At 53.2% G+C, this 109,003-nt stretch carries 123 protein-coding genes and 2 tRNA genes (2 of these 125 only partly in view); 40 read left to right on the top strand and 85 right to left on the bottom strand.

Annotation, left to right across the window (positions count from 1 at the left end; genetic code table 11):
- The 3 genes from uppS to ACZ5ER_RS06660 all read left to right on the top strand — a co-directional run.
- Positions 1–457, top strand: the 3' portion of a protein-coding gene (uppS, locus tag ACZ5ER_RS06670) for a polyprenyl diphosphate synthase (protein ID WP_050003145.1). The gene continues 338 nt to the left of window position 1, outside the view; the window shows 457 of its 795 coding nt (coding positions 339–795); the start codon falls outside the window, past its left edge; it ends in the stop codon at positions 455–457.
- A 68-nt stretch (positions 458–525) separates the two neighbouring features.
- A complete protein-coding gene (locus ACZ5ER_RS06665) occupies positions 526–1,203 on the top strand; it encodes a TBP-interacting protein (protein WP_050003144.1) in 678 nt (225 codons plus the stop codon).
- A gap of 192 nt (positions 1,204–1,395) precedes the next feature.
- The gene (locus ACZ5ER_RS06660; RefSeq protein WP_227738678.1) at positions 1,396–1,956 is read left to right on the top strand and encodes a hypothetical protein; all 561 of its coding nucleotides are present in this window, start codon (positions 1,396–1,398) and stop codon (positions 1,954–1,956) included.
- Here ACZ5ER_RS06660 and ACZ5ER_RS06655 read toward each other — a convergent pair.
- The gene (locus tag ACZ5ER_RS06655; protein WP_464935133.1) at positions 1,924–3,804 is read right to left on the bottom strand and encodes a threonine--tRNA ligase; all 1,881 of its coding nucleotides are present in this window, start codon (positions 3,802–3,804) and stop codon (positions 1,924–1,926) included. The two genes, ACZ5ER_RS06660 and ACZ5ER_RS06655, sit on opposite strands and share 33 nt — an antisense overlap.
- 111 nt (positions 3,805–3,915) lie before the next feature.
- Between ACZ5ER_RS06655 and ACZ5ER_RS06650 the strand changes: the two genes are divergently transcribed.
- The 4 genes from ACZ5ER_RS06650 to ACZ5ER_RS06635 are packed head-to-tail and all read left to right on the top strand — an operon-like array spanning position 3,916 to position 5,828.
- Positions 3,916–4,509, top strand: a complete 594-nt coding sequence (locus ACZ5ER_RS06650; RefSeq protein ID WP_050003141.1) for an exosome complex RNA-binding protein Csl4 — start codon at positions 3,916–3,918, stop codon at positions 4,507–4,509.
- Entirely contained in the window at positions 4,506–5,135 is a 630-nt protein-coding gene (locus ACZ5ER_RS06645; protein ID WP_050003140.1) for a DUF2067 family protein, read from the top strand. The genes ACZ5ER_RS06650 and ACZ5ER_RS06645 overlap by 4 nt, the downstream gene beginning before the upstream one ends.
- Positions 5,125–5,412 (top strand): DNA-directed RNA polymerase subunit L, encoded by a 288-nt coding sequence (locus ACZ5ER_RS06640; RefSeq protein WP_050003139.1) that lies wholly within the window; start codon positions 5,125–5,127, stop codon positions 5,410–5,412. Before ACZ5ER_RS06645 ends, ACZ5ER_RS06640 begins: the two co-directional genes overlap by 11 nt.
- Before the next feature lie 26 nt (positions 5,413–5,438).
- On the top strand, positions 5,439–5,828 hold the full coding sequence (locus ACZ5ER_RS06635) for a ribonuclease III family protein (RefSeq protein WP_464935132.1): 390 nt from the start codon (positions 5,439–5,441) through the stop codon (positions 5,826–5,828).
- A 624-nt stretch (positions 5,829–6,452) separates the two neighbouring features.
- On the opposite strand, the gene ACZ5ER_RS06630 is transcribed toward ACZ5ER_RS06635, so the two are convergent.
- From ACZ5ER_RS06630 to ACZ5ER_RS06575, 12 genes are all read right to left on the bottom strand, one after another.
- On the bottom strand, positions 6,453–6,779 hold the full coding sequence (locus ACZ5ER_RS06630; protein ID WP_464934073.1) for a hypothetical protein: 327 nt from the start codon (positions 6,777–6,779) through the stop codon (positions 6,453–6,455).
- Positions 6,780–6,815: 36 nt separating this feature from the next.
- A complete protein-coding gene (locus ACZ5ER_RS06625; RefSeq protein WP_464934072.1) occupies positions 6,816–7,370 on the bottom strand; it encodes a hypothetical protein in 555 nt (184 codons plus the stop codon).
- A 28-nt stretch (positions 7,371–7,398) separates the two neighbouring features.
- Complete coding sequence (locus ACZ5ER_RS06620; RefSeq protein ID WP_464934071.1) at positions 7,399–7,893, bottom strand: hypothetical protein; 495 nt, start codon at positions 7,891–7,893, stop codon at positions 7,399–7,401.
- Positions 7,890–8,246: a hypothetical protein gene (locus ACZ5ER_RS06615; protein ID WP_464934070.1), complete on the bottom strand. Its 357-nt coding sequence runs from the start codon at positions 8,244–8,246 to the stop codon at positions 7,890–7,892. Before ACZ5ER_RS06615 ends, ACZ5ER_RS06620 begins: the two co-directional genes overlap by 4 nt.
- Before the next feature lie 70 nt (positions 8,247–8,316).
- Complete coding sequence (locus tag ACZ5ER_RS06610; protein ID WP_464934069.1) at positions 8,317–8,733, bottom strand: hypothetical protein; 417 nt, start codon at positions 8,731–8,733, stop codon at positions 8,317–8,319.
- A gap of 4 nt (positions 8,734–8,737) precedes the next feature.
- Positions 8,738–9,382, bottom strand: coding sequence for a hypothetical protein (locus ACZ5ER_RS06605; protein WP_464934068.1), 645 nt, complete (start codon positions 9,380–9,382; stop codon positions 8,738–8,740).
- 82 nt (positions 9,383–9,464) lie between these two features.
- Entirely contained in the window at positions 9,465–10,013 is a 549-nt protein-coding gene (locus ACZ5ER_RS06600) for a hypothetical protein (protein WP_464934067.1), read from the bottom strand.
- Between the two features lie 3 nt (positions 10,014–10,016).
- Positions 10,017–10,406 (bottom strand): hypothetical protein, encoded by a 390-nt coding sequence (locus ACZ5ER_RS06595; RefSeq protein ID WP_464934066.1) that lies wholly within the window; start codon positions 10,404–10,406, stop codon positions 10,017–10,019.
- Positions 10,407–10,428: 22 nt separating this feature from the next.
- Positions 10,429–11,043, bottom strand: a complete 615-nt coding sequence (locus tag ACZ5ER_RS06590) for a hypothetical protein (protein WP_464934065.1) — start codon at positions 11,041–11,043, stop codon at positions 10,429–10,431.
- Between the two features lie 70 nt (positions 11,044–11,113).
- Complete coding sequence (locus tag ACZ5ER_RS06585; protein WP_464934064.1) at positions 11,114–11,701, bottom strand: hypothetical protein; 588 nt, start codon at positions 11,699–11,701, stop codon at positions 11,114–11,116.
- On the bottom strand, positions 11,676–14,921 hold the full coding sequence (locus ACZ5ER_RS06580; RefSeq protein ID WP_464934063.1) for a COG1470 family protein: 3,246 nt from the start codon (positions 14,919–14,921) through the stop codon (positions 11,676–11,678). Before ACZ5ER_RS06580 ends, ACZ5ER_RS06585 begins: the two co-directional genes overlap by 26 nt.
- A gap of 132 nt (positions 14,922–15,053) precedes the next feature.
- Positions 15,054–15,860, bottom strand: coding sequence for a sugar phosphate isomerase/epimerase family protein (locus ACZ5ER_RS06575; protein WP_050003137.1), 807 nt, complete (start codon positions 15,858–15,860; stop codon positions 15,054–15,056).
- A gap of 92 nt (positions 15,861–15,952) precedes the next feature.
- Between ACZ5ER_RS06575 and sppA the strand changes: the two genes are divergently transcribed.
- Genes sppA through ACZ5ER_RS06560 form a run of 3 tightly spaced genes read left to right on the top strand, consistent with a single transcriptional unit; the run spans position 15,953 to position 18,414 of the window.
- Positions 15,953–16,939, top strand: coding sequence for a signal peptide peptidase SppA (gene sppA / locus ACZ5ER_RS06570; RefSeq protein ID WP_464934062.1), 987 nt, complete (start codon positions 15,953–15,955; stop codon positions 16,937–16,939).
- Positions 16,940–16,943: 4 nt separating this feature from the next.
- Positions 16,944–17,423 carry a PH1570 family protein gene (locus ACZ5ER_RS06565; RefSeq protein ID WP_464934061.1) on the top strand — a complete coding sequence of 160 codons (480 nt, stop codon included), beginning with the start codon at positions 16,944–16,946 and terminating at the stop codon, positions 17,421–17,423.
- Positions 17,413–18,414: an AI-2E family transporter gene (locus ACZ5ER_RS06560; protein WP_050003134.1), complete on the top strand. Its 1,002-nt coding sequence runs from the start codon at positions 17,413–17,415 to the stop codon at positions 18,412–18,414. Before ACZ5ER_RS06565 ends, ACZ5ER_RS06560 begins: the two co-directional genes overlap by 11 nt.
- On the opposite strand, the gene folP is transcribed toward ACZ5ER_RS06560, so the two are convergent.
- Positions 18,395–19,213 carry a dihydropteroate synthase gene (gene folP / locus ACZ5ER_RS06555; RefSeq protein ID WP_464934060.1) on the bottom strand — a complete coding sequence of 273 codons (819 nt, stop codon included), beginning with the start codon at positions 19,211–19,213 and terminating at the stop codon, positions 18,395–18,397. The genes ACZ5ER_RS06560 and folP overlap by 20 nt on opposite strands.
- Positions 19,194–19,517, bottom strand: coding sequence for a hypothetical protein (locus tag ACZ5ER_RS06550; protein ID WP_464934059.1), 324 nt, complete (start codon positions 19,515–19,517; stop codon positions 19,194–19,196). The genes folP and ACZ5ER_RS06550 overlap by 20 nt, the downstream gene beginning before the upstream one ends.
- A gap of 44 nt (positions 19,518–19,561) precedes the next feature.
- On the opposite strand from ACZ5ER_RS06550, the gene ACZ5ER_RS06545 reads away from it, so the two are divergent.
- From ACZ5ER_RS06545 to ACZ5ER_RS06525, 5 genes are all read left to right on the top strand, one after another.
- Positions 19,562–20,530, top strand: a complete 969-nt coding sequence (locus ACZ5ER_RS06545) for a beta-ribofuranosylaminobenzene 5'-phosphate synthase family protein (RefSeq protein ID WP_050003131.1) — start codon at positions 19,562–19,564, stop codon at positions 20,528–20,530.
- Positions 20,527–21,318 carry an N-glycosylase/DNA lyase gene (locus ACZ5ER_RS06540; protein ID WP_050003130.1) on the top strand — a complete coding sequence of 264 codons (792 nt, stop codon included), beginning with the start codon at positions 20,527–20,529 and terminating at the stop codon, positions 21,316–21,318. Before ACZ5ER_RS06545 ends, ACZ5ER_RS06540 begins: the two co-directional genes overlap by 4 nt.
- Positions 21,319–21,396: 78 nt before the next feature.
- Entirely contained in the window at positions 21,397–22,110 is a 714-nt protein-coding gene (locus ACZ5ER_RS06535; protein ID WP_464934058.1) for an ABC transporter permease, read from the top strand.
- Positions 22,097–22,282, top strand: a complete 186-nt coding sequence (locus tag ACZ5ER_RS06530; protein WP_464934057.1) for a hypothetical protein — start codon at positions 22,097–22,099, stop codon at positions 22,280–22,282. Before ACZ5ER_RS06535 ends, ACZ5ER_RS06530 begins: the two co-directional genes overlap by 14 nt.
- 5 nt (positions 22,283–22,287) lie before the next feature.
- Entirely contained in the window at positions 22,288–23,205 is a 918-nt protein-coding gene (locus ACZ5ER_RS06525) for an ABC transporter ATP-binding protein (protein WP_464934056.1), read from the top strand.
- Positions 23,206–23,216: 11 nt separating this feature from the next.
- On the opposite strand, the gene ACZ5ER_RS06520 is transcribed toward ACZ5ER_RS06525, so the two are convergent.
- Positions 23,217–24,482: a UbiD family decarboxylase gene (locus ACZ5ER_RS06520; protein WP_050003127.1), complete on the bottom strand. Its 1,266-nt coding sequence runs from the start codon at positions 24,480–24,482 to the stop codon at positions 23,217–23,219.
- Between the two features lie 72 nt (positions 24,483–24,554).
- Here ACZ5ER_RS06520 and ACZ5ER_RS06515 point away from each other — a divergent pair, with 72 nt between their 5' ends.
- Positions 24,555–25,943, top strand: coding sequence for a DEAD/DEAH box helicase (locus tag ACZ5ER_RS06515; protein WP_050003126.1), 1,389 nt, complete (start codon positions 24,555–24,557; stop codon positions 25,941–25,943).
- Here ACZ5ER_RS06515 and truA read toward each other — a convergent pair.
- From truA to tdh, 4 genes are all read right to left on the bottom strand, one after another.
- Positions 25,890–26,693: a tRNA pseudouridine(38-40) synthase TruA gene (gene truA / locus ACZ5ER_RS06510; protein WP_050003125.1), complete on the bottom strand. Its 804-nt coding sequence runs from the start codon at positions 26,691–26,693 to the stop codon at positions 25,890–25,892. The two genes, ACZ5ER_RS06515 and truA, sit on opposite strands and share 54 nt — an antisense overlap.
- Positions 26,694–26,940: 247 nt before the next feature.
- Complete coding sequence (gene pheT, locus ACZ5ER_RS06505; RefSeq protein ID WP_464934055.1) at positions 26,941–28,647, bottom strand: phenylalanine--tRNA ligase subunit beta; 1,707 nt, start codon at positions 28,645–28,647, stop codon at positions 26,941–26,943.
- A gap of 6 nt (positions 28,648–28,653) precedes the next feature.
- A complete protein-coding gene (gene pheS / locus ACZ5ER_RS06500; RefSeq protein ID WP_464934054.1) occupies positions 28,654–30,153 on the bottom strand; it encodes a phenylalanine--tRNA ligase subunit alpha in 1,500 nt (499 codons plus the stop codon).
- A gap of 70 nt (positions 30,154–30,223) precedes the next feature.
- On the bottom strand, positions 30,224–31,273 hold the full coding sequence (gene tdh / locus ACZ5ER_RS06495; RefSeq protein WP_050003122.1) for an L-threonine 3-dehydrogenase: 1,050 nt from the start codon (positions 31,271–31,273) through the stop codon (positions 30,224–30,226).
- Between the two features lie 193 nt (positions 31,274–31,466).
- Here tdh and ACZ5ER_RS06490 point away from each other — a divergent pair, with 193 nt between their 5' ends.
- Both ACZ5ER_RS06490 and hmgA read left to right on the top strand, forming a co-directional pair.
- Positions 31,467–32,210: a MinD/ParA family ATP-binding protein gene (locus ACZ5ER_RS06490; RefSeq protein ID WP_050003121.1), complete on the top strand. Its 744-nt coding sequence runs from the start codon at positions 31,467–31,469 to the stop codon at positions 32,208–32,210.
- 16 nt (positions 32,211–32,226) lie between these two features.
- A complete protein-coding gene (hmgA, locus tag ACZ5ER_RS06485; RefSeq protein WP_050003120.1) occupies positions 32,227–33,447 on the top strand; it encodes a hydroxymethylglutaryl-CoA reductase (NADPH) in 1,221 nt (406 codons plus the stop codon).
- On the opposite strand, the gene ACZ5ER_RS06480 is transcribed toward hmgA, so the two are convergent.
- From ACZ5ER_RS06480 to ACZ5ER_RS06460, 5 genes are all read right to left on the bottom strand, one after another.
- A complete protein-coding gene (locus ACZ5ER_RS06480; RefSeq protein ID WP_464934053.1) occupies positions 33,444–34,034 on the bottom strand; it encodes a hypothetical protein in 591 nt (196 codons plus the stop codon). The two genes, hmgA and ACZ5ER_RS06480, sit on opposite strands and share 4 nt — an antisense overlap.
- Before the next feature lie 103 nt (positions 34,035–34,137).
- Entirely contained in the window at positions 34,138–34,641 is a 504-nt protein-coding gene (locus ACZ5ER_RS06475) for a hypothetical protein (protein WP_050003118.1), read from the bottom strand.
- 31 nt (positions 34,642–34,672) lie between these two features.
- Positions 34,673–36,565 carry a Glu-tRNA(Gln) amidotransferase subunit GatE gene (gene gatE, locus ACZ5ER_RS06470; RefSeq protein WP_464935131.1) on the bottom strand — a complete coding sequence of 631 codons (1,893 nt, stop codon included), beginning with the start codon at positions 36,563–36,565 and terminating at the stop codon, positions 34,673–34,675.
- Between the two features lie 5 nt (positions 36,566–36,570).
- Positions 36,571–37,890 (bottom strand): Glu-tRNA(Gln) amidotransferase subunit GatD, encoded by a 1,320-nt coding sequence (gatD, locus tag ACZ5ER_RS06465; protein WP_464934052.1) that lies wholly within the window; start codon positions 37,888–37,890, stop codon positions 36,571–36,573.
- Between the two features lie 62 nt (positions 37,891–37,952).
- Positions 37,953–38,246, bottom strand: coding sequence for a transcriptional regulator (locus ACZ5ER_RS06460; protein ID WP_050003115.1), 294 nt, complete (start codon positions 38,244–38,246; stop codon positions 37,953–37,955).
- A 44-nt stretch (positions 38,247–38,290) separates the two neighbouring features.
- On the opposite strand from ACZ5ER_RS06460, the gene ACZ5ER_RS06455 reads away from it, so the two are divergent.
- From ACZ5ER_RS06455 to rsmA, 6 genes are all read left to right on the top strand, one after another.
- Positions 38,291–39,451, top strand: coding sequence for a tRNA pseudouridine(54/55) synthase Pus10 (locus ACZ5ER_RS06455; RefSeq protein WP_050003114.1), 1,161 nt, complete (start codon positions 38,291–38,293; stop codon positions 39,449–39,451).
- A 58-nt stretch (positions 39,452–39,509) separates the two neighbouring features.
- The gene (locus tag ACZ5ER_RS06450) at positions 39,510–41,006 is read left to right on the top strand and encodes a hypothetical protein (RefSeq protein WP_464934051.1); all 1,497 of its coding nucleotides are present in this window, start codon (positions 39,510–39,512) and stop codon (positions 41,004–41,006) included.
- A gap of 185 nt (positions 41,007–41,191) precedes the next feature.
- Positions 41,192–41,488 carry a 50S ribosomal protein L21e gene (locus tag ACZ5ER_RS06445; protein ID WP_050003112.1) on the top strand — a complete coding sequence of 99 codons (297 nt, stop codon included), beginning with the start codon at positions 41,192–41,194 and terminating at the stop codon, positions 41,486–41,488.
- Between the two features lie 3 nt (positions 41,489–41,491).
- Positions 41,492–41,860, top strand: coding sequence for an RNA polymerase Rpb4 family protein (locus ACZ5ER_RS06440; RefSeq protein ID WP_050003111.1), 369 nt, complete (start codon positions 41,492–41,494; stop codon positions 41,858–41,860).
- Positions 41,861–41,932: 72 nt separating this feature from the next.
- Positions 41,933–42,556, top strand: coding sequence for a DUF655 domain-containing protein (locus tag ACZ5ER_RS06435; RefSeq protein ID WP_464935130.1), 624 nt, complete (start codon positions 41,933–41,935; stop codon positions 42,554–42,556).
- Entirely contained in the window at positions 42,553–43,374 is an 822-nt protein-coding gene (gene rsmA / locus ACZ5ER_RS06430) for a 16S rRNA (adenine(1518)-N(6)/adenine(1519)-N(6))-dimethyltransferase RsmA (protein WP_050003109.1), read from the top strand. The genes ACZ5ER_RS06435 and rsmA overlap by 4 nt, the downstream gene beginning before the upstream one ends.
- Positions 43,375–43,445: 71 nt before the next feature.
- Here the strand turns inward: rsmA and ACZ5ER_RS06425 are convergent, their stop codons facing one another.
- Positions 43,446–43,994 (bottom strand): ferritin-like domain-containing protein, encoded by a 549-nt coding sequence (locus ACZ5ER_RS06425; RefSeq protein WP_227738677.1) that lies wholly within the window; start codon positions 43,992–43,994, stop codon positions 43,446–43,448.
- Between the two features lie 91 nt (positions 43,995–44,085).
- On the opposite strand from ACZ5ER_RS06425, the gene ACZ5ER_RS06420 reads away from it, so the two are divergent.
- Entirely contained in the window at positions 44,086–45,834 is a 1,749-nt protein-coding gene (locus ACZ5ER_RS06420; RefSeq protein ID WP_050003107.1) for a radical SAM protein, read from the top strand.
- Here ACZ5ER_RS06420 and ACZ5ER_RS06415 read toward each other — a convergent pair.
- The 10 genes from ACZ5ER_RS06415 to ACZ5ER_RS06370 all read right to left on the bottom strand — a co-directional run bounded on the left by ACZ5ER_RS06415 (position 45,821) and on the right by ACZ5ER_RS06370 (position 58,625).
- Positions 45,821–46,606, bottom strand: a complete 786-nt coding sequence (locus ACZ5ER_RS06415) for a hypothetical protein (RefSeq protein WP_464934050.1) — start codon at positions 46,604–46,606, stop codon at positions 45,821–45,823. The genes ACZ5ER_RS06420 and ACZ5ER_RS06415 overlap by 14 nt on opposite strands.
- A 64-nt stretch (positions 46,607–46,670) precedes the next feature.
- The gene (locus tag ACZ5ER_RS06410; protein WP_464934049.1) at positions 46,671–49,805 is read right to left on the bottom strand and encodes an S-layer protein; all 3,135 of its coding nucleotides are present in this window, start codon (positions 49,803–49,805) and stop codon (positions 46,671–46,673) included.
- Positions 49,806–49,994: 189 nt separating this feature from the next.
- Positions 49,995–50,828 carry a hypothetical protein gene (locus tag ACZ5ER_RS06405; protein ID WP_050003104.1) on the bottom strand — a complete coding sequence of 278 codons (834 nt, stop codon included), beginning with the start codon at positions 50,826–50,828 and terminating at the stop codon, positions 49,995–49,997.
- Between the two features lie 2 nt (positions 50,829–50,830).
- Positions 50,831–51,880 (bottom strand): AmmeMemoRadiSam system radical SAM enzyme, encoded by a 1,050-nt coding sequence (gene amrS, locus ACZ5ER_RS06400; RefSeq protein ID WP_050003103.1) that lies wholly within the window; start codon positions 51,878–51,880, stop codon positions 50,831–50,833.
- A gap of 26 nt (positions 51,881–51,906) precedes the next feature.
- Positions 51,907–52,629 (bottom strand): polysaccharide deacetylase family protein, encoded by a 723-nt coding sequence (locus ACZ5ER_RS06395; RefSeq protein ID WP_464934048.1) that lies wholly within the window; start codon positions 52,627–52,629, stop codon positions 51,907–51,909.
- A complete protein-coding gene (locus ACZ5ER_RS06390; protein WP_464934047.1) occupies positions 52,622–53,767 on the bottom strand; it encodes a glycosyltransferase family 4 protein in 1,146 nt (381 codons plus the stop codon). Before ACZ5ER_RS06390 ends, ACZ5ER_RS06395 begins: the two co-directional genes overlap by 8 nt.
- Positions 53,743–54,621 carry a lysylphosphatidylglycerol synthase transmembrane domain-containing protein gene (locus ACZ5ER_RS06385; protein WP_464934046.1) on the bottom strand — a complete coding sequence of 293 codons (879 nt, stop codon included), beginning with the start codon at positions 54,619–54,621 and terminating at the stop codon, positions 53,743–53,745. The genes ACZ5ER_RS06390 and ACZ5ER_RS06385 overlap by 25 nt, the downstream gene beginning before the upstream one ends.
- A gap of 17 nt (positions 54,622–54,638) precedes the next feature.
- Positions 54,639–55,592 carry a thiamine-phosphate kinase gene (locus ACZ5ER_RS06380; RefSeq protein ID WP_464934045.1) on the bottom strand — a complete coding sequence of 318 codons (954 nt, stop codon included), beginning with the start codon at positions 55,590–55,592 and terminating at the stop codon, positions 54,639–54,641.
- A 31-nt stretch (positions 55,593–55,623) separates the two neighbouring features.
- A complete protein-coding gene (locus tag ACZ5ER_RS06375; RefSeq protein WP_464934044.1) occupies positions 55,624–56,886 on the bottom strand; it encodes a TIGR00375 family protein in 1,263 nt (420 codons plus the stop codon).
- Between the two features lie 17 nt (positions 56,887–56,903).
- Positions 56,904–58,625 (bottom strand): chloride channel protein, encoded by a 1,722-nt coding sequence (locus tag ACZ5ER_RS06370; RefSeq protein WP_464934043.1) that lies wholly within the window; start codon positions 58,623–58,625, stop codon positions 56,904–56,906.
- A 74-nt stretch (positions 58,626–58,699) separates the two neighbouring features.
- On the opposite strand from ACZ5ER_RS06370, the gene ACZ5ER_RS06365 reads away from it, so the two are divergent.
- Positions 58,700–59,170 (top strand): hypothetical protein, encoded by a 471-nt coding sequence (locus ACZ5ER_RS06365; protein WP_050003096.1) that lies wholly within the window; start codon positions 58,700–58,702, stop codon positions 59,168–59,170.
- Positions 59,171–59,186: 16 nt separating this feature from the next.
- Here the strand turns inward: ACZ5ER_RS06365 and ACZ5ER_RS06360 are convergent, their stop codons facing one another.
- The 10 genes from ACZ5ER_RS06360 to ACZ5ER_RS06315 all read right to left on the bottom strand — a co-directional run bounded on the left by ACZ5ER_RS06360 (position 59,187) and on the right by ACZ5ER_RS06315 (position 68,173).
- Positions 59,187–60,506: a cation:proton antiporter gene (locus ACZ5ER_RS06360; RefSeq protein ID WP_464934042.1), complete on the bottom strand. Its 1,320-nt coding sequence runs from the start codon at positions 60,504–60,506 to the stop codon at positions 59,187–59,189.
- The gene (locus ACZ5ER_RS06355; protein WP_050003094.1) at positions 60,494–60,988 is read right to left on the bottom strand and encodes a CBS domain-containing protein; all 495 of its coding nucleotides are present in this window, start codon (positions 60,986–60,988) and stop codon (positions 60,494–60,496) included. The genes ACZ5ER_RS06360 and ACZ5ER_RS06355 overlap by 13 nt, the downstream gene beginning before the upstream one ends.
- A 175-nt stretch (positions 60,989–61,163) precedes the next feature.
- On the bottom strand, positions 61,164–62,021 hold the full coding sequence (gene speB / locus ACZ5ER_RS06350; protein WP_050003093.1) for an agmatinase: 858 nt from the start codon (positions 62,019–62,021) through the stop codon (positions 61,164–61,166).
- A 39-nt stretch (positions 62,022–62,060) separates the two neighbouring features.
- Positions 62,061–62,510, bottom strand: coding sequence for a universal stress protein (locus ACZ5ER_RS06345; RefSeq protein WP_050003092.1), 450 nt, complete (start codon positions 62,508–62,510; stop codon positions 62,061–62,063).
- A 10-nt stretch (positions 62,511–62,520) separates the two neighbouring features.
- Complete coding sequence (locus tag ACZ5ER_RS06340; RefSeq protein ID WP_050003091.1) at positions 62,521–63,801, bottom strand: ArsB/NhaD family transporter; 1,281 nt, start codon at positions 63,799–63,801, stop codon at positions 62,521–62,523.
- 11 nt (positions 63,802–63,812) lie between these two features.
- The gene (locus tag ACZ5ER_RS06335) at positions 63,813–64,358 is read right to left on the bottom strand and encodes a hypothetical protein (protein ID WP_050003090.1); all 546 of its coding nucleotides are present in this window, start codon (positions 64,356–64,358) and stop codon (positions 63,813–63,815) included.
- A 90-nt stretch (positions 64,359–64,448) separates the two neighbouring features.
- On the bottom strand, positions 64,449–64,859 hold the full coding sequence (locus tag ACZ5ER_RS06330) for a translation initiation factor IF-5A (protein WP_050003089.1): 411 nt from the start codon (positions 64,857–64,859) through the stop codon (positions 64,449–64,451).
- A gap of 122 nt (positions 64,860–64,981) precedes the next feature.
- Positions 64,982–66,361 (bottom strand): sodium-dependent transporter, encoded by a 1,380-nt coding sequence (locus ACZ5ER_RS06325; protein WP_464934041.1) that lies wholly within the window; start codon positions 66,359–66,361, stop codon positions 64,982–64,984.
- A 101-nt stretch (positions 66,362–66,462) separates the two neighbouring features.
- Positions 66,463–67,122, bottom strand: a complete 660-nt coding sequence (locus ACZ5ER_RS06320) for a 16S rRNA methyltransferase (RefSeq protein ID WP_464934040.1) — start codon at positions 67,120–67,122, stop codon at positions 66,463–66,465.
- Complete coding sequence (locus ACZ5ER_RS06315; protein WP_464934039.1) at positions 67,100–68,173, bottom strand: saccharopine dehydrogenase family protein; 1,074 nt, start codon at positions 68,171–68,173, stop codon at positions 67,100–67,102. The genes ACZ5ER_RS06320 and ACZ5ER_RS06315 overlap by 23 nt, the downstream gene beginning before the upstream one ends.
- Before the next feature lie 60 nt (positions 68,174–68,233).
- On the opposite strand from ACZ5ER_RS06315, the gene ACZ5ER_RS06310 reads away from it, so the two are divergent.
- Both ACZ5ER_RS06310 and ACZ5ER_RS06305 read left to right on the top strand, forming a co-directional pair.
- Complete coding sequence (locus ACZ5ER_RS06310; RefSeq protein ID WP_050003085.1) at positions 68,234–68,812, top strand: metallophosphoesterase family protein; 579 nt, start codon at positions 68,234–68,236, stop codon at positions 68,810–68,812.
- Positions 68,812–69,786, top strand: a complete 975-nt coding sequence (locus ACZ5ER_RS06305; protein WP_464934038.1) for a hypothetical protein — start codon at positions 68,812–68,814, stop codon at positions 69,784–69,786. The genes ACZ5ER_RS06310 and ACZ5ER_RS06305 overlap by 1 nt, the downstream gene beginning before the upstream one ends.
- A gap of 4 nt (positions 69,787–69,790) precedes the next feature.
- Here ACZ5ER_RS06305 and ACZ5ER_RS06300 read toward each other — a convergent pair whose 3' ends face one another.
- The gene (locus ACZ5ER_RS06300) at positions 69,791–70,723 is read right to left on the bottom strand and encodes an NOL1/NOP2/sun family putative RNA methylase (protein ID WP_050003083.1); all 933 of its coding nucleotides are present in this window, start codon (positions 70,721–70,723) and stop codon (positions 69,791–69,793) included.
- Between the two features lie 170 nt (positions 70,724–70,893).
- Positions 70,894–71,841 carry an ornithine carbamoyltransferase gene (argF, locus tag ACZ5ER_RS06295; protein ID WP_464935129.1) on the bottom strand — a complete coding sequence of 316 codons (948 nt, stop codon included), beginning with the start codon at positions 71,839–71,841 and terminating at the stop codon, positions 70,894–70,896.
- Positions 71,842–72,055: 214 nt separating this feature from the next.
- Between argF and thyX the strand changes: the two genes are divergently transcribed.
- From thyX to ACZ5ER_RS06280, 3 genes are all read left to right on the top strand, one after another.
- On the top strand, positions 72,056–72,790 hold the full coding sequence (gene thyX / locus ACZ5ER_RS06290) for an FAD-dependent thymidylate synthase (RefSeq protein WP_464935128.1): 735 nt from the start codon (positions 72,056–72,058) through the stop codon (positions 72,788–72,790).
- Between the two features lie 234 nt (positions 72,791–73,024).
- On the top strand, positions 73,025–74,653 hold the full coding sequence (locus tag ACZ5ER_RS06285; protein ID WP_050003080.1) for a Na+/H+ antiporter NhaC family protein: 1,629 nt from the start codon (positions 73,025–73,027) through the stop codon (positions 74,651–74,653).
- Positions 74,654–74,807: 154 nt separating this feature from the next.
- Complete coding sequence (locus ACZ5ER_RS06280; protein WP_464934037.1) at positions 74,808–75,494, top strand: hypothetical protein; 687 nt, start codon at positions 74,808–74,810, stop codon at positions 75,492–75,494.
- Between the two features lie 6 nt (positions 75,495–75,500).
- On the opposite strand, the gene ACZ5ER_RS06275 is transcribed toward ACZ5ER_RS06280, so the two are convergent.
- The 3 genes from ACZ5ER_RS06275 to ACZ5ER_RS06265 all read right to left on the bottom strand — a co-directional run bounded on the left by ACZ5ER_RS06275 (position 75,501) and on the right by ACZ5ER_RS06265 (position 77,266).
- Complete coding sequence (locus ACZ5ER_RS06275; protein WP_050003078.1) at positions 75,501–75,710, bottom strand: TRAM domain-containing protein; 210 nt, start codon at positions 75,708–75,710, stop codon at positions 75,501–75,503.
- An 87-nt stretch (positions 75,711–75,797) separates the two neighbouring features.
- Positions 75,798–76,292, bottom strand: coding sequence for an HIT family protein (locus ACZ5ER_RS06270; RefSeq protein WP_464934036.1), 495 nt, complete (start codon positions 76,290–76,292; stop codon positions 75,798–75,800).
- A gap of 41 nt (positions 76,293–76,333) precedes the next feature.
- Complete coding sequence (locus tag ACZ5ER_RS06265; protein WP_050003952.1) at positions 76,334–77,266, bottom strand: calcium/sodium antiporter; 933 nt, start codon at positions 77,264–77,266, stop codon at positions 76,334–76,336.
- Between the two features lie 92 nt (positions 77,267–77,358).
- Between ACZ5ER_RS06265 and ACZ5ER_RS06260 the strand changes: the two genes are divergently transcribed.
- The 7 genes from ACZ5ER_RS06260 (at position 77,359) to ACZ5ER_RS06230 (ending at position 86,029) form a co-directional block, all read left to right on the top strand.
- On the top strand, positions 77,359–78,594 hold the full coding sequence (locus ACZ5ER_RS06260) for a 2,3-bisphosphoglycerate-independent phosphoglycerate mutase (RefSeq protein ID WP_464935127.1): 1,236 nt from the start codon (positions 77,359–77,361) through the stop codon (positions 78,592–78,594).
- Positions 78,595–78,672: 78 nt separating this feature from the next.
- Positions 78,673–79,503, top strand: coding sequence for an aldo/keto reductase (locus ACZ5ER_RS06255; RefSeq protein WP_464934035.1), 831 nt, complete (start codon positions 78,673–78,675; stop codon positions 79,501–79,503).
- An 86-nt stretch (positions 79,504–79,589) separates the two neighbouring features.
- Positions 79,590–80,435, top strand: a complete 846-nt coding sequence (locus tag ACZ5ER_RS06250; protein WP_144244830.1) for an Ntn hydrolase family protein — start codon at positions 79,590–79,592, stop codon at positions 80,433–80,435.
- Positions 80,398–81,303: a hypothetical protein gene (locus ACZ5ER_RS06245; protein ID WP_464934034.1), complete on the top strand. Its 906-nt coding sequence runs from the start codon at positions 80,398–80,400 to the stop codon at positions 81,301–81,303. The genes ACZ5ER_RS06250 and ACZ5ER_RS06245 overlap by 38 nt, the downstream gene beginning before the upstream one ends.
- Positions 81,296–82,438 (top strand): hypothetical protein, encoded by a 1,143-nt coding sequence (locus ACZ5ER_RS06240; RefSeq protein WP_050003072.1) that lies wholly within the window; start codon positions 81,296–81,298, stop codon positions 82,436–82,438. Before ACZ5ER_RS06245 ends, ACZ5ER_RS06240 begins: the two co-directional genes overlap by 8 nt.
- Entirely contained in the window at positions 82,426–84,081 is a 1,656-nt protein-coding gene (locus ACZ5ER_RS06235; protein ID WP_464934033.1) for a hypothetical protein, read from the top strand. Before ACZ5ER_RS06240 ends, ACZ5ER_RS06235 begins: the two co-directional genes overlap by 13 nt.
- A gap of 91 nt (positions 84,082–84,172) precedes the next feature.
- Positions 84,173–86,029: an aldehyde ferredoxin oxidoreductase family protein gene (locus ACZ5ER_RS06230; protein ID WP_464934032.1), complete on the top strand. Its 1,857-nt coding sequence runs from the start codon at positions 84,173–84,175 to the stop codon at positions 86,027–86,029.
- Between the two features lie 521 nt (positions 86,030–86,550).
- Here the strand turns inward: ACZ5ER_RS06230 and ACZ5ER_RS06225 are convergent.
- The 18 genes from ACZ5ER_RS06225 to ACZ5ER_RS06140 form a co-directional block, all read right to left on the bottom strand.
- Positions 86,551–87,864, bottom strand: coding sequence for a hypothetical protein (locus tag ACZ5ER_RS06225; protein WP_464934031.1), 1,314 nt, complete (start codon positions 87,862–87,864; stop codon positions 86,551–86,553).
- Between the two features lie 214 nt (positions 87,865–88,078).
- Positions 88,079–88,804, bottom strand: a complete 726-nt coding sequence (locus ACZ5ER_RS06220) for a tRNA-binding protein (protein WP_050003067.1) — start codon at positions 88,802–88,804, stop codon at positions 88,079–88,081.
- Positions 88,731–89,852 carry a tetratricopeptide repeat protein gene (locus tag ACZ5ER_RS06215; protein WP_464934030.1) on the bottom strand — a complete coding sequence of 374 codons (1,122 nt, stop codon included), beginning with the start codon at positions 89,850–89,852 and terminating at the stop codon, positions 88,731–88,733. Before ACZ5ER_RS06215 ends, ACZ5ER_RS06220 begins: the two co-directional genes overlap by 74 nt.
- Positions 89,853–89,949: 97 nt before the next feature.
- Positions 89,950–91,056, bottom strand: coding sequence for a hypothetical protein (locus tag ACZ5ER_RS06210; RefSeq protein ID WP_464934029.1), 1,107 nt, complete (start codon positions 91,054–91,056; stop codon positions 89,950–89,952).
- Between the two features lie 186 nt (positions 91,057–91,242).
- Complete coding sequence (locus tag ACZ5ER_RS06205; RefSeq protein ID WP_050003065.1) at positions 91,243–91,578, bottom strand: hypothetical protein; 336 nt, start codon at positions 91,576–91,578, stop codon at positions 91,243–91,245.
- A gap of 5 nt (positions 91,579–91,583) precedes the next feature.
- Positions 91,584–92,567, bottom strand: a complete 984-nt coding sequence (locus ACZ5ER_RS06200) for a DHH family phosphoesterase (protein WP_050003064.1) — start codon at positions 92,565–92,567, stop codon at positions 91,584–91,586.
- Positions 92,564–92,947 carry a HEPN domain-containing protein gene (locus ACZ5ER_RS06195; protein WP_050003063.1) on the bottom strand — a complete coding sequence of 128 codons (384 nt, stop codon included), beginning with the start codon at positions 92,945–92,947 and terminating at the stop codon, positions 92,564–92,566. Before ACZ5ER_RS06195 ends, ACZ5ER_RS06200 begins: the two co-directional genes overlap by 4 nt.
- Positions 92,937–93,260: a nucleotidyltransferase domain-containing protein gene (locus ACZ5ER_RS06190; RefSeq protein ID WP_050003062.1), complete on the bottom strand. Its 324-nt coding sequence runs from the start codon at positions 93,258–93,260 to the stop codon at positions 92,937–92,939. Before ACZ5ER_RS06190 ends, ACZ5ER_RS06195 begins: the two co-directional genes overlap by 11 nt.
- A 33-nt stretch (positions 93,261–93,293) precedes the next feature.
- A complete protein-coding gene (locus tag ACZ5ER_RS06185) occupies positions 93,294–93,602 on the bottom strand; it encodes a DUF3194 domain-containing protein (protein ID WP_050003061.1) in 309 nt (102 codons plus the stop codon).
- 27 nt (positions 93,603–93,629) lie between these two features.
- Positions 93,630–93,983, bottom strand: coding sequence for a prefoldin subunit beta (locus ACZ5ER_RS06180; protein ID WP_050003060.1), 354 nt, complete (start codon positions 93,981–93,983; stop codon positions 93,630–93,632).
- Positions 93,984–94,079: 96 nt separating this feature from the next.
- A complete protein-coding gene (locus ACZ5ER_RS06175; RefSeq protein ID WP_464934028.1) occupies positions 94,080–94,478 on the bottom strand; it encodes a hypothetical protein in 399 nt (132 codons plus the stop codon).
- A 167-nt stretch (positions 94,479–94,645) separates the two neighbouring features.
- Entirely contained in the window at positions 94,646–95,446 is an 801-nt protein-coding gene (locus tag ACZ5ER_RS06170; RefSeq protein WP_464934027.1) for an ABC transporter ATP-binding protein, read from the bottom strand.
- Positions 95,439–95,858 (bottom strand): hypothetical protein, encoded by a 420-nt coding sequence (locus ACZ5ER_RS06165; protein ID WP_464934026.1) that lies wholly within the window; start codon positions 95,856–95,858, stop codon positions 95,439–95,441. The genes ACZ5ER_RS06170 and ACZ5ER_RS06165 overlap by 8 nt, the downstream gene beginning before the upstream one ends.
- A 19-nt stretch (positions 95,859–95,877) precedes the next feature.
- On the bottom strand, positions 95,878–96,666 hold the full coding sequence (locus ACZ5ER_RS06160; RefSeq protein ID WP_464934025.1) for a hypothetical protein: 789 nt from the start codon (positions 96,664–96,666) through the stop codon (positions 95,878–95,880).
- A gap of 4 nt (positions 96,667–96,670) precedes the next feature.
- Complete coding sequence (locus ACZ5ER_RS06155; RefSeq protein ID WP_464934024.1) at positions 96,671–97,495, bottom strand: hypothetical protein; 825 nt, start codon at positions 97,493–97,495, stop codon at positions 96,671–96,673.
- A 6-nt stretch (positions 97,496–97,501) separates the two neighbouring features.
- Positions 97,502–98,089 carry a hypothetical protein gene (locus ACZ5ER_RS06150; RefSeq protein WP_464934023.1) on the bottom strand — a complete coding sequence of 196 codons (588 nt, stop codon included), beginning with the start codon at positions 98,087–98,089 and terminating at the stop codon, positions 97,502–97,504.
- A 262-nt stretch (positions 98,090–98,351) separates the two neighbouring features.
- The gene (gene pcc1, locus ACZ5ER_RS06145; protein WP_050003058.1) at positions 98,352–98,600 is read right to left on the bottom strand and encodes a KEOPS complex subunit Pcc1; all 249 of its coding nucleotides are present in this window, start codon (positions 98,598–98,600) and stop codon (positions 98,352–98,354) included.
- Position 98,601: 1 nt separating this feature from the next.
- Positions 98,602–99,747, bottom strand: a complete 1,146-nt coding sequence (locus ACZ5ER_RS06140) for a cation:proton antiporter (protein ID WP_050003057.1) — start codon at positions 99,745–99,747, stop codon at positions 98,602–98,604.
- 96 nt (positions 99,748–99,843) lie between these two features.
- On the opposite strand from ACZ5ER_RS06140, the gene ACZ5ER_RS06135 reads away from it, so the two are divergent.
- Complete coding sequence (locus tag ACZ5ER_RS06135; RefSeq protein ID WP_050003056.1) at positions 99,844–100,251, top strand: ACT domain-containing protein; 408 nt, start codon at positions 99,844–99,846, stop codon at positions 100,249–100,251.
- Here the strand turns inward: ACZ5ER_RS06135 and ACZ5ER_RS06130 are convergent.
- From ACZ5ER_RS06130 to ACZ5ER_RS06070, 13 genes are all read right to left on the bottom strand, one after another.
- On the bottom strand, positions 100,228–101,715 hold the full coding sequence (locus tag ACZ5ER_RS06130; protein WP_464934022.1) for a proton-conducting transporter transmembrane domain-containing protein: 1,488 nt from the start codon (positions 101,713–101,715) through the stop codon (positions 100,228–100,230). The genes ACZ5ER_RS06135 and ACZ5ER_RS06130 overlap by 24 nt on opposite strands.
- Entirely contained in the window at positions 101,706–101,996 is a 291-nt protein-coding gene (locus ACZ5ER_RS06125) for a cation:proton antiporter subunit C (protein ID WP_050003054.1), read from the bottom strand. Before ACZ5ER_RS06125 ends, ACZ5ER_RS06130 begins: the two co-directional genes overlap by 10 nt.
- Positions 101,989–102,396 (bottom strand): Na(+)/H(+) antiporter subunit B, encoded by a 408-nt coding sequence (locus tag ACZ5ER_RS06120; protein ID WP_050003053.1) that lies wholly within the window; start codon positions 102,394–102,396, stop codon positions 101,989–101,991. The genes ACZ5ER_RS06125 and ACZ5ER_RS06120 overlap by 8 nt, the downstream gene beginning before the upstream one ends.
- Complete coding sequence (gene mbhE / locus ACZ5ER_RS06115; RefSeq protein WP_050003052.1) at positions 102,393–102,635, bottom strand: hydrogen gas-evolving membrane-bound hydrogenase subunit E; 243 nt, start codon at positions 102,633–102,635, stop codon at positions 102,393–102,395. The genes ACZ5ER_RS06120 and mbhE overlap by 4 nt, the downstream gene beginning before the upstream one ends.
- On the bottom strand, positions 102,632–102,862 hold the full coding sequence (locus ACZ5ER_RS06110; RefSeq protein ID WP_050003950.1) for a hydrogenase subunit MbhD domain-containing protein: 231 nt from the start codon (positions 102,860–102,862) through the stop codon (positions 102,632–102,634). Before ACZ5ER_RS06110 ends, mbhE begins: the two co-directional genes overlap by 4 nt.
- Positions 102,843–103,157, bottom strand: coding sequence for a monovalent cation/H(+) antiporter subunit G (gene mnhG, locus ACZ5ER_RS06105; protein ID WP_464934021.1), 315 nt, complete (start codon positions 103,155–103,157; stop codon positions 102,843–102,845). The genes ACZ5ER_RS06110 and mnhG overlap by 20 nt, the downstream gene beginning before the upstream one ends.
- Positions 103,154–103,426 (bottom strand): monovalent cation/H+ antiporter complex subunit F, encoded by a 273-nt coding sequence (locus ACZ5ER_RS06100; protein WP_050003050.1) that lies wholly within the window; start codon positions 103,424–103,426, stop codon positions 103,154–103,156. The genes mnhG and ACZ5ER_RS06100 overlap by 4 nt, the downstream gene beginning before the upstream one ends.
- On the bottom strand, positions 103,402–104,007 hold the full coding sequence (locus ACZ5ER_RS06095) for a Na+/H+ antiporter subunit E (protein ID WP_464934020.1): 606 nt from the start codon (positions 104,005–104,007) through the stop codon (positions 103,402–103,404). The genes ACZ5ER_RS06100 and ACZ5ER_RS06095 overlap by 25 nt, the downstream gene beginning before the upstream one ends.
- A gap of 109 nt (positions 104,008–104,116) precedes the next feature.
- A complete protein-coding gene (locus tag ACZ5ER_RS06090; RefSeq protein ID WP_464935126.1) occupies positions 104,117–104,767 on the bottom strand; it encodes a ribosomal biogenesis protein in 651 nt (216 codons plus the stop codon).
- Between the two features lie 51 nt (positions 104,768–104,818).
- Complete coding sequence (locus ACZ5ER_RS06085; protein WP_050003047.1) at positions 104,819–104,968, bottom strand: DNA-directed RNA polymerase subunit P; 150 nt, start codon at positions 104,966–104,968, stop codon at positions 104,819–104,821.
- A 27-nt stretch (positions 104,969–104,995) separates the two neighbouring features.
- Positions 104,996–105,256, bottom strand: coding sequence for a 50S ribosomal protein L37ae (locus ACZ5ER_RS06080; RefSeq protein ID WP_050003046.1), 261 nt, complete (start codon positions 105,254–105,256; stop codon positions 104,996–104,998).
- 338 nt (positions 105,257–105,594) lie between these two features.
- Positions 105,595–105,672 (bottom strand) — tRNA-Val (locus ACZ5ER_RS06075).
- An 11-nt stretch (positions 105,673–105,683) separates the two neighbouring features.
- Positions 105,684–105,761, bottom strand: a tRNA-Ala gene (locus tag ACZ5ER_RS06070).
- A gap of 122 nt (positions 105,762–105,883) precedes the next feature.
- On the opposite strand from ACZ5ER_RS06070, the gene ACZ5ER_RS06065 reads away from it, so the two are divergent.
- The gene (locus tag ACZ5ER_RS06065) at positions 105,884–107,035 is read left to right on the top strand and encodes a M20 metallopeptidase family protein (protein WP_464934019.1); all 1,152 of its coding nucleotides are present in this window, start codon (positions 105,884–105,886) and stop codon (positions 107,033–107,035) included.
- Here ACZ5ER_RS06065 and ACZ5ER_RS06060 read toward each other — a convergent pair.
- The 3 genes in view from ACZ5ER_RS06060 to truD are tightly spaced (at most 51 nt apart) and all read right to left on the bottom strand, a layout consistent with a single transcriptional unit that may run on beyond the window.
- The gene (locus tag ACZ5ER_RS06060; RefSeq protein WP_464934018.1) at positions 107,028–107,870 is read right to left on the bottom strand and encodes an N-acetyltransferase family protein; all 843 of its coding nucleotides are present in this window, start codon (positions 107,868–107,870) and stop codon (positions 107,028–107,030) included. The two genes, ACZ5ER_RS06065 and ACZ5ER_RS06060, sit on opposite strands and share 8 nt — an antisense overlap.
- On the bottom strand, positions 107,867–108,589 hold the full coding sequence (locus ACZ5ER_RS06055; RefSeq protein ID WP_464934017.1) for a phosphoglycolate phosphatase: 723 nt from the start codon (positions 108,587–108,589) through the stop codon (positions 107,867–107,869). The genes ACZ5ER_RS06060 and ACZ5ER_RS06055 overlap by 4 nt, the downstream gene beginning before the upstream one ends.
- 51 nt (positions 108,590–108,640) lie before the next feature.
- On the bottom strand, positions 108,641–109,003 hold the 3' end of the coding sequence (truD, locus tag ACZ5ER_RS06050; RefSeq protein WP_050003042.1) for a tRNA pseudouridine(13) synthase TruD. Its footprint extends 888 nt past the window's final position; the window shows 363 of its 1,251 coding nt (coding positions 889–1,251); its start codon lies off the right edge, out of view; it ends in the stop codon at positions 108,641–108,643.

Genomic DNA, 109,003 nt, shown 5'->3' with positions numbered 1-109,003 from the left:
CGTGAAGGACGAAAGGGTTCACAGGTACGGCATAAGGGTCAACGTCCTTGGGAGAAAGGAAATGCTGCCGGAAAACGTCAGGAAGGCCGCTGAGGAAGCCGAGCGCGTGACGAGGAAGTACTCAAACTACACCCTCAACATAGCGCTAGCCTACGGGGGCAGGAGCGAGATAGTCGATGCCGCCAAGGAGATAGTGAATGATGCCCTCGCCGGAAAGCTGAGGCCGGAAGACATAGACGAGGAGCTGATAAAGCGCTACCTCTACTACCCGAATATGCCCGATCCGGACATCGTGATAAGAACCGGCGGCGAGGTCAGGATAAGCAACTTCCTGCTCTATCAGATAGCCTACAGCGAGCTTTTCTTCGTTGATGTGTACTTCCCGGAGTTCAGGAAGATAGACTTCCTGAGAATAATCCGCGAGTTCCAGAAGAGGCAGAGGCGCTTTGGCCGGTAGCTTTGTGGTTTTTAAGCTTTTTCGCTAAAGCTTATTAACGTTTGAGAGAACCTTCTCAGGTGGTGAGGATGTACAGTGAGCTGAGTCCCGGCGTTAAGAAGGTGTACGCACAGGTTCGCTACCTCGACGACTACCACTGGGAAATCGAGGGGAGCACTATAGTTGGAACCCACAAGAAGAGCAACGTCAAGGTCTTCATAGACGTGGCCAAGGACAAGAGCGAGGCGGAGTCTCTTGCCGGGAGGGACGTTGATGGAATCCACATCGTGGCAATTCCCGACAAGGGAGTCTTTTACATAAGGAACGGCACTTTCATACTCACGTACCGCTACCTCAAGGCCACCCTCGCGGATATAAACGACCACATAGTCTGGGCCGGCTTTAAGGTAGTTGAAGACGGCGGGAAGCTCGTCCAGGAGGACATCTACGAGTACCTCGGCGGCATGCTGATAGACCACATAAAGGCCAACGTCCTAGCTGGCCAGGACTACATCCTCTGGCAGTTCTACAAGTGCGAGAAGTGCGGCAAGTACGTGGACATCGAGAACCTTGAGAACCACCTCAAAGGCCACGGAATAAAGCTCCACGAGAAGAGCGAGGAGCGCTACGAGATATTCGAGATAAACTTCAGGGACGGCAAGGTCTACGATAAGTCCGGCAAAGAAGTCGAGCTCGACAAGTTCAGCGAAGAGGCGAGGGAATTCATAAAAGAGGTTCTTTCAGGAGTACCTGCGGGAGGGCAATGAATGAAGACCCTCTTGGATGTTTTTCCCCTTTCCGAGATGAAGGGTTCCACGGTTACCGTTATCTACGACGCCTATTCATCCGCCTGGCAGATTCTCTTCCTGTTCATAAGAAAAGCAATTGAGCGCGGTTACTTTACGGTAATATCAAATTATAGTGTCCCTCTTCGGAGTTTGCTCCATAGGTGTAATAGTGTGGGGCTTGATGCCGGGAGTGCCATTGAGAGCTCGAAGATGGCCATAATAGACGTCTTTGGCTCTCGGTACTCTCCTCTTAGGATGGAGATGGAAAACGTCTTCTACCTCGACAAGGTTGAGGCCGAGACCATAAACCCCAAGATTGACAGGATATACTGTGGGCCCCTCAGGGACAAACTTAAATCCGAAAAGGCCGTGAGAATGATTTACACCCTCGATGGGGCCTCACTCATGCTCGGTGAGGAGCAGACACTGAAACTGCTCAACCAGACGATAGCAACCAAAAGCATTAACTTTCCAGAGTCGATACTCCTCATGCCCCTCAATGCAGACATTGTTTCGAGACGTTTCGTCGCGTGGGTATCCAACGTCAGCGACTACGTCCTCCTCGCCAAGTCCTGGATTCGTGAAGACCACGTTAAGGAACTCCTTTACTTCATAAAAGCCCCCTACGCGGACTTTGAACCCGTTGTTTACTCCCTTAAGGTTAGCAGGGGAAGAGAAAAGATAATGCTGAAAAAGCTTTCAGCCCCTGAACTTGGGCCTCCTGCTGAGTAGCAGGGGCAGGGGCCTCGGCCTGTACGGGAAGCCCTCGACCTGGCTCCTTATCTCCCTGATGAGGTCTTCGAGCTGCATCTCGACCTGCTTGCCGTCGCTCCTCCTCCTGACGGTGACTGTGTTCTGCTCCTTCTCGTTCTTGCCGACGACGATGATGTAGGGAACCCACTCCTTCTCGGCCTTCCTTATCTTCTTGTTGAGCCTGTCGTTGGTGTCGTCAACGTCCACCCTTATTTTCGCGCCCTCGAGCTTGCCTGCCACGTAGAGCGCGTAGTCCATGACCTCCTCGCTGACCGGAATCACTCTAACCTGTATCGGGCTGAGCCAGAGCGGGAACATAGGCTTCTTGCCCTGGGCCTGCAGTTTCGCCTGCTTCTCAAGGATTGCGTACATAACGCGCTCGATTGCTCCGCTCGGCGAGCAGTGGAGTATGAGCGGGTAGCGCTCCTTGCCCTCCTCGTCGTAGTAGGTTATACCGAACCTTTCGGCGTTCTCGACGTCAATCTGGACGGTACTTAGAGCGGCCGCCTTGTCGAGGTTGTCAACGAAGTTGAACTCGAACTTGAGTATGAAGTAGAAGAACCTCTGGTCCCACATCTCGATGAGGACGGGCTTGCCGATTATCTTAGCCAGCTCGACGATGAAGTCCTTATTCTCCTCCCAGAAGTCGCGGGTGAACCTTATCGCCACCTCGTAGTCGTCAGGAGTGAGACCGACTCCCCTGAGAACCTCCATGCTGAGCTTGTACTGCTTCTTGAACTCGTCCATCGCCTGCTTGAGGTCCTTGGCGACGGTGTGCATATCGGGCATCGTGAAGGCCCTCAGCCTTCTCAAACCTGAAAGCTCACCGCTCTTCTCGCGCCTGAATGAGTAGCGGGTGAGCTCGTACATCCTGAGCGGGAGGTTGCGGTAGCTGATTATCGCGTCCTTCTTTATGAGGAACTGTCCAAAGCATGCCGCGAAGCGCAGGAAGAACTTCTTGTCACCGCTCTTGACGATGTACTGCCTCGCGGGGAACCTGTTCAGGTACTTCTCAAGGGCCGGGTGCTCGAAGTCGTACATAATCGGGGTCTCGACTTCCATCGCTCCGTACTCGACGACCTTCTCGGTGACGTACTGCTCAAGGAGGCCCTTTATCAGCCTGCCCTTTGGATAATACCTGAGGTTTCCGCCGTCGCTTCCCGGCTCGTAGTCAACGAGTTCGTGCTCCAGCATGAGCCTGACGTGAGGCGGTTCCCTGTCGGCAATCCTGTTCTTGGCTATCTCGTAGTTGACGAACTTTTTCAGGTTCTCGTGGCCGGTGAAGTCGAACTTATCAACCTCTATGAGCTCTCCCTCGGGGGTGAGGATGTACCAGTAGCTGACTAACTCTTTCTCCTCCTTCTCGAGGGCTATGTTGCGCTCCTCCTTACTGACTCCTTCCTCCGGGACTATCGTCCTGCTGAGCTCGGCCAGCGGGTGCCCCTTACAGCTCAGCTTGAAGGCCTTGTAGTAGCCGAAGGGAGCGCGCTTGACCTCGTAGCCCTTCTCCTTGAGCTTCTCTTCTATCTTTTTGAGCACTTCGAGGGCAACGTCAGGTTTCGCCAGTTCACTGCTGAGGTGGGCGAATGGGTAAACGAATATCCTCTCGGCCTTGACCTGCTTCGCGACGTCCTCTATCTCGGCTATAGCCTTCTCGACGACCTCTTCGGGGTTTGTCTCGTCAACCTTCTCGACGCTTACGAAAACCGCCAGAACTTCGTCAAGCCTGCCCTTCCTCTGCTCGTCGCTTATCGGCTCGGGGTTTTTCAGGGCCTTATCCCTGACCTCGTACTCGAGGTAGTCGGCGTGTATCAGAAGCATTCTCATTCCTACCACCACCCTTCCATCGTTTCGAATTACTAAAACTTTTTCCTTCGGCCTATAAACGTTGGGGAACGCTTAAAAAGAAGGCGTAGGAAAATCTTCGGAGGTGAGGGGATGGAGGATAGGAAGGTCAAAAACGGCGACTTGGTGCTTCCTGGAGATTACCTCGGTGTCATAGAGGAGTTCATGCCCGGCGAGGGTGTTAGAGAAGAGAACGGCGAGCTCTACGCCACGAGGGCTGGCAGAGTCAGGATTAACCCGGAGAAAATGGAGATAAGCGTCGAGCCAGTAACCGACACGCCACCACTTCCACAGGTCGGGGACATAGTCCTCGCGAGGGTCATAGAGGTCAAGCCACAGGCAGTAATCGTCCAGCTCCTCCAGATAGAGGGCAGAGAAAACGACAGGGAGATAGCGACTTCAAAACTGGCCGGAATCCATATCTCGCAGGTTAAAGATGGCTTCGTCGAGGACATAACCAAGGAGTTCAAGATTGGCGACGTCGTGAGGGCAAAGGTCATAGCCAACGAGAAGAGCCCGATACAGCTCACCACGCGCGGAAAGGACCTCGGCGTCGTTTACGCCCTCTGCTCCAAGTGCAGGACTCCATTGATAAGGCGCGGAGACAAGCTCATCTGCCCGCGCTGTGGAAACGTCGAGACGAGGAAGCTCTCCCCTTACTATAGAAAGATGAAGGTGTCGCTATGAGGGCCAAGAAGGTAATAACCATTCACGTCAAAAGCGATATCGAAAAGGAGGAGTTCATGAAGGAGCTCCAGAGGCTCCGCCTGCCGGCCTTCATCTACGTCCACGGCCGGCTTGACTCCATTAAGATAAACGTCCAGGGCACAAAGGACGAAATCAGGGAAGCGATAAGGAAGATACGCGAGATTCACCATAGGGTCAGGGCCAAGCTTTATCCCGACAGACGCGGGTTCTACCACCACATGGTAGACGACCTCCTCCGCGAAGCTGGGACGAGCGTATCAACTCCGGTAATCCTGAAGACCCTCGAACTGCTCGGTGAAACGGCAGAGCTGAAGGAGGGCGAGCTAATTACATCTATGCCCTGGGAGGAGGCAGTCGAGCTCGTGAGGAAGCTCGGAGACGTCCTTTCAGAAATCGCACTCCAGACCACGAGGCAGATTAGGGAGGTAGTAATCCCTGTCAGCGTCGCGTTCGGCCTTGAACCCGAGGAAGTGCTGGACAAGCTGGTCGAGCTCGGCCTCGCCGAGTGGAAGGAGGATAAGTTTAAATACGAACTCATAAAGAACAAGGAGCAGGCCCTGGAAGAGCTGTTGAAAGCTTTAGAAGGTGATGCCGATGAAGATTGAGGTCATAAAGCGCGAAGAGAACACGCTTGAGTTCTATCTTGAGGGAGAAGACCACACCTTCGCCAACCTGCTCACCGAGGTGCTCCACGAGAACGAGCACGTCAAGTTCGCCGGCTACACCATCGAGCACCCGATACTTATGGCTAGAAAGCCCCGCTTCAGGGTCGTCACCGACGGCAAGGTCAAGCCGGAGGAAGTCCTTGAGGAGGCGGCGCAGAAGATATTCGACCGCGCAAGGACTGTCCTCGACGCATGGAAGAAGGCCCTCGAAGGGTGAAGCCCTTGGCCACATTTTCTTATTCAATGGACTTTACGGACAAGGGGCTGTCGAAGTTCGGCGACTCGCTCCTCAACTTCGTATTTTCCCTGGCCCTGAGCGAATACCTCGGCAGGCCGACCGGGGAAAGGGTTCCAAACGCTTCCCTCGCCCTTGCCCTCGAAATGTCAGGACTGAGAAAGCTGGCCCCACCCCGCAGCGACAAACATGCGCGGGGGGACGTTGCGGAGGCAATATTCGCCTACGCCTGGCTCGAAGGTGCAATAACGATTGAGGAAGCGGTCAAAATCATTCGCGAGAACCTGAGCGAGGACGTCACCCATTTTACAAGGAAGAAAGAAGTGATAGGGAAGGCCCTTGCCGAGGTCTTCAAAGTAGTTGGCGAGAGGCTGGGACTGCAAGGTAATTCCTTATAGCATTTCTCCAATTTTTAGGCCCAAATGAGGGGTATATAGAAAATCCATAAGAAGAAGTACTTGCTGTCCACAGACTTCTGTTCTATATCACCCCATGAGCTAGTTTTCGCCCTGTTTTGACATTGCAATCAAAATTATCAACCCAGTTAATATACTCCACAGTACTCCAAGCAGAATTGAGACTGCCCAATTGTGACTGATTGCTCATGCTGGAAGGACATATAGCGGAAAGCTAACTACAATGCCTATCATGGCTTTCTCCTTTGGAAGCAACACTTTCTTCCGGTGAAATGTAATGAACTCCACGATATATGCAGTAATTAAGAACTGTGGGATTAAATATTTTGCAAGATAAAACGCGCTCACTACCGAGATAAAAAACATGAAAAAGGCAGGAAGTACAAACTACTGGCATCCACGTCACCTTCCAGCTACTTTCATACCTCCAAAGCAAGCAATATTGCAACCACAGCTACAAATGTTGCGTAAACATTGAATACAAATCTGAATACCAGTCTATTGGCGTTGGGTATTGTAAATATAAACAGGCCAGAGCCAAGGCCAATAATCCCGGACAGGAAGACGCTTCGGGTGGCGGAGTATACTGCCACGAGTGGGACGACCTCAAACAGCAGAATAAGGCCCCCGAGAGCAAGAATACCCCCATAGGCTCCACTTCTTTTCCTGACCTTCGAGGAATGAATCTAGGCACCTTGTAAGTTCAAGGTAGGAATAGTAGCCAATACTGGTTAGGTAGAATATTAAAACTGGCGTTAACAGGCCCCAGAAGCTTTCATCAGACTCTAAAAGTACTTTTCCTGCGACGTATAAGGAGAGAAAGAATGTGAGCGATACTTTAAAACCCTTTGTAGCTTTTCCCGCATAAATAAATCTCCCATAAACACCGGAAAATGCAAAAATGAAAAGAATTATAGAGTTTTCATCGAGCATCAATAACGCCCTCCAATCCCTTCTTGCAATGCCCTTCTACGTATTCACGTGTCTTTCCTTCCTTCTGCTTTCGTCCCGTACACAGTAAATGACATGTGCAACACATAAAAGGGTCGCCACAACTCCAAAAATAGTCGTTGCGAAATCACCAATAACCCCTACTAAGCCCCATAGCGCCATCACCGTCAGACTTATGGAGACTTTCCCAGGCGGGTGGTGCAGGGACAGCAACCCCAACAAGTCCAGCAGAATTATAGTCGCTACCTTGAGAACAAAGGAGGGGGAACTCCCCCGTATCACCGTGTAGCCCACTGCACCGAGCCAAAGTATGGACATAATGACATGTTCATCAGAGAACCCCTCGCTTTCGCATTCTTGAGTCTTGATCAGTGAGTAAGGTATTCCAAAGGATAACATTCCGAATCCCAGGCCCAAGACAGGCATCTCAAAGGCCTTGCTGAGTGTTATCACCTCTAAAGCGAGCACTGAAAAAGCAAAGGAAAACTGAAGAACTCTCTTCCAATTGGGGTACGCCACGAGCCCCAAGATAGGAATGAAAAAGATGAAATAGAATGTGTGTATTTCCCTCACCCCCCCATTCCCTTCTTGGTGCAATCGTTCATGATATTCCATTCTTAATCTCCTCAAACATCAGGTATCCGCCAAACACTAGCATCACCACCGCGAATACCTCAACCCAGTTTGAAGTTAAAACTCCCTCAATAAGTGGGTTCATGCAGAAGAACCCGAGGAGGAGTATTCCAAAGTATTTTAGCCTTGAACTTGCATTGGGAACAACCGACCCCCTCCTTAGACCATAGTTGACCAGCAACACAAAGCCATAAAGAACGCTCAGGATTACAAAGAGGAGTACTGCCCCCTTTAATCCAATGACAAAAGCGCTGGTGAGTATCACGGCCAGGTTAGCCGGGAGAATTGCTTTAATAAAAGCTGGGAATCTTCTGCTCCTGTGTGCCACCATCCAGAGTATGAGCGTCCACACGTACAGCACCGAAAGACTCACGCTGGCGAGGATTAGTGCCACCTTAAGATCTGTGGAGGGGTACAAAAGAAAAAGAGAAACAATGTAAACGACTATGCCCATCCCTTTCATCTGCTATTCCCTCCGGATTCAATGCCTTTGGAGGTACTCTTACCCACCTTCCAGGGACAGCTCAGCTTGAACACTACAAGGAATAAAACCAGGGCCAGAAGGAGGAACTGCCACCTCGCGCTACCGGCAAAGAATGCAACCAGCAGGGCATTGTAGGTCACGGGAGCGATGAACGGGACGCAGGACATCCTCATTACCGAAGCATCAGAAGCGTCAACACTAACCTCCTTCGAATTCTCCAACCCACTATCAACATAAAGCTTAACAATAGCATCCCGAGTGTCCGAATAAGTACCGCCTATCTCAACGCTAAAGCTCACACCATCACCCTCCAGGGGATACTCAGGCTCCAAAGATACACCGACTATACTGGGGCTGCCACCAAAGGTGCAAGGTCAGTTGATAATTGTTGAAGATATCCTTTCACCTTTTTGATTTTCTGCAAGTTAAAGAGTACATTATCGCTAGAGTTGTGATTATGTCCACAGGAACGATGACCTTCCAAAAGAACTCGTTAGAGGATCGAGAGTTTAGGCCAAACAGAGGGATAGAGACCAACATAAAAATTGAGACAAATTGCCTAACCATTCCACGATTTCCTTTTAAAAAGTCGTACACAAGATCGAGACCAAGTCTCCAATAAATGCCCCCGTGGACTCGATCTGCAATCTTATCCAGAGTGACCCACACCAGATAGACAAGCAATATTCCAATCAAATCGCCAATGACTGTTAAAGCAATGTCTTGTAGATTGAAAAAGAGCATACCTGCAAAAATAAAAAAGAGAACCCCTGAGAGAGAGAATATATAAACAAATCTCTTGCATGCCATCTCTGTCACCCCTTTACGTGCGCTCCAGTATATAAGGTTTTAAGAATCCGTTCCAGATAAATGCCCAAGGATCAAAACCAAGTTTCAGGTTCAAACGAAGGCCAGATATTTTAAGTGAACCCACTGAAAAACTGATTGCGGTATTTGGATCGATGATCGCCATCCCCCCGCTGAGCAGGTAATCTGCAGCGACAGTGCTTGTATCCACTTTCACTTGCACTATCTCCTGAACTTCTCCCTCAAAGTGCTTCCACTCGCTTCCATCGTAGGTGTAGCCGAGAGTATACTGGTAGTTTATCGTTACATGCTCGCCATACTTGGAAACTACTTCAGTAGCATCAGAAACACTAATTGGAACCCATGACCCTATTTCAAGAGGAAGCGAAAATGTGACTGTTTTTGTCTCCTGCGGATTCAGAGAAAAAGCGCTCGGATTAATAGCCCACTCTCCTGTGCTTAAGCTACCCCCAGTCACATCTTCTAAATCCCCAAGTGAATAACCATGAAGTACAGCAACATCCTTCACATCAAGAGCACTCTCCAAGGGATTGTATAAATAAACCTTACAGACTAATGTGGCCCTATACGCCCTATCCCTAAAGTCAAAATACAAATCATCGCACTCAAACCCTACTTGTTTGATCTCTGTTCCGTTCATTGGCTTGACCTCCACCGTCACCTCGTCCCAGTGTTCTTCTCCGGCCCCGTTTGGTTCACCATCGGAGTTGTCGAGGAAGAGCTTAAAGTATATTTTCTCCTCGTAGCTCTTCTTTATTCCTTACGTTCTGTAAGATTTTAATTTCGTTCTGCAACCATAATGTAATTATTCCGTACACTACGACAATTGGGGTCCTGTAGAGTATTACGAATAAGATGGTTGGGAGATAAAGGATTAGTAGACATAGTGCCCTTAAGCTCTTACATGCATTCTTAAGGTAATACCAGAGGAAGAACCAGATTAAAATACCAAAAGCCCCATATCCTGGATGTTTAAAGAGCAATGTCGCTGAAAAACCAAGAAATGGAATGGAAGCCAAAGCACCACTGTTTTCAATATCCCTTCTAGTTGTTCCAATAATATATCTCCTGATACTAATCAGAGCAGTCCCAAGCCATAGCATCAAGGAAGCGACAAGTGGCCAAAGTGCTCCTACTGAGTTCGAGCGTAAAGCAATGTATCCAGACACCATAAGAATCGCAAGACAAGCTATAGCCCGCCGTGAAGATATGACAGCAAGTGACGCTATGACGACCCACAAAAAGATAGAAACAGCAAGAGAAATGTCCATTTCTCATCCCCCCACCACAGCATTATTGTCGTATTCTTGTGGGAATCCATTCACACTCCATTCAAATATCCATTGGATCTCTGAAGCGGCTTTTCCGAGCTTTGGAAGACTTGTTAATGCAAATGCAACCCAGCCCACAGGGTTACTACCCTCAACAACAAGCTGTGCTGTGGATATTATTTCCCCTGCGGTTGAACCATAGTCTATTGCCTTTTCTGTCCCACTTCTCGTGTCCTTGTAAATTATCGTTATCACATCTGAAACTGGATAATTCAGTTCACTAAACTTTGCCTCAATTGAATATGAGTGACCAGCAAACTTATCAATGTAAGTTCTGTAAACGGGTTTTCCAAAGTAGTAGTTTGCCAGCTCGTCGTTTAAAGCTATTGTCACTGTTAAATTCCCCCTAACTCCGTTAGTTTTTCTCCTTTGGCAGTGCTGGAGTCCATTTAGTTATGTGGTGGATCATCACAAACACAGCAAACCCGAAGAGGAATCCCATGCCGAGCACGAGATAGTCTACCCCGTAGACTCGATTTACAAACATCCATAATATTATATATGAAGCGATATACTGAAGTTCTAGTTTTTCTCTGAAGGCATAGAATACCAAAGACAGGAGTATTAGCCCTGTTACTATGAAACTTTCATTTGATATGCCGAGACACGTTAACAGTGAAAAAGCAAAAACGATAGAGTTTGTGTTATCCTTAGACCGATAATACCTCACTGAGAGTGCTGGAATCAAAATGATTAAACCCGCCAAAAACCAGGATATTGGGCTCTTGACAGCGTATACAAATGGATAAAACCCTAAAACGGGCAACAAACTGCGCACCAATTTAATTTCTTCTGCATCCCTTGCAAGGCAATAGCCAGCAAATAGGAAGGGCAGGATTACCACTGAAAACAGCGCTCCAGCAGCTATTCCATCTTCGCTACCAGAGACCTCAGTTATTATCTGAAACGTTGAGATAACCAAAAGCGCAGGGAAAATAAGGGGAAGGGAAACACGGGTACTTACTTCCATATTATCACCTTAACAACATCTGTTGTTCAATTCTCAAGTTAAGCAGTCTTTAATATTGTTACCATCCCTGTCACCGAACTAGTCCCCCGTCTTTTTGTTCTGAACACTCAAACTCCAAGAGCAATGCTGTGGAAGCCAAGAATCCCAGCAATACTGCCGTTCCCCCAAAGTTTTGGAAAATTAGAAAGGCCACACTTCCAACCAGCGCAGGCAATACAATCAACGCACGCCGTTTCTCATTTGACGCATTCCTCACTTGTTGAACAAGTTTATCATGAAAACGGCCAATTGTTGTTATGAGAAAGACAAGGACAACAAGTCCACCTAAGAATGCTTTTTCTGAAGAACTGAAAAAGAAAGTATACAAAATAACAACAACCAGTAAAGCCGTCGTTGAGATATCAACAAAAACCTCTTCAAAGGTGTTTGAAACATTCCCTGTTTTTTCAGAGATATCTCTAGTTATTGGATCAAACCAAGATACCCAAAATGAAAGAGCAAACAATCCCAGACCAGCTAAGGTTTTATCGTTGTTTATAAACCCCTTATAAATAGAAATAAAAGAAAAAAACGCAGACAGAAATACAAGGAAGTTTCTGATAGACTTTATGTGGTTACACATTACCATTGCTTTATCCCCCAACAATGCTATTCCCATCCATACCCGGGTCTGGCCTTGGACCAAAAAACCAGTCGTGAATATCAGCGCCTAAGATAATAATATTTATTGCCAGCCATCCCCTGGAGATTAGTTTTGGAGCATTGCCAACTACAATCAAACCCTTTTTAGCAACTTTAGATGTCCTTGCTATTTCTGAAGCTATGGCCTTGGCATTCTTTCCGGCCTCTACTGCTTCATCGAATGTCGATTGTTCAGCCACTGTAAATATGTCACTAACGATTATTCCCTCCTCAAATTCAGCTTTAACAAGATAGGTATACCCAGCAAACCTGTCCTTAAAGCTCTCCTTGAAAACCCATCTGTCAATCGAATCCCAAGGTCTCTCTCCAAAGTAGTAGTTTGCCAGCTCGTCGTTTATCGTGATTGTTATTGTCAAGTCTTCTTGCATGTTTGTTGGAGTTAGAGTTACTGTTTGCTTGTTAACCGTGACACTACTCGGACCGTTAGGCCACACTCTCTTACCACCAAACTCAACTTCTTGAAGACTCAGCGTAACAGTATCAGCACTCTTCAACTCAAGGTGAACAGTACAAGTAATTGAACCATCAAGGGCAACTACCGTCGGCTTGCACTCCATGTTCGCAATAATATTGCCCGTGGGCTTGACTTCCACCGTCACCTCGTCCCAGTGTTCTTCTCCTGCTCCGTTAGATTTACCATCATAATTGTCGAGGAATAGCTTGAACGTGTGGATGCCAACACCGTAAACGTCCAAGGTGAAGGCAGTTAAGGTATAATTCTGAGCACCTGCAGGAACTCTGCCTTTAAACCCATCGATGGACTTAACGATAGTTCCATCCTCGTCCTGCACGAACCCACTCAAGGATAACGCTGAGGAATCATGATTCCAGACCTTAACTATGAACGTCACCGTCCCACCGCCCTCGAGCTCCGTCGGATATGCAATTAACTCAACTTCAAACAGCGAAGTCGGAGTCCAAGAGACTTCCAAGCTATCACTCCTCGATGTCTCCAGCTTACCGTCTCTCCAGACTTCAATCCTCCACGAATGGTCTCCAGCCTGGGCTGTCCATGATAAAGACACTGTCCCGGAACTCCCAGCACCAAATGTAGTTGTCTTGCTTGATTTCTCGACACCGTCAATGAAGAGCTTTACCGTTGCAGTCTTTGAGCTGGAGACAGGGTTTTCAATTGCCACGTCAAAAACCACCGTATCCCATGGTGCTGGGTTTTCAGGCATAATGTTGACGCTGGTTATCCTCAATGCCCCTGAGCCCCCATAACCCGGTGAAAACACAGTAACGCTTTCGCTTTCGCTCTTGGAGTGCCCGTTCCAGTAAATTGAAGCCGTAGCTGTGTAAGTACTTGCCTCCGGGTACGCTACTGTTTTGGTGTAAATAGTCTTGCTCTCCCATGGACCCAGGCTAACCGTGCCGGAACCCCTTTGTGTACGGGTCAGGGAGATTGGAATCGTGACGGAGTACTCAATCCCATTAATACTTGCGTCCTGGTTGTTCTCCACGATAAGCCTGTAGGTAACGCTTCCGCCCTCTTCAACATTCTTGGGAAACGCCTCTAGGCGGACGTTCACCCTGCTCCAGTCTACCTGAGATTTCAGATTTATTGTGGCGGAGTAAGACCGTGTGATGGTTCTATCACCACAGCTTGAGGGCGTGGACAGCACTCTCGGATCCTTGGATTTTGGAACTGGCCCGCAGGAGGGCGTGTATGTTATCTCCACCTTCCCAATGATGGTGAGTGTGCCGCTGGAAGAATGGGAGTACACGAACTTCTTGCTACTCCAGGTATGGGTATCTCCAACATCGATAAAGGAAACGGAACCCGAATCTGAGTCACCGCTCGTATAATCCCTGACCTTGACCCTGACGTTGCTGACCACGTTGTTTTCTGCGTTCATACGAACCGTAATGTGATATTCAACTCTTCCAGGCTGGTTTGAGTCAACGACAACATCTATGTCCGTTATATGTAGGACACCCTCGTTGCTGTTAACATCGAGGGCCTCTCTTGCCACGGGATCATCCAGAAGCTCTGGGTTGACGATGTTCCCCAAGTCATCGACATTTGAAGTGCTAGATTTCCCAGTTAAAACCTCCATTGGTGGAGTAGGCCCACCCGGAGGCTTTATGGGGTCAATGGGTATTGGCTTCGGGGGTTTGGGAGGCCTTATTGGATCTCTAATTTTTTTGTCATATGAAATCATTGAAACTACAAGCGCGTTCTTTAGCCCGGCGACTTTCTGGTTGAGCATACTCTCAAGCTTAGCGTTCTGATTACCGAGGTTTCTGGCCTTTACAAGGGCATAGATATCGCCCATAAGTCGGTAAGCCTCAAGTGCTTTGGGCCAGTAATATTTCTCTTGGATAATAATCTCCTTGCCACTTTCTTTATCAATTTTGGATCGAGTTAGCATAAAAACTATGCCCCCGTCCTTGACGAAAGTGGCATGAGAAATGATTTGTTTTTTGCTTTCAATAAGAAAGAGCCTCCCCTCTGTCAGCAACCTGTATGTAGTATCCCGAAGGTCTCTAATGTTGGTCTCCATCATTAGATAGTCCTCTTGGGAGTATCCCCGGTAAAATTGCACCCAGGCATCGGCCAACATAGGGTTTATAGCCTTCAAAATTGGGTCTGATGTGGGAGCCTTCGCGGGTTTAGCCCACTTCCACTTCTCCAAGGCCCACACTTCGTACTCGTTGTACTTGAATGCTACCTCAATGAAAGCTGTTGAGAAATCTTTGAGAAAAGCCTTCATATCGAAGTCCTCTTTGATACTGTCGGCGCTTTTGGCAATGTATTTTTCCAGAGCTTGAATCTGGTCGTCTGTCCAGCCTTGAGCCTTTAGAGCTTTTACAGTTTCCCTGGGAAGACCGTTCTTGCGGATGTCGTAGGCCATCTTGCGGAGCTCCTCCGCGGTATAGTATGTCTTGACTCCTGAGTTCTTTAACTCTTCCAAGGCCTGCCAAGTCAGGGCCGAGATATTGGCGGCGTTCTCTGCACCCATACGGGATGTTTTTATCAGCTCTGGAGCAAGGTTAAGCTTGCCATTCTCCACTCCAACCACAAGCTCGGCCTCTCTGTCCAGAATTTCCCAGAACTTTTTATAGGCATCATCATGGGCTTCTGCTACGGCAGCTTGAACCATGCTTCCCGTCGTCGCTACTATAGATCCCAACAAAAGTATTATTAATACCATTCCAACAATTTTCTTCATGTAGATTTCACCGTTGTACTATCAAGGAGTGAAATTTAAAAATTTTTTGATTTTAGCATTGAATGACACTCATAGTAGTATACCTAAAGAGGTGAGAAAACAAAACTGGTTACTGGTTTATGAAAATGAAAATCAGAGGCTCGTCAAAAGCTCTATTAGCCCCCGCTTGGTCGGTATCTTGGAGAACTTTTCTGGGTCTTTGACCTTCAGGAGCAGGGGAACGTCCCCGAACAGGCGGAGGATCTTTCCGAACGGGATGCTCCCCTCTCCCGGGAGCAGGTGCAGGTCGCCGACACCGTAGGCGAGAGCATCTTCTGGCTCCACCTGCGGGAAGAGCTTTCCAAAGTTGTCATGTATCATTAAAATGACCGTCTTGTCGGTGCCGAGCTTGACGTCCTCAAGGAGCTTCTCCTCGTTGCCCTGGGCGCTGAGGAACGCGTGTGCGACATCAAGGGCGAAGCCGACGTTGTCTCTCCTGACGTTCTCGACGACGTAGAGGGTGTCCTTAACGCTGAAGGTGTTCTCAAGGGCTATCTTTATGTCGAAAGGCGCAACCATGTCGGCCAGCTGCTGGATGGCCTCGATTTCGAGGTCGAGCCTTCCCGTCCTTCCGCTCTGCATTACGATGACCTTTGCGCCGAGCTTTATCGCGACGTCCGCGACTGCCTTGGCGACCCTGAAGTGCCTCGTGTAGTATATGTGGTCGCGCAGATTGACCGAGGTCGGCATTCTGACGATGTAGTTTATCCCGACTCCCTTGAGGGTCGTCTCGATGTTCCTGAGGCTCTTCTCCACGACGACACCGTTCTTGATTAACCCGAGCGTGTGCGGGAAAATCGAGACGAAGTCATAGTCCTTAATCTTGACGTCGGCCAGGATTGACGCGAGGCCCTTGTCCTTTGTGACAAAATGGGGATAGATTGTTACCCCAATCTCCATGCAATCACCTGCCCCGAATTTTCTCAGTGTGATATAAAAGCTTAGCGAGGTAGGTTTAAAAGTTGCAGGGAAAATGGGTCTAAGGTGAGAGAATGAGGGAGAACATCTGGAAGTACATCTCGGCAGTTCTCACGCTCCTTCTGGTGCTCTCAGCAGTGGCAATCGCAGTGCTCTACCAGGCAACGTCGCCGATAGAGGTTTCCCGGAACGTTACGGCCCCGATAACGGTGGAGACTTCCCTTAACGTGACGTGCGAGGGAGCCTCGGACTATCAGATAGCCCAGCTGAAGGAGGAAGTTGCATACCTCCGCTCGCTCATCAACGGCACGGGGGGAGAAACAATAGCCGTCGTCCCGATTTTTGGAATAATAACCAGCGATACCGCACTTGAGGTTATACCCCTGCTGAGGAAGCTCGCGGGCGACGAGTCAATCGGGGGAGTCCTTCTCTGGGTTGAGAGCCCCGGCGGTGAAGTTGGGCCGGTTATAGACATCTACTCGGAAGTCAAGAAGCTCGCCCTTGTCAAACCGGTTGTGGCATACTCAGGGGGTATTATGGCCTCTGGAGGTTACTACATAGCCGTTGGGGCCAATAAAATCATTGCCAGCCCCCTTGCGGAGGTCGGGAGCATCGGAGTCCTTTACGTCCACTACAACTACGAGAAAAACTACGAGCTGAACGGCGTGGAGGTCGAAGTCTTCAAGACCGGGCCACATAAGGACATGGGAGCAGAGTGGAGGGGTCTCACGGAGGATGAAAAGAAGATAATTGGCAACATGGTGAACACGTACTTTCAGGCGTTCCTGCAGGCAGTCAGTGAGGGGAGGAACATGAACGTGTCCGAGGTTGAGGAGTTTGCCACAGGAAGGACGTGGTTCGCCCAGAACGTTACCGGGGCGCTCGTGGACGAGGTTGGCGGCATGGACACCGCCATCGAGGCCCTCGAAAAGTTAATGAACGTTACCGGCGCAGAGGTAGTGATATACAAGAACCTTGAGACCCCCAGCGACTTCGGTGTCGTTGGGAGCAGGGCCCTCTACCTCGACCCGGACTACGTCGGGCCCTATCTAAGGGGGTGAGACCGTGCTCTGCGAGGAGAAGCTTGAGGTCTTTGAAAACGGCTTTGAGGACGGGAAGCTTAAGCTCAGGGTTGAGTACTACGGAAAAGACGCCAGGAGGCTTCTCCTCGCGATTATAAGGGAGCTCTACCTCCCAGATTATGGGCCGGACTACGTATACCCCTTTGAGTGCGCCAAGGAGTTCTGGGGAATATACCTCGACCCCAGTGAGATAGTCGCAGAGGAGCCAAACTTCAGCCCCGTCAAGTTCACCAACAGGAGCGTCCTCAACAGGCTCGAAAAGGCCCTTGAGGGCATCAACGCGCCGGAGGAAATCAAGGAACGGATAGACCTGGATAAGGCGGAAATCGTAAAGCTCAAGAAAGGCCTGCTCGCACTCGGAAAGGACTTCCTCCTTGACGAGAGGGGTTACCTTGTAATATTCAACAAACCGAGCGCCAGGGAGCTGGTTCTAAAGTATCTGGGGATGCTCGATGGAGATTGAAACCGGGGTATGGATAGCCGTCTCACTGGTAATCCTTTACCTTACCTGGCAGACGGTTAGTCCGGTTCTTTCCCCCCTAATCGTGGCCGCAACCCTGGCTTACATTCTCTATCCGGTTCACGAAAGGCTCAGCCTCAAAATCGGGAACCGCTGGTCTGTGTTCCTCCTTACGGGGCTTTTAACGATCTTTTCCTTCCTCTTCATACTCGGCTTTGCCCTCTGGATAAACGACGTAAAGTACTCCCTCGCAGACTACGTTGAAACTTTCTTCGGGTGGCTTCTCGGCCTAAACCTCCCCAGCGGGATATACGACCTCCTGCACAGACTTTCGTATGCAATAGAGGAGCGCTTCAACGAGTATGTCTTGGGCTACACCTATTCCCTGCCCACGCTTGCCCTTCAGGTCATCGTCATGGTTTTTGCCTTCTACGGCGCCCTTATAAACGCAAAAGCTATCAAGGACGAGGTCTATGCCCTCCTACCGCCCAGCAGGGAAGAGCTCGCCATGAAGCTCATAAACAGTGCGGCAGGGACGCTCCACCACCTCCTGCGCGGATGGTTGCTCGTGAGCGTCGGCAAGGGTGTCGTGCTCTCAGTCCTATTTTACCTCCTCGGAATATCTGACGCTGGAGGTTCAATAGCGGCCGGCATACTGGTCGTCGTCCTTGAGCTGCTACCAGTCCTGGGGGGATGGGCAGTCTGGGTGGCGAGTGCCGTCTACCTCTTCAAGTCGGGCCTCTATGGGAAGGCCCTTGTAATGGGTATCCTCGGCTTTGCCCTAATATCCCCCCTGCCGGATATAGCACTCTCCAAAAAGCTGGAGAAGAAAAAGTGGGGCGTCAATGCTCTCGTCAGCCTCGTCGGAATTTTCGGCGGCTACATAGCCTTTGGGTTCGTAGGAATCATTATAGGGCCGGTTTCCATCTCGCTCCTGATAACCCTTCTGGAGGAATGGAAGAGGGCAAAAGGCGCTAAATGGAAAACCGCCTGAGGAAGCCTGCCATTTTAACGGCGTCAAGGGTCTCCCTAACGTCGTGCGTTCTGACGATGTTTGCACCCCTGAAGACCGCCACTGCGGTTGCCGAGAGACTGCCCGCAAGCCTCTCCGAGGGGTTCTCCCTGCCCGTTATGGCACCTATGAAGGACTTCCGTGAGACCCCAACGAGAATCGGTTTTCCAAGGAGCTTGAGGAGGTTGAGGTTCGCTATGACCTTTGAGTCCCATTCGTACCAAGGCGGGTACCTAGGCCTTAGGAAACCTATGGCAGGATCAACGGCCACGTCTTCAACTCCGTGCTCCCTTGCTATTGCGAGGCTCTCCTCAAGGAAGTGAACAACCGTTGCAACGGGGTCAGAGAAGTCGCGCACTGTCCCGTGAGCACACAAAACGGTGGGAGCACTGTACTCAGAAGCCACTTTCGCCATTTCGGGGTCACCCTTGAGGCCTGTGACGTCGTTTATTATGTCCGCCCCTGCTTTCAGCGCTTCTTCGGCGACCCTTGCACTCGTGGTGTCTATACTGACCGGGACATCAACGCTGTCCTTAACCACTTTAACCGCCCAGACGGCCCTCTTGATTTCCTCTTCGAGCGGAATCTGGGTCTCAAGGTAAGGGGCCGTTGACTTTGCCCCGATGTCTATGAAGCTCGCACCTTCCTCGACCATTTTAACGGCGGTCTCGGCTAACGCCCGCTCGTCACTCTTCACGCTCCCCTTGTAGAAGCTCTCCGGCGAGACGTTTATCACGCCCATTACCCTCGGCTCGTCAAGGCTAATTCCCGCAAACTTCACAGCAAACACCCCCTTCAATAAGCACCGCCAAGACTAAAAACGTTAGAGTTGATAAGACGACTGGCAGAAACGGGTCGACGTCCATCGCGTAGATGACAAAAACAAAGGCGCCGTTTAAGGCGGTAAAAGTCGCAAGGACGGCCTCCCCCGTAACGGCCAGGTTCCGCTTCGAAATTGCGTGGAGCAGGTAGAGCTCCGCAACAAGGGCGGGGATAGTAACGAGGCCGATTACCCCCAGGAACGCCGCCACAAAGTAGAGGACGAGTTCAAGCGTGTTCCCCTCCTTGGCCATATAATCACCCATCACCACTGGGAGTAATCGTTAAAAACTTTATTGGGTGGGAGAAGATGATAATCCGGACACCAAAAAGGCTCCACCTCGGCCTTATAGACCCAACGGGCTCGCTTGGAAGACGCTTCGGGAGCCTTGGCGTTGCTCTGGAAGGCGGGTACGAGGTCAGAGTCCTCCCCTCGGAGAGCCTGGAAATAAAGGCGGAGGGGGAAGACGTCGAGACAATAAAGAAGACCCTCGCCAGAATGAACTCGGCCTTTGGAACCGGCACCGGCTACCTGGTTGAGGTGAGGAAGGCGATTCCAAGGCACGTCGGTTTGGGCTCCACCACCCAGCTCAGCCTCGCTGTGGGGACTGCGGTAGCGAAGCTCAGCGGCCTGAATACTCCCGTCGAAAAGCTTGCCGAAGCCCTTGGGAGGGGCAAGAACAGCGGGGCGGGAATCTACGCCTTCGCCCACGGCGGTTTTGTCCTCGACGGGGGCGTTGAGGAAGGAGTTCCCCCGCTGATATTCAGGGGGGACTTCCCGGAGGAATGGGCCTTCCTGCTCGTTATTCCGGAGACCAGGCCAGGCTTCGACGAGGAGGAAGAGAAGCCCATAATGGGGGGGAAGTTCGGGGACGTCAGAGCCGCGATGGAGATAAGCCACCGCATTCTGCTAGGCCTCCTGCCCGCCCTGAAGGAGAGAAACATAAAGACCTTTGGCAGACACCTCTCCGCGGTACAGACGCTCGTCGGGAAGCACTTCGCCGAGTTCCAGGGCGGGGAGTTCAGGGAAGACGTGAGACTGATACTTGAGTGGCTCAGGGAGCACACCTACGGCGCGGGCCAGAGCAGCTGGGGGCCGACCGTTTATGGGCTAATCCTGAAAGGGGAGTTCCAGAGGCTCTCTGCGGAGCTGAGTGACTATCTACGGGAGCACGGGATAAGGGCCAAGGTCGAGCTCGGTCTCCCAAGGAACATTGGGGCGGAAATCGTCACAGAAAACGCCTTCTTGGAAAGGTTGATAAGGAGCGTGGCAGGGTGACGCTCGACCGCTTCGTGAGGATAAAATACCGGGAAGATGGGGAGAAAGTCCAGCGCCTCATCGAAATCCTGAACGAGCTGGGCATCGACTGCGCGAGGTTGATAGAGGAGAAAGTCGATTTGCAGTTCGACGCGCTCAAAAACCTCCGGGAAAACCTCGGGGACGACGAACTCTTCGTCAAGCTCGTTATAGCAAACTCCATCGTCAGCTACCAGCTCAGCGGAAAGGGCGAGGACTGGTGGTGGGAGTTCTCAAAGTATTTCTCCAAAAACCCGCCGGAGGGGGGCATTGCCGAAGCGTATTCTCGTTTCCTCCCCAACTCCCAGACTAACAGGCGCCTCGTTGCGGGGAAGCTCAAGCGACTGCAGAGGCTTGAGCCGTTCCTTGAGGAGCGTTCTCTCGAAGACTTGAGGGAGTACTACTTCGAAGGAATGGAGCGCCTTCGCGACAAGCTTGCTAAAACGCTCGGCTCGAAGAAGAGCGCAAAAACGATGGTCTTCGCAGTGAAGATGTTCGGCTACGCGGGGAGGATAGTCTTTGGCGAGTTCGTTCCGTATCCGATGGCCATCGAGATTCCGGACGACGTAAGGATAAACGCCTACACGAAGCGCTTTACCAGCGAGCCACCGGTAAGCTTCTGGAGCAGGGTAGCGAAGGAAACTGGAATTTCTCCTCTCCACATTGACTCGATACTGTGGCCGGCCCTCGGGGGAAAAGAAAGGGTTCTTGAAAGGCTGAGGAAGCACTGTTCCAGGGCGGAGCTGGTTCTTGAACTTACGAGACTCTAATTTCATTCTTACCCGGAGAACAAATTTTTTATACTCTCTATGTTAGTTTCACAAGGATACACGAAGGAGGTGTTTCAAATGTTCTGGGGGTCTGAAGTCGAGTTTATGAAGGGACTTAGGACGAAGAAGCTCTGGGCAGTACTGGCGATAATAATCACCCTCTACGTCCCAGTCTTTTACGCACTGAAACGGGAAGGAATCACAAATGATCTTGAAGCCATAGGAGAGGTTATAAATTTCTCCAGCGGAATGGCACTGTTCTTTCTCGGGATCCTCGCGGTGGTCATCGGCGCGGGGGCGATAAACAAGGAGATTGAAGATGGAACCATCAGAATAGCCCTAAGCAAGAGCGTGACGAGGCTAAGCTATATCCTCGGTAAGTACCTCGGACAGCTCGTAGTCTTCGGCGTTGCAGTCGTTCTCACGAGCGTGGTTACACTCGCAGGCCTTCAGTGGGCCGGGGTTTCAGTTGGGAAGATAACCGCCGACGTCTTTCTGCTCAACCTGCTCCTCCTTCTCACGATGCTCGAATTCATTGCCATCGGATACATCATTTCAACATTCGTCCGCTCGTCGGGAGCGTCACTGGGAGTCGCCCTTGGTGTGTTCTTCCTGCTCCACTTGCTTCTTCCGGTTGTAGTTTCGTACGAAGTAGGGGCTCCTGAAGATATGAGCATCACAGAATCTTTGGACTATAGGGCGGATTACTATGCGAAATATCTCTTCTACTCACCCAGCGCTCAGTTTTCCATCATCGCGGACTCCGTAAACGACTACCATGGAGGTAACTGAGACCATTGAAATAAACGGGGAAACTCACACCATCACTGACTACAAAGTCGAATACGCCGGCGTTGGCCAGGCAATTAAGAAGAGGTCGCTGAACGTTGCCCTTCTGGTAGTTATGACCCTTGTCTACCTCGGCGTTGCGACCTGGCGCTTCCTCAGGATGGATCTGAGGTGATAGCAATGATTACCGTGGAAAACCTGGTTAAGGTTTACAAGGACGTCAGGGCCCTTGATGGGCTCACATTGAGAGTCCCGAGGGGTGTTGTTTACGGTTTCCTTGGACCCAACGGTGCCGGGAAGAGCACAACCATACTGAGCCTCCTTGGCCTCGTCTTCCCGCAAGAAGGACGCATTGAACTCCTCGGCGAGGAAGTCTTCCAGAACGGAAGGTTCGACGAGGGTAAGCTCGTTAAGGCAAAAGCCAGAATCGGCTATATGCCCGAGCACGCCACCCTCTGGGAGTTCCTAACCCCCATGCAAACCCTCCACATAATCGGCAAGGCCTTCGGAATTTCCAAAGCCGAGCGGGAGAAGCGTGCCGAGGAGATTCTCAAAATGGTTAACCTCTGGGACGTCAGGAACAAGAAAGTCGGTAAGTTCTCTAAGGGTATGCGGCAGAGGCTTTTGCTTGCCCAGGCGCTTATTAATGAGCCTGACTTGTTGATTCTGGACGAGCCTATGACGGGCCTCGACCCGACTGGTATTGCGGAGTTCAAGGAGATTATCAGGGAGCAAAGGAAGGCTGGGAAGACAGTCTTTTTCTCGAGCCATATTTTAGCGCACGTTGAAGAAGTCTGCGACACGGTTGGCGTGATCGTGAAGGGCAGGCTCGTGCTGGAGGACAGCATTGAGAACATCAAGCGCGAGTTCCTCAGGGAGGCCGGTTACACCATCATAATCGAGACTAACAGGCCTGTTGACTGGAGTTCTGCTCCTTGGAGTGTCACTCCCCTTGGGGGGAACAGGTATCGTGTCGTCTCGCCCGAGGACATTCGCGAGGAGCTTCACGATTACGTGGCTTCCCAGGGCGCCAAGATACTCGCAATGCAGGTCAAAGAACCCAGCCTCGAAGAGATATTCCTGAAGTTGGTGGAGTAAAAGGGGGAGGGCTAAACCCTCGCCCTCTCAAACTCCTCTTTTCTTTCCAGCGGCTTCGTCGCGTCAATGCCCCACTTCGTCGTGAGGCTTTTTTCGGCGGAGGGGTCGAGGGAGCTGCCGCGGGCGTTAGGCACTATGACCAAGTCTCTGTCGGCCTGGAAGCGCGTCGCTATCGCCCACTCAACCTCGCGGTCGTCGTAGATGTTAATATCCTCGTCAACGACAACCACGTGCTTCAGGCTCGGGTGGCCCGCAAAGGCGGCAAGAATAGCGTTCTTGCCGTCGCCGTCGTGCTGTTTGGTTATGCTAACAACGGCGTGGAGCCACATTGCACCGCCTTCAGTCAGCCTTACGCCGTGAACCTTGGGAACCACGCGCTTGACGCTCGCGTAAATCTGGGGCTCCTTGGGGAGGCCCATGAGCATGAAGTGCTCATATCCTCCAGGCAGGAGGGCGTGGAATATCGGCTCGTCCACATGATACATGCGCTCAAACACGACAAGCGGCTGCTTCCTCACGTAGTCGTAGGTTCCGGTTATGTCAACAAACGGGCCCTCATCAACAAGCTCCGGGGTTATCCTTGCCTCGAAGACGAACTCGCTCTCGACAGGGACGGGTATTCCGCCGACTTCGACGACCTCAAGCGGTTTTCCGAAGGCCATTTCACTCAGCTTTGAGGCTATCTCAAGCTCACTCACGCCATAGGCCACGCTGGTTGCCCCAGCCAGGAGCAGGTGGCCGGGGTTTCCAACCACAATCCTGACGTCAAGCTCTTCCCCGTGCTCGGCCCTGTCCTTCCACATGGCGTAGAGGTGCCTTGGGACGAGCCTTATCGCGGCAGTCTTCTCGTCTCGCACCATAATCCTGTGGAAAGACACATTGACGAAGCCGCTTTCGTCTTTGGCTATCACCATGGCAGAGGTGAAGTACTGACCGCCGTCCTTCGGGTAGTACTTTGGAATCGGAAGCTCTATCAGCGAGAAGTCGCGCGTGGAGTTCTTCAGAAATGGTGCGCCCTCGACGGTTCTGTAGGGCGAGGGGTTCTCTATGGCCTCAGTAAGGACGTGCACGAGCCTTTCTTTCTCCGTGTTCAGAAAAGAGGCTATCCTCTCGCGGGTGCTCCATATGTTGCCCGCCACCTTCCAGCCACCCACGTCCTCGAACAGGACGGGCCTGTCCCTGTACTTGAGGAGGTAGCGGGTTATCTCAAGCTCCTTGCTCACGGGCTCCTTTATGACAACCAAATCATCGAACTTTTGAAGGATGTCCCTCAGCATAACACCACCTGACCCTTTCTTCCAAAAGGGCTATAAAGCCTTTTTCCAGATTTGCTTTGATTGAATATGCCCATGGTAGTCCTCAGAATCCCAGACGGTTCCGCACTGGTCAAGATTGAGAAGGCAGACCCAAGCGTCTACTTCAAGATATACGACCTGCTCACCTACAAGAAGGACTACGGCAAATGGGAGAAGCCTGAGAGCCTCTATGACCCCTACGAGAAGACGTTTCCAGTGGGCCTGCTCCCAAGGGTCAAGAAGTTCCTCAACTCCAAGGGCTACCGGGTTAGGGTAAAAGACGAGAGGCAAATTAGGGGGACCAAGCTCAACTCGACATGGAACGAGGACTATTCTCTGAGAAGATACCAGCAGAGGGCCGTCAAAAAGGCGCTCAAGGAGAAGATGGGTGTCTTAGCCCTGCCCGTCGGAAGCGGAAAAACCGTCGTCGGGCTGAGGATTATCCACGAGCTTGACCTCTCCGCCCTCATAGTGGTGCACACGAAGGAGCTCCTCTACCAGTGGGCCGAGAAGGTCGAGGAGCTCCTCGGCGTTAAAGCCGGAATCGTCGGCGACAACAAGTGGAACGAGGAGAACGTAACTGTCGCTATGATACAGACCCTTCTCTCAAGGGGCGCTGACAAGCTCCAGAACGACTACGCGATAGTCATGTTCGATGAGTGCCACCGCACTTCCGCCGCAGAGAAGTTCTACCAGCTGGGAATAAGCCTCCCCCAGGTCTACCGCTTCGGGCTCTCAGCAACGCCGTGGAGGCGCGTCAGGGGTGAGGAGATAAAGATTGAGGCCGTCGTGGGCCCGATAATCTACGAGGTCAAGGCAGAGGACTTAATCAGGGAGGGCTTTCTGGCGAAGCCCAGGTTTGAGGTCATAACGTACGAGTCAAGCATGCCGTCATTTAGCGAGCGCTATAAAGAGCTCTATGAGGACGTTGTGATGAACAACGACGAGAGGAACAGGGCCATAGCGGAGAAGGCCAAAGAGCTCGTTAAAAAGGGTCACCGCGTCCTCATAGACGTCAAGCGCATCGAACACGGCAAAATCCTGAAAGAGATGCTCGAAAAGGAGGGCGTAAAGGCTGAGTTTCTCAGCTCACAGAGCCAGAACCGCTGGGAGGTCCTTGAGGCATACAAGAAGGGCGAGATTCCGGTTTTAATCTCGACCCTCCTAAAGGAGGGAGTTGACATCCCTGAGATTTCGGCGATAATACTGGCCGGCGGCGGAAAGAGCGATATCATGACGATACAGACCATAGGGAGGGCGCTGAGGCCGAAGAAAGGCATGAGGGCCGTTATCGTTGACGTCGCCGACGACGACCCGCTGCTTTACACGCACTTCATAGAGCGTCAGAAGGCGCTGAAGCAGTACTACGGAAAGTACTACGACAGGGAATCAAAGCTCGACGAGGCAGTCTCCAAAAAGCGCCGCACGCGCAAGGGCCCTTGAATAGCGCTCAAAGAGGTCGCGTTTTGCCTTGGCTAGGCCTTTTTTGTCCGTTTCAAACTTGATTCCAGGGTACTCTATGTGCCAGAGCAGGAGGTTCTCAGGCGGTGCCGGCGGAACTTTTTTCCGGTAAGTGCCGGAGAGCATAGCTTCTATGTCCCCTTTCTCAAGAAGACCGAGCCCGCAGAAGCGGAGCGCGTTGACTATTCTCCGCACCATCTCCCAGAGGAAGCTCTTGCCCGTGATTTCCACAACGTAGTAGCCGTTCATCGGGATTACCCTTACCTCCCTTATTTCCCTTACGGGGTCCCTCCCCGGCTCAAGCTTTGCAAAGGCCGAGAAGTCATGGACGCCCTCAAAAAGCCGGGCACACTCGAGAACCTTTTCAAGGTCAAAGCCCTCGTCAATGAGGTAGTAGCGGTAGGTCTTTGAGCCGGCCCAGAACCTCGGGTGGAACTCAAGGGGGACCTCAGCGACTCCGAGAACCCAGAGGTCTTTGAGGTGGTGGTTTAGGACTTCCGGCCTCGCTAAATCGGCTCTCTCACCGGGGAGGAAGGAAACGACGTTAAAGAAGGCTGAGACCCCCCGGTCGGTCCGGGAGGCACCTTTGAAGTCGTTTTTTTCAGGACTCTCGATGATTTTAAGCTTCGTCAGAACCCGGATAAGCTCCCCCTCAACGGTTCTAACCCCTGGCTGTCTCTGAAAGCCGTAGAACGCCGTCCCATCGTAGGCCACACGGAGGGCGAGCTTCATGATTGGCGCTTTGAGCAGGAGTATAAAAAGCCTTCCTTGAACATTGTCCAAGATTCTTGATGTTTGTAAATCATAGATTCGAATAAAATACAAAAGAATTCCCAAAACGTTGATAAACAGGGTTGAGAAGGGGAAATTGGGGTGAGAGCATGAAGGATGTGTTCGACATTGAAGTCCTGCTCAGCATCACAAACTACGAGCTGATGTGCGTGGGGCTGGAGAAACTAAAGGAGAAGAAAAGCGGGGGTTAGAGGTAGGGCTCCGTGTAGAGTGGCCTGAGGAACAGCTCAAAGCCCGCAACGGGCATCTCAATTCCCCACTTTTCTAGCACCGCAGGGTGTATCTCCCCGATGACACCGATGGCCTCTCCGTTCACGATTATTCTTCCGGCCCTGCCCGATATGAAGCTTGGGTGCTCAACTTCTTCGAGCTCGTACTCGAAGCCGAGGTGGCGCATCACACCCTCAAGTATCTCCTTCGCGTCGGTGAAGGTTGCCCTCGGCTGGGCCAGGACGACCGCTAGTTTGCTCTCGCTGACGGTCTTGGTCTCCCTGCTCTCGTCGATGAGCGTTGCTTTTCCTACCTCAAAGAGCCTCTGCGGGTACTCCTCGTGGGTGTTCTGGCTCAGGAAGTCGAGCAGACTTGGAAGGAGCCAGCTTCTAAGGGCAGACCACTTGGGGCTTATCGGGTTCTCTATCTCGACGAGCTCAGCCGGCGGGTTGCTGAAGTAGTCCCTTCCGTATTCGAGGTTCATCTTTCCATACTGGGCCTCCCTGTTCGTTAGGTTGAACGTCATGACCTCCTGCAGGCCGAAGCCGACCATAAGCTCCCTCACAGCGTCCTCAAACTCGATAAATTTGTCCCCCCTGCCCTGGACGGCGAGCTTCGGCTCCTCCGGCTCAATCTCGTTGTAGCCATAGGCAATGAGGACGTCCTCCAAAACGTCCCTCGCATGCATTATGTCGTCGCGGAAAGCCGGGTAGAGGAGCTTCGCCTTGCCGTCCTCCAGGGTGACATCGTACATCATCCTCACAAGGAGCTCCTTGATTTCCTCGTCGCTCAGGTCGAGGCCCGCAAGCTTCCTTATGTAGTCCAGCTCGACCTCAAACTCCTTCGGGGTGAGGTCGGGGGTCACGACCTCGAAGTCCGGGTAAACCACCTTGACGCTCTTAATCCTTCCTCCGCGCTCCGCTAAAGCTGTGACGACAACGTTAAGGGCAAGCATGACCTTGTTCAAATCCCAGCCCGTAACGTCAACGAAGACGTTCCTCGTTTCGGTCGTTACCCTTCCGGTTATCTCGGAGTTTATAATCGGGGGCATTGAGAGGACTTTACCTTCGGAATCAACGAGAAGTGGGTAGTAGGGCTTGTCCTTTATCAGGTGGCCGTACTCACGGCCCTTCTCGTGCTTCTCAAGGATTTCTTCCAGCGTAAGTTCCTCCTCGAAGCCCAGCGGGACGAACTTCTCGGTCTTCTCCGCCGCTCTGTAGTATATAGGAGGCTTCACCTTGTCGAAGTCAAAGATTCCTATTGCGACTTCTCTCCTTCTCCTTCCGAAGGTGAGGGCGACCTTTTCCTGGAGGTTAATCATCTGCCTGAGGGCCTCCTCGTCAAGGCTGAGGCCCTCGACTATGGCGTAGACACCGTAGGGCCTGATGTCCTTCAGCTTTTCGTCAACGTAAACGGTAACGTCGCTCTTCTCGACCTCATATTTCGGCAGATCCCTCTGGAATCCAAGCGCCCAGCGAATCTGCCTCGCTATTCCTTCAGCGCTCCAGAGGTCAGGCCTGTTGGTGTCCTTTGAGTCGGCCTTGAAGTAGATTTGACCGTTCTCCTCCCAGACGTCGTCCAGCTCGCATTTGGCGTAGAGGAAGAGGTCCTCCCATTCCTCGACCGTGAATTCTCTGCCAACGAGCCTCTCCAAATCCCGCTTTGACACGTCAAACTTTGGCATCTCCCATCACCACACCAGCTTCGCTTCCCTCAGCCAGCGGAGGTCGTAGCTGAACAGGTAGCGTATGTCGTCTATCCCGAGCTTGAACATAGCTAATCTGTCGATTCCGATTCCCCACGCGATGACCGGGACGTCTATTCCAAGGGCCTTGGTCATCTCCTCGCGGAAGATTCCGGCACCGCCGAACTCGACCCAGCCGAGTTCAGGGTGGTAGGCGCTCATCTGGACGCTCGGTTCGGTGAACGGATAGTAGTCGGGCAGGAACTTGACTTTCTTTGCTCCTGCAATCTCAACTGCAAAGCGCTTGAGGATTCCGAGCAGGTGCCTGAAGTTGAGGTCTTCCCCAACGACGAAGCCGTCAATCTGGTTGAACTCGATGAGGTGCGTCCTGTCGAGGACGTCCGGACGGAAAACGCGCTGGATTGTGAAGTATTTTCCGGGAATCTCAACGCCTTTGGCGAGCTGTCTACCGCTTAGAGCAGTGCCGTGTGCCCTCGGCATGAGGAGCATCGCCCTCTCTGGAGACCAGACGTAGCCCCAACCGCGTGAGCCTGCCAGACCGTGCTCGTGGGCGGCCTTAACCCTCTCGACAAGCTCCTTCTCCGGCAGGAACCCGGTCTTCGGGTACTTGAGCTGGTAAGTGTCAGTCCACTCTCTCGCCGGGTGGTTCTGGGGCTGGAATAGCGCGTCAAAGTTCCAGAACTGAGTCTCGATGAGGCTCTCGACGGTCATCTCTATGAAGCCCATCTCGATAAGCCTTCTCCTTATCTTGTCGAGGAACGCCCTGTAAGGTTGCTTCTTGCCGGGATAGATTCTCCTGACGGGGGCCTTTATGTCGAACTTCCTGAACTCGACCTCGCGCCATTTGCCCGACTTTATGAGCTCGGGGGTTAAAACTGAAACCTCCCGCTTCAGCTCCACTTTTGGAGCTAACTCCTCGCCCTCCGGGGTAATCTCGACGGTTCTCTCGGTTATGGTTTCCTCCTCTCCGATTTTCCTCCTCTTGAGCTCCTTAACGGGAACGAGCTTCTCGATTTCCTTAACAGGAACAATCTCCCTCTCGACGAGGAGCTTTAGGGCCTCGTCAATGGGCCTATTTTCGGCTTTAAGCCCCTTCTCGGTGATTTCGAGGACGAGCTTTCCGTCTTCTTTCCTAACGCTTGCCCAGCCTTCCTTCCTGAGGAGGCCGACTATGGGCTTCAGCTCGTCGTCGCTGAGGACTTCTCTGAGATCGTCGAGGGTCACCTTTTTCTTCTCGCGGAGAACCTTTAGAGCCCTCCACTCGGGAAGGCCTACCTCGGCGTACCTCTTTCCAGTCTCGGTGAGCTTAACGACTCTCTCGCTCCTCTCGTGGAGTTTGGCCAGACCTTTCGCCTGCAGGCCGAGAACGGCCCTCATGACCGCTACCTGTTCGAGTCCAGTTTCTTTGACGAGCTCCTCGAACTTAGCCTTTTTCAGTTCGTTGAGCTTGATGAGGGTGAGCTTTTCCTGATAGCTCAGCTCCATTCCAACACCTCCGCTCGAAATGAGAGATGGTTTACTTAAGAATTGCGGTGGGAGAAAAAGGGAAGAAAAATCACTCCTTAGGGAAGAAGACGACCTTGCCGGTCTTGCCGGCGCGCATGAGCTCGAAGGCTTCCTCGTACTTGTCGAAGCCCTTGTACCTGTGGGTGATTATCGGGTCGAGGTTGAGCTTTCCGCTCTGGATGAGGCTTGAGACCGTGTACCAGGTCTCCCAGAGGTGCCTTCCGGTGATACCGTGGACTTCGAGGGCCTTGAAGATTATGAGGTTGTTGAAGTCGAGCGTGACGTCGCGCGGGAAGAGGCCGAGGAGTGAGACCCTTCCTCCGGGGGTTGTCGCCTTAAGTCCCTGCTCAAGGGCTTTCGGTGCACCACTAAACTCAAGGAAGACCTCTACACCTGCGCCGTCTGTTATGCTCATGACGACTTCAACAGGGTCTTCCTCGAAGGGGTTGATGACGTAGTCCGCACCCACCTTCTTGGCGAGCTTTCTCCGGAAGTCGCTCGGCTCGCTCACGATGACCGGGTAGGCTCCAGAGGCCTTGGCAACGGTTATGCCGAGCAGTCCGAGCGGGCCGGCGCCGGTTATGAGCGTGCTCCTTCCAGCTATCGGGCCGGCCAGGACGGTATCAACGGCGTTGCCGAGCGGCTCCTGGAGGGCGGCATACTCGGGCTTCATGTCCTTGGGGTTCTTCCAGGCGTTCTGGGCGGGGACTATGGCATAGGTAGCGAAGACACCGTCCATATCAACGCCGAAAATCTTGGTGTTCTGGCAGACGTGGTAGCGGTTGTGCTTGCAGGCATAGCACTTTCCGCAGACGATGTGCGTCTCCGCGCTTATGTAGTCGCCCTCCTGAAGGTCTTCAACACCGGGGCCGACTTCAACGACTTCTCCAGCCACCTCGTGGCCCATAATCTGGGGCGGCTTAATCCTGCTCTGCGCCCACTCGTTCCACTCGTAGATGTGGAGGTCCGTACCGCAGATGCTGGTGGCGAGAACCCTGATGAGGACTTCGCCCGGCCCGGGCTTGGGGACGTCAACTTCAACGAGCTCAGCTCCGTAAGCGGGTTTAGTCTTCATAATAGCGGGCATTTTTTCGGCCATGGCGACCATCTCCTTAACCTTACAACGGAAATCTAAGGGCGGAATGATATAAACCTTTTGTGTTCATCGAAGCTAAGAGGCTCATGAGTGGACAGAACTGTGTACACGAGGGCCAGAAATCAGAGCTCCGGCAGGTATTCAGAGGAAAACCTTATATCCTCAACGTCAAGAAGAGAAACTTAGAGGGAGAGTGATGGCGGTAGTCGTCGTAACAGGGCGTGGAGGTGCCGGCAAAACTACCACAACGGCAAACCTAAGTTCGTACCTCGCCATGAAGGAGTATCGAGTTCTGGCCGTTGACGGAGATTTGTATCTCCCGAACCTCGGCTTTCACTTTGCCCTTGATACCGTTAAGTACACAGTCCACACCCTTCTGAAGAACCCCGATATAGACCCCGAGTGGGCCATATACCGCCACAATGAAACCGGAGTCTACGTAATGCCTGGGAGCACCCAGCTCCAGGACGTCCTCGGGATATCGCCGAGGAAGCTGGTTGATATCCTTGAGAGGGTAAAGTACAAGTTTGGCGTCGTTTTTGTAGATTCCCCCACTGGTGTTCCCTTTGACACGCTTCCAACGTTCCAGGTCGCTAACTACCAGATTATAGTCGTCGAAATAGAGCGTTCACCGATTTACTCCTTTGAGACGATGGTCAAAAACGAAATAGAGAAGCTGAAGGCCCTTGGAGAGAAGTACAACCTCAACATAGGTGTTGTCCTTAACAAGGTTCGCGAGAGCGCGGACGTTGTGGACAAGATAATCGAGGCGATTGAAACCGACCTCGATGTCCCTGTTCTCGGGTGGGTTCCCTTTGACTACAACGTCCCCGAGTCCATCAACGTTGGAATCCCCATAGTTAAATACCGTCCCAACAGCGACGCCGCCGTCGCGTTTAAAGAAATCGGGGAAGTCCTTGAAGAGTGGATATTCGGCTGATTCTGGGGGTGTTGAAATGGAGTTTGAAGAGCTCGTTGAGAAAGTCGTTAAGGGAGAGATAAAACTCCACCAGGTCGAAAAGTACACCGACAAGAGAAGGGCGACCGAAGTCAGACGGAAGGCCCTTGAGAAGAAGCTCGGCGTCAAGCTCGAGCACATCGGGCACTACAGCATAGACCCGGAGCAGCTCATAGGCAGGAACATCGAGAACATGATAGGCGTCGTCCAGATACCGATGGGCGTCGCCGGGCCGCTTAAAATAAACGGCGAATATGCCAAGGGCGAGTTCTACATACCGCTCGCGACCACTGAAGGCGCGCTCGTTGCAAGCGTTAACCGCGGCTGTTCTGCCCTGACGGAGGCCGGCGGAGTTAAGACGACTCTCATTGATGATAAAATGACTCGTGCACCACTTCTCAAGTGCCCGGACGCAAGGCGCGCCAGGGAGGTTGCCGAGTGGGTCAAGGCCAACATCGACTACCTCCAGGAGAAGGCGGTCAGTAAGGTCACCAGACACGGGAAGCTGAGGGATGTTAAGCCCTACATCGTCGGCAACAACCTCTATCTGCGCTTTGAGTTCGAGACCGGCGATGCAATGGGCATGAACATGGTCACGATATCGAGCGAGGAGATAATGAAGGTCATCGAGGAGGAGTTCCCGGACGTTCGCTATTTAGCGCTCTCAGGCAACCTCTGCGTTGACAAGAAGCCGAACGCCATGAACTTCATCAACGGGCGCGGGAAGACCGTCATAGCGGAGGCGATAGTCCCGCGCGAAATCGTCGAGAAAAAGCTGAAGACCACGCCGGAGCTCATAGCCGAGGTGAACTACCGCAAGAACCTCGTCGGCTCCGCACAGGCCGGCTCCTACGGCTTCAACGCTCATTTCGGAAACATCGTCGGTGCAATCTTCCTCGCCACCGGACAGGACGAGGCCCAGATTACAGAGGGCTCCCATGGCATAACCCTGGCAGAGGTCACCCCTGAGGGAGACCTCTACATCAGCGTAACGATGCCAAGCCTTGAAATCGGAACCGTCGGCGGTGGAACCCGCGTCCCGACCCAGAGGGAGGCCCTCTCAATCATGGGCGTCGCCGGCGGCGGAGACCCGCCCGGAACGAACGCCAAGAAGTTCGCGGAGATAGTGGCAGGTGCTGTCCTAGCGGGCGAGCTCTCGCTCCTTGCGGCGATAGCTGCAAAGCACCTGGCAAAGGCCCACAAGGAGCTGGGGCGCTAAAGGGACACCCTCACGACTTTTCCCTTCTTTTCCGAGACTTCGTATACCTTTTTGACGGTCTTTTCATTAAGCTCCGTTGCCAGAGTTCGAAAGTTTCCCTTTTTAGGGCCAAGGAGATACTCAACGACCCCAAAAACTGCGCCGAGGAGCACGGCGCCCCAGACTCCCAGCTCGAGGTTGAAGTATTCCCCAATGGAGACCACTGCGAGCGTTGCAATGAAGTCTATGAGGAAGCGCCACTTCTTGCCCTTCTTTCCCAGCCCCCTATCGAGGATTTCATCGGGGTTGTCCTCCGCAAGTGCCCTGAAGAAATCGCCAAGGCCCCCACGAGGCACTACAAAAACCCTCGGAAGACTGTCATTGATTAAGACCAGGTCCTCTCCAACGGGAAGGACGAATACGTGGCGGTTTTCCCCCTTAAGGTCAATCACGAGAAGCCCGGCATTCCCTTTTGGGGGCTCGACTATTGAGAAGCTTTCCCCAGTCGGGTTCTTGAACTCAATGGCAGATGGAAAGGCCTCCCTGACCCGCTCTGGGGGGACACTCAGCTGATAATAAAGAACCGAGACCGCATTTATCAGCTTCATAAGGGATAGAGCAACCTTATACGTTAAAGAATTTTTGCTTTTGGGCAGAACAGACTTTAAAAGAGCATGCTGAATGGACATTGGGGATGATGAGCAGTTTCCCTCACTCTGAGTCGTGATGAGGAGCCGATGCTCTGACCCGCTCCCGCTTTTTGTAGCCCCTTCTAAAGTTCTCAATCGCCCAGGAGAGGGCGAGAAGGACTATCATATATGATGAGGCCTCTCTGAGGACGTCGTTTCTGTAGCCAAGGTATCCAAGGAGGAGAACCAGACCCCAGAGAACGGCCTGGACGATGTTAACGACGGTGTCGAGCTTGAGCCTCTTCACGCCGAGGATTTCTTCAGCGACCTTTCTAAGGCCGCCTTCTTTCCCGACGAGGAATTCGTAGGCCTTTCCCTCAATCTCGTATTCACCTGGAGCGACATAGATTACACTTGGAGTTCTCACAACGGTTATCTTGGGGCTTAAATACGAGGCCTGCAGAACGGCGTCTGCCAGAGTACCCACATCGGGAGAGAAGAGTGCAATGTAGTTTTTGAGGGCCTTTCTCGGTTCGCCTTCGTCATCAACCTCATGGTAGTGAACCACGAACTTTGCCTTGACCATATATGGAAAGTAAGAGAAGGGACTTAAAAGGTTAGCCTCCGCTGAGCTCCTGAATTTTCTTTCTCACCAAGGTGCTGACGAGCTTTCCGTCGGCCCTTCCGCGGAGCTTCGCCATGGCGCGACCCATTACCATGCCCATGGCGCCCATGCCCTTCGCTTTAATGACCTCGATGTTCTGCTGGACGACCTCGTCTATGATGCGCTCAACTTCCTCTTCGCTGAGCAGGGTGAGTCCCTTCTCCTCTGCCACCTGGGCGGCGCTCTTCTCCGGGTGGAGTGCGAGCTCCTTGAATATCTCCTCGAAGGCCTCTTTGGCTATCTTGCCCTCGGTGTAGAGCTGGAAGGCCTCCCTGATGTGGTCGTCGGTGATGTTTTCAATTGGAACCTCCTTCTTGAGGCCCTTGAGGACGACAACGAGGATTGAAGCGGCCAGCGAGGGCTTCACACCCTTCTCCACGAGCTCCTCGAAGAGTTCGTCGCGCTCGTCGTTAACAAGGGTTTCTGCCAGGCTTTTGTCAATCTTATACTCCTTCACGTAGCGCTCGACCCTCTCCTGCGGGAGCTCCGGGAGGTTGGCCTTAATCCTCTCCTTCTCCTCGGGCGGGATGAATATCGAGGGTATGTCCGTCTCCGGGTACATCCTAGCCTTGCCGGGCAGGGGGCGCATGTACTGGGTGTTGCCGTCGGGCAGGGCCCTCCTCGTCTCCTCGGGGACGCCTTCAATGGCCTCCCTCGCGCGCTTAACGACTTCCGCGAGGGCCTTCTTTGCGGTCTCCTCGTCGGCCGCGACGAGGACAAAGGCGTCAAGCTCGCCGAGGCCAAGTTTTTCAATAACTCCATTAACCTCTTTTTCCCTAATTCCATAATTCGGTAATTCATCAATGTGGAAGATGCCCTTCACGTACTTCTTCGCCCTGTCTGCCATCTCGGTGCCGAGCCTCCTGCCGGGCTGGATTTCCCTGCCTATGAGCCCGCGGAACTTCGGCAGCTTCACTGCGAGAACCTTTCCGCCCTTCTTAATCGTCCTCGCGATTATCTTGGACTCAGTGTTCTCAAAGACGTCGGTGACGTCGTAGAACTCCTCCTTAATGTCTTCGGGCTTAACGCCCCTCTCGCGGAGCTCGTCGCGGATTTTGAGCAGGTTGAGCTGTCTCTCAACTTCCCTCTCGATGATAAGCGGAATCATGTCGAGCTCCTGCACTCCCTTAATCTCAACTCTCGCTCCACCTTTAATCGAGACGTTCAAATCCTGCCTTATCGTTCCGAGACCGCGCTTGACCTTCCTCGTGGCCCTGAGCGCGTCTCCAATGTACTTGGCGACGACCTTGGCCTGCTCAGGGTGGTGTATGTCGGGGGTCGTGCTTATTTCCACCAGTGGAATTCCGAGGCGGTCGAGGCGGTATATTACCTCCTTCTCCTTCCTCTCGACGATTCTGCAGGCGTCTTCCTCAAGGCATATCGTCGGGATTCCAACGCTTCCCCAGGGCGTGTCAACCCTCCCGTCGAGCGCTATAACAGCAGTCCTCTGGAAACCGGAGACGTTAGAGCCGTCTATGACTATCTTCCTCATGAAGTGGACCTCGTCAACGGGCTTGGCGTTCAGTAAATAGGCTATCTGGAGCGTGACCTCTAAAGCCTCCCTGTCCGGCCCCCTCGGCGGTTCCTCGTCCATGTAAACGAGGTCGCTCAGCTCGTAGCTGCCCTCGTAGATGTACTTCCTCCCCTTCTTGAACTCCTCGAGTGCGGCTGGGTCTATCTCGCCGAGCTCGCTCATCGTTGGCCTGAGGCGCCTTTCAAAGGTGAAATCAACCTCCTCGGTAAGCTCGCTCGGAACTGGAGAGAACAGCTTTTTGGTATCGAGCTGTCTGTGAATCTCAAGGCCGACCTTAAGGCCGAGCTCCCTGTAATCGAACTTCTCGGTCATCTTCATCACCTCAGGAACGTGTCGTACCTTGTGTAAGGCGTAATCTCGCCGGCGTAGTTCGTAAGCATCATCTTCTCCACTTCCTTCAGGTCGTTGGTGTGGCCAAGAACCCACATGAGCTTGACGTAGGCCGTCTCCGGGAGCATGTCCTCACATGGAATAGCCCCGACCCTCAGGAGCTTCCTGCCGTTCGAGTAGACGTTGAGGTTCACCCTGCCGTAGAGGCACTGGCTCGTGACGCAGACGGCAACGCCTTCCTGAACTGCCCTCTCAACGTGCGGGATGAAGTCCTGCGGGACGTGGCCGAGGCCTGTTCCCTCTATGACAACGCCCTTGTAACCTTTGTCCACAAGGAAGTCGAGTATCTCACCGCTGATTCCCGGGTAGACCTTCAGGAGGGCGACTTTCTCTTCCATCTTGGTATCAGCTATAACCTCTCCCTCGCCCCTCCTCCTGTAGTCGCTCCTGAGGAACTCGATTTCGCCCTTCGGCCACACCTTCGCTATCGGGACGTCGTTGATGCTCCTGAAGGCGTCGCGCCTGCTGGTGTGCATCTTCCTGACCTTTGTGCCCCTGTGGGCCAAACAGTAGGTGTCGCTCGTCTCGCCGTGCATCACCACCATGACCTCGGCGATGTCGCTCGTCGCCATCTTGACCGCGCAGGTGAGGTTCATGGCCGCGTCGCTGCTCGGCCTGTCGGAGCTCCTCTGGGCACCGACGAGGACAACGGGCTTCGTGAGGTTCCTCAGCATGAAGCTCAGGGCAGAGGCCGTGTAGCCCATAGTGTCGGTTCCGTGGGCTATGACAACGCCGTCCTCACCCCCGTTGAGGGCCTTGGCAACCTCCTCGGCGATTTTGACCCAGTAGGCCGGCTTCATGTCCTCACTGAGTATGTTCATAATGAGCTTGGGCGTGATGTTCGCCATCTCGAATATCTCAGGGACGGCCTTCGCCAGCTCCTCGGCGGTAAAAGCCGGGTGGACGGCACCGGTCTTGTAGTCAACCCTGCTCGCTATCGTCCCTCCAGTTCCTAGAATCGTGACGCTCGGAAGCCCTTCCCTCCTCGGCAGAACCTCCTTGAACTCCATCTTCGGCTTCTCGACGGCCTTTTCAATGACTTCAACGCTCTCAATGGCGTCAATTAGAACGCCGACGTTGTAGCCGTTGTCGAGCTTTATCGTCAGCGTCTCCCCAGGAGAAAGCTCGTAGGGTGGCATCACGAGGCCTTCGAAGGTAATCCTCTCGTCCCCCTCCCTCTTGACGACCCTGATTAGGTCGCCCACTTCAAGGTTATGTCTCTTCATAAATTCCTCAACCTTTCTCATGCGCATCCCCTCGTTCACTTCAACCGATGAGAATAAGGGCCGAGCTTATAAGGCCTTTTGCTTCACCGCCCGGCTATCATAAACCTCGGCTCCTCAATCCACTCGGACTTGCAGCGGGGACAGCGGGACGGGATGTTGATTTCCGGTTTAAAGCGGAAGCCACACTTCCTGCATTCAGCGGGCTTTATGAGGAGAACCTTCCCCTCGCGTTTAAGGACTTTTTGAATGGCCCTGATGTCCTCGAGGATTAGCCTCTTGCTCCCCTTTCCCCTGATGCCGAGAACCTGCGCTAGCTCGCTTACGGAATAGTCCCTCTCCTCCAAAAGGCTTATTATCCGTTCCCGCCGAGTGGCCATCGGAGGAAGTTGGGCGAGAAAATAAAAAGCTTTAGGGTGAGACAATGATAGTCGAGAAGGCCGGCGAAGTCCTTGAAAAATACAGGCTCTGCGACCACTGCCTCGGCAGGCTCTTCGCCAAGCTCGGCAAGGGCACCAACGAGGAGCGCGGGAGAGCGGTAAGGTTTGTACTCAACATGGAGCGTTCTGCGGAGGGTTTAGAACCCATAAAGGAGCCAGATGAGTGCGGGCTCTGCCACAACGTCTTTGACAGGATTCCCGAGCTCGTGGAGACTATGAAGAAGGCGAGCGAGGGTATTGAGTTCGAGACGTTTCTTGTGGGTTCCCGCTTCCCGGAGGAAATCAGAGAGAAAGAGAGAGCCATCTGGGGGGAGTTCGGGATTGACACCGCCGAGCCGATAAACAGGGAGTTCAACCGCGAGCTCGGAAAGGCCTTTGGCCGGGCCACAGGGAAGGAAACCTCCAAGGAACCGGACGTCGTCTTCATCGTGGAACCGTTTTCAGGTAATGTTGAGCTCCAGATTAATCCCATCTACGTTTACGGTCGCTACAGAAAGCTCGTGCGCGGGATTCCACAGACGCCCCTGCCGGACTTCGAGGATAGCGTCGCTTCTATAATCTGCAGGGCGTTTTCGAGGGCCTTTGTGGGGAAGTGCGTCTTTAAGGGCGCCGGAAGGGAGGACGTTGACGTAAGGATGCTCGGCAACGGGAGGCCCTTCATAGTTGAAGTTAAGAGCCCGAAGAGGAGAAAGGTTAACCTTGAGAATGTAGCGGAAGAGATAAACGCGAGCGGGAAGGTAGAAGTGCTCAACCTGCGCTTCGTTTCGGCAAAGGAAGCCGAGGAAGTGCTCACGAAGAACCACAGGAAAGAATACCTCGCGCTCGTCCTCGTCGAGGAAGGGGTCACTCCCGAGGAAGCCGAGGAAGTTGCGAAAAAGCTCACCGGCCTTGAAATCCACCAGAGGACGCCCTGGCGCGTTAGAAAGGCGAGGGCCGACAGGGTGCGGGTGAGGAAGGTTCACGAGGCCGAGGCGAGGTGGGTTGACGGGAAGCACTTTGAGCTCCGCCTCGTCACCGACGGCGGGCTCTACATCAAGGAGCTAATCTCCGGCGACAAAGGGCGCACAAAGCCCTCGGTAACTGACCTGCTCGGAAAGAACGCGTGGTGCGAGAGGCTTGATGTCCTTAACATCCTTGATGAGTAGCAGGTTTTCTTTAGAAATCCATTTATATTTCCTCTTTCGAAGTTGAATCGGTGGTTAGATGCTCAGGAGAGCTTTTCCCCCAACGCTTGCGATATTGCTGTTTGCTGGGCTTGTGGCGGGTTCGGCGGTAATAGTGACTCCACCAGAGGGAATGGTAACCTACCCTGAGGTGGTAGCAGGGGTTGGAAGTGATGGGAATGGAGGTTTCGTAGTGGTCGTCCCGTTTAACATGACCGCTAACGGAACCCCTGTGGTTCCGGGGGCATGGATTGGCAGTTTCTATCCAAACGGCTCCCTCAAGTGGGGGGAGAACGTAAAGGGTGCCCCGCTTTACCCATCTCCCAGAGTACTCAAGGCGGCCGCCAACGGCTCAATAGTCCTCGTCGGCCAGAGTAACAGGGGAAACCACACCGACATATGGGTGATTAAACTGGACAAAAAGGGAAAAGTTCTCTGGTCTAAAGACTACCTTCTCGATGTAGGCCAGGGCTGGATCCCGTTTATAGACTCGGTGGCAATTGAGAGAGACGAAATACTCATCGCCACCCATGTGGACAGCTTCATCGAGGGAAGGCAGGTCTCTGTTCCACTGGTTCTGGCCCTGAATGCGGACGGGGAAATTCTCTGGGCTCGGGAATACAGGGTGTCCCACCTGAGAGAGCTCTACAGCACGGCGGTCGGAAAAACCGGCAGTGGCTACTACCTGATAGTCCACACCATGGAGGATTGGTATTATATACGGCTCAACAAGGACGGCCAGCCGCTTGAAAACTGGCAGATTAAAAGTTCCCTCAGGAAGTTTTTCATAAAGTCGGCACGGTCTTTTGGGGAGACGGTTTATCTCCTGGGCGGCTCCTCGAACGGAACGGTAATGGGGGCAATACTCGGAAATAAAACGCTATGGGCCAAGAGCTACACGCTAATTCCTGAGAGAATCTGCACAGAAACAGGCGAAAACGCAACGGCAGTGAGCTCCAGCTCATTTTCAACCGAGCCTGCCCCGATACTAACGGCCTCCGAAGGCCATATCATTTTTCAGCTCCCCATCACGGAGTCCTTTAAACTGGAGTGTGATGGCGGGTTCAATACAACTTACGCCGTGATTAAAACCGACAAAAAAGGGAACGTGGTTGAGATATTTGCAATGGTGTCCTCTAAAGATGACTTTGACGGGCTAATAGAGTCTTTAGGGATAAGCACAGAAGATGATGACTTTATAGCCCTCTGGAGAAAGGATATATCCTCAGGAACATTCTTGAAATTCCAGGGCCTCGGAATAGTATCGCATTTTGACGCAGAGCCCATCGGGCCCAATCTCAGACCGATAGACGTTAAGGTCAAAGCTGCCCCCGCAGACTTTGAACTCGTACCCGGACCAGAGGTTGTTTCCACCAGTATTAGTATAAAAATCGTAGAGTCGCCAGTTAAGGTAGAGGAAACCAAGGAAGCTCCAGTTGCGGTGATTGCCCTGGAAGACAAACCCAGTGAAGGCATCTGCGGACTCGGAATATTGTTGATACTCTCGCTCCCGGTACTGTTGCTGAGACGCAGGTAGCTTTTCTTTTTGCTTTTGCACTTTGGAGTGAAAGATTTATAAAGGGGCCCTTGTAGGTTTTAGTGATTCCCAGGGGGTTAGTCCTAAGTCTAAACGGAGCGAAAAGCGTTTCCCCCTTGAAAAAATTCCGTGCTGTAAACCTGGATTTGCCCGTTCGGGCCCATAAAAGTTGAGAGGTGGTGGAAATGGTTCAGAAGGCGCACAGCTTTAGGAGGAAGACCAGGGGCAAGCTCAGCAAGAAGCCGAGAAAGAGGGGCCTTCCCCCGCTCACTAGGTTCCTCCAGGAGTTTGAGGTCGGGCAGAGGGTTCACATCGTCATAGAGCCGAGCTACCACAAGGGCATGCCCGACCCGAGGTTCCACGGAAGGACCGGAACCGTCGTCGGCAAGCGCGGCGATGCCTACGTCGTCCAGATTAGGGACGGCGGCAAGGTTAAGACGTTCTTCATACACCCCGTCCACCTCAGGCCCCAGAAGGGATGAAGAATGATCGGCCGCAAAAAGCTCGAGGAGCACTACCTCACCATAGCTGAGACGAAGGAGCTCCTCGAGCGCAGAAAGGAGGAGGGCATGGCTGAGAACCCCGAAGAGCCCATGTTTTACGAGGCCAGGGTTAGCCTTGAGCACGCGGAGAAGTTCGCCAAGCTCAGTCCCGAGAAGGCGAAGGAGCTCAAGGAGAAGCTCATGGGGCTCTTCGACTGGATCGACGAGAGGCTCGCCGCCAAGATAGTGGACATCCTCCCCAACGACTACCTCGACATCAGGGTTATCTTTGCGAAGGAGGAGTACATGCCCTCGCCCGAGGAGGCCGAGGAGATAATAAAGCTCGTTGACGAGTACCGGCCCCTTGACTGATTTTCTCCTTTTTCTTTGACGTAGAGGAAAGTATAAAAACTTCAGGCCAAAATAAGTTCTGGGGGAGAGATGATGGATAGGTACCGGAGGCATTCTTACCGCGAAAGTATTGAAAAAAAGAAGAGGAACCTCGAATATGAGGAGTACGCTTACGTGCTGGACTACCTTCCGGAAGGTTATTACGTTGATCTCACAACGGGCAGGCGGACGGGTAAGCCTGTCGCCCAGGTAATCGGTGAGAAGGCCTTTACCCTCCTTGAGGTCACGCCCAAGGAAGACCTCATGCTCTACGAGAGAGTCTTCATAGGGAAGGGGCACCGCGATAAAATCCTCCTCATCAACAAGAAGATAGCCTACAACGACCTTACGGACACCGCGAAGGCCGAGCTTCCGTACGTCGTCGAGGAGATAGTGAAGAACAACGAGGAGCGCTTCGTCCAGTTCTTCAACGTTGCCCCACCGATAACCAACAGGCTCCACAGCCTTGAGCTCCTGCCGGGCATCGGGAAGAAGCACATGTGGGAGATTATAGAGGAGAGGCAGAAAGAACCGTTTAAGAGTTTCGAAGACCTGAAGAAGCGCGTCAAGGGGCTGCCAGACCCGGTCAAGATGATAGCCAAGAGAATCGTTGAGGAGCTCCAGGATAAAGACAGATACAAGCTCTTCGTCGGCCACAGGAGGATTTTTATGGGATGAGGGACGAACTTTTCTCCCTTATTTACAAATACAACCTCAGGCCAAACCGCGACCTCGGTCAGAACTTTCTAATCGTGCCCGATATAATCGAGAGAAACGTTGAGAGAGCGGAGCTTAGCGAGAAGGATACTGTTCTTGAAATCGGGCCGGGACTGGGCGTTCTCACGAAGGAGCTCGCCAAAAGGGCGGGAAAAGTCTACGCCATCGAGAAGGACAGAAGGATAATTGAAATTCTCAGGAATGAATATGCGTGGCCAAACGTTGAGCTCATCGAGGGGGACGCCGTGAGGGTTGAGTGGCCGTCGTTTGACAAGATGGTCTCCAACCTCCCATACCAGATTTCCTCTCCGGTTACATTCAAGCTCCTAAGGCACGACTTCGAGAGGGCGGTTTTGATTTACCAGCTCGAGTTCGCGGAGAGAATGGTGGCAGAACCCGGGGACAAAAACTATTCCCGCCTCTCGCTGATGGTTCAGGCGAAGGCAAACGTTGAGGTCGTCGAGAGAATAGGCAGAGGTGCATTCTGGCCGAGGCCAAAGGTTGATTCAGCTGTCGTCGTAATCAAGCCAAAACCGCGGGACGAGCGCATAGAGCTGAATAAAGACCTCGTTAAGGCACTCTTCCAGCACCGGAGGAGCACGGTTGTGGCGGCGCTGAAGAAGTCCCACCACATGCTGGGGCTAACGAAGACAGAATTCAAAAACATAAAGGACGTGATTTCATCAGTTCCATACGCCGAAAAACGGGTTTTCCAGCTCTCTCCCGAAGAAGTTAAGGAGATAGAGGCCTATCTGAAGGCCAACAGTGTACTCCCGTGAAAACCTGCGGAACCTGACTTCTCCCTGCCGTGAACGGCAAGGCTTTCAAAAGAAAAATGTAAGCTTTTCTTTTATCCTTTGCCGTTCTCTTCAGGGGGTTCACCAAAGAGCTCCACGTAGAGCCTCTTCAGCTTTTCATAATGTCCGTTTTCAATGTCCGCCAGCCAGAGGAAAGTTTCTTTCGCTTTTTCATCAGAGGTGTGCTCCGCGAGATATAGATAAACGTCGCGTGCAATCTTCTCCGTGTCCATCAGGTGTTTGAGGATTTCCCTGAGCTTTCCGTGATAAACCAAATCCTTTAACTGCTCCTCTGACAGCTCAACTTCGAGGGAGGGAAGGTCTACTTTGGGTACTTCTTCATCAGGATATATTTCACGATACAGCTTCAACAGTGTCTCAGCGTGTTCCATAGATTCCCTATACATCTCCATGAAAAGCTTTGAAATCCGCTCGTCCCAGTTGACGTCTTTGCTCATTGCGGAGAGCTTGTAGTACATCTCGGCTTCCTCCATCTCCTGATTCATCCAGTATGCGAGAAGCTCCTTGATGCCGAGCTTCGATATTGCTTCAAGAATCCGCCTGAACTCTGATTTTTCTTCCTCGGTTTTAAAGCGCTCCACTGCTGGCCACCACAGGTAATTTAGTGTCTCCAGCATTTTATACCTTTTGACATGCGATTGGTTTTTAAAAGCCAAAACGGACTTCCCAACCATGATAGTCGCCATCATAGACGGCTACACAGACGAACCCGCGGGCCTTGGAGTGCCACCATACCTGGGCATATATCCCCGCTACGCATACGGAGCGATAAAAAAGGCGAGGAAAGACGCTCAGGTCTTCTACCTCACGATAGACGACCTGAGGGCAACTTTCCTTGGTGAGAGGGGAGTGGAGACCAAAAACAAGACGCCCAACTTTCCGAAAGTTCGGGATATTCTGGCGAAGGCCGACCTGGTTGTTTACATCGGAGGACTGCACACTCCCGGCAAATACCTCTCCGCAGTCCCGGGAAGTGTTGAAGAGGTCGCCCGCTTCTTGAGGGACGTCAATGCCACGAAAATCCTCGGCGGGCCGGCCTTCATGGGCTCCGCATCTATGGGTGGCGTTAAAATCACGAGCAGGGAGCTCCAGCTCGCGGAGAGCGTTTTTGATTACGTTGTTTACGGCGACCTTGAGGCCTTCCTCTTTGACTACCTGAGCAATCCCAAGGACCCCGACCCCTTCCGCTTCAGAAACTATGCAGAATTACGTGATTATGCAATTATTGGTACGGAAGTTGTAAGGCAGTTTCCGGATTACCCCGACTTCGTTATCGTTGAAATCGAGACCCAGAGGGGCTGTCCAAAGGCCATGGGCATAGGGGGCTGCTCCTTCTGCACCGAGCCGGTGCGCTACAGAACCGTCGAGGACAGGCCGGTGGAGGATGTAGTTGCCGAGGTCAAGGCCCTCTACGACCTCGGTGTTAGGCACTTCCGCGTTGGGAGGCAGAGCTGTATATTCTCATACATGGCAAAGCCTAACGGCCGTGTGCCAATCCCGAATCCAGAGGCAATAGAGAAGCTCTTTGCCGGAATCCGCTCCGTTGCGCCCGATGTTAAGACCCTCCACGTGGACAACGCCAACCCCGCGGTGATAGCGAACTACCCAGAGGAGAGCATCAGGATTGCCAAGGCGCTCATAAAGTACGGGACTCCAGGAAACGTTGTTGCTTTCGGTCTTGAGAGCGCCGACCCGAAGGTCGCGAAGCTCAACAACCTGAACGCCACCGCTGAGGAGACCTATGAGGCCGTCAAAATCCTCAACGAGATCGGTGCGAGGAGAGGCTACAACGGAATGCCCTGGCTCCTGCCGGGGATAAACATAATTTTCGGCCTGCCGGGCGAGACAAAGAAGAGCTATGAGATAACCTTCCAGTTCCTCAAGCGGCTCCTCGACGATGGTCTCATGGTAAGGAGGATAAACATCAGACAGGTCGTCGTCTTTCCGGGAACGCCACTGTGGCACATGAGAGACAAGGTAAAGACGGAGAAGCACAAGCGGCTAATCCAGCACTACCGCCACAAGATAAGGCACGAGATTGACCTGCCCATGCTCAAGAGAGTCGTTCCAGTTGGGACAGTCCTGAAAGACGTCAGGGCAGAGGTATTTGACAACGGGCTGACTTACGGAAGGCAGATAGGGAGTTACCCCCTCATCGTTGGAATCCCGAAGGAGATTCCCCTTAACAGGTTCTACGACGTCCTCATAGTCGACCACGGCTTCAGGAGCATAACGGGGATTCCCGTCCCAATAAACGTGAACCGCGAGAGCCCGAGGGTTCTCCAGCTCATTCCAGGAATTGGGAAGAAAACGGCGGTAAAGATAATGGCCAAAAGGCCATTTGCGAGCAAAGAAGAGTTTTTCAAGGTCATGGGAGAGGAAAAGAAAAAGGCCATGTGGGACTTGATCACCCTGAAGTAGAGGTCTGGTTCTCTGTGGGCCACTTGAATCCTATGATGTGTTCTATAAGTGCAACTTCTGCCCTTAGAGCATCATCTGTTTTTCCTTCCAGTACTACTAGTCCTAGCCGAGGTATTATTATCCGGTTTTCTTCCGCTCCCTCTGCTGGACCCCTCAGGATAACCGCCAAGTGCTGTTTATTTCCTATGTTGCCGAGTCCAATCTGTGACTTAGTAAAGAACGATAGATAGTTTGTGCCGTATCTCCTGGTAACTTGGTCGTGAGCGTAATTTTGTGCTTCTTGAGTATCCATGCCCTTTGCTAGCGCCTCTTGATAGTAATGACCCTTGAATATGTTGGAAATCATGGCGGTTATCTCGACAACTGCCGCTGTCCTGTCTGAGCAACTTCCGATGAACATTTTTGGGTTCGATGAGCAAACCTTGACGTCAGGGCTCCCCAGCACTATTGTAAACCGTTCGTATTTAGATCTGAATGTAAGGTTCATGTCAACCCCAAGGTTGCCTGTTATTCCTGGGATTACTGTTATTGCATATGCCTTGGAATTCAGGGGAAGTGACAGGTTTCCGTTTTTTGTAAGGTTAAGGTATGTTTCCGCTGAGATAACTATGTAGTTTGTACTAGGGGGCTTTATGACAACAAATTGATACGACACTGAATTTTGCTTTGGTGTTATCTGTTCTTCGTATTTTGAATAGCCATAGAACACATATGCGGTGGGAGCAAGGATTATAGCCATTAGCACTAAAGCAACAATGAACTTTTTATTCAATTCTATTACCCCCCAGAAACTCGATAAAAACACGCTAAATCAAATCAAAAGAGAAGAGAAAGGATCAAAGGCCCGCAAGGTACTCCATGAGGGCCTTTGCAGCGGCAGCGGTGCCCTCCCTGTCGGTACCGGCGACGAGGACGACACCGTGGCCGTTGATGGTCTCGCACTCGGCGACGTACTTGATGACACCGCTCTCAGCGCCGGTGCCGAACTGCTCCTTCCAACCGTCGTAGTCGGTCGGAACCTCGAGCTTGTCGGCGAGGGCGGCGGTAACGGCGTTGACGACCGGACCACCGACGAGGATGAGGTTGCTGTCGACGCTGTCAAGGCCGGCCTCCATGAGCTCGGTGTCGAGGACGGTGATCGGCTCAACGACATCGGCTAGGGTGACCTTGGTGTACTTCTCGGCGTTTATGGCATCAACGATCCAGCCCTCTATCTTATCGCCAACGCTGAGCTCCTTGGTGACGTAGTACGGGTACGGGTCGATGGCAACGTATGCGTTGACGAAGTACTTCGGAACCTTCTCTCCGTTGTCAACACAGATGGCGCTCTCTTCATCGTAGACGTAGTCAATCTCGTAGGTGTTGAAGACATCGACGGTGTCTCCGCTTATCTCCTTAGCGTTGACAAACTCGATGCTGTCTAGATAGTCCCTGCCCTTGTCATCGGTCGCGATGTGGAGGTAAGTGATGTATCCTGGAACGAGGGAGTAGTCATCATCACCGCTGACGACCTTGCCCTTCTCGACCTTAACGCTGAGCTTGGCTATGACGTCCTCGGTGGAGCCTATGAAGGCGTCGTCAACAGTGACGTAGAGGCCGTAGTACTTGAGCGTCTCACCAACCTTGACGGTCTCAAGGTCCGGGGTCTCACCGGCCCTGCTGACCAGGAGGAGCACCTTGTTCTCATATATGTTTATGTCCTGAACCTTGATGGTGTACTCGTCGAAGGTCTTCTCGTCACCGACCTTGTACCAGCCGGTGCCGTAGTCAGTACCGTAGGTGAAGTAATCGTCACCGATGTCGAGTATGCTAACGGTCTTGTTGAAGTACGGGAGGTACAGCTCGTGGCCTGCGTAGGCTCCCGGAACCTTATCGTCGCTGTTCATGTTGATCTCGGTCTCCTTGACGTCTGGGTCACATCCCGCGATGGCGCACAGGTTGTTGGAGTACTTCTCGACAGTCTCAACGCCGTAACCGAGGTCAACGGTAACGTGGATTGCTCCCGCAGGAATGACGATCGTGGCGTCCTTGGGCGGAACGTTGTCCTCAACTGCCTTCTTGAGGTCCTTGAGGGCAATCTTGTCTATCTTGACAGTTGCAGTTTCATCGTAAGTGTCGTCGCCCGGTATGGTCCACTCAACGAAGCCGCTGACAATACCCGGCTCGATGCCGAGGTCCCACTCGCCGTCAGCCCACTCGCTGTAGACGAAGTCGGTCATGCCGTCCTCGTAGACGGTCTCGGTGGTGTAAGTGACATCGCTGAAGGTCAGACCCTCGGTGACGAGGTCAACGGAAATCTCTATTGAGTCCATGGTAAACTCGAGGTCAGCGAGTGTCTCGTCGTTGAGGTCGACCGTGATGGTCTTGTCGACTTTGATATCGCTACCCTCGATGCTGGTTATGTGGAGGGTAACCTCATTGTGCTCGAGGTCAATCTTCTCCACGGTCACATTGAAGTCTCCGACCTGGAAGGAGTCGCCCTCTCCGAGGGTGTCCAGGTCTCCGAGGCGCACGGTTATGCTGTTCGGCTTGGATCCAACGTAGTTAACGTAGAGGTCCATGGTGACCGTGTCACCGGACTCGGGGCCTATCGGGATAACAAGGCGCTGCTGCTCAAGCTCGAGCATGACGAACTCTCTTCCCCAGTTGTTGAGGCTCTTCCTTCCGATGTAGTAGTTAGACTGCACCTCAAGCCTGATGTTCTGCTCGGTGAGGTCGACATCCTCGACTGTGAGAGTAACGTTTCCGGGTATCACAGTCTCTATGTTGACGTACTCCTGAGCTTCGCCCTCCTTGAGGTCAAGGTACTTGGACGGCTCGAACGAGTCGGTGGTGTAAGTGTTATCATACGTTCCCGCACCGAAGTTGAGACGGACGTAGTCGATGCCACCGGTTACGTTCATATCCACAATCTTGAAGTCGAAGATTCCCTTGTCGGTGTAGAACTCAACAACATCTCCTATTGTGACGTTAACGAGGTCTACAGAGTTCCCGCTCAAAGTAGCGCCCTGACCGTTGATGTATACTTCATTGACCGTCACAGTGTCCCAGGTTATGGTTATGTTTGCGAGGTCAGCGTACGGATCAACGGAAGTTGCGTTGAACGTGAAGTAGTGCCCAGTCTCCTCAGTCCTAGTCAGGTCAGCCACCAGGACAGCTCCCTCCGCAAGGGTAAGTGGGCTCTCATCGTCGTCAACGGGCTCGAAGTGGAGGTTCGGGTTTGTCTTTATGATCATGTTAACGATGTCGCCGGACTCTGCGTCCCCAGCGTAGATTGGAAGAGTTATGTTGCCCTTGGGGACAACTGCGCCCTCATACTCGGGCTTGACGCTAAGGATCTGGGTCTCACCCTTCTTAAGGGCGTAGGTTTCACCGTCAACATCGAGGATGACGGTCGGGTTGTCACCGAGAAGGTCGTGGTAGGCAACTACCTTGTACGTCCTTCCGTCCGGTCCCTCGACAGCGGTTCCGTCAAGCGGAACCTCGAAGGTCTCATCTCCCTCGGGGGAGTTGTAGGTCAGGGTAATGTTCTTGGGAACGAGGTTAACGCTTCCCTCCTTCTTAACGTACCACTTGGCCCAAGCATCCTCATTGTCCTCGGGGTTGGTGAACTCGTCCTCCTCGAAAACCGCATAGGCAGTGGGGTCCTCGGTTGAACCGCCAAAGACCGGAAGGTCTGGGATGTCCCACTCGCCTGAAATGTCCTTCTTGAGGATGACGCTAGTACCCTTAGCCTGGACTTCCTCCTGAGTGTAGAGCATGCTACCAATAGCGACGGCTATGTCAGCGGCGCTGGCAACGTCGAGAGCAGCACCCTGGCTACCGACCACGATTTTAACGTTCGGCTCTCCGTTCTTAACGAAGAAATCCTTCGGGATCTCCGGGACGGTCGGCTGAGCGCTGGCGAAGCCAACGGTGGCACCAACCATTGCGGCACCAACTGCAAGTGCCGCGATCTTCTTCACCTTCATGCCACAACACCTCCTTAAACTTGTGGGGATTAACCCCTCTAAAGTGTTGTCATACCATTCTGGCCCCCAGGGGTATATATACTTTTCGCTTTCAGACCCTTTCACAGCTTAAAAGAAGCTCGCCGATTGCCGTAAAGATTAAAAGAAAGCTTAACTAAATGCCTATGACAAATTCGCCTTTTGCCGATATTATCTCATCAGCCGGAATGAAGTGTTCTCTTTCTCGAGTACCTTTGCCTTGAGTGGCCTCGACACAAGCTCGTATGAAAACCCCGCCAAGTCTGAGAGAACGCCCTGGATCTCCGCAGGCGTTATGTCAACAATCTCGGGCTCCACGACTTCAATTGCTACCGGAGAGTACTTGGCAGTCAGCTGGAAAAGCGTTTCAACATCGGATATTAGCTCTGTCGCGACAAGGAAATACTTCAGACCGGTCTTCTCGCTGGTACCTTGCTCCTTATAGATGAACTTGTTAATCCTGCACCCTTCATAGGCGAGGGCCTTTGAGAAGTCCCTCTTGAGGGTCTCCTCGTCCTTACTGAACGTCTCAACGACAAAGCGGTAGAGCACCATTCTGTCCTCCAGAATCATTGACTCAATTTCCTCCCTGGAGTACCCAATCTTTGGCTCTTCAAGCTCGTCGAGCTGGGGATACGCAGCCAGGGCCCCAAAGCGGTCAATCAGCTGGCTCATAAGGTACGAGACCCCACCAAGAATTTTGGTGAGCTTCTCTGCCTCAAGCTCGACTTTTGACGTCGTGAGAACCTCTATTGCCGCAGGGGCGTATCTGATTGCTAGGTCAGCCATAACGTCAAAAGGCGCCTCTATTCTTGCCTCTATCATACCAGAGTACCGCATCAGCTCGTTTTCGGGGTCTTCGAGGATGTCCTCCACGCGAATATCCTTAACCTTCGCCTCCTTTTCGGACTTAAGCCTCTCCACAGTCTGGGCCATAGCGCTTTCTAAAGCTTTCCTGTCGTTGGAGAGACCTTCAATGTAAAAAATAGCCTCAATCGTTTCCATTTTCACCACCACATTCCAGGATAATCCTTTTTTGTATACGTGCCAACTACCGGTATCTTCTCACCGCAGTACTTACACCTTCCATCGTCGGTGACCTTGTACTCGGTAATCTCAAAGCCATACCGTACTATTAAAGGCTTTCCACACCTCGGGCAGTAGGTGTTCTCTCCTGGGTGTCCGGGCACGTTGCCGATGTAGACGAACTTCAGGCCCTCTTCTCTGGCCACGCGGTAGGCCATCTCAATTGTCTCAAGAGACGTCGGCGGCAGGTGCGTGAGCTGGTAGTGCGGGAAGAAGCGCGAGAAGTGGACGGGCGTGTCGTCTCCGAGCTCCTCCACCACCCACCTTGCAAAGGCCCGGATTTCCTCTTCGCTGTCGTTGAGCGTTGGAATTATTAGGTAGGTAAGCTCGACGTGGATTCCAAAGTCCTTCTTGGCTATTACCGCTGTCCTCCTGCTAGGCTCACCACCCGGAACGCGTGCTATCTTCATGTAGAACTCGTCGCTGAAGGCCTTGATGTCTATGTTCATTGCGTCTATGTATGGCGCGAGCTCCCTGAAGGGCTCCTCGTTGATGTAGCCGTTCGTTATGAGGAGGTTGTAGATGCCCTCTCTCCGGGCGAGCTTTGCGGTGTCGAGGACGAACTCGTACCAGATTACTGGCTCATTGTAGGTGTATGCTATGCTCTCACAGCCGTAGCGCTTGGCAATCGCCACAACCATTTCCGGCGTCATGTCGTGCAGGTACGGAAAGCTCTCGTCTGCCTGGCTTATCTCCCAGTTCTGGCAGTGCCTGCAGTGCATGTTGCACCCAACTGAGCTTATCGAGAGCGCGCAGGAGCCAGGCCAGAAGTGGAAGAGGGGCTTCTTTTCGACCGGGTCAGCGCCTATGGCCGAGACCTTCCCGTAGTTGAGCGTGTAGAGCCTTCCACCTATGTTCTTCCTCACCCTGCAGGAGCCCCTCTTTCCCTCACTGATAATGCAGTTGAGCGGGCAGAGCTTACAGCGGACTTTGCCCCCTTCCAGGGGCTCCCAGTAAAGGGCCTCCCTCATAGCCACCACCATAGAAGAAAGTCCGGCTATCCCCGTTTAAGCTTTTGGTATTTCCCATAGAACTCGCGGAGTGTCATGAACCTCGCGCTGCCCTCGAGGTGGAACTCGATGAGAGCCCTCAACTTCTCAAGTGCCCCCTCGCCCGTGCCAAACCAGCAGTCTGGCCTTAAGCGTCTTGGCATTCTCACAAACTCCCATGGGTGGAATATGTAAACGATGGGGCTTTCGAAACCGCGGTGGAACCTTTCTTGGAGCCTCCATGGGAGCCTCGTTACGATAGATGTCGTGGTCGCGGGGACTTCAAGGACGCCGTCTATTTCAGCGACGCCCCCACGCCAGCCCTTGTGCCTGGCCTTGCTGGAATCGACCTTGAAGCCTAGGTCGGCGAGAATCCTGTAGTACTTATCAGGGAACTGGAAGTTTGGGGCGCGGAAAGAGGTGACGTCGCCGAAGCGGGAGAGTATCTCCCTTGCCTCGGCCAGCCTGCGCCTCGCCTCTTCGTGGGACAGCCTGTCAAAGCGCTCGTGCTCAAGGCCGTGACAGCCGAGCTCATGTTTTTTCCCTGCGCGCTCCGCCAGCTCCGGGAACTCCTCGGCAATCCTGCCAGTGAAGAGGAACGTTCCCCTGATTTTGAACTCCTCAAGGACGTCCATGACCTTTGGCAGCCCCTCTTCCATGCCCCTCCTTGTCTCTGCAAATGGCGGGCAGTCCTCCTCAACATCAAAGGTGAGCATCACCACCTTAGCCATTCTCCGCCACCTCATCAAGGACTTGGTAGTAGAGGGCAGTTATCTTCCTCACGACGACCCTCCAGTCGTAGACCGCCTCAGCTCTCCGCTTTCCGAGACGGGCCAGGCGCTTCTCAACGTTCTGGTTGTTCAGGACGAGGTTTACGGCCTCGGCCAGCTTCCTTGCGTCCCCCGGCGGGACGAGCAGGCCGCAGCCGTCTACTATCTCCGGGATTCCCCCAACCGTCGTCCCGATAACGGGCGTCCCGCTGGCCATTGCCTCAAGCAGGACTATACCGAAGGCCTCGCTCAGGCTCGGAAGGACAAAGACGTCGCTGGCGCGGTAAAAGAGGGGGAGCTTTGAGTACTCCACAGTGCCGAGGAATCGGACTTTCTCCGCGACGCCGAGGAGCCTGGCCCTCTCCCTCAGGAAGGAAAGCCTGCTCCCCTTGCCAACTATCAACAGCGTCCCGTCAACGTGTTTCATCGCGCTTATGAGCGTGCCGACTCCCTTTCGGGGCTCAATCCTGCCGACGTATAGGACAACGTTCTCGCCGAGGCCCAGCCGTTCCTTGGCCTCTTCCCTTGAGAGCGGCACGTCAAAGAAGTCCACGTTTATGCCGTTCGGGATGACCTCAGCGGGAACGCTGGTGAAGCGCTTTATAAACTCCTTCGCGGCCCTGCTGACGGCTATTATCCTGTGCGGGTTGTGAAGGTGGTACTTGAAATAGGGAAACGTGAGCCTAGCAACGGCCCGTATTGCCTTTGAGTTCTCGTAGTTGATGCTGTGGGTCGTGATCAGAGTCGCCTTCCCTATCTGTCTCCCAGCCGAGACTGCCTTGAGTGAGAGGGGCGTAAAAGCGTGGTGACCGTGGACAACGTCGTATTCCCTTATATATGGAATCAGCTCACGGGCACCCCGGGCAAAGGCACCCACGTTTATTCCTACGCCCCCCAGGACACGGCCGGGGACCCTGATTAAATCTATGCCCGCTTCCTTCAGCTCCGCCTCTTTGCCCGTCTCACGGTCGTTCGTGATTATAGCAACTTCGTGTCCCAAAGCCCTCAGGTGAAACGCGAGGTCGTGCATGTGGACGGCAACACCGCCCAGCTTTGGAAAGTACCAGTCGCTCACTAACGTGATTTTAAGGCTCTCCATACTTCCCTTCCCCCGGACGTTAAAAGTACTGCCAGTCCGGACAGACTGCTCAGAACATAAGAGATAAACCTTTCGAGTACCACAACCGAAACCGCCAGGGCAGGCGGAAGTCCGACGTAGGTGAGGGTTCCCACTAAACCGCCCTCGACTATTCCGACGCCACCTGGGGTGAACGCGGCTATTCCGAGAACGAGGTTGACAACGGACACAAAGACAAGGACCGGGATTGAAACCTCAAGGCCCACCGCCAGGGTAAGTAGCTTCAGCCGGGCAACGTCGAGAACCCAGACGAGGGAGCTGGCAGTGATTCCAACCAGGTTGGCGGTGCCACAACTCCGCAGGGAGATTAACCTGGCCTTCTCTTCATCTGAAAGATTAACGCGAAAGAGCCTCAGCGTCAGCTCAATGAACCGCTCCCATTTGAGCCAGATAATCAGCAGTCCGGCCAGGAGGGGCACCAGAACGAGGGACTCCGACGTCGCGAAGTACAGGAAGCCCACAGCGACCATGACCATAACGGGTATTGACTCCAGGATTCTCTCATATATTATCGTGATTGCAGAGATGCCGAGAGGCACTCCCCTGAGCCTGGAAATCCAGAGCATTCTGAGGAACTCGCCCCCTCCGCGGCTCATTGGGGTTATGTTGTTCACGAAGAGGCCCGCCAGGTTCGCCTTAAAAAGGTCGTTAATGGGGAGGTCAACCCCCGTTCCCCGGAGGACGTATTTCCAGCGCAGGGCAAACAGCAGGACGCTTAGGTAATACGTGGCAACGGCTAGGATAAAGTAGCGCAGGCTTGCGCATCTTACCTGCTGTATTCCTGCAAGCAATTCGATTTTAATACTACCCAGCATACGGAAACTGCTATCTGCTATCTGTTATAAATCTTCTGGTCACCCAGGTGCTCCCAGCCGAGCCGAGGAAGGGGTCTTCTCTCCTCGTCTGAAGCTAGATAAACGCCGTTACCCTCCATGACCTGCCCTATGACAGAGAACTTGAAATCCATGGCATCAACAAGTTCTGGCGAAACCGTGAACACGAGCTCGAACTCCTCACCACTGGCGAGGGCGATTTCCAGGGGGCTCAAGCCGAGGATTTCAGCGACTTCCGCGACCTCATCACGGATAGGAATGCTCTCTGGCCTGATTTCTATTCCCACCCCGCTCATTTTCGCGATAAGGTGGAGCTCCTTCGCAAGGCCGTCGCTGATATCTATTGCGGAGCTGGCGACTTTGGAGAGAGAAACTCCCTCCCTCACCCTCGCCCTCGGCTCCAGGAACTTATCGTAGAGGGCTTTCTTCGTTTTTTCGGAAACTTCAATGTCGTGCTTCCACACAAGAAGGCCCGCGAGTGCCCTTCCCAAATCGCCGGTGACGCACACCAGGTCACCCGGCCTCGCCCCCGAGCGGGTAAGAAGGCGCTCTGTGACTCCAAGGGCTATCCCGTCAATTATCAGGTCGTCCGCCTCGTTCGTGTCGGCGCTCAGGACGGGAATGCCGTAGAAGTTGAGGGCCTCGCCTATGCCCCTCGCTATCCCCTCCAAGTACTCGGCGTCCAGCCCTGTGGGGACACCGAGAGAGAAGAGAAATCCCACCGGTTCTGCCCCCATTGCCGCCACGTCGCTGACGTTCATCGTGACCGCCTTAAAACCGGCCTGCTCAGGCGTCATTACGTCGGGGACATCGGTCTTCCTCACCAGCATGTCGTTGGTGGCGACGAGCCACTTATCCCCAAACCTGAGCGCCCCGGCGTCATCGCCGAGGGGCAGGTCGCCCTGTCTTTTGAGATGCCTGAGGAAGAGGTCTATTATCTCGGACTCCCTCATTTGAGCTCACCACCTTCAAACGTTTCGGGCCTCATCGGGCACCCCTCACGAACTCCGTTATGCTCCTCTGCTTTGGCTTTTCTTCCGGGGGCAGGGACACCTCAACGCTCTCAAGCTCGTCAATTCTCGCGCTTCTTATCTCCTCTGGAAGCCTTATCTCCCCGTACTTTCCGCCACCGCCGGGGATTACGATTAGCTTGCCGTTGCGGTGGGCCCAGATGGCCCTGGCAACGTCTTCATGAATTTTAGCCAGCTCCTGCACCGGGACGTCCACAAGAACCTTAATCTCGCTCCCGAACTCCCTCAGGAACCGCTCCCAGATTAGCCTGACGGCCTTTGTCTCGACTCCCTTGTCAATTACCATCGAGATTATCTCCGCGAGGGGGGCGAGGTGCAGGTACGGCGGCCTGTCCTTCGGCCTCTCCCCGGTGTCGGCCAGCTCAAGGATCCTGTCGCGGACGCCTTTCTTTATCCTGCCGCCGCACCTGGGGCACTTCCATTTGAAGGCTTTAGCCTCGCCGAGGGAGTACTGCGTGTAACAGCGGGAGCAGGCCGTCCGGTGGTATTTTCCGAGCCTGGGATCAAGGCCGGCGTTGAGAACTATTTTCCTTCCGCCCCGCTTTAGAATCGCCTTTCTGATTTCCTCAAAGGTGGGCTCTTTGACCTCAAAACGGTTGAACTCCCTCCCGAGGCGGTGGGGCATTGGGGAGTGGGCGTCGCTGTTGCTGAGGTATGTGAGCCGATGGTGGGCCTTTATCCTGTCCGCCATCTCGCTGTCGGCAGAAAGGCCGAGCTCAAGGAACTGGATTTCCGCCCCGTCGTAGGCATCTTTCAGGCTGTCGTACTCTTTGTATAGGGAAGTCCACGGCGTAAAAGCGTGCGCGGGGCCAATAAGGACACCAAGGTCGTTGGCTATCTCTGCTATCTCGGCAGCAGATAGACCCAGATGGGGCCTCCCTTCCGTCTCGATGTCAGACGAATGCTTCCTCAGTATCTCCCTCATCTCGCGGACGGCATCAACGCTCGGGAAGATTAAGAGGTGGTGGACGCGCCTGCTGTCTTCAACTTCGGCGGTGAGAATGAAGCGGACGCCGCTTCTTTCGTAAGTCCCGTCATCAACTTTTTTGGTATATTTCAAAAGCTCCTCTTCCCACTTCGGGTTGAGTATGTCGCCCGTCCCAACTATTCCGAGCCCCTTGAAGCGTGCATTTTCAGCCAGATTCGGTATCGTCATGGACTTTGAAACAGCTTTTGAGTAGCGCGAGTGTATGTGAAGGTCGGCATCGACCTGCATTTTATCACCTCGGTCTCTCAGTCTATGTACATTCCCTCCAGACCGCGGTAGTAGGCGCGGTATATGTCCCTTTTGGTCACGACGCCGACGAGCTTCCTGCTCTCTTTGCTTTCCGTGACGGGTAGCAGGTTCTGGTCATAGGCCATTAGCTTCTCAAAGGCCTCTTCGGCTGTCTCTGTGGGGCACGTCACAGCGTATGGCCTGCGGATGAACCTCCTTACGGGCAACCTCTTAACGCTCGAAGGCTTTTTCAGGAGGTCCTTCACGCCGATTATGCCCACGACCTCCATGTTTTCATTAACAACCGGGAAGCAGTCGTGACCGGTCTCACCTATGAGGTGCTCCACGTCAAAGAGCGTATTGTCTTCGGTGACGTAAACTGGTTCGCGGGTCATTATCTCTCCAACGGAGATTGTCTCCAGCACGACGGGCTTTCCTGTCCTTACACGGTAGCCCTTCCTGAGGAGCTTGAGGGTGTAGATGGACTCCCCTTTGAGGAAAAACCTGGCCGTGAGGAACCCTATCGTTGCCGAGGTCATCACCGCGGGCAGGACTGCATAGCTCCTCGTCAGTTCGGTTACCATTAATATCTGAGAGATGGGGGCCTGAGTCATGCCGCTGAAGAAGGCCGCCATTCCGGCGAGAGCATAGACCGCGGGATCCGGCCCAATGCCTGGAAGAACAAGCCTCACGGCCTTCCCGAAGGCCGCCCCGAACATAGTGCCTATGTAAAGGCTGGGTGCAAAGACGCCGCCGCTCTGGCCGGAACCCACTGTTAGTGCAGTTGCCAGCATTTTGACAAGGCCGAGTGCTATCAGCATGCCCAGGGCCAGCTCGTCATAGAACGCCATCTTCATGCCCTCGTAGCCAACGCCGAATATACCATACTCCGGAAACAGCATCCCCAGAACGCCGACACCAAAGCCCCCTACTACAGGTTTTACGATTTCGGGCACCTTTGCCTTCGAGAACCCGTCGCTCACACGGTAGAGGAACCGCGCGTAGAACGCCGCGAGGAGGCCAAGACCCAGACCGAGGAGGAAGAAAAGGGGGAGCTCTGGGAGAGTGTGCCCTATATTCTCAGGAATGTCTATCTCAACCGCCCTGTTCAGGATTGCCAGCGTGACGGCGTTTCCGGTAACGGCCGCGATGAAAATGGGCACGAGGTTTATCGAAAACGCCCCCATGTAGACGACCTCAAGGGCGAACATTGCCCCCGCGAGTGGTGTGTTGAATGTGCCGGCTATGCCCGCGGCGAGGCCGCACGTTACGAGGAGCTTTTTCATTTCCTTTGACATCTTGAACCAGCGCGCGAGAATTGAGGTTAAAGCTGCACCTATGAACCCTATCGGTCCCTCGCGCCCAACGCTCCCGCCGGAACCAATGGTTATGGCGGTGGCCATTGTTTTCATGACTGCGAACTTCCCGGGGATGTTGCCTCCCTTAAATATGACCGCCTCTATGACCTCAGGAATACCGTTCCCCTTGATTTCGGGACACCGGATTACAAAGAAGGCCACAATGAACGCACCGAGCATCGGGAGAAGCAGATACCCAAGGTTGAGGCCTCCAGCTTCGTAGGAGGCCCTCGGAAGAAACCACCCAAAAAAGACGCTGTGAATAGAGCTCACGAGAACTCTCAGGGCTATCGCGCCTAAACCACCAACTAGGCCGGCCAGGATTGAAAACGCAATTACGATGCCCCACTTCCTGAGGTACTGGACGTCTTTCGGGGTCATCACACTGAGTTTGTCCGGGTAATAAAAAGCTTAAGCTTTTATACCCTCCGCCCAAACCATCACCGGTGGAAACTATGAAAGTTGAAGGATTCGTTGCTTCCCTGAAAAACGCGGAGACTATTGGCGAGCTCTTCAAGATACTCCAGGAGAAAGGTGCCCCCCTCGTCGAACTCGACGGCCAGAGGTTTCTCATCGTCGTTGAGGGCGACTTTGAGGGGAGGAGGTTCTGGACCGAGATAAACGGTGAGAAGGCCAACCAGGCCCTTGGCGATGCCATGCTGAACTCCTCAAGCTTCCCGTTCAAGTGCAAGAGGCCGTACACAGGTGGAAACGTCATCTTCGTTAACTTCGACGACATCGAGGTGGAGAAGTTCCTCGTCGCCTACCGCGACCCGGACTACGGGATATTCTACCTCGTAGAGAACGGCGAAGCCAAGGAGATAACAGGGGAAGAGTACGAGGAGCTGAAAGACAAGATGCCCGAGTTCAAAATAAAGTCAATGAGCGAAGAGCAGATGGACATGATGGGAGCGTTTTTCGGCTGAAGGCGTCGCCGGGCATTCACTGGGAGCCCTTGAGCTCCTTTATCTTCTCTTTGGTCTCCATTATGCGCTCGACCTTTCTTGAGGCCTTCGAAGACCTCGCCTTCTCTATCTCGTGCTTGAACGCCCACTTGAGGAGCGGCGGGGTTATGAGCACTGATACCGTTATGAATATCAGCGTCGCGGCGATGAACTTGGGAGCGTCTTCGGGAGGAATCGCTCCGCCGTGTATGGCGACCATCAGGTTGACGAGGGCAACTTCAGTCCTCGGAATTGAGCCTATGCCCATCTGGAGGGACATCCAGAGGTTCTCCTTGGTGAACAGGAACTCCCTTCCGCGGCCCCACGCCGTTATCCAAGCACCGAATCCCCTTCCAAGGACTTTTCCAACGACGGCAACCGTTGTGAGAACCGCCGCAAGAACCAGCGCGTCAGCGTTCTCGAAGACGGTGAGGTTCAGCATCGCCCCGGTGTGGACGAAGAAGAACGGTACCAGCAGGCCGTAGCCGATTGCACGGAGGTCGTCCATGAGACGCCTGCCCTCTGGGAGCTTCGAGAGCACGAGACCCATCATAAAGGCACCTTCAATCGCGGCGGCAAACCACCCTTCGGCGAGGGCAGCGAATAGGAACATCATGCCGATGACCATTCCAAGGACTCCCTTTTCGACGTGGAGCCTCTCGGCGAACCTGACGTAGTGGTCAACGAGGTACCACCATATAACGCCGGTTATTATGAAGAACAGAACTATCTTGATGGACAGGTCTATCAGACTCCCGGTGCCGACGGCGAATATGATTAGAGCTATTCCGAGGAAGTCGTCCATAACGCTCGCGCTCAGGGAGGCGACCCCAACCTCGCTCTTGAGGACGCCGAGGTCCATCATGACCCTGACGGTTAGGCCTATGCTCGTGGCGGTGAGAAGAACACCCCCCGCAAAGGCCTCCTTGCTCGGGTAGCCCATCTCCATCAGGACGAACCAGCCCATTATCAGGGGGACAAAAACGCCGAGAAGCGTTGAGACCGTTGCCGTCAGTCCCGTTTTCTTGAGCTGTTCAACGTCGGTGTCCAAAGCGCCCAGAAACAGGAGGAATATTATGCCCAGCTTGGCAAGGAACTCAGAAACCTGGGTCGCGTCCGTTGTAAAGCCCTCCCCGCTCACTATTGGAAGGTACTGCGGCGCCACAATCCCGAAGTAGACAAGGTTGCCCAGGAGTATTCCCATTATGAGCTCTCCAAGGACTCCTGGAAGCTCAAAGCGCTCTATGAGGCTGTCTCCAATCTTGGCTAGTATCAGGGAGATTCCAAGGGTAAACAACAGCCACGTCACTGTCTCCATGTTACACCACCCACCTTCAGCAGTCTCAACAGCTCGTCTATGAGTATCCTCAGGCTGACCTCGCCCACGAGCCTGTCCCCATCAACGACCGCAAGCACCTGCACGCGGTATTTCTTCATCTTCATGAGCGCATCAAGAACCGTTGCATCGCACTCGATGGTGAGGGGGTTTCTTTCCGCAACGTCCTCGGCCTTCGTTGCACCACCAAGGAGCGATTTCAGCGTCCCTCTCGTCATGCCGAGCTTGAACTTGTACGCGTCCGGCGGGAGGAGGACATCTATAACGTCGAGGAGCCTGATTACACCTACAAGCTTCATGGTTTCCCTGCTCTCCACAACCCACACGTGGTGTCTTGTCCTGAGAAGCTTCAGCACGTTTATGATTTCAGCGTCCTTCTCAACTACGGGCAGCGTCTCAGGCTTCGGCATGATTGACTCAATCTTCATAGAGTGGAACACTTCAAGCGCGTTCTCAAGCTCCATTCCCCATCACCCCCTTAAAAATTTTAGGAGGGGATATTTAAGGCTTTGTGGGGGAAAATGTGCACCGAGAGAGCTTTTGGAGCATCAGGTTAGCTAATTTGACCCCTAAACAATCGTTGGAGAAAGCAGACTCCGTTTTATAACGAGAGAACAAAAGGGGAACAAAATGTAGAGATTAACGGGCGAGGGCTCCGATTATGTAGAACAACAGCTTTGCCGCAGTGAGGGCGGTTACGTTCCCCAGCTCCGTCCCGCCGACCTCCATTATGTCAACGCCCACCACCTTCTTGTTCTCCACGAGCCACTCCACAGCCTCGATGACGTCCCAGAAGCGCAGGCCCCCCGCTTCGGGCGTCCCGGTAGAGGGAACCAGCGACAGGTCGAAGGCGTCAATGTCAATGGACAGGTAGACGGGCTCGGGGAGAGGCTTCACGAGCTCTATGAAGGAGTCGAAGTCGTAGTCCCTCGCGTGAACCCAGGAAATGCCGTTTTCCTTCGCGAACTCAACTTCCTCCTTCGTGCCGCTCCTTATCCCGAACAGGGCCTCTCTGATTCCGAGTTCCGCTATCCTCCTCGCGACGCAGGCGTGGTTGTAGGGGTTGTCCTCGTAGCTGTCCCTCAGGTCGAGGTGGGCGTCGAAGACCACGTAGCTCGCCGGTTTGAGGGCCTCGACGGCCCCAAGTGTCTGGGAGTGCTCGCCGCCGAGGAGTATCGGTATCGCATCGGGGTTAACGCGCCTGAGCTCTTCAATCGTCTCCCGAACCCTGTCGGCCGTTTTCCTTGGGTCGCCGGCGACGATTGCTATATCCCCTATGTCCGCTATGGGCAGTTCCGCTATGTCGATGTCGTAGTCGAGGATGTAGCTCTCAAGGTTCAGGGTGGCCTGCCTTATCAGGGTCGGTCCGAACCTCGTGCCCGGCTTGTAGCTGGTTGTCCCATCAAAGGGGACGCCCAGGATAACGTATTTCGCTTCCTCCGGCCTGACGAGCGGGAACTCAAGCTTCAAGGTCTCATGCGTATACAGGAACTCCATACCACCACCCAGCCCGAGAGAGGAAGCGGGGTTTTAAAGCTATCTCACAATCATGACCGGTGGCTTGATGTGGCCGACGACGTCCTCAAGGAGGGAGCCTATCCTCGTCTTTCCGCTCTTTCCGTAGGCCCCCATGACCACGAGGGAGTAGTTGCCTGAATTCGCCTCTTCGAGGATTCTATCCTTTGCCGGCCCCTCTACGATTTTGAAGGAGCAGTTTATTCCCTCACTCTGACCGAGTTCGAGGAGCGTTGTGAGAACGTCCTTTATGCCCTTCTTGTTCTCCTTCCAGAGAGTCTCTTCGAAGTTCTGAATTTCCTCAAGGTTTCCGCTCCTGAAGCTGGTGTGGAAGGCGATGGCACGGACTTCTCTCCTGTCAAGGACGGAGAACAGGACGACCTTTGCCTTCTTTGTCCGGGCTATTGCGAATGCGTGCAGGGCCGCCTTCTGGCTCCACTTCGAGCCGTCAACGAGGACGAGTATCTTCATACGTACCACCTCACAGCACCACGTACCTCAACCACAGGACTATACTCCCAAGGGCAACTGTGGCAATCATAACAACCATTCCCACCTTGAGGAAGTCCCCAAAGGTTATCTCAATCCCCTCCCTGTGCGCAATTCCTATGACGACGACGTTGGCGCTCGCCCCTATTGCAGTCCCGTTTCCACCGAGACATGCCCCCAGGGAAAGGGCCCACCACAGCGGGTAGGTGTTGAGCGTCGAGCCCATGGCCTTTATCAGGGGAATCATCGTGGCCGTAAAGGGTATGTTGTCAACCACGGCACTCGCAAGGGCGGAGAACCAGGATATCATGAATATGGCTTCGCTTTCGGAGTTGATGTGGCCCGTCATCCAGTCCGCAACCTGGGCTATGGCTCCCGTCTCCACCAGGGCGCCGACGAGTATGAACAGGCCCCCGAAGAAGAAGAGGGTCGCCCACTCAACCTTTTCCAGCGCGTGTTCTGGCGATGCCCCGCTCCACAGCAGGAGCAACGAGGCCCCTGTAAGGGCTATAACCGCGGGCTCAACCCCCAACCTGTCGTGGAAGAAAAATCCGAGCATTACAAGACCTATAACAGCCAGGGACTTCTTGAAGAGCTTCATGTCCTTGATTGCATCTTCTTCTTTCAGCCCCATTATAAGTGTCTGTATCTCTTTCTCTTTTGCGGGACTGACCTTTATGGCTCCTCTGTACGCGAGGTAGATTATCCCAACGGTGACAGCGAGGTCGAGGAGGGAAATAGGAGCCATGTTTGCTATGAACTCGTTGAAGCTGAGGTCTGCGGCCGAGCCTATCATTATGTTGGGAGGGTCTCCAATAAGGGTTGCCGCACCGCCTATGTTGGAGGCAAAGACCTCAGACAGGAGGAAGGGAATTGGATTGACGTTCATTCTCCTCGTTATGTATATCAGCATGGGTGTGAGGAGCAAAACGGTTGTAACGTTATCTAAGAACGCACTAACGACCGCTGTGACCACCGAAAAGAGCAGGAGGACGCGCATCGGCTTTCCCTTCGAGAACTTGGCGGTTTTTATGGCGATGTATTCAAAAAGTCCGCTTTCCCGCGCAACGTTGACGACCACCATCATACCGGCTAGGAGCAGTATCGTGTCGAGGTCGAGGTACTCTGGAACCTTCTCCCAGGGGACTACGTTCGTTAAGAGAACGACCGACGCACCTGCCATTGCGGCAACCGTTCTGTGGATTTTCTCGGTTATTATGAAGGCATAGGTGCCCAGGAACACCGACAGCGCTATAATCTCTGGGGTGTTCATGTGTACCACCTCTAATAGAGTATTACCGGCTTTTCGATTCTCTGGACTATCCTAAAGGCCAGGGGGGTTATGTTGTAAGTTTTGAGACCCTCGGAACCGAAATGCTTCGAAATCACGAGCAAATCGTAGTTTTCAATGGCGTCCTCCACAAAGGACGCCTTGTCCTCAAAGAGTATCTCCGAGCTGAAGTTGACCCCAAGCTGGGACAATCTTCCTGAAATGTCCCTAATGAACTCCTCCCCCATGCTCTTCTCGTTTATGCGGAATTTCTTTGCCGCCTCTTCTCCCAGCGTTTCCCGGATAAGGGCGCAGAGCCGACCGTCTATCAGGTAAGTGACCTTGATGAAGGCTCCTGGATACGATGTCAGAACATCATAAATTTCATCGGGAGGTTTTTCGGAGAACCTGTCAACGACCAAGAGAACCGACGAAATCACGGGGATTTCCATTTCTTCTTCAGTTAAAAGGAACTCCCGGTATGCCTTCATTATCTCCTCGTACCGTGAGCCCGCGATGTAGTTGAACTTTCTAAGTATCAGCTTTTTGAAATCTGGCATTGCAACCCCCAGTGGCCACAGAAGAAAAGCCCATTTATATGAGTTTTGTTTAATGAAAAAACCAAAATTGGGCGAAAATAAAACCCCCGTTCACTCGCCCCTAACCTTCTTGATCTGGATCCTTCCGAGGGTCTCCCAGTACTCGACGGTGATGCCTTCCTTGAGCTGGTCCTTGACTTCTTCCTCGACGCCGCCCTCGATCGGGACGTCATAGAGCTCGTAGGTCTCCATGTCCATAATCTGGACGGTGTCTGGGGTTATCGCGATGACCTGGCCGACGCGCTTGTCGATAATCGGGACGTCAACTTCGGCGCTGGTCGGCTTGACGATGCTCCTGACCTTGCCGTCGAAGATTCCAACGGCCTCAATCCTTGCCTTGGCGGAACCGTGCTTTCCCGGGGAAGAAACGGTTATGTTCACAATCCTGCAGGGCTCGTCGTCGATAATTATGTACCTTCCGGGCTTGAGCTTGCTGACCTGAACCTTGGTCTTGTCTCCCATCTTTCAGACCTCCTATAAGCGTTCTGGGTTGTGTTGGGAAAGCCGTTTAAAAAATTTTTGAAAGGGCGAAAAAGACTTTACATTTTTCTTTTGAAAGCCTCACCCTTCATGGCAGGGAGGAGTCAGCGCCTGCTCTTCAACAGTACCTTGTTCATGAGGAGGGGCACCAATAGAACGAGGCCAAGCACCGCACCCATCTTGACCTGCACTGCAGAGGCCGTGAGGGCGTAGTAAATGGTTACTAGCCCGCTAAGGAGCAGTACAAGAACAATGGCCAAGACCGCCCCTTTATTTGGTGCCAGTTCTGAGGGTATGAGCGGATAGCTCTCTATCGCGGCCATAATGGTAGCAACTGAGAAGGGCACGACGACGAACATAGTTCTGATATCGCCGACAACCATTGCCGCGGCCAGCATCATTCCGATGAAGCCTACCAAGCCCAGGCTCCCGTTTCTGCTGAGCTGCATGACCTCGGAAAGTATATGACTACCCATTTCAATCAGGACAATTATGCTCGTGAGGCCGGCGAGATATAGGGACAGCATCAGCAGCGTTATGAGCGTCGTATCGTTGGATAGGTTGCCCTTTAAAACGGTGGGTATCGAGTAAAAGACCTCTATGGAGTCCACAGGACTGGCATCGCTGTTTGTGGTGTACTGCTTGAGGTCGTCGAACCTCGTGAAGAGCTCCAGGGACTCTCCAGCCGAAATGTCAGGGTTCTGGAAGGCCTCTTCAACCGCCTGGTAGGCGGCACCGAGGGAGTAGGCCACTGTGAAAGCGGCGGCGAAGCTCAGGATTATCTGGAGAACAAAGACGCCCGCAAGAACCTTTCTCAGGTCAAGCTCCTCTGGAGCGAAGCTACCTATAACATAGTAGACCCCGGTGCCAAGCCCAAAGGATATGAGCACCGAAACGAGCATGTAGATTACTCCCTTTGCCGTTAGCGGCATGTTGAATGAAGTTATTGAGGAAACAGCGTTTTCCATGTACTGAACCGCCTGCGGGGAGACAACCGTGGCGAGCGCCCCGTTTCTTATTAGGAGTGCCGCAACAAGTGCGAAGAGGATAAAGAGTATTGAGAAAATTGAGATGAACTCAAGGGTTCTTCCCTTTGCAAGCAGGAGCATCAGGATTGAGAGTGCCACAGTTCCAGCTGCGAGAATGGGAATGTATTTTGACCCCACTCCAAGAATGAGGGCCAGGCCATAGGAGGAATAGTAAGTGGTGACGCCGAGGATTACCAGCAGGAACATCAGAAGGCTGAATATCAGCGCAGGAGTTCTGGATATCTTAAAGAACAACTCATATATGAGGTAACGGGTCTTTTTGGTGCTCTCAGCCTCGCTGTATATCAGGAACATCGCAACCAGGGTTGGAACGAGCGAAACAATGAAGCCCTTGAGTCCGAAGTTTATGTAGTACTTTGGCAGAACCAGGAAGTTCCATATTCCCAGAATGTAGCCCGCGATTAAAAACGCCATAAGGAAGCTTATTTTCCGCATGGGTTTACCCTCCCTATTGTTGATTGTGGCATTATTCAGTGGTGATACACGGAGCGAACAACCTCAAAATATAAAAACATTGTGTAGTCCCTTGCCGCTCTTCAAAGAACCCAATGCTCAAAGTTGGTGATTAACTCGTTCACAACAGTCCAGGCCATCAGGGGCTCATGGTAGAGGCTGACTTTTTTCCCCTCAACCTGGCTCCTGAAGTCCCCGTGGGGGAAGCCGCCGACTATGACTAGAGGATTTTCAAACCCAGCCAGAACCTTTCCGAAGTCCCGGGGTTTCATCAGCTCCCCGTCCTCGTGCATGACAAAGACTTCATCGGGCCCAATCTCTTCAACCAGCTCGCTCAGGGTCTTCTCTTCGAGGCGGAGGAGTTCCAAGTCCTGCGGGACTACCTTGTTCTTGAAGAGACTCTCCATGAGGCCAAGGAAGCGGTTGTAGTTCCTCGGAAGCCTCGTCTCCGGCTTTATGTAAATAACCTCGTCGTTCCTTGTGTGAACATAAACGCGGAGCTTCCCCTCCTTGTTGGCTATGCTCTCAAGGGCGTTGAGGAGGCAGATGTGCACTATGTCCGGTCTGCCCCGCCTGTCGCCGTCTTTGAGCTTCCTGAGAGCTGAGTGGTGGTAGCTACTATCGAGTACTACTTCCTCCGGCTTCTTGCCCCTCCTCTTGGCGTAGTTCACCACTGCTGGGTGGTCAGCTATTGACTGTGGAACCAGCTCAAGCTCGGAATCAGCTATTACCAGGTGGAGCATTCCCCTCCCTCCTCGGCTTTATTCCCCTCTCTTCAAGGTCGTCGAGGATTCTTTTGAAAGTATCAATCCTCATTCCCAATATCTCTGGTGGGATAACTCCATAGATGCAACTCCCCTCAGCGACGAGCCTCGCAACAGCGGAGGCAGTGTAGCTAGTAACGCGGGCCATTGAAGTGAACTCCCGTTCCTCATCAATTAGGGTGTAGCTTATGGCTTTATCGGGCTCTGCCCCCATTACCTGCATTATGGAGAAGTCGGGGCTCTCGTAGGTCATGAGCGGTGTTATGACTCCCAGGGTCTTGTCGAGGTGCTCGGGCTTGAAAAAGCCAAGCTCCCTCAGAACCTTCATCTTCTCAAGGTGTCCCGGCCAGCGTAGCGTCCACTCCTCAAGCCTTTCCACCCTCACGCTCTCAAGCAGGCTCCTCAGGCCGTCGCTGGGGAAGGCTTCGAAGGTGTACCCCTCAATTTCCACCGTCTTAATTTCTGAGAGCGGGTCCACTGCCGTGACTTTCCCACTTCTTATGACCCTCGCTGGCCTGGTGTATTCTTCAATTAAGTCTTTAGGTGACCATGTAATTCTGTAATAAAGTGGTGGTTTTGGCTCCGTTGGGAGGCCCCCAACGTAGATATATCCCTCTCTCATGTCGTCGAGCTCGTTCCAGATGCGTCCCATTAAGATGTGGCTCAGCCCAGGAGCGAAGCCAGCATCAAATACAACTGTCACCTGTGCTCTCTCAGCTTCGTCGCGAAGCTCTAACGGGTTCTCTGGCATGAACGAGACATCAACCATGTCAACGCCCGCCTTAATGGCGGCCTTCACCGATTGGTATCCAAACCTGCCGGGGAGCGCCCCTACAACGAGTTCAAAGCCTTTCATGACCTCAACGAGGGAATCAAAGCGGGAGGCATCAACTTTCATGGGGGTTGCAAACTCTGAGACGACGTTCAGCCCCTCGTCGCTGACGTCTCCGACGTAGACATCGAACTCATCTTTCAAATCCCAGGCTATTGCCCTGCCGACGTTTCCGGCACCGAGAACGAGAACCTTCATTGTAACACCCATATCAACTTTGGAGAAGGTATATATAAGACCTCTCCCCATTTCCTTTTAATGCCGATAAGACTCCCAATCTTCCGGAAAAAGGTCATGGAAAAACTGTCCTCCACGGAGGAGACCAAGATAATGCACGTAAGCGATACCCCCGAAAGCGTCTACCGCTTCCTCAACGGCCTGATTGAAAAGACAGAGCCCGACTACATAATCCACACGGGCGACCTTGCCGACAATATAAAGCTGGAGCGCAGGCCCGAGCTGAAGCCGCTCTACGTGGGGGCCGTGAGAAGGCTGGCGAGAGTCCTCAAGAACTCCGGGGCGGTGCTGTACATAGTCCCAGGCAACGAGGACGACCCGGAGGTAGTTGGGGAGTTCTTTGAGGATTCCGTTGTTGAGCCAGGAACTGTTGTTGAGATAGAGGGTAAAAGGTTCGCCCTCGGCCACACATGGAAAGATGTGGTGGGCTTAGAGGCAGATTTCAAGCTCTACGGCCACAGTTTCAAGCTGATAGAGAGGGGACTGAACGGGGTTCTCGGTGTTAACTTCATTCTTCTTCCGAGCGGAGAGACGTACCGTGTGAAGTATCCGAGCGGGACGGACTTTGATAGGGGATACAAGATGTGGAGGGGACTGTGATGCGCGTTTTGAGGTTTGGGCCCTCGATAATCTTCCTCAGGACGTCCCATGAGGACGCCGTAAGGTCTGCTCTCAGGGATATTTTTGGCGTTGAGGAAATCCCTACTGATGAGGCAATAAGGAAAAGCAACGAGTTCGAAACCGTGGTCTTTGTGACCGAGGAGTGGAAAAAGGAAACGATTCCCCCTAAACAGGCATTTCTGGTAAGACACCACGCCCCCGTTGTCCTGAGCAGGATAATCAACAGCAAACTTCCCGTTGAGAAAGTCCACGTGGAGAGCACACTGATACTGATGCGCGTCCCGGACAAGATTGAGGAAGGACTGAGGCTCATCGCCGAAAAGTACGGCGGGGAGATAATGGATATAAGAACGGCCTTCGACGAGGGCGAAGCTGGAGACACCATAATAGGCCTGACAAGGAAGAAGCTGAACTCTCCAATAGGGCCGGAGGACATTGAGGGCGCAGTCCTCATCCGCAGGGACTTCCTAGAAGTCTATCGGGAGCTGAGCCTTGATGCACCTCTCCTGCTGCTGAAACTGATGCCGGAGTGGAAAGAGATTACGATTAAAATCTACGACACCTCAAAACGCTACGAGGAGAACGTAGAGCGCCTCATGATGGTGATTGAAGACCTAGACCTGGGCTTTATCGTCGGGGAAGGCTGGGACTGGGACTACCCGAGACCCCTCATGCGCATCCCCGTTTACAAGCTTAAGCTCTTAACCTGGGAGAAGCCGGAGCGGGTCAAGTTCCTGCTCAAAGGCCTCGAATACCACGGCTACAAGCGCCTCTGCGACATAGACGTCTTTGTAGAGGGGAAGAAAATCCACTGGACGGCCCTCGGGAAGTACGACTCAAAGTTCGAGCTTGCCAAGGCCGCGAGGGAAGAGCTGGAGAAGAACCTGAGCGAGGACGTCATTGAAAGGTTACGGGAGCTTGATGAAAAACTTGCCTTAGAGTCGAAGGATTAGACAGCTACTCAAGTTTCTTAATCTTTGCCACGAAGAACCCGCTCGTCCCGTGCCTGTCGGGATAAAAGCGCCTCGCCTTCTTTATCTCCTCGCTCAGCTCGATTCCAAATGGCCTCGTCAGCGCGGGCTCGCCGTAGCGGAGTGGGAGGAGCTCAACGTCAAAGTTGTCCAGAACCCACTGGATTACGAACTCATTCTCCTCGGGCTCAAGGGAACAGGTCGAGTAGACGAGGACTCCGCCCTTCTTGAGGGCACTTAAGCCCTTTTCAAGGAGCTGCATCTGGAGGCCTTGGCAGAACTTTATGTCGTCCATCGTCCGGTTCGCCTTTCTCTCCGGGTTCTTGTGGATTGTGCCGGAGCCCGTACACGGGGCGTCGAGGAGGATTTTGTCGAACTCAACGCCGAGCTCATCTATGTGAAGCGACGACTTGTGGAAGAGGACGGTGTTGGTGACGCCAAGACGCGAGAGGTTCAGGCGGGTCTCCTTCAGTCTGTCTTCTCCAACATCAAAGGCGTAGATTATTCCCTCGTTCTCCATGAGCTGGGCGAGATAGGAAGTTTTACCCCCAGGTGCCGCTGCCATGTCCGCAATGACTTCACCGGGCTTCGGTTCGAGCGCCACGGGAGGATACATCGAGCTGGCCTCTTGAATGTAGAGGAGACCGCTCAGATACTCGGGCGTTGATGTAATCGAGAACGGCTCGCGCGTGAGGCAGAATCCTTCCCTCGCCCAGGGAACCCTCTTAAACTGGAAGCCTTTCTTGTTGAGGAGCTTGGTTAGCCTGGGAACCTCTATCCTGAGCGTGTTCACGCGGAAGCATCTCGGCAGGGGTTTCTCCATAGCCTCAGCAATCGCCAGTGCCCGCTCACCCCACAGTTCGTAATAGCGCTCCGCAAAGGCCTTGGAATAGCCGAGACTGAACAGCTTTTCGAGCATGGGGGAAGGTTGGAGCAGAGGTTTAAAAGGTTCTTCGTTTGTGAAACCAGACTTTCACAAACTGCACCTTTTGTGAAAGACCACTTTCATAAATTGCACGGTTTATGAAAGACCGCTTTCACAGCGGGCGAAAAACTTTCAATTGATAGTCAAAAAAGAGAAGAAGAGCTTCAAACCTTTATCCCTCCCATAACAAGGGCCATCACAGCCTTCTGGGCGTGGAGCCTGTTCTCGGCCTGGTCGAAGACGACGCTGTTCGGGCTGTCTATGACGTCGTCAGTAACTTCCTCACCCCTGTGGGCGGGGAGGCAGTGCATGAAGATGTAGTCGGGCTTGGCGTGCTTGACGAGCTCTTTGTTCACCTGGAAGGGCTGGAATATCTTTCTCCTCTCCTCTGCCTCGGCCTCCTGCCCCATGCTCGCCCAGACGTCGGTGTAGATGACGTCCGCGTCCTTGACGGCCTGAACCGGGTCGTGGAGGAGCTCGAACGAGCCACCGCTCTCGGCCGCGTTCTGCTCGGCCCACTTGATGACCTTCTCGTCAGGCTCGAAGCCCTCTGGAGTTGCAACGACGACGTTCGCTCCCAGCTTGGTTCCGGCTATCATGAGGGAATGAGCCACGTTGTTTCCGTCACCGACGTAGACGACCTTGAGGCCCTGAATCCTGCCCTTCTTCTCGAGGATGGTCTGGTAGTCAGCTAAAGCCTGGCACGGGTGGGAGAAGTCCGAAAGGCCATTGATGACAGGAACGCTCGCGTACTTGGCGAGGTCTTCAACGTCCTTGTGGTCGAAGACGCGGGCCATTATTCCGTCCACATACCTGCTGAGAACCCTTGCGGTGTCGGCAATGGTCTCGCCGCGCCTGAGCTGTAAATCGTTGGCGTTGAGGTAGAGGCCGTAGCCACCGAGCTGGTAGATTCCCACCTCGAAGGAAATCCTCGTCCTCGTGGAGGGCTTCTGGAATATCATGGCGAGGGTCTTGCCCTCAAGAACGCGGTGCGGCTTTCCAATCTTGTTCCAAATCTTCATCATCTCGGCCGTCTTGAGAATAGTCTCAATCTCCTCCCTCGTGAAGTCCTGGAGGCAGAGAAGGTCTCTTCCGGCAAGGCTAACCACCATGTGCATCACCGTTTAAACCTGACCCCTGAATTTAATAACCCTTTCGTCGGAAGACTCTCGATTTTCCTGAAATTATTTGAAGCCATCTCGTCGGCACCTTTGCAAACGTATATTTTATCCTCCAAAAGAGTACATTAATGAAACCCCACTAAGCTTTTTTCCCCACAGCAAACCTAATAAAGCGGACTTCTTCAGGTCATCGGTGATTCTGGATATGGGCGGAATCAAGGTCAAGCTCGTCAATTATACGAAAAAGCCCCTTGAAACCGTCACATGGTCGGCCCTTATAAGCTACTGGGACAAGTGGGAGAGTGAGGCCTTCGAGCGAATGACCGAGAAGGACGTCGAGATGCATCTGCCGAGGGTTCTTGGCTACGGCCACGAGTCAATACTCGAACACGCGGTTCTGACGTTCTCGATTGAGGGCTGTTCTCGTGTGTGTAGTCATCAGCTTGTCCGTCATAGGATAGCGAGCTACACCCAGCAATCAATGCGCTATATAAAATTGAACCCAAATGACGTTGAGGAGACCTTCGTAATCCCAGAGAGCGTTAAAGAAAAGCCTGAACTCTACGAAAAGTGGAGGAAGCTTATGCGCGAAGCCATCGAGCTCTACGAGGAGAGCTACGAAGCCGGAGTCCACCAGGAGGACGCGCGCTTCGTTCTTCCGCAGGCAGTCAGAACGAAGATAGTCGTGACCATGAACCTGCGCGAGCTTAAGCACTTCTTCGGCCTGAGGCTCTGCGAGAGAGCTCAATGGGAGATAAGGGAAGTCGCCTGGAAGATGCTCGAAGAAATCGCAAAGAACGACGAACTCAGACCGATTATAAGGTGGGCAAAGCTCGGGCCGAGGTGCATACAGCTCGGCTACTGCCCGGAGCGGGAGCTGATGCCCCCTGGCTGTTTAAAAAAGACAAAGGAAAAATGGGAAAATGTCATGAAAGTATGAGCAATTATTTCATATTTTTTAGAACATCCCCAAATCTATTGGGAAAAATACTTGTGGAATGAGCCCTAAAAAACTGCATTAGTGCTAAAATTATAGTCTCTTATAATCTATCTCGACCTATAAAGGCTTGTCATGACCACAATTAACCAAAAAAAGTCAAGAAAGCCTTTTATAGGATATGAATGCAATATTATTGAAAGAATGTTGCATTTAGTGCAATAGGGGGGCAACAATATGACCGACTATGGAATCTTGTCTCTTTTGCCACCCCTCGTGGCCATCGGGATGGCAATACTTACAAAAAGGGTCTTGTTCGCTTTGTTTTTTGGAGTATGGGTCGGCGGACTGCTGGTAGCGGGAGGAGACCCGATAGGCGCAACTACAAAGACGCTGGAGTGGATTGTTTTCAGTATAGCGTCTGCAAAGGAAGAGAATGGGCAGATAGTCACCGACCTCTGGAACACGAGGATTCTCCTCTTCGATGCACTTATTGGAGCAGGTGTCGCGCTGATTTACAAAGCGGGCGGAATGAACGCAATAGCAAAGGCAGTCACCAAGAAAATTAGAACCAGCAGGGCGGCCTCTCTCATGGCGGCGATTTTTGGAACCTTAATCTTCTTTGACGACTACACAAACACAATCATCGTTGGAAACACCATGAGGCCCATAACCGACAGGGCGAGGGTCTCCAGGGAGTTTTTAGCTTATGCTGACGACTCCACAGCCGCGCCGGTGGCAGTTCTGGCGGTAGTTTCGACGTGGATAGGGTACGAGCTTGGGCTTCTAAAAGACGCAATAGCTGAAGTCGGGGCCAACGTGAGCGCATACTCGGCGTGGTTTGCAAGCTGGCCGTACAGGTTTTACCCAATACTTGCGATTATCCTTGTCTACCTCGTGGCCGTTACCCACAGGCACTACGGCCCGATGCTCAAGGCTGAATACCGCGCCAGGACAACGGGCAAGATTCTCCGCGACGGCGCACAGCCAATGATGACGACCGAAGTCGACGTCGGAATGCCGATCGAAGGAAAGGAAAGTGTCTGGGTATTCGCGCTCCCTGTGATAACGCTGGTGGCGCTGACCTTCCTCGGGCTGTGGGTCACCGGCGGTGGAAGCGCAACCTACGCGGAAGGAGGCTTCCAGGCCGTCCTCTCCAACGCCGACTCGACATGGGCGCTCGTTTGGGGCTCATTCGGCATGGTCGTCGTCGCAATGGCGCTCGTCATCGGTATGAAGGTTATGAGCCTTAAGGAGGTTGAGGAGACCGTAGTTGCAGGTATGAAGCAGATGCACTTTGCAATGATGATTCTCATCCTCGCGTGGAGCATTAAGAGGGCCTGCGACGCCGTTGGAACTGCGGACTACGTTGTGAGCGTCGCATCGAACGTCCTCTCACCGGGGCTTGTTCCGCTCGTCGTGTTCCTCGTGGCGGCGTTTATATCGTTCACTACAGGAACATCGTGGGGAACCTTCGCCATAATGATGCCCATCGCAGTCCCGCTGGCCTACGAGCTGAGCGGAAGCTTCGGCCCGGTGGTCTACGCTAGCATAGCGTCTGTCTTCGCCGGCGGTGTCTTCGGCGACCACTGCTCCCCGATAAGCGACACGACAATCATGAGCTCCATGTTCTCAGGCTGCGACCACATTGACCACGTGGCCACCCAGATTCCCTACTCGGTCACAGCGGCCGCAGTGGGCGCTTTAATGCTCATACTGTTCGCGGTAGGCATAACAAACGGGTGGATTCTGCTGGTGATAGCAGTGCCCCTCCTAATAGCTGCGCACTACTTCCTCAGTGAATGGTATGGAGGAAAGGCAGGCATTCCCCACGGTAAGGTTCCGATATACGTCGTGGAAGACTGAGCTGTATTCTCTCTTTTCTGTTTCTCCCTTTCCGTTTACATCCCCATATTTCCAAAAAAGCACCTGAGGGGCCGGTACGATGATTAGGGGGTTCTAAACCATAAGTTCAAGAAACTCTTTTTTAGGCTTTTTTAACGCCCTTAGGGGGCATATCATGAGAGCGAAGAGCTATGAGGTTGAGTTGCCCTACGGATGGGAAACCCTCCAGGCGGTGCTAAGTGAACCCCAGAAGACGTTGCCTTTCTTCCCGTACTTCGAGAGCTTTCAGGACGGCAAGGTCAGGTTCAAAGTCCCGAGGTTTATCTTTAACTTCGGCTACGAGTTTGAACTCGACGTTGGCATGGGCCGGAACGAGGCCATATACACGTTCAGAGGGGAGCGGGGAATCCTGACGATTACATTCAAGATGGCCAGACGGAAGCTGAAAGTCACCGCAAGCTGGGCAGGCTTTGGTGAATCCCTAATGGGAAAACCGCTCCAGAACTTCGTGGAGGGCATATCAGAGGCCATAAGGGAGTTCTGTTCCTCAATGGCCTGTCCAACGGTGAGGCTCAGCGAAAGCAGAGGGGAAGTAGAGCACGTGACGCCCGAAACGGCTCCAGCTATCGTCAAAAGGATCGCAATGGAACTCGGCAGGGACTTCGTCATTGAAGGCGAGGGTGAAGACGGAACCTACCTTTCGGCCGAAGTTCAGGACGGCAGTCTTAGAAAGCTGAGGGTTAAACAGGGAACGAAGGAGTCCATAATCGAAGCTGATATACCCGTTGTGGAGCTTGGCAGTGAACTCTTCGAAGGACTGCCCCTTGAGAAGAAGTTCAGAATCAGGGCAAGGAAGATATAAGGAAGGTCAGCCGACGACCTCCCCAAAGGCAAAGCGCTCTTTCACGTTTTTTATCTCGATCTGGACTTCTTCCCCAACCTCGGTGTTTGGCACAAAAACCACAAAGCCCTTAATCCTGGCGATGCCGTCTCCATCTTTTCCAAGGGTTTCAATCCGAACCTTGTAGCGCTCGCCCCTCTTTACGGGGCTTCCTGGAGGTAATGCTTTTCCCTCCAACCCAGACACCACCAGAGGGTTTTCGGGAGAAGAAGTGGCGAGGGACTATAAAAAGCTTGTCAGAAGAAGGAGAGCCAATATGGGAGCTCAACTTTCCCTCTCGACTTCCTCTATGGCCCTCTTGAGCTCGTCGTAGGCCTCCTCAAGCGATTCGGGGATAACCTTGGTGTCCGCTATTACCGGCATGAAGTTCGTGTCGCCGTTCCAGCGCGGGACTATGTGGAGGTGAACGTGGCTGTCTATTCCTGCCCCCGCTACCCTGCCGAGGTTCACGCCGAGGTTGAAGCCGTCCGGGTTCATGGCCTTCTTTATCGCCCTAATCATGAGCTGGGTAATCTTCATTATCTCGAGCAACTCCTCGTCGGTCAGCTCCTCCCAGTTGGCGACGTGCCTGTAAGGCGCAACCATGACGTGGCCTGGGTTGTAGGGGTAGTTGTTCATTATGACGAAGGCGTGCTTTCCTCGGTAGAGGATTAGTCTCTCTTTGTCCCTGTTCTCCTTCGGGAAGTCGCAGAAGATACAGCCGTCGTGCTTGGGTGAGCGTATGTACTCGATTCTCCACGGTGCCCACAGGACTTTCATTTCTCACCACCGGAAGAAGAGAGAAAGGGGGCTTAAAAACCTTACAGTTCCACGCCGGAGAACATCAGCACGAGGTAGAGAGCGTAGAGGGCCAGAAAGTAAGCCCCGACGCGCCTGTCTATCCCGCTTGTTCTCTTCAGCGAAACTATCATCGGAAGCATTGCAAGGAGAACCAGCAGGATTGTCAGCACCGATGCTCCAGTTGGGAGGGGCCTTATGACCGACGCAACCCCCAAAACGACGAGGGCGTTCATTATGTTGGCACCGATTATGTTGCCGACGCTTATGCTCCCGCGCTCCCTTATCGCCCCGTAGAGGGCGTTGGTCATCTCGGGGAGGGACGTTCCAATTGCGACGATGGTCGCCCCTATCACGAAGTCCGAGATTCCAAAGGCCTGGGCAATGTTCTTGCCACCGAAAACGACTGCCTCAGCACCGCCGACGAGGAAGAGGCCGAGGACGATTAGGAGAACGTAGTCGAGGGGCGTAACGTTCCCGCTCGGCTCCCAATCGACCTCGCTTCTCGCGTGCTTCTTGAGAAGCCAGCGGAGGTAGACCGCGTAGGCAAGGAGGAGCAGAAGTCCGTCGAGCCGGCTGAGGGTGCCGTCGAGGGAGAGCAGTATGAGGAGCACCAGAGAGGCCAGCATAACGAGAGAGTTTTCATACGCGGATTTACCAGCAGTCAGGGGTTTAATCATCGAGGCCAAGCCGAGGATCAGGGCTATGTTCGCGAAAATACTGCCAAGAGCGTTTCCGAGGGCTATTCCATTGACGCCCTGGTAGCTCGCGAGGGCGCTCGTCGTTATCTCGGGAAGGGTCGTTGAAAGGCTTACGAGGACGATGCTTATGACGAGGGGCGAGATTCCGGCCTTCCTCGCGACCTCGATTATCTTGTCCGACAGCTTGTCCCCTGCAAGCACGAGAATCGCTATTCCGATGATTATTGAGAGCGTCCATACTGCGAACTCAAGCATCTTTCTCCCCCCTGTTGCCTTCTCCGGGCCCTTTAAAAGGTTGCCCAACAAAGCTTTTTAACCGACCGGACTAATCACCCCTGGTGATAGATATGAAGCAGAGGAAGGGACTCCTCATAATCCTCGACGGACTCGGAGACAGGCCGATTAAAGAGTTTGGAGGAAAGACCCCACTGGAGTACGCCAATACCCCGAACATGGACAGGCTTGCGAAACTCGGAATCCTCGGCCAGCAGGACCCCATAAAGCCGGGCCAGCCAGCCGGAAGCGACACCGCCCACCTCAGCATCTTCGGCTACGACCCCTACAAGGTCTACCGCGGAAGGGGCTTCCTTGAGGCCCTCGGTGTCGGCCTCGACCTCGACGAGGACGACCTGGCCTTCCGTGTGAACTTCGCAACCATCGAGAATGGGATAATCGTTGATAGGAGGGCGGGAAGGATAAGCACTGAGGAAGCCCACGAGCTTGCAAAGGCGATACAGAAGAACGTCAAACTGCCCGTCGACTTCATCTTCGTTGGAGCCACCGGGCACAGGGCCGTTCTGGTCCTCAAGGGCATGGCCAAGGGCTACCGCGTCGGCGAGAATGACCCGCACGAGGCCGGCAAGCCGCCCCATCGCTTTGACTACCAGGACGAGGAGAGCAGGAAGGTCGCCGAGATTCTCGAGGAGTTCGTCAGACAGGCGCACGAGGTTCTTGAGAAGCACCCAGTCAACGAGAAGCGCAGGAAGGAGGGCAAGCCAGTAGCCAATTACCTCCTGATAAGGGGAGCCGGAACCTACCCGGATATCCCGATGAAGTTCACCGAGCAGTGGAAGGTCAGGGCTGGAGCTGTCATAGCGGTCTCGCTCGTCAAGGGCGTCGCAAGGGCGATAGGCTTCGACGTCTACACCCCCGAGGGAGCAACCGGCGAGTACAATACCGACGAGATGGCCAAGGCCAAGAAGACCGTTGAACTGCTCAAGGAGTACGACTTCGTGTTCCTCCACTTCAAGCCGACCGACGCCGCCGGCCACGACAACAACCCGAAGCTCAAGGCGGAGATGATTGAAAAGGCCGACAGAATGATAGGCTACCTCATCGAGCATATCAACCTAGAGGACGTGGTCATAGCGATAACGGGCGACCACAGCACACCGTGTGAGGTCATGAACCACAGCGGAGACCCGGTTCCGCTCCTCATAGCCGGCGGTGGTGTCAGGCCGGACCACACCGAGAGCTTCGGCGAGCGCGAGTGCATGCGTGGCGGGCTCGGTAGGATAAGGGGTCACGACATAGTGCCCATAATGATGGACCTCATGAACCGCTCCGAGAAGTTTGGGGCCTGATTTTCTCATTTTTGTCCATCTTAGCGTTCAGACTGAAACTTTAAAAGAGCCAGCACTCATATTCTATCAGGTGATAGCGTGAGCACTTTTAGAGACCTGAAAGGTATTGGGGATGATAAGGTAACCGCGATAGGCCTCGGCACCTGGGGAATAGGTGGCTATGAGAGCCCCGACTACTCCAGGGACGAGGAGAGCGTCGAGGTTCTCCGCTACGGCCTTGAGCTGGGAATTAACCTCATAGACACCGCCGAGTTCTACGGCGCTGGTCATTCCGAGGAGCTCGTCGGAAGGGCCATTGAGGGTTTTGATAGGGACGAGCTATTCATCATAAGCAAGGTCTGGCCCACAAACTTCGGCTACGAAAGGGCGAAGAGAGCGGTAAGGGAGAGCGCTAAGAGGCTCGGCACCTACATTGATCTTCACCTCCTCCACTGGCCCGGGACGGAGTGGAAAAGAATAGAGGAGACCCTCCACGCCCTTGAGGAGCTGGTTGATGAGGGACTCATTCGCTACATTGGCGTCAGCAACTTCGATTTGGAGCTTCTGAAACGGTCTCAGGAGGCGATGAGAAAGTATGAGATAGTCGCCAACGAGGTGAAGTACTCCCTCCGCGACCGCTGGCCCGAGACGAGCGGCCTGCTAGACTACATGAAGCGCGAGAAGATTGCCCTCATAGCCTACACCCCTCTGGAGAAGGGCTCGCTCGCGAGGAACCCCTGCCTGGCCGAGATTGGAAGAAAATATGGAAAAACATCGGCCCAGGTCGCGCTCAACTACCTGATATGGGAGGAGAACGTTATCGCTATTTCCAAGGCCGGCAGAAAGGAGCACATAGAGGAGAACGCGGGAGCGATGGGGTGGAGGCTGAGCAGGGAAGATAGGGAGAGGGCAAAGTTATGCGTGGTATAATGTTTACTTTTTCTTGAACAGATTTTTAGCTTGTTCTGTCCACAAAGGGTAAACCTTAAATTGGGAAACACTTCTCCCTAATATTAGTGTTTTGGATGACATTAGTTTTGGCTCTGAAATGGATTTGGGACAGGGAGAAAAACCACGATGCCGTTTTGATGGTCTCGGACTCCAGAGTCACGTACGGCCCTGTAACGTACGAGGCCAAGAAGATTCACCCGGTATTCGTCAATGGCATCCCCGTGGCGATAGCCGGCGGTTCCGGAGACGCCGCGATTGTCAAATACGGGTATCACGTTGTTGATACGGTCACCCAAAAATACATAGAGACTGAAGGCGAGAACACAACGCCAACTCAGGAGGAGTTTCGGTGGATTGTCGGTGAGGTGGAAAAAGCCCTGATTAAGAGGTTCAGAGAGCTTAGGGAGATGGGAATTGACGTGAGCTTCAACATGATTCTGTCAAGTGTAGACCCGAATGGGAGGGCTTCGATATATCACTTCGACAGCAGGGGACTCGCGGAGCCTGTTCACGACACTCCCGGGTTCGCAATAATTGGTTCGGGCTCTATAACCGGCGGCCTTCTGCTCCTTAGACTCCTTGGCTACTCGCCGAGAGTAGAACTTAACTGGGGCCTGCTTTCCACGTTCATAGTGGACATGGTCAGCGAAATTGACCCCTCAGTCGGCCCCTTCGTCGGCGAGAGCTGGCTCATGAGAGTTGAAGACGGAAAAGTAGCCCTCGGCGCCATAAACGAAGAGGCCCTGAGAGAGTTCAAGGAGCAGGTCAGAAAACGGAAGGAGCTGATTCAGGAGCTCATGCTCCTCTGCGATGTCCTTGGCGAGGATAAAGTTGAGGAACTCATCTTAACCTCGCTGGCGGAGGTTGGAGAAGATGAGCGACGTGAGGGAGATAATAAGGGACAGAGTTAAGGATGCCGTGGAGAAAAAGCTGGAAAACATCTTTCGTGAGTTCCTCACAAAGGAATTCGTTGAGCAGAAAAGGTACCGGGAGCTATTGGCGGTTTGGTTGATTGCACATCCAGAGTTGTACAGTTATCCAAAAATACTTGAGGTTGAATGCCACCGTCGGGAATACTGTGGGGTCGGGAACATCAGGATACTTGAATACAAAACCCTCATAGCAATCACCAAGCAGACTGTGAAATCTCACGAATCTGACATCATAGCAAGTGCTCGGAGTGCCCTTGACACCATTATTAAGAATCCAAGTTCAATAGATGAGAAGATAACTGCAAGGCAGATTTACAACAGCACAGTTAACAGTCTTGGAGATGGTATTCGGAAATACGTTGAAAACCAAGGAGACACGCTTGAATTTGAAGTTGGTTATAAATCTGTTTACATTGAACCAGCAAAGATACTCTCAAAGGCGGCAGGGTTCATCCTTGGGAATACCCCAGAGGTCGTTGAATATTTTGAAAAGGAGATTATGGAGAATATCAGAGTTCTTTCATCTGACGCAAAACTTACTGTCGTTATTTTGTCAGCATACCCAAGAATATTCCAAGGTTATTCATTTGACTTGGGAGTCCTTGATACGCTACGTGATATCGTTTCTCAGGGAACAATACACATACCAGAAACAGACAAATGGCGGCTACGGGAAGAGCTATACAAAGCTGGTCTCATCGCATCTGCAGATAAAAACATCGTCCCTCCCTTCGCACTCGACATCTGGAAGAACGCCGTCAATATAAGGGGGATAATCTCGGACGTACCGCCTGAAGTCGTAGAGAGGGTTAGGACGATACTGTCATGGAGGGGATACGATGATTGAAGAGAGGATACCCTACCATGATGAAAAGGCGTGGGAAGAGTACATAGCCCAGCTCTCCCACCTTTACGTGAAAATCGAGGGGGTTCTCAGGCTGAGGGACTGGCTGCTTGAGGAAGCAGGCGACAGAACCGTTGATGCTCTCCTCAAAGAAAACAAAATCTGGGAAAAGGTTCTGTTTGGGGGTCTGAACGAAGATGGCATAGCGAAAAACGGCCTCGCCAGGTTCTACTCCGAGATTCTCGGATTCGGGATAACCCGAGAGGATATGGAGAGGATAGTCTCCTACCTCAAGGAGGGCATAGACCTTGAGAGCGCGTCCTCCGGGGTCAAGCCAAAGCTTGTTAGGACGAATTTCACGGATTTACTTCGCTCGATGAGAGAGAACCTCGTGGAAATCTTTGATGAACTTGGGAGGAAACCACCAACGGTGGGTGAGATTTCATTGTCGTCCCCGATGACCGGGCCGCAGGTCGTTGGCGAACTCCTCTCGGCGGCAAAGGAGCTCCTGCCACTCTTTAACCCAATGTCATGCTTTATAGTCTCCATCTGCTCAACACCCCGCTTTTATCTGGAAAAGAGTTATTCCAAATTGTTCACTGAAGACGTTCAGGAGCTCCTACGTCAATACGGCATCGTTTTGGAGGACGTTATTTTACCCGACCTGCCATTGGAACGGGAGAGGAAAAGGCGGGCGGTCGTCGGGCTAAAACCGGGCACCGTCGGGCACAGAATTTACAAGGTAATCCTCGACTGCTACAGGCTCTTCCAGATTTGGGAGCTTGGAGACTTCTTCGGAGTCGAGGACGAGTTTGAGAAGTATCTGAAGGTGTACTCGGAAAGGCTGAAGGATACGATACCCTTGGACGAACTGAAGAATGTGTACCGGGCAATAACCTCCAGCTATTCCTACAATGATGACTTCAACTCCCTCAGAGTTCCTGACCCGTTCAGAGTGTATAAGAGAAACGCCACGATAAATGGGGGCAAATTAAAGTTCGAATCCGGACCGCAAAATGGAGTAAACTATACCGAGTTCATAGCATTCATAGCCCCTCTTGCGTTCTGCGGGTTTGCAGTCCTGGAGGGACAGGACAATAAAATCAACTGCCAGGTGATTATGGGATGGGAGAGCTAACGAAGACTAAAGTTAAAGTCGAAACAAAGAAAAAATGGTGGACTGAGGAAGAAATCATCGTTACTGAGGCCACTCCAAGTGCAATGGTATCAAAGGAAGAGGGCACCAAAACTACCCCCATCAAAAAGCGAACCATTAAAGTCCCCCTGCTCATACCGGTGTTTCAGAAGCCTGCTGACGTTACCATCCGAATCACGGAGACCGTATCACCCCCAGAGCCGTTTGACCTCACCAAAATCAGGCCAATTGAGAAGCTGGTGTTTCTTAAAGCTGAGAAAGTTGGAGCCATAGACGTTAGAACGGAAGTTTTCACCCCTCACTCCGTGCATCTACTTGACGCAATCACCAAAAAACTTCCAGAGGTCCACTTTGAGGAGCCCAACCCAGTGACCTTAAACGTCACTGAAGATGTTAGAACCCCACAGGGGAGAGACCTGAGTTCGTTTTCCATTCCGGTAATAACGCCGGTCTTCCTGAAATCGTCCGGCAACGTTGGTTACTCAATAACCACAGAAGTTGAGTTGCTCACCGCCACCAAGTCCGGGGGAAAAGTTCCGGAGATAGAGCTCCCTGCCGAGGACGTGTTTTCAAAGGCCTTTGGCTTAGGGGTGTCGTTCCTCCCAGAGGGGCCCGTTATAATCCTCGCTAAAAAGCCCAAAGAAAAGGAGTTTGGATACATAGAATTCCTGAAACGCCTCCTCAGAGAGCTGTATCGTGTAAGGGTCGGTGGGTTGCCAACTGCGTACCACGTTATGTTGCCCGGAGACCCGGAGAGGTTGCAGTCTCTCAGGGCAGGAACCTCCATCTTTGTCATTGATTGGGAAGTAGGAAAGAAACCGGAAGAAGAACTGGGAAAACAACATCTACAAGCAATGACCGAAAAGGTTAGGGAGCTTTTCTCCCAGAGTTTTGGATTCTTGGTGTTTTACGGTGATAAGGAGTTCCTCAGCTGGGTGAAAGAGAAGGTGTTCGGGTTAGTGACGCACGTTTCAAACTCAAATAGCATTCGGGTGTCTCTAGTTCAAGAGTGGGTAGGAATCAAGTTAAACTCCCCCAAAAGTTTATGCAGGCTCATACACAATTTCTGGGGGTTCCATGAGGAGCATAAGGTTGCAAACATCGAGTTTGATTATCTCGCCCCATATCTTGAAAGCAAATACCATGAGTTCGTGGAGAGCTACACGAGAACAATCCGCATAAAGGGCAAGGCCATTCCATCGGCCCTGTACATCGAAGGCAACCCGGGGGAAAGCCTGACTCATTACGCCCTGAAGGCCTTTGTGTTCGAACGGTTGGTGGAGGATTACGGCGTTAGTCCTGACGACATAGAAACCGAGTATCCCGAGGGAGATATAAGGATAGACGTGTACGTCAAAATCCGAAACCAAAACAAACCTCAAGACATTGCAATTGAAATCGAGACCTTCTACGGAGAAGCCCTTCCCCTCCTGAAACTAAGAAAGGACGTTGAGAGCAGGCTGGCAACCAAATCCGAGTTGTGGATAGTACTGCCTCCCTCTTCCTACCTGCTCTTCAAGAACGAAGTGCATGCGTTTATAAAGTGGACTTCGACAAAATATAGAGACCGGGTCAAGGTTTTCACAGTGGATGTTGAAAATAGAAAACTGATTCAAGTATCTTAGCTGTAAACCTTGCGAAATCTGCGCAACTTATATAAGCACTTCTGTTAAACTCCATTAATACAAGGCTCTTAATGGTTCGAGGTGGATTAACATGCACGGATACCATAACAGAATAGCCCGCGTGAACCTGACCGAGGGAAAGGTCACCTACGAGGAACTGCCCGACGAGGTGATAAGGAAGTTCATCGGCGGAAAGGGACTCGGATACTACCTGATTTATCGGGAGGTTCCCCCTGGGACTGACCCGCTAAGCCCGGCCAACAAGTTCGTATTTGCAACTGGCGGTTTGACCGGGTTAATTCCGGGTTCGAGCAAGGTCATAGCGGTCAGCAAGAGCCCCGAAACCAGATTAATCAGCGACTCCAGCGGTGGAGACGCCTTCGGTCCAAAGCTCAAGGGACACTTCGATGCGCTCATCATCGAGGGTAAGGCCGAGGAGCCCGTCTACCTCTACGTTCATGATGGTGAGGTGGAGATTAGGGACGCAGGGCACCTCTGGGGTAAAGGAAACTATGAGGTGGCCAAGGAACTCTGGAAGGAACACCCGAAGGCGAGCTTGGCTTTAATCGGTCCCGCTGGAGAGAGGCTCAGCAGGATTGCCAACGTGATTTACGACACCGAGCGTGCGAGCGGAAGGGGTGGCCTTGGGGCCGTCCTCGGAAGCAAGAAGGTTAAAGCAATTGTAGTTGAGCCCGGGGAGAAACCAGGGGTTGCCAGCCCGGAGGAGTTCCAGAGGCTCTGGCAGGAGTTCTACGAGCACTTCGCGACCGACCCGAAGTACGAGCATACAAGAAACTACGGCACGAGTGATGGGCTGAGGAGCTCGGCTTCGCTCGGCATGAGCCCGGCCTACAACTTCTCAAGGCCCTACATCCCCGATGAGCTTGCCAGCAAACTCGGGGGTGATGAGATTAAGAAGTACGAGGTAGAGCCCGAGTGGTTCGTCCACGGCAAGAGCTGTCCGATTAAGTGCGCCCGCTACGTAGAGGTCGAGTATAAGGGCAGGAAAATCCGCGTCAAGCCCGAGTACGAGAGCATCGCGATGCTCGGAGCAGCAACGGGCGTCTTCAACTTCCCTGCCGTTGCCTACTTCAACTGGCTCGTCAACGACCTCGGCCTCGACAGCATAGCGACGGGCAACACAATAGCCTGGTTCTTCGAGCTGGTCGAGAGGGGTCTCATAAGCGAGGAGGAGATAGGCTTCCCGGTAAAGGGCTTCGGCGACGAGGAGGCCGAGGAGAGGCTCATCAGGCTGATGGCCGAGAGGAAGGGCATTGGGGCGATTTTAGCAGACGGCGTAAAGCGGGCCTGTGAGAGGCTCGGCAGGGGCTGTGAGTTCGCGGTTCACGTCAAGGGCATGGAGAGCCCCGCCTGGGACCCGCGCGGAAGGAGGACTTACGCTCTCAGCTACGCCACAGCAGATGTGGGAGCGAGCCACCTGAGGGGCTGGCCGAGGCCTCACCAGCTGCCGAACCAGGGGTCGGCCAAGGAGCTCGTCCCGTCACTCATCGAGGGCAGGGACGAGAGCTACATCACCGACATGCTCGGTGTCTGCAAGTTCGTCCCCTACAAGATGGAAGACCTTGCAAGGTTCTACTCGCTGGCAACCGGCGAGGAGTGGACGGTTGAGGGGCTCAGGAAGGTCGCCTGGGCCGTCGAGAGCATAGCAAGGATACACGATACCCTCGACTGGGTGACGCCTCCACTCGACGATACGATTCCGCCTCGCTGGTGGGAACCCGAGCCGGACGGGCCGGCCAAGGGCAACGCGGCCTTCATCGACTACAATGACTTCCTTGAGGCGAGGAGGGAGTTCTACAGGCTCAGAGGCTGGCACGAGGAGCTCGGCGTTCCGTTGCCAGAGACTATGGAGGAGCTTGGGTATCCGGAGTTCAAGAGCGATGCTGAGAGGGCTTTGGAAGTTGTGAAGAAGAGAATGGGACTGTGAACTCGCCCCTTTTTCAATTTTCCGCAAGTGACACTCCTCATCCGTACACTCAAAAGTTAGAACGACTTCCACATGATGTGGCACAATAACCCCAATCCACCAGACGTCATAGAGCTGTACCTTGAGTTTTAGTGTTTTGCGTCCTTTGAACCCAAAGGGAAGTTTGATTATTACATCCTCTCTGACCTGCTCAAGTTCAAATAAGTCCAGCGACTCAGCTGAGAAATCAACTTTAAGCCCCCTGCTTATGGGAACTTTTCTGGATACGCTGAAGCGACAGATCAAATAGCGGTAGTTAGTGGCTTCCTTGGTCGAGTTCCAGCAGGTTAGACCGCTGCTATAGGTTATTCCAGTTATACTAATCTCCCTCCCGTGAGTAAGCTCATGGTTTTGTTCTGTCAATAATGACGATTGGGAGACTACTAAATTAAAAAGAAGGGCATAAATGAAATAGAAGGTCAAGAACCTTCTAAGGTTACTCAATGTACTGCCTCTCAACTGCATATACAATTACCTCCAGATTAAGGCCTTTGTAATGAGATCCATATTGGTATTGAGTATTCCCTTGTATAAAGTCTGTCTGTCGGAAATGAGGGGTGAGGTACTGCAATCCCAGGTTTTACCGTAAGGCAGAATTTTACCATGTCTTCGTCTAGCTCATATGGCAAATGAACTGTGTATGTATAATACTGACCTATTTCATCCGCCCCTAGATAGTACAATATTACTCCCCGCGATGATATGGAGATTGGTCCTCTATAATACTTAGTCAAAACGTTTGTACCCCGGTCGTTCTTGCTTTCTGCAGACAGACCATTTAGCAAAATACCTACAAATCCCCCACCTTCAATGTAATTAGAAACAAGGTCAATGAGCGTTTTGTGCACTTCAGTAAATTGTATACTAGTACGATCCCCTCCGATAGCATCATAATTGAGTTTTATTGGAACATTTGGATATCCTGAACCGAAATAACCCCCACAGAATTCGAATTTGGTGTATAGTGAGTGGAACTTCCCGTATTTTGGTGCTACTGCATAGCCAACCGATGTAACTCCTTCAACTCCATCTTCAAGATATGCATAGTTGCTCCCTCTTTTCCTACTTCCATAGATTGTCACAACAGTTCTCCCGATTACATTGCCATCGTGGTCATAGATGTCGAAATACCTTTTTATCGGGTAAGTGTCAGGCGATGGGTAATAATACTCGGTTCTCCTCATGGGAACCATACTAGTGGAAGGAACTCTTTGAATAGAGACTTCAAACTCTCCTATATTCAGTGTTTCATTTTGAGCCAGACTAAATGTTCCAAAGGTCAGAGAGATTCCATGCCCCGTTATGGTTGAGGACTTAAATTTTGAATAAACATCACTATACAGCAAAGCAAATTTAGTATTACCATATTGGCCTATGATTGCTGATGGGACCGTTCTATAGGGGCGAGTTTCCTTAGTGCTCACACCATTAAGATCTCTGAAAGCGGGAGAATGCACATCCCACAATATTGTTAGATTCGTAGTCTCATTAGAACTGATAACGAGAATGGTTTTTAGTTTGTTTCTTTCAACAAAGGTTATCTCCGAAACAAATAGTTTCCTTAAGTGGTATTTTTTGACAATTTTTGTAAAGCTGCTACCCCTCACGATATTAGTGCTTGCAGGCTTTTGGGCTAGATTTAACATTGTCCCATCATCTAATAGGAGTTTGAATCCTTGATCAAGCCTTACATATCCCAGGGGGTTATCATCCTCTGCTGGACTGGGGATGGTGCTTGCACTTCCAGTCTCTGCCGTCACTCCAACCATCAGCAGACCCAGGAGGACTGCCAACATAGGTTTCCATCTCAAGTGGTTCACCTTCTGAGAGTTTTCATAACACTCACGAACGTTAGCATATATAAGCTTTTTCTTTTACTATAAGTAAAACTTCTTCCTTTTTTTTTCGAGTATAAATTTATTCAGAGTTGAATTTTACAATGAGAACAGGCCAAAAGAAAGAAGAGTAATCGAGTAAGCTAGTGAATACATCGGAACAAAAAGAGAAAGTTCACCCCTTCAAAAACGCCTCGACGAGGTTCCTCGTCTCGTTTAAGGCCTCCAGCGGAATGCCTTTGGGCAGGCCGCCAATTTCACCCTTGACATCTTTGAGAACGCCCTCTCCAGCGCCAAGGAACATGCCCTCGCTGACTATTCCCCTGAAATTGGCCGGCGGGAGCAACGCGACCGCCACGCGGTTTCCTTCCTTAACCGTTAAGTCGTTGGTAACCACGGTAATAGCTCTGTCGCCGATGTTGACGTTGGTGACGAGAAGCCTGTCGGCGTTGGGGTGCTTGGCGACGCTCATAACCTCGCCGACCTTAATGTCAACGGCTATGACAGGGTCGTTTATCTTGCCGAGGGCGAGGCGCTTGTCGAGGCCGAGTATAGTGTTGAGGAAGAAGCGAATCTTCGCAACCTGCTCCTCAACCTTCTCGCGCTCGTCCTTTGAGGCGTTGCTTATGAACTTGTGGTGCCAGTCCTCCCCTCCAAGGGCCTCGATAATTCCAAGGGCCTTCTCCTTCAGGGCCTTCATCTGGGGGGTTTCGATTAGCTCGTTCGGCTCTATGTAGCTGTAGCGCATCGCCTGTATCTCGGGGAGCATCTCCTTGCCGAGCTTTATCGCTTTCTTCTTGTCCCAGTGACCCTTAAACTTCGCCCCCTCAATCGTCTTCAGGAAGAGCTCTATCGCCTTCTCCGCCACCAGTAAGCGGTAGTCCTTGCTCGTGTCCCACATCTTCACCACCTTCGAGGACATTCAAAACCCGTCTCTTAACGCTTTCGTCCCGGATTCCCTCAGCGATTGAACGCGCCCTGGCCGGGTCTATCCTGGAGTACGCTAGGGCAACCTCCCCAAGGAGCTCAGAGGAGAGGGCAGTGTCAATGATAACTCCGGCCAGAATAAGAGGTTCTTCAAGCCGGCCAATCCGAAGCATCTTTCTGGCAATTGAGAAAATCTCCTCGTCCCTCGGCCGGAACTTGCCAACGAGGATTAAATCAAGGGCATCGTTGAATACCTGCCTGGCAAGGCGGGGCCTCTCGTGGAGAAAGAGCCAGTAGCTCAGACGGAGCATTTCAACGGCCCTGTCCTTCAGGGGGAGGAATCGCATCACGGAGACCGCGGACTCAACCAGGCCTTTCTCAAGGAGCTCGTCCACGGCGGGCCTGCCCCTCTTAAGGACGTCCCGGATAAGGTTGATTTTATCGTCGAGGTGCTTTGCCTGGAGCTTGAAGAATATCGAGGAATAGACATTTCTGGCCAGCTCGTAGAACTCAAGGGCAGTCTCATTTGGCGTCTCATCGGCACTCCTCTCTATCAGCCTGGCGACCTTTATCAGCGACGACGTTGTCGCCGAGGAAAGCCCGCGCGACGTCTGAAGGAGGTCTACGGCTTCCTTAAACAGCTCCAGTCCGTCCCTATAACGCTCGGAGAGCACGAGGTTCCGCGCTATCCCGGCCAGAACCTCCCCCCTCACTCGTGGAGAGTCTATTGTCCCGGCTATTTGCACGGCGTTTTCAAAGTAGGCCTCCGCGTCGTGATCCCTGTCGAGGGTATAGAGGGCCCGTCCGAGAATTGAGTACGCAAGGGCCTTCTCGGGCGTGCCCTTCACTGATTCAAGCGTGTCGAGCATGTGGCTCAAGACTTCGTCCCGTGGAAAGGCCGTCAGGACTTCGCTCAGAGCAAGTAGCCTTCGTATCTCGTCCGCTATTGCCAGCGCACTTTTCAGGGCGTTCTTGTAGTCTCCCTTTGAGAGGTGACGCTCCACGGCCTCCACGAGAACCACCAGTCGATGAGAATAGGAAGGCAGGGTAAAAAAGGCTATCGCTAAGGTGACAACCTCGGCGTTAGCACTGTCTAAGCAGGGAAATTAAAGGGAGGCCTCACTCAACCCTGAAACACAAAACAGGAGCGGTCGTTGTGTCGGTGCTCTCCCCCATCCAGACATGGTGAGTCTCCTGCCTGTTTGAATACAAAGCGAGGTCAAAGTCAAAGGCCTTCATGCCATACTCGAACCTAACATCAATAAAGATGCCGATAATGTTCGCTTTTTCGGCGGCGGCTCTGCTTATTTTCCCCGTATCCTCAAGGGCTTCGATGAACTTCAAAGCATCTACGGCAATATTGTCCGCGCCCATGCCCCATATATTGAACGCGTAGTATCCAATGACATTGGTAGACTCATAGACCCCTTCATCTACCCACCTGTCAATGGGTGGAGTCTGGGCCTCTGGCGGTTTCGACGTTCCTCCCCTTAGGGTATCGGGATAAGCGTCCTTGATGTAGACATACTCCTCGTGCCACACCCGGCCCCCGCTGGACACCCGCCATTTTTCGTAGCGGTATGTGACGTTCATCCAGATGTAGTAGGGGGTACCCGTACCAAAACTGCCGGCGTGCTTGCCGCCCTCCCCCTTCTGGATTATGTTGTAGGAACCCAGCCTGACCCACTCTGAATCCACAAAGGCGTTGACGCTGAACCCGACTTTAAGTTCTGGGAAGTACGTGTATGAGATGTACCCGGAGGTTGAACTGTCAGGAGTCACCTGGGCCACTATCACTGGTGCCGTCCACTCGTAGGAGTCCACAAGCGTGCGGCGGTGGCGTTGGGATTGAGTGCTGTCTGTTTTCCCGGTGGAGGCATTTGAAGCGTTTTTCAGCGGCCGGAACTTTGGAGTTACCGTTTTGGACTGGGGCAGTTCGTCCCAGTCAAATCCGACGGCCTCAACGGAGACCTTTCCGTCCTCTGTGACTATTGTCAGGAGAACCAGCGGCTGGGACAGCCGTTTGTTCTTTTTGTACTCGTCCATCCAGGCCTTCCTGAGCTCACCCAGATCCAGAACAATCCTGCGGTTGTTTTTGACGTCGTATTCGGCTATCTGTCTGAACCCTTCCGGATAAAGGGCTGAAATAAAGACGTGTGCTTCTCCCGAGTCCTGAACGTTGATGAGTGCAAGGTTCATGATATAAGGCACGCGCCAGTCATTCACAGCAATGATGAGCAGAGCCCCCACCACAACAAGCGTTACAACGGCTACTTTTTTCATAACCCCACCGGACAAAACTTTAATGCCAAGCCCACATTAAGTTTTTGGTTTGTAATCGGCAGTGGCCAAACTTGGCTTATGTCTAAATGGCAAGGCGTTCAGGAGCTTCGAGAAGAAAAATTAAGCGCCTCACGGCACTTCTCGTTTCACTTTCTTATCCCAGTTCTCAAGCATCTTGTCCAGGGCCAGAAGGCTGTTCAGCCTCAGGCGGACTTTCCTGTTCTCCCAGTCTATCGAGCCCTTGAACTCGTTGAGGAGCTCAAAGACCTTCTCTGCTTCTTCCCTCGGCAGGTACTTACCATAGAACTCCTCCCCGCAGTGGGGGCACTTAAAGGCAAAACCCTCAATGGCCTCCATAAACTTCTCGCGGTCTCTGGTTATCTCCTCGGCGTTATCAATGTTCAGCATCTGCTCAATGAGCTCGCCCCAGTCGAGGGGCTTTCCGCACAGCGGGCACTTCGCCATCTCAATCACCCGTTCTCCCTGAGGAAGTTCTCAATCTCCTTTAGGATTAGTTTTATGGCCTTATCAAGGTTGGCCTTTCCGTTTGCCCCGGCGGCTCCCGCATGTCCTCCACCAGAGCCTTCAATGACGGGCCCGACCTTCTCCATGATTTTTCCGAGGTGGAGACCCTTCTTCACGAGGCTCTCCTTGGCCCTCGCCGAAATTCTCACGCCCTTCTTCTCGCTCCCGACTATCGCGATGTCTGCTCCGAGCTGGAGGAAGACCTTGCAGGCGTAGGACTCGTAGGCCGAGACCTTCGAAACCGCTATGATGTACTTCCTGAACTTTCTGATTTCGAGCCTCTGGCAGGCCTTCAGGACGGCCATCCTCTTAGCGTTATCGGTGTTCTCATCAACTACCGGGGCAACGAGGCTGAAGATTTCACCCATCTGGAGTGGAAACCTCTCCAGAATCTCACCCACGGCTTTGAAGGTCTTCGTGTTGGCAAAGCGGAAGTTAGCCGTGTCGGTGACGATTCCGGCCAGGAGGGCTCTCGCGCTTTCCTCATCAAGAAATCCGAAGTATTTGAACAGTTCCCACACGATTTCGGCAGTCGAAGTTCTGGAGGAGTCAACGACAGCTATGTCGGCCTTAATCGGCCTTTCCTTCTCGACGTGGTGGTCAACCAGTATGATGGTCTTTCCTTTGGGAATCTCAATTGGTTCGAGCTGTTCAAGGGAAGAGGTATCGAAAATCACAATTACATCTTCGTCAACGGTTGGGTCCCTCTCAACGGGGACGGGCGAGAGGGTTAGAAGTCTCTTCGCATAGGAGGAGACACTTTGGGCAACGCCTATCCTAACCTTCTCCACGCCAAGGGACTTTAAATAGCGGGCGAAGGCTATGGCAGAGCCCAGTGAGTCCGGGTCTGCGTTGTGGTGGCACAGGAGCAGGTAGGACCTGTCAAGCGAACGCTGGAGGAAGCGCTTGAGCTTAATCTTTCCCTTCATTTCAGTTCCTCCAAGGCCTTTTCAATCCTCTCAATAAAGCGTTCTGCATCTTCTACTATGCTCTCGGCCTCTTCTTCATTTGGGCGATAAGTGGGATCGTAGTCAGCCCGCTCCCTGCTTGTCTCGGCAAGTGAAAGCGCCTTTGCGTAGTATTTCTCAACGATACCGGTATTCACAAATTCAAGCCCGAATTTTGCAATAACTCCCCTATGGCTTTTTGTAACAACTCCTTTAGCACGCAGGAGGGCACTTGCCGCATAGAACATCGCATAGTATGCCCTGCTAATCGCGTCCCTGTAAAATCCATTCTCAAGAAGAACTCTGGCCGCTTCGAGAGATTCGTGGGCATCATTAAGGAGTATTTCGACCTCAGTGACCAACCCTAACCCCCTCCCTGCTCACGTTGATGTAAAACGCCGAGTTTATGCCCTTCATGAACTCGAACTCCTTGACGCTCAGGACTTTGGGGGACACGTAGATGCCGTACTTGAGAAGGTAATCAACTACAAGGTCGGCAAGCTTCTTCTGGCTCTCCCAGGAGTTTTTCTTAACAATCACGAGAATGTCAACGTCGCTTTCCTCACTGGCCTCTCCCCTTGCGACGGAGCCGAAGAGTATGACTTCGACGACGTTGTCTCCCAGCAGCCTCCTGACGTCCCTTGCGAAGGCCTCGGCTACTTCCCTGTGCCTCATTCTCCCACCGAGAAGATGTTGTCAAAACTGAATTTAACCCTTACCCGCAATCTCCCTCAGCCTTTTCTCCACTGCATCGTAGGCCTTCTCAAGGGCCTCCTCAATCAGCCTCTCCACGTCCACCTTGACGAAGACCGGGACTTCAAGGTACACCTCGATTTCAAGGTTCAGCGTGTCGTCTCTGTTTATCCTCGTCGTGACCTCTATGTCCTTGACTTCGCTCCTGTTCAGCTCGCTGAAGACGTGCTTTATTATGACGTTCTGGGCGAGCTCGCCGATGGCTATTATTTCCTCCTCGCTGAGCTCAGGGAGACCTATGTGTATAACGCCCCTCTGCTCCATGGCCACCACCAAAGGAGAAAAGGAGAGTCAGCCCGCGACGGGCGGCTTGAGTGAGGACTGAATCTTCGCGGTGAGCTCCTTCAGCTTCCCGTTGAGCTTCTTCTCCTGCCTCTCAAGGGCATTGAGGCGGACTTCGAGCGTCTCGACCTTCTCCTTGAGCTCCTCGACGGCCTTGGCCTTCTCGGTCTTGACGATGAGCGTCCCGACGGTCTTGTAGATGACGGCATCGTCGGGGAGCTTCTCGATCTCCTCAAGGGCCTTCCTGGCCTCGTTGAGCTCAAGCTGAACCTTCTGCTTCTGCTGGACGAGAAGCTGGAGCTGTTGCTGGTAGCTCTCAAGTTGGGCAAGCATAGACTGAACCTGGGGCGGAATGTTCTGCATGACAACACCTCCGTAACCGTGATGCCAGGTTAGAATAAGGGGCGGGCTTTAAATAGTTTAGGTAAGGGATAACACCGACCCCTCAAAAACCCAAACTTAAGTAGGAGGGGAGCTTCTGGAACCGAGCTTCTCGGTTAGCTTGTGCAGGAGAGCCCCGATCAGGAAGCCTAGGATAACGAGGGCAGTTAGGAAAAACCAGACCACACCGTCATCACAGGTCGTTGGAGTGCAGTTTCTTGTGAGGATAGCGTAGGTAACGATGGATGCGAGCACTACAGTAATTGTTGAGGCCACCCAGAAAGCCCCTGGATCAACCTTCACTTTTCGAAGGAATAGGAACGACGCGAGGGCGGGTACCGCAATGATGATGCCGACCTGAAGGAACTCCTCGACAGTGCTGGGCCCTTCGTCAGAGGGCGGAAGGAGCCTTATGGCGGCGATTATGGAAAGGTAAACGAGGAGAACAAAGAGGAAAGAGGTCAGGGTTCGGTTCATCATAAATCACCTCTTCCGGATTACGGCCGCCCCTTGAGCTTTTGCAATACATTATACACTACTCATCCTTATAAGTTTTACTATTAACCACGATTAAATGTTCTCTCTTTTGTTTTTTCAGAGAGAATTTTTTCAGAGTAGGGTCTCACGGCCGTTTTTGCCACATATCAAGCCGTGGGCGACCGACAGGCGCGCCATGTCTCAGACCCGGGGCCCTTCAGCCTCTCGTACATCATATCCTCGGGGGTTATTGGCTCTATGCGGAGCAGTTCCCTCCCATCCCTGATGAGGGCGGTCATCCCGTCAACGTCATTTTCCACCACAGTGCCGTCTTTGAAGACTGCCCTGAAACCCCCGATTGTGTCCAAATCGCGTCCAACCCTGTTCAGTACGACCTCGCCGTTGTGGAGCAGGACAAAGGAATCCAGCCCGCGAAGGCCTGATATTATGTGGGAGACAATGACTATGCTGACTTTCCCCTTCATTTCCAGGAACGTCCTCCCCAGCTCCACCTTTGAGACCACGTCCAGGTTGCTGAAGGGCTCGTCGAGGAACACTGCCCTCGGCCTCCCCGCGAAGGCCGCGGCGAGAAGGAACCTCCTCCTGTAGCCCTGGGACAGCTCTTTGAACCTCTTTTTCCTGTGCTCCCACAACCCAAACGTCTCAATGAGCTCATCGACGTTGTCCTCACCCCGGTACTCGGCCACCGCCCGCAGGTAGCTTTCAACCCTCACGCGCGGGGGTGCCACAGGGCGTTCGAGGGCAAAGCCGATTTCCCCCCTGTCCACGCTGCGATAGTCCCTGCCGAGGAGTTTAATGCTCCCCCTGTCCGGCCGTATGATGCCGGCCAGTATCTTAATCAGGGTGGTCTTTCCGCTTCCGTTCGGCCCCAGAATAAGGGAAAGCCCTCTGGACAGGGAGAAAGTAACGCCCTTCAGGGCCTTCACGTCCCCGTAGGATTTACTCAAATTTGAGCACTCCAAAAGCATACCCAGCAACACCCCCGATGAGCAGTACGATGGCCGGGACTGTCCAGTTCACCCTCCCCTGAGGAACGAACCTTACAACAACGTCGCTCGTCTGGTTCAAAATAACCAACCGTATCCCCCGGTTCTTCACTGAAATCGAGCCGGGGTTCTTCAGAAGGCCATCCCCGGTCTGGATGTACAGGGTGCAGTTCCCGGACGTCAGAACCCTGTACGTTCCCGCCGCCGGAAGAACGAGCTCTCTGCTCGCGACCTGAACTATGCTGAGGTCACCCGGCAAGTCTTTTCCCGGGGGCATGAAGAGCTGCAATTTGACCTCTACCGTAACGGGATGCACCACGCGATGGTGGCTATATGCAAAGAACGCGCCCGACAGCAGCACTGTTATCAGCATTATATGAAGGAATTTGACGTTAATAAAAATCACCCCCCTCGAAGAGCTTCACGGAGGCTACGGCGAGCGCCGCGTATAGCGCCATGCCACCATACACATACCCCGTGAGCGCCGCGGTGTCCGGCTTCCAGAGGAAGTAGGTGAACTTCACGAACGGCATCAGCAGGTCGTTGAGGTGCACCTTGGTGGTGGACATGATGCCCGCAACGAAAAGCACTGCCAGGGGTAACACCGGTTCCTTTGATACCGCGGACAGAGAGACCACGAGGAACGCACCGGCCGTTACGGAGAGGAAAGCGGCCACCGCAAGCGAAATGAAGAACCTCTGCCCCGGTGAGATTCCGGCCGTGTCTGAGATGCCCCAGAACACCACACCGGTATACGCCGCCAGAAAAACCGCATAGAGAACCATGAACAGGAGCCTTCCGGCCAGCGCCTTTTTCTTCCCCATCAGGGCGATGTCGTTCAGTATTGTTCCGCGGTAGATTGGCTCGGCCACAAGGAACGCTGCCATGAGTCCGCCGACGAGGAATAGTATGATGTGCATCTTTGAGACTGCAGTGAAGAGCGAGGATGTCTGGGAGGAAACGACGTCGGTGAAGAATTCCGGGTTGGATGTGGCGTTGGCGAGGTACCCGGAGGCGGTCTCCCGCAGTGCCGACGTCACCTCCCCGCTGGTGCCCACACCCCTCACCTCGAGCAGGAACTCCCAGAGCAGATACTGGACCGCGAGGGGCGACAGGATTAGGGTGAGCAACAGCTGCAGGTTCGATTTGACCTCCTCCCCGACCGTTTTGAGGGGCCCCATCTGGCTACCTCCTCCTTCTTATTGCCACCACCACAATCCCCACAACTCCGGCCCCAAGGGCGTAGGGTATGTATTCGGGCCACGACGGATAGGAGGGGGGCGTTATTGATTTCACGTTTTTTATGAACTCCAGCGCCTCGGGGGTTTTCTCGATGTTGATGAACATTATGACATCCCTGCCCTCGATTACTCCGAAGGGGTCCGCGTGGAAATAAAGGCTCCCATCCACCAGATACGGCCCCTTGAAACTCATGTCGATTGTGAAGTTTTCGTACCTATCCTCTATGCAGCGCATCGGCTCGTCGTCCTCCGGGAAGCTCCAACCCCTGCACCTCAGAATCCGGAACGGTTTGCTCTGGAGGGAGACGCCCCACCCCAGGCAGTTTTCCCTGCTGAAGTTCTTCGTGTACAGCAACGCCGGGATGGCCCTGAGCTCGATGCCGCTCGTGTAAAACGTGCCGTTTGCCGAAAACTCTGGCCAGTACAGGAAGAAGAAAGCGGGCCTTCCCGACAGCATGAACGTGTTGGTGTCCTTCTTTACCGTGAAGTTCACGGTCTTTCTCTCCACCGGGCAGCCCCTCACCACAGTCCCGTTCCGGTACAGCTCGCAGCGGGTGAAGACGACCGTCTCACGAACTATGTAATAGCCACCCTTCTCCTCGACGCTCATGTTTGTTATGCGGAACTCATAGTGGGAGGAGTCCTGTTTCCCGCCGAGCGCAATTACGCTGCCCTGCCACGTCAGGGGGGCCTCAACACCGGCCGAATATGCCTGTGAGAGGAACGTAAAGAATAAAAGGGTTGCAAGAGCGAACGCAGTTCTCGACATCAGGACTCACCCTCCCGAAGCCGGGTGCCAGCTGTTTATAACCATGCCGTTTATCCTCATGGCCATGTACTCCTCGTTGGGAATGAAGCATGAAACCTTGTCATCCTTGTCCACGATTTTTTCGACCTTCGGATGGTCCCAGAACCACTTGTCGGTCTTTTTGTAAACCGTCACGTGGTACGACGTCCTGACATAATAAGCCCTCCCGTTTCTGGCCTTGTAGGCAACGGGCTCATTGACCTTTAAGTGGACGCTATAAGTGATTTTTGTATATCCAACGCCAGGAGTGCTGTAGCTCTTTACCCTGTATGTGCCATCGGAGTAAAATCCTATGTATTTGTGTATTGAGTCGTCGTAGTTGGCCCACTGCCAGACACCCCATGCAGCACCGTGGTGGTCATTCCATGAAACGCTGAAGGACACCCCTACCCCGTTGTATGTCGCGCCAAGTGTGAGATGGGGTTCTATTCCTGCGTCTGTTGCCCCTGTTCTTGAACCCGCAGGAACTCCCCACACTGTCGCCCCCGCGCTCCCTCCAGTCACTCCAAAGACAAGCAGTCCCAACAGGACTGCAAGCAATGCCTTCAACTTCATGACGTTTCACTCCCATATAGCTGTTGGCAATATCTTATACACTACTCACCCTTATAAGCTTTACTACCTGCCACGATTAAGTGACATTCCTTTTTTTTGAACGGATAAATTTTTTCAGAGTTGAGTTTTACTGTCGTTTTTGGCCATGAGAAGCCAATAAGCCGGGTTGTAGAGACCTGACCTCCTCCCTGCTCTGAAGGGCGAGGCTTGAGAAAGAAAAATGTAAATCTAAAAACTGGCAGGCAGCGAGAAGAGACCGGAATCAGACCTCAAAAGAGTCCATCGCGACCTTAATCCACCTGAGGTATGAGTTGAGCGTCCCCCTGAGGGCTGAGTTGTCGGTGGCCTTGAACTCCAAGATGATTGCCTTTCCTTCCCTTCGGAAGTCTATCTCGCTCCTCCGGTACGGCACGGTTTCATGCTCCAGCCTCACGCTCTCATAGACGACCCTCGCAACTTCCTCGCTCGGGAACTCAATCCTGATGTAGCCCTCAACTGGAGGCTTTTCCACATTATCCACTTTCGCTACCCCCGATTTTGCTTATTATGAGCCCGATACTGGCAGAGACGAATATACCGAGTATGCTTGCAAGGGAAGCCAGTGCGTACATGTGCTCGCTCAGGACGCCGTAGGAATAGCCGACCTCACCAACGAGCAGGCCCAGCACTCCAAAGCTCGCTATCCCCGCTGCTCTAGTGAGTGAGACCTTTAAGTCTTTCTCCCAGACGAGCACGGTGGTAAGGAGGATTCTCACGAGGTATATCACGACGAAGAAGTAGACCACCTCAAGGGAGAACTCAGTCTCGAAGTTTATGCCCCTCCATGCGAAGAATATCGGGGCGAAGATGCCGTAGGTAACACCGGAGATTATCGTGTGTACTCTCTCAAACTGCCTCGTCCCCATAAGGTCGCTGTGGAGCATCAGCCCGACGAGAAAAGCCCCGATGCTGAAGTGGAGGCCAAGCTCCTCGCTTATCAGGGCCAGGGAGGTCGCGAGTATCATCACCAGGCCGAAGACCGCCTCGTCGCTCCTCAGCCTGCGAAGGTGAGTGATAATCCAAACCCGGTGCTTTATGCCGAGGACGTAGTTTATTCCCAGAACAGCACCCAAGAAGAGGGCGTCCTTCACGAGCTCAAAGGCTATCTCAAGGTAGCTCAGGTGGTGGAGCTCGAAGTTTATGAGAAGGTATAGAATAACAAGGGCACCGACCTCACTTATCACGGCGTAGGAAAGTGCAACGTGGAGGAACTCCTGCCCAAAGAAGCGCGTGAGCCTGAGCACTATTGGTGCCGAAGCCACCGCGAGGATTGCGGCCACTATGAAGTTGTCTGTTCTAATTTGGTAATCTGTGAAAGGAAGAGTTAGGAAGAACATCGTCGCGAGAGTAACCACGTATATCGGGAAGCTCTTCCTGCCACCAAGGCGAACCTCCTCTGGAGTGAGCTCAAGGCCCGCGTACATCATGAGAAAAAACACTCCAAGCTCAGCGAGGAGACTGAGTTCCTCCCTAGGGAGGTCGTGGAGAACGACACCGAGAAGAAGACCTGCGGAAATCTCACCTAAAAAGCCAGGATAGCCCAAGCGCTCTGCAATCTCGGCTAACACTCTAGCAACGGCGATTATGATGAAGACGTAACCTATAACGTCGAAGGCCACTGAAAGCTCCCCCCATGTGTTATGGCACTAGCAAGTTTAAATATTTTGGGAGCATATAAACTAAAGGCTTTTTAGGAATGAAAAAAACCGGATAACATGAGACACTACGAGTTAATCAAAATTAAAGAAGACGGAAAGCTGGAGCTTCCCCTTGAACTTGCGTATGAACTCGGGCTCGTTAAGGGGGCGTATTTTCTCGTAGAAGTGGACACCGACCTTAAGGAGGCCCACCTTGAGCGCGTTGCTCTCCCCGGGAAGAAGCTCGTAGAGGTTGAACTCGTAGTTGAGGACAGGCCAGGAGTTCTCTCCAAGGTCAGCGGGCTCTTGGGAAAACACGGGATAAACATACTATTCAGCGAGGGCGAAGAGTTAGTCGAGCTCGGGCTCTCCGCCATAGTCACCATAGTTGACGTCAGCGGGAGCAGGATATCGCTCGAAGAGCTTGAAAAGGGGCTTATGAAGGTTGAAGAAGTCAAAGAGCTAAAGCTCCGCGAGATAGAGTAGCAGGAGCAAAAAGAGCGCGAATAGCATTGCCCCTGTGTTGACCTCGCTGGGCTTCACGTCCTCTTTTTCCAGCACCAAGTTAAAGACGCCCGCCGCTTTGAGGAGCAGGAAGATTGTAAGAGCCACCGGGAGCGGATAGATGTCCTTCACCTTGGGAACAACACCCAAGACGAGGCCACTAACTAGAGTGACCAGTGCCAGGGCAAACGAGGCAAACTTCCACGAGAGCGGAAGGGCGGGGGCCTCCCCTTTCGCCAGGTAGTAGTTGAGCTTCGTAAACGAGACCAGAGTCCCAACGCTTCCGGCCAGGACTGCCCACTTCCATGCCCCTGCGAGGCCGGAGGAGATAAGCCCCTTGGCGTATGAGCCTATGAAGGGCGAAACCCCTCCTATTGCCAGGCTGAGCATCAGCACGGAGAGCGCCATGAGAGGGGCGTTTTTATACCCAAATTCGCCCAGCTTCCTCGACTTCTTTCCAAGGCTCCCGACGCTCAGGAAGAGACCGCCCTTAAAGAGGGAGTGGGCCATGGCATAGTAGGCCGCCCCCACAAAGTTCATGCTCGCTATCCCGAGGAGGACGTAACCCATCTGGGAGACCGTGTGGTATGCGAGCAGCCTCTTAGCGTCCTTCTGGAGGAGCGCCATGGCGACGCCGAAAAATACGGAGGCAACTGCCAGAACCATGGCCGTTTCACTAAGGCCCTCGCTGACGGGAAGGGCCGAGAATATGAGTATCATCCCGTAGACCGGCGCTTTGACGACGGCACCGCTCAAGAGGGCACTCACAGGGGTTGGCGCGAGGGAGTGGGCGTCCGGCAGCCAGACGTGGAGGGGAAAGATACCCGCTTTCAGGAGGAGGGAGGCGAAGGCTATCGCGATGGCGACGTTTATCTCTTTCGAGGACATCACGCTCTCCGAGATGAGCTCAAGGTTTAGATAGCCCGTCTTGAGGTAGATTACCCCAATCGAGAAGACAAAGAAGTAGGAGGCAAGCAGGGAGAGCATCAGGTACTTGTAAGCCGCCCTGACTGCTTTCTTCTCGCCGGACGAGCCGACGAGGGCAAATGAGGAAACAGAGGCGATTTCCATGAAGATGTAGAAGTTAAAGAGGTCTCTGCTCATGAAGGCCCCGAGGAGGCCGGCGTGGAGGAGTAGGAGCAGGACGAAGGCCTTCACTTCCTTAAAATAGTCCAACGAGTAAATGGCAACCGCGGTGAAAAGGACGAGCTCGGCGAGGACTATGGGGGTGTTGTGGGGATTGAGCGAGACCTCTATGCCCCCGATCCGGGGCCAGCCCCCGACCACTTCATTTCCTGCCCTCTCAAAGAGGAAAACCGCCCATGGAGCTACAGTCCCTGCGAGAAATGGATACTTCGCCAGTTTTTCAAGCCTCAGCGGGACAGTGAGAGCCGTGAGGAACGCGAAGAAGAGGGGTAACGCGGCGAGGAGGACTATCAAGCCCATTCACCCCCGTTGCGCAGTATCATCGCCAGAGCTAAGGCGGTTATTGCGACGTCGACGACGAGCGTCGTCAGCATCAGCGTGGCCGGGAGGGGGTCAACGGGATCCGAGGGCATTATTGGGAAATCTCCACCCTCGACGTAGCCGGCCCCGACGAAGAAGAGCACTAACCCGATAGAGAGCACGTTGATTGAGAGCACCTGCTTGAGAGGCTTTTCCTTTGAAATCAGCCCGTAGAGGCCTATGAGCATCACGATTATTCCAGCGGTTTCGGCGTTAATCACGGTCAACCCACCTCGACAGGACGTAGAACACGAGGATAAAGGACGTGCTCACCTTCAGGGCGACGCCTATGTTGAACGTCATTACAGTGCCCCCTGGGATATATGGGCGGAGGAAGTTCAGGAAGAACGCCCCAAAGGCCAGCCCTGCCAGGGCAACCCCCACCAACCAGAGGGCGGAAGCGGACTCCACGAGCTGGACAGTTCTGAGCGGGAAGTGCTTCTTCGTTCTCCGGTATCCATAGGCGGTCATGAGAAGTATGACGCTGACGGCGAAGAGGACACCCGCCTGAAAGCCGCCGCCAGGGCTCTCGTAGCCGTATATCGTCAGGCAGGCCCCATAAGTGACGAGGAACGGGGCGATGAGCTTTGTAGTGGTTCTGACCACGAGGCTCATCTTCATATCTTCCGCCTCCCTAGGAGCAGGTAGAACCCGGTCACTGCCGCGAAGAGGAGCGTCGCCTCGCCGAGGCTGTCGTAGGCCCTCCAGTCGGCGAGGATTGCCGTAACCAGGTTGGGAATCCCCACTTCCTTCCAGTGGGCCACGTAGTAGGCGTAGCTCCCCACGGCCTTGGTGTAGTCGAGGCTCAGGAGCTCGACCAGGAGACCCCCGCTGAGGAGCAGGGCAAAGAGGCGCTTCACTCCCCCACCTCCCTTATAGTGTAGAGGAAAAGGCCCGTCACTATCGCCCCGACGACGACCGCCGAGAGCGCAACATCGGGGGCCCTGAGCTGGATGAGCACCACCGTGAAGACTAACCCGAGCAGGCCGTAGCGGAGGACGGCCGAGATGAGCCTCTCAGCTTCCACCACTGAAATGGCGAGGAGTATTATCGCCAGGAGGAGCACTTCATGGATTATCCCAGGCATACATATCCACCGTCGCTTTGGGTTTTATCCCGCTCTTGTAGGCCGCCCTCGCTATCGCGTGGCTGACCATGGGGTTTATCATCGCTATCGTGAGGGCTATCACAAAGAACTTGAGCTTCACGACGAGGGGGAAATCTGAGGCCATGGCGAGCGCTGTGAGTATGCTTATCGCACCCCCGGTGTCGCATTTGGCCGTGGCGTGGAGCCTCGTGTAGACGTCGGGAAACCTGAGGAGGCCGAGCGTCCCGAAGAACATTATGAAGAGCCCAAAGAGGAGGAAGAGGGCTTCTATCACGACCTCACCTCCATGTACTTGGCTATGATGAGGCCTCCCACCGCGTTGACCATGAGGAGCACGATGCTTATGTCGAGGAGGTAAGGGGCGTCGTAGAGGAGCGCGAGCATCGCTATTATGACGGCGGCCTTCGTCGTGGCGGTGTTCAGCGCCACAGCCCTGTCTGCAAGGGTTGGACCGAACAGGACGCGATAGCTGACCAGCGTTGCCGTGAATATCAGGAAGGCGATTGCATAGGGCAGAATCACCAGAAGATTTTCTTCAGCCATTCCTCCAGCTCCCCCTTAATCTTCATTCCAATCTTCTCTTGGTCAAGAGTTTCAACATTAATCCAGTGCACGTAGAGATATGCTTCTCCGAGCTTCTTGTCAACGTCGAGGGTGAGCGTCCCAGGGGTGAGGGTTATTGAGTTCGCCAGGACGGTGAGCCCTGTGTTCGAGTGGAGGTCAGTCTTTACCTTCACTATCCCAGGGTTTATGTCCATCAGGATGACGTTTCTCACAACGCGGAGGTTGCTCTCGAGGAGGCGGAACGCCATGATGAAGAGGTACTGGGGAATCAGGAAAAGGAATATGTAAAGCGCCTTGGACAGCAGATGGCCTGTCTGCCTTATGTCGTCGGTCAGGAAGTCCCTCGTAATGAGGGCCACGATGAAAGTAACCACCGCTCCAGTAGCGAGATGGGGAGGCGAGAACTTTCCGCTCACAACCACCCAGAAGGCGAAGAGCGCCAGCCAGGTGATGCCCACCCTCTCCCAGGCGGGGAGCTTCTTTGCCTCGTAGCTCTCATAGAGAACCCTCTTTCGAACTTCCTCAAGGCGGCTTCGAAGATAGAAGTGGATGCGGCTCATATTGCTTATTTATGCCTTCAACCTAAAAAGCCTTTTGAAAGGATTCTCAGACCGGTGAAGGGCCAGAAAACTGCAGGCACAACATGAGGAGTGTTAGAAGAAAACCCGCTCACTCGTCTTTCTCGTCTTTTTGCTGCTTGGCCGGTTTCTTTAAGAGGGCTTCCTTGTAGTCCCATCTCCGCCCGTCTTCCATAATCCAGATTTTCACGAGGATCAGCGGGCCGACTGGCCTCTCCTTCGTGACGTCGAAGCGGTAGAAGTTTGCAGCCATCCCCCTTGGGTAGTTCTCGATTACTCCGATAACGTCGGTGTTGTTCTTGTCGGCTATCGTCTGGAGGCTCTTGTTGCCCCTCGGCACGAACTTTCCGCCTGTCAGCTCCGCAAAGACCTGGGCAAAGGCCGTGTGGTCTATGCCGACGCGCTTGGCAGTAGTGACGACAAAGGGCATCTCCTCTCGGATTGGCCTGAGGTTCCTGAAGCCTATCTCGCGCTGGAGTTTTATGCCGTGGAGGTAGAGGTAGCCGAGGTAGCCCCAATCATCTGGGTCAACCTTGATGAAGGTCATCTTGAGCGGGTTGCCCTTCCAGACGTTGATGATGAGAAGCCGCTCGTAGTCCCTGTCGTAGGCCTCCATGAGAAGGTCCTGGATAGTCTTCTTTCCTCTGGTCAGGTAGAGGGAGTTGGGGAACACCCTCTCAAGGTCGTGACCGAAGCTCCTCGTTCTCCTTGTCGGCCTGTGGGAAGTCGTTATCAGCATCATGGCAACCACTCATTCGGAGTTAGTTGATAAAAGCCTTTCGAAAGAAAAGGCTCAGATGGCCTTAACCCTTCTCGCAATCCTGGGGCGGGGCTTGTAGAGTATCTTGCTGCCGCAGTAGGGGCAGCGAACCTCTCTTGTGGTGGCGAGGTCGAGCTCGACCTCTTTACCGCACTTTGCACAGCGGTAAACAGCAACGACCATAGGAACCACCTCAAAGGATATAAAAAATCAGGCCTTGGAAGCGACGACGCGCTTCACGACCTTTCCGGCCGGAGTGGTCGGGAGGTAAGCACCGCCGGCAAAGGTTGCGCCGCACTTCTGACACTGCCAGATACCGGTGCTAATCCTCCTGACGGCCTTCCTTCCGCAGACCGGGCAGACGTGCTTCTGCTTCATCCTGGCCTCAACGGCCGCAACCCTTCTCCTTATCTTGAGACCGTACCTTGGACCGAACCTTCCAGCGGAACCAACCTTGGTAGTCCTTCCCATGAGCATCACCCCTAATTACCAACGGCTTTTCACGACTGGAAAGTGTTTCCGGAGACGTTTTATAAACCTTTGCATAACAAGCTTTGCTTGTGCAAAGCTTGACCAAAGGGATTTATACGCCAGTTAAACTCCGAACCGGGTGCGTGCACTCTGAGAATTTAAAGCTTTCTGTGGGGTTCCTATTATGCGCGCCCACTTCACCTTTAGTTCCCACCTGTATCTTCGGCATCCTTTGGACGCTTTCCTGAGACAGCAATTCAATGAGAAAATCACTCGAAATTTAGCTTTCCAGAAGGAGCTATGAACCCTGGTCAAACTTCGCGCAGGCGAAGTTTGAATGGTGGGCCCGCGGGGATTCGAACCCCGGACCTCCACCTTGTCAGGGTGGCGTCATAACCAGTCTAGACCACGGGCCCAGCCCAAATGTTGGTGGACCGGCCGGGATTTGAACCCGGGGCCTCCGCCTTGCCAAGGCGGCGCTCATACCAGGCTGAGCTACCGGCCCACCTGAGTGACGCCGATATTCCCTTTAGATAGGGGTTTATAAATTTTACGGTTGGTGCACTCTTTTAGACGCCCATCGAAAAGCTAATATCTTCCTCTGCATACAATCATGTGGTGACGCCCATGGGGTTTGACCCGGTTCTGGAAGCAAAGAAAATCGAGAAAGAAATAATCTCCTGGAGAAGGGACTTCCATATGTACCCCGAGCTTAAGTACAAAGAGGAGAGGACTTCGAAGATTGTTGAGGAACACCTCCGCGAATGGGGGTACAGGATAAAGCGCGTCGGGACTGGAATAATCGCCGACATCGGAGAAGGAGAAAAGACAATAGCCCTAAGGGCTGACATGGATGCCCTCCCCATCCAAGAGGAAAACGACGTCCCATACAAGTCCCGCGTTCCCGGGAAGATGCACGCCTGCGGTCACGACGCCCACACTGCCATGCTCCTCGGCGCGGGCAAGATAATCCCCGAGCACATTGATGAGTTCAACGGCAGGGTGAGGCTCGTCTTCCAGCCGGCAGAGGAAGGAGGCAACGGGGCACTGAAGATGATCGAAGGAGGAGCCTTGGAGGGTGTCGATGCAATCTTCGGCTTCCACGTCTGGATGAATCTCCCAAGCGGTGTGATCGGCATAAGAGACGGGCCATTCCTGGCGGGTGCCGGTATATTTAGCGGGAAGCTCATCGGAAAAGGAGGCCACGGGGCATCACCGCACGAGACAAAAGACCCAGTGCCGGCGCTCGCCGAGCTAATTCTGGCATACCAGACAATAGTCAGCAGAAACATCAACCCCCTCGAGACAGGCGTTGTGAGTGTTACGTCAGTCCACGCGGGGACGGCTTTTAACGTTATCCCGGAGACGGCCGAGTTCAAGGGCACCTTCAGGTTCTTCAAGCCGGAAATAGGCGAGCTGATAAAGAAGAGAATGGACGAGATTGCAAAGGGCACAGCAATCGCCCACAACCTTGAGTACGAACTTAAGATTGACGAGCTGACGCCACCAACAATCAACGACTCCAAAATGGCAGGGTTTGCGAGGAAGGTCGCGGAGAAGTACGGCCTGAAATACTGCGAGGTTCCGCCCACGATGGGAGCAGAGGACTTCTCATTCTACCTCCAGATGGTTCCGGGCGCGTTTCTGGCCCTGGGAATAAGGAACGAGGAGAAGGGAATAATCTACCCCCACCACCATCCAAAGTTCGACGTCGACGAGGATGTCCTTTACCTTGGGACTGCGATGGAGGTCGCCCTTGCCCTCGAGTTCCTTAAGTGAGCTTTTTCCCCAGTATCTCTATTTTTCCAACCTCTTTCGTGCCTGGAACTTCTACCTCTTCCGCGAGCACGGTCAGTACTTTCTCAAAGCCCAGGGCTTTAGCCCTCCCGCGGACAGCTTTTAAATCGCCAACTCTTCCCCAGAGGAGAAGGGAGACTCCGTCTCTGCCCGGAAGGTTCCTGAGGGCGTAGAATGAGTCGCCAACTTTTCCGCTTTCAACGGTGTAGTGAATTCCAGCTATGTTGTCTTTAAACGCCGAAAAGTACATGCTGTAAGAGCTTTGGAAGCGGCCGGCGACCAGTTCGAGATCCTTAACCTCATTCCAACCGAAATCAAGAGGTCTTACCTTCGCATCCTCTACCCTGTCCCCCGCAGGAATCCAGACCGTCCTACCCTTAAAGAGCTCAAGGTCAAAGCCAAGCTTCTCGTAGAAGCCCCTCGCATCTTCATCTGGCTGGGTCGTCAGCATCTCAGCCCCTTGTTCCCTGGCCACGTCCTCGACAAACTCCATAAGCGCTCTTCCAACTCCCCTGCCCCTGTAATCAGGGTGGACTTCGATGACGTCAATGTGGGCGATTCTTCTAACTTTTCCCCCGATAGGCTCCTCCGAGAATAGAACCTCGACTTCGCCGACGAGTTTTCCGTCAAGCTCCGCAACGGCCACGAGCTGGTCGTCGAGCAGGAAGTTGTTGAGGTGAATTGCGAGTGTCTCGATTGCCGTCCACGGCCCGCCCCAGATATAGCGGTCGTAAATGCCGCCGCTGAACTTCTCGTCGGCAGTGTGAACCTCAACTATCCCGCGAACGTCCTCAAGGGTCGCCCAGCGGATTCTCATCGCCCTCCCCCCAGATAGCCGAACTTTTTCAGGATGTGGGTTATAGCCTCCGCCCCACCGTCACCATAGGGCTTCTGGGTCACGTAGTCCGCTTTTTCCTTGAGGCTCTCCGGGGCTTGGGCAACTGCAACGCGGTAGCCGACGACGCGGAAGGCGTCCAAATCGTTCTCGCCGTCGCCGACGTGAGCGACTTCCTTGGGGCTTATTCCGAGGTACTCGCAGGCCTTCTCTATGCCGGTGCCCTTGTTAATCCAGGGCTTTTTCACGTGGATTGCAAAGCCAGAATCAACCGCGATGAGGTTGAGCCCAAGCTCCTCGATGATTTCTCTCACAGCCTCAATCGGAACCGTCCGGAGAACGACGAGGCCCGCTTTCCTCTCCATCATCGAGTAGCTCAGCTTTGCCTCGGGGTAGCGTTTCTTCAGCTCGCTCCAGAGTATCCACTCCTCGTCCATGTCCGTGAGAAAAACGCGCTCCCTCATCGTCCCCTCACCCTTCAGTGAGAGCGCCCCGCCGTCCTCAGCGATGACCGGCCCGCTCGTGCCGATGAAGACCGCAGCAGCTTCGGCAAAAGGAACAGAGTTCCCTGTGACGAGCATGACAGGGACGCCAAGCCTCTCGGCGAGCCTTACCGCCTTCAGGGCATCAATGCTGATTGTTCTGTCCCTGTAAGTTATTGTGCCATCTATATCAAGCGATATCGCCTTAATCCTGCCCATTTTTCATCCCAAAAATGAGAAAGAATGTGCAAATATAAGGCTTTCTACCCATTAATGGTCCTTTATTATCTCCCTGAGCACGCTAGTGGCATAGACACCCTTCGGCAGGAAGAAGCGGAAGCACATACCTGTTCCAGGAATGTAGCCATAAGTCATGCCAATCGGGCGAATCAAAAGCTCCCTCCTCCCGCCAGGCTCTGCCATCAGCTTTGGCAGTTTCTTGAATGTCTCAAGTGTTATGCCTTCCTCTTCGAGGATTCCACTTTCAAGTTGGCCAGGAAGCCCCTTTGCCTGCCTCATCGCGAAGCCGAAGAGCGGGCCCGAGACCATAGCCTGGCCCTTCCCAACCTTCTCAAGGACAAACTCGATGTTCGTCTCGGTGACGCGGTAAGTCCTGTCGCGGTAGGGGATGCC

The organism is Thermococcus marinus (assembly GCF_055389025.1).
The sequence above is the reverse complement of the archived record's forward strand: the minus strand, read 5'-3'. Positions and strand labels throughout refer to the sequence as shown.

Coding starts and splice junctions, on each gene's coding strand:
- ACZ5ER_RS06475 (WP_050003118.1), bottom strand. CDS start 34,641: ATGGTCAAGGCAAAGTTCGTGGTTCACTACCATGAGGTTGATGACGAA.
- argF (WP_464935129.1), bottom strand. CDS start 71,841: ATGGTGGTTAGCCTTGCCGGAAGAGACCTTCTCTGCCTCCAGGACTTC.
- ACZ5ER_RS06440 (WP_050003111.1), top strand. CDS start 41,492: ATGATCGGCCGCAAAAAGCTCGAGGAGCACTACCTCACCATAGCTGAG.
- ACZ5ER_RS06445 (WP_050003112.1), top strand. CDS start 41,192: ATGGTTCAGAAGGCGCACAGCTTTAGGAGGAAGACCAGGGGCAAGCTC.
- truA (WP_050003125.1), bottom strand. CDS start 26,693: ATGAAGCTCGCCCTCCGTGTGGCCTACGATGGGACGGCGTTCTACGGC.
- amrS (WP_050003103.1), bottom strand. CDS start 51,880: ATGAGGGAGGCCCTTTACTGGGAGCCCCTGGAAGGGGGCAAAGTCCGC.
- ACZ5ER_RS06090 (WP_464935126.1), bottom strand. CDS start 104,767: ATGATGCTGATAACGACTTCCCACAGGCCGACAAGGAGAACGAGGAGC.
- sppA (WP_464934062.1), top strand. CDS start 15,953: ATGAGGGAGAACATCTGGAAGTACATCTCGGCAGTTCTCACGCTCCTT.
- ACZ5ER_RS06320 (WP_464934040.1), bottom strand. CDS start 67,122: ATGCTCCACCTGGTAATAGCTGATTCCGAGCTTGAGCTGGTTCCACAG.
- ACZ5ER_RS06630 (WP_464934073.1), bottom strand. CDS start 6,779: ATGCTCGATGAAAACTCTATAATTCTTTTCATTTTTGCATTTTCCGGT.
- ACZ5ER_RS06150 (WP_464934023.1), bottom strand. CDS start 98,089: ATGAAGTTGAAGGCATTGCTTGCAGTCCTGTTGGGACTGCTTGTCTTT.
- ACZ5ER_RS06245 (WP_464934034.1), top strand. CDS start 80,398: ATGAGCGACGTGAGGGAGATAATAAGGGACAGAGTTAAGGATGCCGTG.
- ACZ5ER_RS06285 (WP_050003080.1), top strand. CDS start 73,025: ATGACCGACTATGGAATCTTGTCTCTTTTGCCACCCCTCGTGGCCATC.
- ACZ5ER_RS06620 (WP_464934071.1), bottom strand. CDS start 7,893: ATGAAAGGGATGGGCATAGTCGTTTACATTGTTTCTCTTTTTCTTTTG.
- ACZ5ER_RS06345 (WP_050003092.1), bottom strand. CDS start 62,510: ATGAAGATACTCGTCCTCGTTGACGGCTCGAAGTGGAGCCAGAAGGCG.
- ACZ5ER_RS06200 (WP_050003064.1), bottom strand. CDS start 92,567: ATGAAGGGAAAGATTAAGCTCAAGCGCTTCCTCCAGCGTTCGCTTGAC.
- ACZ5ER_RS06235 (WP_464934033.1), top strand. CDS start 82,426: ATGGGAGAGCTAACGAAGACTAAAGTTAAAGTCGAAACAAAGAAAAAA.
- ACZ5ER_RS06490 (WP_050003121.1), top strand. CDS start 31,467: ATGGCGGTAGTCGTCGTAACAGGGCGTGGAGGTGCCGGCAAAACTACC.
- ACZ5ER_RS06230 (WP_464934032.1), top strand. CDS start 84,173: ATGCACGGATACCATAACAGAATAGCCCGCGTGAACCTGACCGAGGGA.
- rsmA (WP_050003109.1), top strand. CDS start 42,553: ATGAGGGACGAACTTTTCTCCCTTATTTACAAATACAACCTCAGGCCA.
- ACZ5ER_RS06175 (WP_464934028.1), bottom strand. CDS start 94,478: ATGAACCGAACCCTGACCTCTTTCCTCTTTGTTCTCCTCGTTTACCTT.
- ACZ5ER_RS06265 (WP_050003952.1), bottom strand. CDS start 77,266: ATGCTTGAGTTCGCAGTATGGACGCTCTCAATAATCATCGGAATAGCG.
- ACZ5ER_RS06590 (WP_464934065.1), bottom strand. CDS start 11,043: ATGGAAGTAAGTACCCGTGTTTCCCTTCCCCTTATTTTCCCTGCGCTT.
- ACZ5ER_RS06080 (WP_050003046.1), bottom strand. CDS start 105,256: ATGGGAAGGACTACCAAGGTTGGTTCCGCTGGAAGGTTCGGTCCAAGG.
- ACZ5ER_RS06270 (WP_464934036.1), bottom strand. CDS start 76,292: ATGAAAGTCCTGTGGGCACCGTGGAGAATCGAGTACATACGCTCACCC.
- ACZ5ER_RS06180 (WP_050003060.1), bottom strand. CDS start 93,983: ATGCAGAACATTCCGCCCCAGGTTCAGTCTATGCTTGCCCAACTTGAG.
- ACZ5ER_RS06665 (WP_050003144.1), top strand. CDS start 526: ATGTACAGTGAGCTGAGTCCCGGCGTTAAGAAGGTGTACGCACAGGTT.
- ACZ5ER_RS06380 (WP_464934045.1), bottom strand. CDS start 55,592: ATGAGGGAGTCCGAGATAATAGACCTCTTCCTCAGGCATCTCAAAAGA.
- ACZ5ER_RS06095 (WP_464934020.1), bottom strand. CDS start 104,007: ATGAGCCGCATCCACTTCTATCTTCGAAGCCGCCTTGAGGAAGTTCGA.
- ACZ5ER_RS06480 (WP_464934053.1), bottom strand. CDS start 34,034: ATGAAGCTGATAAATGCGGTCTCGGTTCTTTATTATCAGCTGAGTGTC.
- ACZ5ER_RS06550 (WP_464934059.1), bottom strand. CDS start 19,517: ATGGGTGATTATATGGCCAAGGAGGGGAACACGCTTGAACTCGTCCTC.
- ACZ5ER_RS06395 (WP_464934048.1), bottom strand. CDS start 52,629: ATGGCTAAGGTGGTGATGCTCACCTTTGATGTTGAGGAGGACTGCCCG.
- ACZ5ER_RS06130 (WP_464934022.1), bottom strand. CDS start 101,715: ATGGGCTTGATAGTCCTCCTCGCCGCGTTACCCCTCTTCTTCGCGTTC.
- ACZ5ER_RS06065 (WP_464934019.1), top strand. CDS start 105,884: ATGGGGTTTGACCCGGTTCTGGAAGCAAAGAAAATCGAGAAAGAAATA.
- ACZ5ER_RS06315 (WP_464934039.1), bottom strand. CDS start 68,173: ATGAAGGTTCTCGTTCTCGGTGCCGGAAACGTCGGCAGGGCAATAGCC.
- ACZ5ER_RS06405 (WP_050003104.1), bottom strand. CDS start 50,828: ATGGAAACGATTGAGGCTATTTTTTACATTGAAGGTCTCTCCAACGAC.
- ACZ5ER_RS06060 (WP_464934018.1), bottom strand. CDS start 107,870: ATGAGAATCCGCTGGGCGACCCTTGAGGACGTTCGCGGGATAGTTGAG.
- ACZ5ER_RS06515 (WP_050003126.1), top strand. CDS start 24,555: ATGGTAGTCCTCAGAATCCCAGACGGTTCCGCACTGGTCAAGATTGAG.
- ACZ5ER_RS06120 (WP_050003053.1), bottom strand. CDS start 102,396: ATGAAGATGAGCCTCGTGGTCAGAACCACTACAAAGCTCATCGCCCCG.
- ACZ5ER_RS06165 (WP_464934026.1), bottom strand. CDS start 95,858: ATGCTGATAACAGTGCTGCTGTCGGGCGCGTTCTTTGCATATAGCCAC.
- ACZ5ER_RS06585 (WP_464934064.1), bottom strand. CDS start 11,701: ATGGGAATAGCATTGTTGGGGGATAAAGCAATGGTAATGTGTAACCAC.
- pheT (WP_464934055.1), bottom strand. CDS start 28,647: ATGCCAAAGTTTGACGTGTCAAAGCGGGATTTGGAGAGGCTCGTTGGC.
- ACZ5ER_RS06190 (WP_050003062.1), bottom strand. CDS start 93,260: ATGAGGCACAGGGAAGTAGCCGAGGCCTTCGCAAGGGACGTCAGGAGG.
- ACZ5ER_RS06375 (WP_464934044.1), bottom strand. CDS start 56,886: ATGCAGGTCGATGCCGACCTTCACATACACTCGCGCTACTCAAAAGCT.
- ACZ5ER_RS06535 (WP_464934058.1), top strand. CDS start 21,397: ATGTTCTGGGGGTCTGAAGTCGAGTTTATGAAGGGACTTAGGACGAAG.
- ACZ5ER_RS06390 (WP_464934047.1), bottom strand. CDS start 53,767: ATGGAGAGCCTTAAAATCACGTTAGTGAGCGACTGGTACTTTCCAAAG.
- ACZ5ER_RS06260 (WP_464935127.1), top strand. CDS start 77,359: ATGAAGCAGAGGAAGGGACTCCTCATAATCCTCGACGGACTCGGAGAC.
- ACZ5ER_RS06220 (WP_050003067.1), bottom strand. CDS start 88,804: ATGTGGGACACGAGCAAGGACTACCGCTTACTGGTGGCGGAGAAGGCG.
- ACZ5ER_RS06155 (WP_464934024.1), bottom strand. CDS start 97,495: ATGTCGAGAACTGCGTTCGCTCTTGCAACCCTTTTATTCTTTACGTTC.
- gatE (WP_464935131.1), bottom strand. CDS start 36,565: ATGACCGAGAAGTTCGATTACAGGGAGCTCGGCCTTAAGGTCGGCCTT.
- ACZ5ER_RS06560 (WP_050003134.1), top strand. CDS start 17,413: ATGGAGATTGAAACCGGGGTATGGATAGCCGTCTCACTGGTAATCCTT.
- ACZ5ER_RS06450 (WP_464934051.1), top strand. CDS start 39,510: ATGCTCAGGAGAGCTTTTCCCCCAACGCTTGCGATATTGCTGTTTGCT.
- ACZ5ER_RS06635 (WP_464935132.1), top strand. CDS start 5,439: ATGGACTTTACGGACAAGGGGCTGTCGAAGTTCGGCGACTCGCTCCTC.
- thyX (WP_464935128.1), top strand. CDS start 72,056: ATGGGCGGAATCAAGGTCAAGCTCGTCAATTATACGAAAAAGCCCCTT.
- ACZ5ER_RS06055 (WP_464934017.1), bottom strand. CDS start 108,589: ATGGGCAGGATTAAGGCGATATCGCTTGATATAGATGGCACAATAACT.
- ACZ5ER_RS06300 (WP_050003083.1), bottom strand. CDS start 70,723: ATGCTCGAAAAGCTGTTCAGTCTCGGCTATTCCAAGGCCTTTGCGGAG.
- ACZ5ER_RS06310 (WP_050003085.1), top strand. CDS start 68,234: ATGCCGATAAGACTCCCAATCTTCCGGAAAAAGGTCATGGAAAAACTG.
- ACZ5ER_RS06280 (WP_464934037.1), top strand. CDS start 74,808: ATGAGAGCGAAGAGCTATGAGGTTGAGTTGCCCTACGGATGGGAAACC.
- gatD (WP_464934052.1), bottom strand. CDS start 37,890: ATGAGAAAGGTTGAGGAATTTATGAAGAGACATAACCTTGAAGTGGGC.
- ACZ5ER_RS06330 (WP_050003089.1), bottom strand. CDS start 64,859: ATGGGAGACAAGACCAAGGTTCAGGTCAGCAAGCTCAAGCCCGGAAGG.
- ACZ5ER_RS06305 (WP_464934038.1), top strand. CDS start 68,812: ATGCGCGTTTTGAGGTTTGGGCCCTCGATAATCTTCCTCAGGACGTCC.
- speB (WP_050003093.1), bottom strand. CDS start 62,021: ATGGAGTTCCTGTATACGCATGAGACCTTGAAGCTTGAGTTCCCGCTC.
- ACZ5ER_RS06455 (WP_050003114.1), top strand. CDS start 38,291: ATGATAGTCGAGAAGGCCGGCGAAGTCCTTGAAAAATACAGGCTCTGC.
- ACZ5ER_RS06185 (WP_050003061.1), bottom strand. CDS start 93,602: ATGGAGCAGAGGGGCGTTATACACATAGGTCTCCCTGAGCTCAGCGAG.
- ACZ5ER_RS06370 (WP_464934043.1), bottom strand. CDS start 58,625: ATGACCCCGAAAGACGTCCAGTACCTCAGGAAGTGGGGCATCGTAATT.
- ACZ5ER_RS06640 (WP_050003139.1), top strand. CDS start 5,125: ATGAAGATTGAGGTCATAAAGCGCGAAGAGAACACGCTTGAGTTCTAT.
- ACZ5ER_RS06530 (WP_464934057.1), top strand. CDS start 22,097: ATGGAGGTAACTGAGACCATTGAAATAAACGGGGAAACTCACACCATC.
- ACZ5ER_RS06435 (WP_464935130.1), top strand. CDS start 41,933: ATGGATAGGTACCGGAGGCATTCTTACCGCGAAAGTATTGAAAAAAAG.
- ACZ5ER_RS06605 (WP_464934068.1), bottom strand. CDS start 9,382: ATGAACGGAACAGAGATCAAACAAGTAGGGTTTGAGTGCGATGATTTG.
- ACZ5ER_RS06325 (WP_464934041.1), bottom strand. CDS start 66,361: ATGCGGAAAATAAGCTTCCTTATGGCGTTTTTAATCGCGGGCTACATT.
- hmgA (WP_050003120.1), top strand. CDS start 32,227: ATGGAGTTTGAAGAGCTCGTTGAGAAAGTCGTTAAGGGAGAGATAAAA.
- ACZ5ER_RS06100 (WP_050003050.1), bottom strand. CDS start 103,426: ATGGCTGAAGAAAATCTTCTGGTGATTCTGCCCTATGCAATCGCCTTC.
- ACZ5ER_RS06460 (WP_050003115.1), bottom strand. CDS start 38,246: ATGGCCACTCGGCGGGAACGGATAATAAGCCTTTTGGAGGAGAGGGAC.
- ACZ5ER_RS06420 (WP_050003107.1), top strand. CDS start 44,086: ATGATAGTCGCCATCATAGACGGCTACACAGACGAACCCGCGGGCCTT.
- ACZ5ER_RS06525 (WP_464934056.1), top strand. CDS start 22,288: ATGATTACCGTGGAAAACCTGGTTAAGGTTTACAAGGACGTCAGGGCC.
- ACZ5ER_RS06575 (WP_050003137.1), bottom strand. CDS start 15,860: ATGGAGATTGGGGTAACAATCTATCCCCATTTTGTCACAAAGGACAAG.
- ACZ5ER_RS06385 (WP_464934046.1), bottom strand. CDS start 54,621: ATGCTGGGTAGTATTAAAATCGAATTGCTTGCAGGAATACAGCAGGTA.
- ACZ5ER_RS06110 (WP_050003950.1), bottom strand. CDS start 102,862: ATGCCTGGGATAATCCATGAAGTGCTCCTCCTGGCGATAATACTCCTC.
- ACZ5ER_RS06240 (WP_050003072.1), top strand. CDS start 81,296: ATGATTGAAGAGAGGATACCCTACCATGATGAAAAGGCGTGGGAAGAG.
- ACZ5ER_RS06650 (WP_050003141.1), top strand. CDS start 3,916: ATGGAGGATAGGAAGGTCAAAAACGGCGACTTGGTGCTTCCTGGAGAT.
- ACZ5ER_RS06520 (WP_050003127.1), bottom strand. CDS start 24,482: ATGCTGAGGGACATCCTTCAAAAGTTCGATGATTTGGTTGTCATAAAG.
- ACZ5ER_RS06340 (WP_050003091.1), bottom strand. CDS start 63,801: ATGAACACCCCAGAGATTATAGCGCTGTCGGTGTTCCTGGGCACCTAT.
- ACZ5ER_RS06335 (WP_050003090.1), bottom strand. CDS start 64,358: ATGCCAGATTTCAAAAAGCTGATACTTAGAAAGTTCAACTACATCGCG.
- tdh (WP_050003122.1), bottom strand. CDS start 31,273: ATGGCCGAAAAAATGCCCGCTATTATGAAGACTAAACCCGCTTACGGA.
- ACZ5ER_RS06355 (WP_050003094.1), bottom strand. CDS start 60,988: ATGGAGCTTGAGAACGCGCTTGAAGTGTTCCACTCTATGAAGATTGAG.
- ACZ5ER_RS06135 (WP_050003056.1), top strand. CDS start 99,844: ATGAGACACTACGAGTTAATCAAAATTAAAGAAGACGGAAAGCTGGAG.
- ACZ5ER_RS06365 (WP_050003096.1), top strand. CDS start 58,700: ATGAAAGTTGAAGGATTCGTTGCTTCCCTGAAAAACGCGGAGACTATT.
- ACZ5ER_RS06410 (WP_464934049.1), bottom strand. CDS start 49,805: ATGAAGGTGAAGAAGATCGCGGCACTTGCAGTTGGTGCCGCAATGGTT.
- ACZ5ER_RS06160 (WP_464934025.1), bottom strand. CDS start 96,666: ATGGGGCCCCTCAAAACGGTCGGGGAGGAGGTCAAATCGAACCTGCAG.
- ACZ5ER_RS06360 (WP_464934042.1), bottom strand. CDS start 60,506: ATGGAGACAGTGACGTGGCTGTTGTTTACCCTTGGAATCTCCCTGATA.
- ACZ5ER_RS06225 (WP_464934031.1), bottom strand. CDS start 87,864: ATGTTGGCAGTCCTCCTGGGTCTGCTGATGGTTGGAGTGACGGCAGAG.
- ACZ5ER_RS06645 (WP_050003140.1), top strand. CDS start 4,506: ATGAGGGCCAAGAAGGTAATAACCATTCACGTCAAAAGCGATATCGAA.
- ACZ5ER_RS06600 (WP_464934067.1), bottom strand. CDS start 10,013: ATGGACATTTCTCTTGCTGTTTCTATCTTTTTGTGGGTCGTCATAGCG.
- pheS (WP_464934054.1), bottom strand. CDS start 30,153: ATGGAGCTGAGCTATCAGGAAAAGCTCACCCTCATCAAGCTCAACGAA.
- ACZ5ER_RS06205 (WP_050003065.1), bottom strand. CDS start 91,578: ATGGCGAAGTGCCCGCTGTGCGGAAAGCCCCTCGACTGGGGCGAGCTC.
- ACZ5ER_RS06085 (WP_050003047.1), bottom strand. CDS start 104,968: ATGGTCGTTGCTGTTTACCGCTGTGCAAAGTGCGGTAAAGAGGTCGAG.
- ACZ5ER_RS06545 (WP_050003131.1), top strand. CDS start 19,562: ATGATAATCCGGACACCAAAAAGGCTCCACCTCGGCCTTATAGACCCA.
- ACZ5ER_RS06580 (WP_464934063.1), bottom strand. CDS start 14,921: ATGAAGAAAATTGTTGGAATGGTATTAATAATACTTTTGTTGGGATCT.
- ACZ5ER_RS06655 (WP_464935133.1), bottom strand. CDS start 3,804: ATGAGAATGCTTCTGATACACGCCGACTACCTCGAGTACGAGGTCAGG.